The organism is Candidatus Methylacidiphilales bacterium (assembly GCA_030054035.1).
In the GTDB taxonomy this organism is placed as follows: domain Bacteria; phylum Pseudomonadota; class Gammaproteobacteria; order JASGCS01; family JASGCS01; genus JASGCS01.
Window position 1 is genome coordinate 1 of record JASGCS010000004.1, and the last position, 115,343, is coordinate 115,343.

At 37.6% G+C, this 115,343-nt stretch carries 107 protein-coding genes and 1 CRISPR repeat array (1 of these 108 running past the window's edge); of the genes, 54 read left to right on the plus strand and 53 right to left on the minus strand.

The window, feature by feature from the left end; translation table 11 throughout:
- Window positions 1-1,086 (plus strand): hypothetical protein (locus tag QM538_03900; GenBank protein MDI9347626.1); only part of this gene is annotated, 1,086 nt, incomplete at its 5' end.
- Between the two features lie 2 nt (window positions 1,087-1,088).
- On the opposite strand, the gene QM538_03905 is transcribed toward QM538_03900, so the two are convergent.
- The 5 genes from QM538_03905 to QM538_03925 form a co-directional block, all read right to left on the minus strand.
- Entirely contained in the window at window positions 1,089-1,823 is a 735-nt protein-coding gene (locus QM538_03905) for a class I SAM-dependent methyltransferase (protein ID MDI9347627.1), read from the minus strand.
- The gene (locus QM538_03910; GenBank protein MDI9347628.1) at window positions 1,820-2,758 is read right to left on the minus strand and encodes an NAD(P)-dependent oxidoreductase; all 939 of its coding nucleotides are present in this window, start codon (window positions 2,756-2,758) and stop codon (window positions 1,820-1,822) included. The genes QM538_03905 and QM538_03910 overlap by 4 nt, the downstream gene beginning before the upstream one ends.
- Window positions 2,730-3,188 carry a hypothetical protein gene (locus tag QM538_03915; protein MDI9347629.1) on the minus strand — a complete coding sequence of 153 codons (459 nt, stop codon included), beginning with the start codon at window positions 3,186-3,188 and terminating at the stop codon, window positions 2,730-2,732. Before QM538_03915 ends, QM538_03910 begins: the two co-directional genes overlap by 29 nt.
- A 98-nt stretch (window positions 3,189-3,286) precedes the next feature.
- Entirely contained in the window at window positions 3,287-4,114 is an 828-nt protein-coding gene (mreC, locus tag QM538_03920; protein ID MDI9347630.1) for a rod shape-determining protein MreC, read from the minus strand.
- Between the two features lie 7 nt (window positions 4,115-4,121).
- Entirely contained in the window at window positions 4,122-5,195 is a 1,074-nt protein-coding gene (locus tag QM538_03925; GenBank protein ID MDI9347631.1) for a rod shape-determining protein, read from the minus strand.
- A gap of 15 nt (window positions 5,196-5,210) precedes the next feature.
- Here QM538_03925 and QM538_03930 point away from each other — a divergent pair, with 15 nt between their 5' ends.
- The 6 genes from QM538_03930 to QM538_03955 are packed head-to-tail and all read left to right on the plus strand — an operon-like array spanning window position 5,211 to window position 19,703.
- Window positions 5,211-5,489, plus strand: coding sequence for a hypothetical protein (locus QM538_03930; GenBank protein ID MDI9347632.1), 279 nt, complete (start codon window positions 5,211-5,213; stop codon window positions 5,487-5,489).
- Window positions 5,482-6,954, plus strand: coding sequence for an Asp-tRNA(Asn)/Glu-tRNA(Gln) amidotransferase subunit GatA (gene gatA, locus QM538_03935; protein MDI9347633.1), 1,473 nt, complete (start codon window positions 5,482-5,484; stop codon window positions 6,952-6,954). The genes QM538_03930 and gatA overlap by 8 nt, the downstream gene beginning before the upstream one ends.
- Window positions 6,951-8,387, plus strand: coding sequence for an Asp-tRNA(Asn)/Glu-tRNA(Gln) amidotransferase subunit GatB (gatB, locus tag QM538_03940; protein ID MDI9347634.1), 1,437 nt, complete (start codon window positions 6,951-6,953; stop codon window positions 8,385-8,387). The genes gatA and gatB overlap by 4 nt, the downstream gene beginning before the upstream one ends.
- Entirely contained in the window at window positions 8,371-9,804 is a 1,434-nt protein-coding gene (locus QM538_03945) for a hypothetical protein (protein ID MDI9347635.1), read from the plus strand. Before gatB ends, QM538_03945 begins: the two co-directional genes overlap by 17 nt.
- A gap of 19 nt (window positions 9,805-9,823) precedes the next feature.
- On the plus strand, window positions 9,824-10,750 hold the full coding sequence (gene bioB / locus QM538_03950) for a biotin synthase BioB (GenBank protein ID MDI9347636.1): 927 nt from the start codon (window positions 9,824-9,826) through the stop codon (window positions 10,748-10,750).
- A gap of 58 nt (window positions 10,751-10,808) precedes the next feature.
- Window positions 10,809-19,703 (plus strand): filamentous hemagglutinin N-terminal domain-containing protein, encoded by an 8,895-nt coding sequence (locus tag QM538_03955; GenBank protein ID MDI9347637.1) that lies wholly within the window; start codon window positions 10,809-10,811, stop codon window positions 19,701-19,703.
- Here the strand turns inward: QM538_03955 and QM538_03960 are convergent.
- From QM538_03960 to aceE, 4 genes are read right to left on the minus strand one after another with little or no spacing between them, the layout of a single operon-like run.
- Complete coding sequence (locus QM538_03960) at window positions 19,700-22,330, minus strand: phosphoenolpyruvate carboxylase (protein ID MDI9347638.1); 2,631 nt, start codon at window positions 22,328-22,330, stop codon at window positions 19,700-19,702. The genes QM538_03955 and QM538_03960 overlap by 4 nt on opposite strands.
- Before the next feature lie 11 nt (window positions 22,331-22,341).
- Window positions 22,342-23,745: a dihydrolipoyl dehydrogenase gene (gene lpdA, locus QM538_03965; GenBank protein ID MDI9347639.1), complete on the minus strand. Its 1,404-nt coding sequence runs from the start codon at window positions 23,743-23,745 to the stop codon at window positions 22,342-22,344.
- On the minus strand, window positions 23,735-25,171 hold the full coding sequence (locus QM538_03970; protein ID MDI9347640.1) for a 2-oxo acid dehydrogenase subunit E2: 1,437 nt from the start codon (window positions 25,169-25,171) through the stop codon (window positions 23,735-23,737). The genes lpdA and QM538_03970 overlap by 11 nt, the downstream gene beginning before the upstream one ends.
- Before the next feature lie 8 nt (window positions 25,172-25,179).
- The gene (aceE, locus tag QM538_03975; protein ID MDI9347641.1) at window positions 25,180-27,837 is read right to left on the minus strand and encodes a pyruvate dehydrogenase (acetyl-transferring), homodimeric type; all 2,658 of its coding nucleotides are present in this window, start codon (window positions 27,835-27,837) and stop codon (window positions 25,180-25,182) included.
- Between the two features lie 41 nt (window positions 27,838-27,878).
- On the opposite strand from aceE, the gene QM538_03980 reads away from it, so the two are divergent.
- Window positions 27,879-29,084 (plus strand): argininosuccinate synthase, encoded by a 1,206-nt coding sequence (locus QM538_03980; GenBank protein MDI9347642.1) that lies wholly within the window; start codon window positions 27,879-27,881, stop codon window positions 29,082-29,084.
- Window positions 29,085-29,096: 12 nt separating this feature from the next.
- Window positions 29,097-29,873, plus strand: a complete 777-nt coding sequence (locus tag QM538_03985) for a hypothetical protein (protein ID MDI9347643.1) — start codon at window positions 29,097-29,099, stop codon at window positions 29,871-29,873.
- 6 nt (window positions 29,874-29,879) lie between these two features.
- Here QM538_03985 and QM538_03990 read toward each other — a convergent pair whose 3' ends face one another.
- The 3 genes from QM538_03990 to purM are packed head-to-tail and all read right to left on the minus strand — an operon-like array spanning window position 29,880 to window position 32,280.
- Entirely contained in the window at window positions 29,880-30,632 is a 753-nt protein-coding gene (locus tag QM538_03990; GenBank protein ID MDI9347644.1) for a DUF3108 domain-containing protein, read from the minus strand.
- Window positions 30,529-31,233 (minus strand): phosphoribosylglycinamide formyltransferase, encoded by a 705-nt coding sequence (gene purN / locus QM538_03995; GenBank protein ID MDI9347645.1) that lies wholly within the window; start codon window positions 31,231-31,233, stop codon window positions 30,529-30,531. Before purN ends, QM538_03990 begins: the two co-directional genes overlap by 104 nt.
- 9 nt (window positions 31,234-31,242) lie before the next feature.
- The gene (gene purM / locus QM538_04000) at window positions 31,243-32,280 is read right to left on the minus strand and encodes a phosphoribosylformylglycinamidine cyclo-ligase (GenBank protein MDI9347646.1); all 1,038 of its coding nucleotides are present in this window, start codon (window positions 32,278-32,280) and stop codon (window positions 31,243-31,245) included.
- Window positions 32,281-32,307: 27 nt separating this feature from the next.
- Here purM and QM538_04005 point away from each other — a divergent pair, with 27 nt between their 5' ends.
- Both QM538_04005 and QM538_04010 read left to right on the plus strand, forming a co-directional pair.
- Complete coding sequence (locus tag QM538_04005; protein ID MDI9347647.1) at window positions 32,308-33,027, plus strand: hypothetical protein; 720 nt, start codon at window positions 32,308-32,310, stop codon at window positions 33,025-33,027.
- 21 nt (window positions 33,028-33,048) lie between these two features.
- Entirely contained in the window at window positions 33,049-33,480 is a 432-nt protein-coding gene (locus QM538_04010) for a DUF4124 domain-containing protein (protein ID MDI9347648.1), read from the plus strand.
- Window positions 33,481-33,482: 2 nt separating this feature from the next.
- Here QM538_04010 and QM538_04015 read toward each other — a convergent pair whose 3' ends face one another.
- The 5 genes from QM538_04015 to QM538_04035 are packed head-to-tail and all read right to left on the minus strand — an operon-like array spanning window position 33,483 to window position 38,849.
- Window positions 33,483-34,019: an NAD(P)H-dependent oxidoreductase gene (locus tag QM538_04015; protein ID MDI9347649.1), complete on the minus strand. Its 537-nt coding sequence runs from the start codon at window positions 34,017-34,019 to the stop codon at window positions 33,483-33,485.
- A gap of 4 nt (window positions 34,020-34,023) precedes the next feature.
- Complete coding sequence (locus QM538_04020) at window positions 34,024-35,379, minus strand: DUF3570 domain-containing protein (protein ID MDI9347650.1); 1,356 nt, start codon at window positions 35,377-35,379, stop codon at window positions 34,024-34,026.
- Window positions 35,321-35,797, minus strand: a complete 477-nt coding sequence (locus tag QM538_04025) for a TlpA disulfide reductase family protein (protein ID MDI9347651.1) — start codon at window positions 35,795-35,797, stop codon at window positions 35,321-35,323. The genes QM538_04020 and QM538_04025 overlap by 59 nt, the downstream gene beginning before the upstream one ends.
- Complete coding sequence (gene proS / locus QM538_04030) at window positions 35,784-37,058, minus strand: proline--tRNA ligase (GenBank protein ID MDI9347652.1); 1,275 nt, start codon at window positions 37,056-37,058, stop codon at window positions 35,784-35,786. The genes QM538_04025 and proS overlap by 14 nt, the downstream gene beginning before the upstream one ends.
- A complete protein-coding gene (locus QM538_04035; GenBank protein ID MDI9347653.1) occupies window positions 37,059-38,849 on the minus strand; it encodes a GspE/PulE family protein in 1,791 nt (596 codons plus the stop codon).
- 58 nt (window positions 38,850-38,907) lie between these two features.
- Here QM538_04035 and dapA point away from each other — a divergent pair, with 58 nt between their 5' ends.
- Window positions 38,908-39,792 (plus strand): 4-hydroxy-tetrahydrodipicolinate synthase, encoded by an 885-nt coding sequence (gene dapA, locus QM538_04040; protein MDI9347654.1) that lies wholly within the window; start codon window positions 38,908-38,910, stop codon window positions 39,790-39,792.
- Window positions 39,789-40,868, plus strand: coding sequence for an outer membrane protein assembly factor BamC (gene bamC / locus QM538_04045; GenBank protein ID MDI9347655.1), 1,080 nt, complete (start codon window positions 39,789-39,791; stop codon window positions 40,866-40,868). The genes dapA and bamC overlap by 4 nt, the downstream gene beginning before the upstream one ends.
- Window positions 40,869-40,870: 2 nt before the next feature.
- On the opposite strand, the gene folE2 is transcribed toward bamC, so the two are convergent.
- The 8 genes from folE2 to QM538_04085 are packed head-to-tail and all read right to left on the minus strand — an operon-like array spanning window position 40,871 to window position 48,757.
- Window positions 40,871-41,644 carry a GTP cyclohydrolase FolE2 gene (folE2, locus tag QM538_04050; GenBank protein MDI9347656.1) on the minus strand — a complete coding sequence of 258 codons (774 nt, stop codon included), beginning with the start codon at window positions 41,642-41,644 and terminating at the stop codon, window positions 40,871-40,873.
- A gap of 11 nt (window positions 41,645-41,655) precedes the next feature.
- Window positions 41,656-43,509 carry a 1-deoxy-D-xylulose-5-phosphate synthase gene (dxs, locus tag QM538_04055; GenBank protein MDI9347657.1) on the minus strand — a complete coding sequence of 618 codons (1,854 nt, stop codon included), beginning with the start codon at window positions 43,507-43,509 and terminating at the stop codon, window positions 41,656-41,658.
- Window positions 43,494-44,309, minus strand: a complete 816-nt coding sequence (locus tag QM538_04060; GenBank protein ID MDI9347658.1) for a polyprenyl synthetase family protein — start codon at window positions 44,307-44,309, stop codon at window positions 43,494-43,496. The genes dxs and QM538_04060 overlap by 16 nt, the downstream gene beginning before the upstream one ends.
- The gene (xseB, locus tag QM538_04065; GenBank protein MDI9347659.1) at window positions 44,281-44,502 is read right to left on the minus strand and encodes an exodeoxyribonuclease VII small subunit; all 222 of its coding nucleotides are present in this window, start codon (window positions 44,500-44,502) and stop codon (window positions 44,281-44,283) included. The genes QM538_04060 and xseB overlap by 29 nt, the downstream gene beginning before the upstream one ends.
- A gap of 7 nt (window positions 44,503-44,509) precedes the next feature.
- On the minus strand, window positions 44,510-45,841 hold the full coding sequence (radA, locus tag QM538_04070; GenBank protein MDI9347660.1) for a DNA repair protein RadA: 1,332 nt from the start codon (window positions 45,839-45,841) through the stop codon (window positions 44,510-44,512).
- A complete protein-coding gene (locus QM538_04075; GenBank protein MDI9347661.1) occupies window positions 45,825-47,126 on the minus strand; it encodes a CNNM domain-containing protein in 1,302 nt (433 codons plus the stop codon). The genes radA and QM538_04075 overlap by 17 nt, the downstream gene beginning before the upstream one ends.
- Before the next feature lie 18 nt (window positions 47,127-47,144).
- Window positions 47,145-47,978 (minus strand): hypothetical protein, encoded by an 834-nt coding sequence (locus QM538_04080; protein ID MDI9347662.1) that lies wholly within the window; start codon window positions 47,976-47,978, stop codon window positions 47,145-47,147.
- Window positions 47,978-48,757, minus strand: coding sequence for a 3',5'-cyclic-nucleotide phosphodiesterase (locus tag QM538_04085; protein MDI9347663.1), 780 nt, complete (start codon window positions 48,755-48,757; stop codon window positions 47,978-47,980). The genes QM538_04080 and QM538_04085 overlap by 1 nt, the downstream gene beginning before the upstream one ends.
- A 137-nt stretch (window positions 48,758-48,894) precedes the next feature.
- Between QM538_04085 and rpsP the strand changes: the two genes are divergently transcribed.
- From rpsP to QM538_04125, 8 genes are read left to right on the plus strand one after another with little or no spacing between them, the layout of a single operon-like run.
- On the plus strand, window positions 48,895-49,137 hold the full coding sequence (gene rpsP / locus QM538_04090; protein MDI9347664.1) for a 30S ribosomal protein S16: 243 nt from the start codon (window positions 48,895-48,897) through the stop codon (window positions 49,135-49,137).
- A 40-nt stretch (window positions 49,138-49,177) separates the two neighbouring features.
- The gene (trmD, locus tag QM538_04095) at window positions 49,178-49,930 is read left to right on the plus strand and encodes a tRNA (guanosine(37)-N1)-methyltransferase TrmD (protein MDI9347665.1); all 753 of its coding nucleotides are present in this window, start codon (window positions 49,178-49,180) and stop codon (window positions 49,928-49,930) included.
- Window positions 49,927-50,295 carry a 50S ribosomal protein L19 gene (gene rplS, locus QM538_04100; protein ID MDI9347666.1) on the plus strand — a complete coding sequence of 123 codons (369 nt, stop codon included), beginning with the start codon at window positions 49,927-49,929 and terminating at the stop codon, window positions 50,293-50,295. Before trmD ends, rplS begins: the two co-directional genes overlap by 4 nt.
- A gap of 9 nt (window positions 50,296-50,304) precedes the next feature.
- A complete protein-coding gene (locus tag QM538_04105; protein MDI9347667.1) occupies window positions 50,305-50,631 on the plus strand; it encodes a P-II family nitrogen regulator in 327 nt (108 codons plus the stop codon).
- A 35-nt stretch (window positions 50,632-50,666) separates the two neighbouring features.
- Entirely contained in the window at window positions 50,667-52,139 is a 1,473-nt protein-coding gene (pcnB, locus tag QM538_04110; protein ID MDI9347668.1) for a polynucleotide adenylyltransferase PcnB, read from the plus strand.
- Window positions 52,140-52,160: 21 nt separating this feature from the next.
- Window positions 52,161-53,378 (plus strand): CoA transferase, encoded by a 1,218-nt coding sequence (locus QM538_04115; GenBank protein ID MDI9347669.1) that lies wholly within the window; start codon window positions 52,161-52,163, stop codon window positions 53,376-53,378.
- A gap of 8 nt (window positions 53,379-53,386) precedes the next feature.
- Entirely contained in the window at window positions 53,387-54,313 is a 927-nt protein-coding gene (locus QM538_04120) for a hydroxymethylglutaryl-CoA lyase (protein MDI9347670.1), read from the plus strand.
- Window positions 54,283-55,236: a hypothetical protein gene (locus QM538_04125; GenBank protein MDI9347671.1), complete on the plus strand. Its 954-nt coding sequence runs from the start codon at window positions 54,283-54,285 to the stop codon at window positions 55,234-55,236. Before QM538_04120 ends, QM538_04125 begins: the two co-directional genes overlap by 31 nt.
- On the opposite strand, the gene QM538_04130 is transcribed toward QM538_04125, so the two are convergent.
- Together QM538_04130 and QM538_04135 are read right to left on the minus strand one after the other, a co-directional pair.
- Window positions 55,200-55,922, minus strand: a complete 723-nt coding sequence (locus tag QM538_04130; protein ID MDI9347672.1) for a hypothetical protein — start codon at window positions 55,920-55,922, stop codon at window positions 55,200-55,202. The genes QM538_04125 and QM538_04130 overlap by 37 nt on opposite strands.
- Complete coding sequence (locus tag QM538_04135) at window positions 55,919-56,650, minus strand: hypothetical protein (protein ID MDI9347673.1); 732 nt, start codon at window positions 56,648-56,650, stop codon at window positions 55,919-55,921. The genes QM538_04130 and QM538_04135 overlap by 4 nt, the downstream gene beginning before the upstream one ends.
- Here QM538_04135 and QM538_04140 point away from each other — a divergent pair.
- Window positions 56,649-57,650: an NADP-dependent oxidoreductase gene (locus QM538_04140; protein MDI9347674.1), complete on the plus strand. Its 1,002-nt coding sequence runs from the start codon at window positions 56,649-56,651 to the stop codon at window positions 57,648-57,650. The two genes, QM538_04135 and QM538_04140, sit on opposite strands and share 2 nt — an antisense overlap.
- Here QM538_04140 and QM538_04145 read toward each other — a convergent pair whose 3' ends face one another.
- On the minus strand, window positions 57,651-58,568 hold the full coding sequence (locus tag QM538_04145) for a hydroxymethylglutaryl-CoA lyase (GenBank protein MDI9347675.1): 918 nt from the start codon (window positions 58,566-58,568) through the stop codon (window positions 57,651-57,653).
- A 32-nt stretch (window positions 58,569-58,600) separates the two neighbouring features.
- Between QM538_04145 and QM538_04150 the strand changes: the two genes are divergently transcribed.
- From QM538_04150 to QM538_04165, 4 genes are read left to right on the plus strand one after another with little or no spacing between them, the layout of a single operon-like run.
- Window positions 58,601-59,797: a CaiB/BaiF CoA-transferase family protein gene (locus QM538_04150; protein ID MDI9347676.1), complete on the plus strand. Its 1,197-nt coding sequence runs from the start codon at window positions 58,601-58,603 to the stop codon at window positions 59,795-59,797.
- Window positions 59,731-61,098, plus strand: coding sequence for an MFS transporter (locus QM538_04155; protein ID MDI9347677.1), 1,368 nt, complete (start codon window positions 59,731-59,733; stop codon window positions 61,096-61,098). Before QM538_04150 ends, QM538_04155 begins: the two co-directional genes overlap by 67 nt.
- Window positions 61,095-61,967, plus strand: coding sequence for an amidohydrolase family protein (locus tag QM538_04160; protein ID MDI9347678.1), 873 nt, complete (start codon window positions 61,095-61,097; stop codon window positions 61,965-61,967). The genes QM538_04155 and QM538_04160 overlap by 4 nt, the downstream gene beginning before the upstream one ends.
- Complete coding sequence (locus tag QM538_04165) at window positions 61,960-63,168, plus strand: CoA transferase (GenBank protein MDI9347679.1); 1,209 nt, start codon at window positions 61,960-61,962, stop codon at window positions 63,166-63,168. Before QM538_04160 ends, QM538_04165 begins: the two co-directional genes overlap by 8 nt.
- Before the next feature lie 32 nt (window positions 63,169-63,200).
- Here the strand turns inward: QM538_04165 and QM538_04170 are convergent, their stop codons facing one another.
- On the minus strand, window positions 63,201-64,304 hold the full coding sequence (locus tag QM538_04170) for a hypothetical protein (protein ID MDI9347680.1): 1,104 nt from the start codon (window positions 64,302-64,304) through the stop codon (window positions 63,201-63,203).
- A 67-nt stretch (window positions 64,305-64,371) separates the two neighbouring features.
- Here QM538_04170 and QM538_04175 point away from each other — a divergent pair, with 67 nt between their 5' ends.
- Window positions 64,372-64,779 carry a DUF2177 family protein gene (locus QM538_04175; GenBank protein ID MDI9347681.1) on the plus strand — a complete coding sequence of 136 codons (408 nt, stop codon included), beginning with the start codon at window positions 64,372-64,374 and terminating at the stop codon, window positions 64,777-64,779.
- Window positions 64,776-65,000: a DUF4266 domain-containing protein gene (locus QM538_04180; protein ID MDI9347682.1), complete on the plus strand. Its 225-nt coding sequence runs from the start codon at window positions 64,776-64,778 to the stop codon at window positions 64,998-65,000. The genes QM538_04175 and QM538_04180 overlap by 4 nt, the downstream gene beginning before the upstream one ends.
- Before the next feature lie 86 nt (window positions 65,001-65,086).
- Window positions 65,087-67,428: a CRISPR direct-repeat array (repeat unit 37 nt; unit sequence GTTTCAATGGCTGGTGTGTGTGATACACTATTGATAC).
- Window positions 67,429-67,624: 196 nt separating this feature from the next.
- Here the strand turns inward: QM538_04180 and cas4 are convergent.
- The 3 genes from cas4 to cas1 are packed head-to-tail and all read right to left on the minus strand — an operon-like array spanning window position 67,625 to window position 69,462.
- A complete protein-coding gene (gene cas4 / locus QM538_04185; GenBank protein MDI9347683.1) occupies window positions 67,625-68,236 on the minus strand; it encodes a CRISPR-associated protein Cas4 in 612 nt (203 codons plus the stop codon).
- Window positions 68,190-68,492 carry a CRISPR-associated endonuclease Cas2 gene (gene cas2 / locus QM538_04190; protein MDI9347684.1) on the minus strand — a complete coding sequence of 101 codons (303 nt, stop codon included), beginning with the start codon at window positions 68,490-68,492 and terminating at the stop codon, window positions 68,190-68,192. Before cas2 ends, cas4 begins: the two co-directional genes overlap by 47 nt.
- A 4-nt stretch (window positions 68,493-68,496) precedes the next feature.
- Window positions 68,497-69,462 (minus strand): type II CRISPR-associated endonuclease Cas1, encoded by a 966-nt coding sequence (gene cas1 / locus QM538_04195; GenBank protein MDI9347685.1) that lies wholly within the window; start codon window positions 69,460-69,462, stop codon window positions 68,497-68,499.
- Window positions 69,463-69,582: 120 nt separating this feature from the next.
- Here cas1 and QM538_04200 point away from each other — a divergent pair, with 120 nt between their 5' ends.
- From QM538_04200 to folK, 5 genes are all read left to right on the plus strand, one after another.
- Window positions 69,583-74,457 (plus strand): HNH endonuclease domain-containing protein, encoded by a 4,875-nt coding sequence (locus QM538_04200; GenBank protein ID MDI9347686.1) that lies wholly within the window; start codon window positions 69,583-69,585, stop codon window positions 74,455-74,457.
- Window positions 74,458-74,827: 370 nt separating this feature from the next.
- Window positions 74,828-75,088, plus strand: coding sequence for a hypothetical protein (locus tag QM538_04205; GenBank protein MDI9347687.1), 261 nt, complete (start codon window positions 74,828-74,830; stop codon window positions 75,086-75,088).
- Window positions 75,089-76,018 carry a DUF4437 domain-containing protein gene (locus tag QM538_04210; GenBank protein ID MDI9347688.1) on the plus strand — a complete coding sequence of 310 codons (930 nt, stop codon included), beginning with the start codon at window positions 75,089-75,091 and terminating at the stop codon, window positions 76,016-76,018.
- Window positions 76,019-76,038: 20 nt separating this feature from the next.
- Window positions 76,039-77,535, plus strand: a complete 1,497-nt coding sequence (locus tag QM538_04215; GenBank protein ID MDI9347689.1) for an AMP-binding protein — start codon at window positions 76,039-76,041, stop codon at window positions 77,533-77,535.
- Between the two features lie 2 nt (window positions 77,536-77,537).
- Complete coding sequence (gene folK, locus QM538_04220) at window positions 77,538-78,023, plus strand: 2-amino-4-hydroxy-6-hydroxymethyldihydropteridine diphosphokinase (GenBank protein ID MDI9347690.1); 486 nt, start codon at window positions 77,538-77,540, stop codon at window positions 78,021-78,023.
- Here the strand turns inward: folK and QM538_04225 are convergent.
- Window positions 78,010-79,386, minus strand: coding sequence for an aldehyde dehydrogenase family protein (locus QM538_04225; protein ID MDI9347691.1), 1,377 nt, complete (start codon window positions 79,384-79,386; stop codon window positions 78,010-78,012). The two genes, folK and QM538_04225, sit on opposite strands and share 14 nt — an antisense overlap.
- A 39-nt stretch (window positions 79,387-79,425) precedes the next feature.
- Here QM538_04225 and panB point away from each other — a divergent pair, with 39 nt between their 5' ends.
- Together panB and panC are read left to right on the plus strand one after the other, a co-directional pair.
- Window positions 79,426-80,211 (plus strand): 3-methyl-2-oxobutanoate hydroxymethyltransferase, encoded by a 786-nt coding sequence (gene panB / locus QM538_04230; protein MDI9347692.1) that lies wholly within the window; start codon window positions 79,426-79,428, stop codon window positions 80,209-80,211.
- A gap of 2 nt (window positions 80,212-80,213) precedes the next feature.
- Window positions 80,214-81,083, plus strand: coding sequence for a pantoate--beta-alanine ligase (gene panC, locus QM538_04235; protein MDI9347693.1), 870 nt, complete (start codon window positions 80,214-80,216; stop codon window positions 81,081-81,083).
- On the opposite strand, the gene mutM is transcribed toward panC, so the two are convergent.
- From mutM to QM538_04260, 5 genes are read right to left on the minus strand one after another with little or no spacing between them, the layout of a single operon-like run.
- Window positions 81,075-81,905: a bifunctional DNA-formamidopyrimidine glycosylase/DNA-(apurinic or apyrimidinic site) lyase gene (mutM, locus tag QM538_04240; GenBank protein MDI9347694.1), complete on the minus strand. Its 831-nt coding sequence runs from the start codon at window positions 81,903-81,905 to the stop codon at window positions 81,075-81,077. The genes panC and mutM overlap by 9 nt on opposite strands.
- Complete coding sequence (locus QM538_04245) at window positions 81,883-82,779, minus strand: DUF4340 domain-containing protein (GenBank protein MDI9347695.1); 897 nt, start codon at window positions 82,777-82,779, stop codon at window positions 81,883-81,885. The genes mutM and QM538_04245 overlap by 23 nt, the downstream gene beginning before the upstream one ends.
- On the minus strand, window positions 82,745-84,022 hold the full coding sequence (locus QM538_04250; GenBank protein MDI9347696.1) for a Gldg family protein: 1,278 nt from the start codon (window positions 84,020-84,022) through the stop codon (window positions 82,745-82,747). The genes QM538_04245 and QM538_04250 overlap by 35 nt, the downstream gene beginning before the upstream one ends.
- Window positions 84,022-84,792, minus strand: a complete 771-nt coding sequence (locus QM538_04255) for an ABC transporter permease subunit (GenBank protein ID MDI9347697.1) — start codon at window positions 84,790-84,792, stop codon at window positions 84,022-84,024. Before QM538_04255 ends, QM538_04250 begins: the two co-directional genes overlap by 1 nt.
- Complete coding sequence (locus tag QM538_04260) at window positions 84,789-85,715, minus strand: ABC transporter ATP-binding protein (protein MDI9347698.1); 927 nt, start codon at window positions 85,713-85,715, stop codon at window positions 84,789-84,791. Before QM538_04260 ends, QM538_04255 begins: the two co-directional genes overlap by 4 nt.
- 44 nt (window positions 85,716-85,759) lie before the next feature.
- Between QM538_04260 and QM538_04265 the strand changes: the two genes are divergently transcribed.
- Together QM538_04265 and QM538_04270 are read left to right on the plus strand one after the other, a co-directional pair.
- Complete coding sequence (locus QM538_04265; protein MDI9347699.1) at window positions 85,760-86,953, plus strand: fatty acid desaturase; 1,194 nt, start codon at window positions 85,760-85,762, stop codon at window positions 86,951-86,953.
- Between the two features lie 16 nt (window positions 86,954-86,969).
- Window positions 86,970-87,308, plus strand: coding sequence for a dihydroneopterin aldolase (locus QM538_04270; GenBank protein ID MDI9347700.1), 339 nt, complete (start codon window positions 86,970-86,972; stop codon window positions 87,306-87,308).
- Here QM538_04270 and rpmG read toward each other — a convergent pair whose 3' ends face one another.
- From rpmG to QM538_04285, 3 genes are read right to left on the minus strand one after another with little or no spacing between them, the layout of a single operon-like run.
- On the minus strand, window positions 87,309-87,476 hold the full coding sequence (rpmG, locus tag QM538_04275) for a 50S ribosomal protein L33 (GenBank protein MDI9347701.1): 168 nt from the start codon (window positions 87,474-87,476) through the stop codon (window positions 87,309-87,311).
- The gene (gene rpmB, locus QM538_04280) at window positions 87,476-87,712 is read right to left on the minus strand and encodes a 50S ribosomal protein L28 (protein ID MDI9347702.1); all 237 of its coding nucleotides are present in this window, start codon (window positions 87,710-87,712) and stop codon (window positions 87,476-87,478) included. The genes rpmG and rpmB overlap by 1 nt, the downstream gene beginning before the upstream one ends.
- 24 nt (window positions 87,713-87,736) lie before the next feature.
- Window positions 87,737-88,477 (minus strand): pteridine reductase, encoded by a 741-nt coding sequence (locus QM538_04285; GenBank protein MDI9347703.1) that lies wholly within the window; start codon window positions 88,475-88,477, stop codon window positions 87,737-87,739.
- Window positions 88,478-88,504: 27 nt separating this feature from the next.
- Here QM538_04285 and QM538_04290 point away from each other — a divergent pair, with 27 nt between their 5' ends.
- Together QM538_04290 and QM538_04295 are read left to right on the plus strand one after the other, a co-directional pair.
- A complete protein-coding gene (locus QM538_04290) occupies window positions 88,505-89,590 on the plus strand; it encodes an SAM-dependent methyltransferase (protein MDI9347704.1) in 1,086 nt (361 codons plus the stop codon).
- Window positions 89,587-90,351 carry an undecaprenyl-diphosphate phosphatase gene (locus QM538_04295; protein ID MDI9347705.1) on the plus strand — a complete coding sequence of 255 codons (765 nt, stop codon included), beginning with the start codon at window positions 89,587-89,589 and terminating at the stop codon, window positions 90,349-90,351. Before QM538_04290 ends, QM538_04295 begins: the two co-directional genes overlap by 4 nt.
- On the opposite strand, the gene QM538_04300 is transcribed toward QM538_04295, so the two are convergent.
- Together QM538_04300 and QM538_04305 are read right to left on the minus strand one after the other, a co-directional pair.
- Entirely contained in the window at window positions 90,344-91,483 is a 1,140-nt protein-coding gene (locus tag QM538_04300; GenBank protein ID MDI9347706.1) for a hypothetical protein, read from the minus strand. The two genes, QM538_04295 and QM538_04300, sit on opposite strands and share 8 nt — an antisense overlap.
- A gap of 1 nt (window position 91,484) precedes the next feature.
- Window positions 91,485-92,441: an NAD-dependent epimerase/dehydratase family protein gene (locus QM538_04305; protein ID MDI9347707.1), complete on the minus strand. Its 957-nt coding sequence runs from the start codon at window positions 92,439-92,441 to the stop codon at window positions 91,485-91,487.
- 41 nt (window positions 92,442-92,482) lie between these two features.
- Between QM538_04305 and trxA the strand changes: the two genes are divergently transcribed.
- On the plus strand, window positions 92,483-92,812 hold the full coding sequence (gene trxA / locus QM538_04310; protein MDI9347708.1) for a thioredoxin: 330 nt from the start codon (window positions 92,483-92,485) through the stop codon (window positions 92,810-92,812).
- 5 nt (window positions 92,813-92,817) lie between these two features.
- Window positions 92,818-94,074, plus strand: coding sequence for a transcription termination factor Rho (gene rho, locus QM538_04315; GenBank protein ID MDI9347709.1), 1,257 nt, complete (start codon window positions 92,818-92,820; stop codon window positions 94,072-94,074).
- Window position 94,075: 1 nt separating this feature from the next.
- On the opposite strand, the gene QM538_04320 is transcribed toward rho, so the two are convergent.
- Window positions 94,076-95,461, minus strand: coding sequence for a tetratricopeptide repeat protein (locus QM538_04320; protein ID MDI9347710.1), 1,386 nt, complete (start codon window positions 95,459-95,461; stop codon window positions 94,076-94,078).
- Window positions 95,462-95,473: 12 nt separating this feature from the next.
- A complete protein-coding gene (gene purD, locus QM538_04325; protein MDI9347711.1) occupies window positions 95,474-96,739 on the minus strand; it encodes a phosphoribosylamine--glycine ligase in 1,266 nt (421 codons plus the stop codon).
- A gap of 60 nt (window positions 96,740-96,799) precedes the next feature.
- On the opposite strand from purD, the gene raiA reads away from it, so the two are divergent.
- The 10 genes from raiA to QM538_04375 all read left to right on the plus strand — a co-directional run bounded on the left by raiA (window position 96,800) and on the right by QM538_04375 (window position 104,501).
- Window positions 96,800-97,093, plus strand: a complete 294-nt coding sequence (gene raiA, locus QM538_04330; GenBank protein ID MDI9347712.1) for a ribosome-associated translation inhibitor RaiA — start codon at window positions 96,800-96,802, stop codon at window positions 97,091-97,093.
- A gap of 14 nt (window positions 97,094-97,107) precedes the next feature.
- Window positions 97,108-97,713, plus strand: coding sequence for an ATP-binding cassette domain-containing protein (locus QM538_04335; protein ID MDI9347713.1), 606 nt, complete (start codon window positions 97,108-97,110; stop codon window positions 97,711-97,713).
- On the plus strand, window positions 97,710-98,360 hold the full coding sequence (locus tag QM538_04340) for a heme exporter protein CcmB (GenBank protein ID MDI9347714.1): 651 nt from the start codon (window positions 97,710-97,712) through the stop codon (window positions 98,358-98,360). The genes QM538_04335 and QM538_04340 overlap by 4 nt, the downstream gene beginning before the upstream one ends.
- Window positions 98,361-98,406: 46 nt before the next feature.
- A complete protein-coding gene (gene ccmC, locus QM538_04345) occupies window positions 98,407-99,144 on the plus strand; it encodes a heme ABC transporter permease CcmC (GenBank protein ID MDI9347715.1) in 738 nt (245 codons plus the stop codon).
- A gap of 183 nt (window positions 99,145-99,327) precedes the next feature.
- Window positions 99,328-99,756, plus strand: a complete 429-nt coding sequence (ccmE, locus tag QM538_04350) for a cytochrome c maturation protein CcmE (GenBank protein ID MDI9347716.1) — start codon at window positions 99,328-99,330, stop codon at window positions 99,754-99,756.
- A gap of 7 nt (window positions 99,757-99,763) precedes the next feature.
- On the plus strand, window positions 99,764-101,698 hold the full coding sequence (locus tag QM538_04355; GenBank protein MDI9347717.1) for a heme lyase CcmF/NrfE family subunit: 1,935 nt from the start codon (window positions 99,764-99,766) through the stop codon (window positions 101,696-101,698).
- Window positions 101,695-102,213 (plus strand): redoxin family protein, encoded by a 519-nt coding sequence (locus QM538_04360; protein MDI9347718.1) that lies wholly within the window; start codon window positions 101,695-101,697, stop codon window positions 102,211-102,213. Before QM538_04355 ends, QM538_04360 begins: the two co-directional genes overlap by 4 nt.
- A complete protein-coding gene (locus QM538_04365) occupies window positions 102,213-102,566 on the plus strand; it encodes a cytochrome c-type biogenesis protein CcmH (protein ID MDI9347719.1) in 354 nt (117 codons plus the stop codon). Before QM538_04360 ends, QM538_04365 begins: the two co-directional genes overlap by 1 nt.
- Window positions 102,563-103,498, plus strand: a complete 936-nt coding sequence (locus QM538_04370) for a hypothetical protein (GenBank protein ID MDI9347720.1) — start codon at window positions 102,563-102,565, stop codon at window positions 103,496-103,498. The genes QM538_04365 and QM538_04370 overlap by 4 nt, the downstream gene beginning before the upstream one ends.
- A gap of 4 nt (window positions 103,499-103,502) precedes the next feature.
- The gene (locus QM538_04375) at window positions 103,503-104,501 is read left to right on the plus strand and encodes a hypothetical protein (protein ID MDI9347721.1); all 999 of its coding nucleotides are present in this window, start codon (window positions 103,503-103,505) and stop codon (window positions 104,499-104,501) included.
- Window positions 104,502-104,504: 3 nt separating this feature from the next.
- Here the strand turns inward: QM538_04375 and purH are convergent, their stop codons facing one another.
- Genes purH through dsbD form a run of 5 tightly spaced genes read right to left on the minus strand, consistent with a single transcriptional unit; the run spans window position 104,505 to window position 109,364 of the window.
- On the minus strand, window positions 104,505-106,004 hold the full coding sequence (purH, locus tag QM538_04380) for a bifunctional phosphoribosylaminoimidazolecarboxamide formyltransferase/IMP cyclohydrolase (protein ID MDI9347722.1): 1,500 nt from the start codon (window positions 106,002-106,004) through the stop codon (window positions 104,505-104,507).
- Window positions 106,001-106,684: a zinc-ribbon and DUF3426 domain-containing protein gene (locus QM538_04385; GenBank protein MDI9347723.1), complete on the minus strand. Its 684-nt coding sequence runs from the start codon at window positions 106,682-106,684 to the stop codon at window positions 106,001-106,003. The genes purH and QM538_04385 overlap by 4 nt, the downstream gene beginning before the upstream one ends.
- On the minus strand, window positions 106,665-107,114 hold the full coding sequence (gene aroQ, locus QM538_04390; GenBank protein ID MDI9347724.1) for a type II 3-dehydroquinate dehydratase: 450 nt from the start codon (window positions 107,112-107,114) through the stop codon (window positions 106,665-106,667). Before aroQ ends, QM538_04385 begins: the two co-directional genes overlap by 20 nt.
- Window positions 107,092-107,583, minus strand: a complete 492-nt coding sequence (locus QM538_04395) for a TlpA disulfide reductase family protein (GenBank protein MDI9347725.1) — start codon at window positions 107,581-107,583, stop codon at window positions 107,092-107,094. Before QM538_04395 ends, aroQ begins: the two co-directional genes overlap by 23 nt.
- A gap of 35 nt (window positions 107,584-107,618) precedes the next feature.
- The gene (gene dsbD, locus QM538_04400; protein ID MDI9347726.1) at window positions 107,619-109,364 is read right to left on the minus strand and encodes a protein-disulfide reductase DsbD; all 1,746 of its coding nucleotides are present in this window, start codon (window positions 109,362-109,364) and stop codon (window positions 107,619-107,621) included.
- Between the two features lie 115 nt (window positions 109,365-109,479).
- Here dsbD and groES point away from each other — a divergent pair, with 115 nt between their 5' ends.
- Window positions 109,480-109,773 (plus strand): co-chaperone GroES, encoded by a 294-nt coding sequence (gene groES / locus QM538_04405; protein ID MDI9347727.1) that lies wholly within the window; start codon window positions 109,480-109,482, stop codon window positions 109,771-109,773.
- Between the two features lie 10 nt (window positions 109,774-109,783).
- On the plus strand, window positions 109,784-111,451 hold the full coding sequence (groL, locus tag QM538_04410) for a chaperonin GroEL (GenBank protein ID MDI9347728.1): 1,668 nt from the start codon (window positions 109,784-109,786) through the stop codon (window positions 111,449-111,451).
- Between the two features lie 66 nt (window positions 111,452-111,517).
- Here the strand turns inward: groL and QM538_04415 are convergent, their stop codons facing one another.
- The 3 genes from QM538_04415 to QM538_04425 are packed head-to-tail and all read right to left on the minus strand — an operon-like array spanning window position 111,518 to window position 115,122.
- Complete coding sequence (locus tag QM538_04415) at window positions 111,518-112,546, minus strand: ABC transporter ATP-binding protein (protein ID MDI9347729.1); 1,029 nt, start codon at window positions 112,544-112,546, stop codon at window positions 111,518-111,520.
- Window positions 112,527-114,083 carry an iron ABC transporter permease gene (locus QM538_04420; protein ID MDI9347730.1) on the minus strand — a complete coding sequence of 519 codons (1,557 nt, stop codon included), beginning with the start codon at window positions 114,081-114,083 and terminating at the stop codon, window positions 112,527-112,529. The genes QM538_04415 and QM538_04420 overlap by 20 nt, the downstream gene beginning before the upstream one ends.
- A 7-nt stretch (window positions 114,084-114,090) precedes the next feature.
- Window positions 114,091-115,122: an extracellular solute-binding protein gene (locus tag QM538_04425; protein MDI9347731.1), complete on the minus strand. Its 1,032-nt coding sequence runs from the start codon at window positions 115,120-115,122 to the stop codon at window positions 114,091-114,093.
- Between the two features lie 47 nt (window positions 115,123-115,169).
- On the opposite strand from QM538_04425, the gene QM538_04430 reads away from it, so the two are divergent.
- Window positions 115,170-115,343 carry the 5' portion of a branched-chain amino acid transaminase gene (locus QM538_04430; protein ID MDI9347732.1) on the plus strand. It continues 747 nt past the right edge of the window, so only the first 174 of its 921 coding nucleotides appear in the window; the start codon lies at window positions 115,170-115,172; its stop codon lies off the right edge, out of view.

The following is a 115,343-nucleotide window of genomic DNA, read 5'->3' on the forward strand; positions in this document are numbered from 1 at the left end:
AAGTTATACACTATGGACAATCCTTTTACTCAAGGCGCCACTCCTAACTTGCAAGCATTAGCTACCAGTCAAACCGCAACCGTTATAAGGGTACCGGTTATAACGATCACTTCCCAACCATCTACAGCAATCTTCACCCATAACCAAACTCCTAATCCCTTGAGCGTTGTTGCTACATCAGAAAATCTACCAGCAGGGTTCACCATTTCTTATCAATGGCAATCACTCTCACCATTTACTAATAGGGATGATTATAGTAACATTCCTGGCGCTACTTCTGCGTCATACACTCCTCCTGCCTCAAGTGTGGATAGCTACATACTCTATCGTGTAATCATTAGTGTTCTTGATAGTACTGCTACGCCTATAACCACTACCACCAGCGCACAAGTATCAGTTACTATTACTTCGCCTCTTACCCCAGTTACGATTAATCGCCAACCAGCTAGCGCAACTTACCTCCTTGGTCAGACTCGGCCACTACCAATTCCAATACCACTATTTGTAGAGTTCGCTACACCACCAGCAAACACCATGGTTACCTATCAATGGCAATCATCACTTGATCCTACCTTTGGATTTGTTAATATTCTTGGCGCAACTGCGCGGACACTCACCCTGCCTCCAATAACCGCACCTATCACAAAATACTATAGGGTTATTATCACTTCAAGACAAGCGGGCAGGCTTGCTAGTGTTACCAGTGCTGTTGCTGCTATTACAGCTACTACCGTACCTGACCTCACCATACTTCCAGTCATCACGATACAGCCAGAGAGAGCCATTCAAGTAAAATCAGCGAATAGCCGATTTACCATAACAACTTCTGCTACCTGTCCTAACTACGCCACCGTATCATACCGATATCAGTATTCCAAAACTGGCAAGGCATGGTCTTGGAAATTGCTTTCTACGAGTGCTGTCGGTACACTTACGACGCAACCATCAAGCTTCGCACCATACTACAAAAATACCATACCAAATCCACTCTATATGAGAGTTCGTGTATTTTGTCTTTACAACTTGCCCAATGGTGCTCCAATCTATACGAATATATATAGCACCGTAACTACGATTAGATACTAAATCTATCTGATATAGACATCATATCTTGTGGTAGTTCCTGTATAAGACACTGTCGGTGTTTTTTGGGCTAGATATGGAGCTTTTCTTGGCCTTTTAATTACTATTCTTTTTATTCTTGTTTGCAATGATGCTAGTAAAAGTTGATTGGCATTGTCTTCAAGTGTCGCGGTTAGTTGTTGAAGTAATTGTGCATGTCCTTGACTTTTTGCACTCGTTTCTTTTTTATGGTACATGGGGTCAAGATAAAAGATGTCATTGGTCTGAGCTAGATCATGCATGTGATATTGACAATTATCTTCTATCAGCTGCACTTGGTTATTTTTACAAGTTAGCTTTAGAGCATAAGCAATTGCTGGATGTTGTTCAATAAGGGTGAGTTTATAGCCCCATCTGAAAAAAATTGATGCATCGTTGGCAAAACCTGCACATAAATCAACAAGTTTGGTGCTGGTGTTTTTTGCAGAGTTCATTGCTCTAAAGAGAGGTTGCTTTTTAGAGGCGATATTGACTTTGGTATCATGCGCTCCAGTAATATCTAACCAATGGGTTAGTGATTCTACTTTGTCTTTTAGTATTGCTTTTTTTAAAATTTCTTTATTAATAAATCCTCTTTTCTCATTGGAGAGTATTAGGATAGGATCTTGGGGTGGGGTTTGCTGATATGGGATGAGTGAAAGTGATTCTGACGGGGTATCATCGCTGATGTAATCATTGGTGCAATAAAATCCTATATTCATTTGATGGTTTTTATGGCTCGTTTTACTTGTTCGGTCATGAGATCTACTAGTCGTTGCCTTGTAGCCAAAGGTATCCAAGCTACATGTGGAGTAATAATAAGATTTGGAAGTTTCAGGAGCAGGAGAGGGTGGTTTTGTGGAGGAGGCTCTTCGCTTAATACATCTAGCCCAGCTTTTATTAAACCTTTATTGAGAGCACTTGCCAATGCCTTTTCATCAATTAAACCACCTCGCGAACAGTTAATTAAAATTGCACCTCTTTTCATGCTTTTAATCCTTTTCGCTGAAACTAATGTTTGGTTATATGCTGTCAATGGGCAATGTAAACTAATTATGTCGCAATGTTGGAACAGGTAATCCACACTCTTTCTTCCCTTTCTCTTATCGGAAATATCATCTCGCTGGGAAATAATTATTTTCATTGAGAATGCTTTTGCCAATCTTGCAACTCGTTTACCTATAGCGCCATAACCAATGATACCAATAGTTTTTCCTGCGAGTGTTTCAATCGAAGGTTGAAATAAACAGAAATGTTTACTTTGACTCCAAGCCCCAGCTTGGAGTTTTTCTCTAAAGGTGATTAATTCTTGATGTAATGCAAGTGCCATCGAAAAAGCATGAATTGCTACTGAGTTTTGGCTATAATTTTTTACTGGCCAAACTCCTACACCATGTTTTTTACAATAATCAATGTCAATATTATTAGTGCCAGTGGCAAGCAAGCAAATATGTTTTAATTTTTTACAATGTGAAAGAGTTTCTTTATTCAATTGCACTTTGTTAGTAATGGCAATTTCAGCATTACGTAACCGAGGAATTACAAGGTCTGGAGATGTTTTTCCCCAGACAGTTAGTTTAGTAACAGAAGCTATCTTTGCAAGTGATACCCCTGTGCCGAGATTATTTTTATCTAAGAGTACCGCTGTAACGCGCATGAGTTGTGGTTGAAAGAATGAATTTGATTATTAAATATTCAAATAGAATTGTAGCGAAAAAAGTCATGGGGATATATATTTCTAGTCTTTGCAGCGGAGGCAGTGGCAATAAAAAGAATGGGTAAATTAAAATTATAATTAATCGCTCGGCGAGAATAACACAAAGTATTGAAATTATTTGAATTAACCTACCCAGCTTAGATAGTTGTAAAAGGAATCTACTCATAATTCCATATAATAATAAATATACTAGTGAATGTAGTCCAATAGGATTTCCATAGAGTAAGTCAAGCACGATTCCAATAATCAACAATTCGAGACTAATATTATGGAGCGGAAATCTATACATATAAGCAAGTAACATGGCAAATGTCCAGTTAGGTATAAATGGTAAAAGTAACGTTGGTTTAGAAATCAATACGAGTACCATGCAGATAATTGTTATTGAGTTAAACTGTAGTTGGTAGTAGTGTCTAGTGAAAAAAACCTTCCACCATTGATTCAAATAGAAAATTGGTGCAAAAATCATTAATTATGTAATATTAATTTATTTTGGTATTCTAACCGACCAAGTGTTTTTGCTTCTGTAATAGTAGTTTTTCTCTCCTGATCATGGGTTATAGAAACTACCCGTGCGACTGGTATTCCTTTGGGGAAAATCCCGCCTATTCCAGAAGTCTCCAATAAATCACCAACACGAATATCTTCATCTGCTCTTACAAAATCTATGGCAATATTTTTCCCAAAACCTTTTCCTCGGGTAGTGGCGAGCAGACCATTTCTTGAAATGCGCACAGGTACCGATAGTAAAGGATCAGTTATTAGTGCCACTAGTGATGTTTGTTTGTACACCTCACTAACAATTCCAATTAAACCAAGTGTATCAGTTATCACTTTCCCTTTTAGTATCCCATTAATCTGACCTACATTGATAACGACTAATTCTTGTTGATCGGTTAAAGAGATATTTGCATATTCGGTAATTAAAAATTCTTTGAAGTCTTTCTGTTTAGAAATTACATGCAGAGTGTATTGCAACTCTTCTAGTTCGTTTTTTGTTTGTTCTAGAGTTAGTAATTGTTTTTTTTGTAATTGAATTTCATGACGCAATGTTTGATTTATAATTTCTAGGTCATGGGCTGATTGAAAGTAGTTTTTTACATTAAAGTAAAATCTAGAGGGAAAATCCAAAGTTACTGTAATCGGGAAAACGGCATAATCGATGACAAACGAGCGAATAGATTTAGAGAATTGCAATGAAGCGTCGCTCACAATTAATACTATCGAAAGTATTAAGCAATACACATACCGAGATCGAAGTGCGATACCGGAACCCTGTGAAATAATATCAATCACTGGCTAGTTAACTTAGGTTAACAAAATTACCACGGTTAATTTCGCTCATCTCAAGCACTAAACCACCTCCGCGCACGACGCAAGTGGTTGGATGTTGCGCCAAAATAACTGTTAAATTAGTTGCTGAAGCTACATATTGTGCTAATCCACGTAATTGACTACCACCACCAGTTAGTACTAATCCGTTGTTTGAGATATCAGCTGCCAATTCTGGAGGGGTTTGCTCAAGGGCGTCTTTTATTGCTTGAACAATTTTATTAATTTCGGGTATTATCGCCTCTTTAACCTCATCATTTGAAATTTTAAAACTTTCTGGTATTCCGTCTCTTATACTAACTCCTTTTCCTTCAAAGTGAGAAAGTTTTACACCGCTCATATCACCTATGGTTAGTTTTATATCCTCAGCGGTCACATCACCAATAATTATATTGCGTTTGTTTTTTATATAGTTAATAATTGCCTTATCAAATTTCTCTGAACCAATACGAATTGAATTGGCGTATACAATACCGTTCATTGACATAACCGCGACATCTGCTGTGCCCCCGCCTATATCAAGAACCATTGACCCAGTTGCCCGATCAATGGGCAAATTAGTTCCAACTGCCGCTGCGATGGGTTCATCTATGAGATAAACAGACCTCGCCCCTACGCTAGATGCAATATCTCTAATTGCTCTTCGTTCAACTTGATTAGCCCCACATGGGACAGTAATGAGAATACGCGGTAATCTTAGATATCTAGCACCAATTGATTTAACCATAAAATGTTTTAACATAGCTTCCGCTAGGGTAAAATCTGAAATTACTCCATCCCGAATTGGCCGGGCTACTCTAGTTTTTTCGGGAGTGCGACCAACCATTTTTTTTGCTTCTAAGCCAACTGCAATAATGTTTTCTTGTTGACTATAACGATCTTGTTGTACGGCAATCAAGGATGGTTCTTCTAGAACTATACCTCGTTCACGCTCATAAATGAGTGTGTTGGTTGTGCCAATATTAATCGACAAGTCGCAACCAATAAATGCGCTAAATTTTGATAGTAATCCGAGCAAAATAGTATAAAATTGGAATAGTAACATTATTATATATCACATATGAACGAACATGATTTAGATAAATTATTAAATTTGTCAAAACTAGCTATTACTTTAGAAGAAAGAAAGCTCATGATTAGGCATTTTGAACTATTATTAGAGCATTTACAGACTATCGCAGGTGAGCATGTTACCCACACCAATCACTCAGTTTCCACGCCGATTTCCAAAGAACAGTTAAGACCAGATGTTGTGACTCACTTACCCATTTCACAGATAACAACGCTTACCCATCTTCATAATCACAAATTCACTGTACCAAGAGTAATAGATGAATAGTCCATTACATACCCTTTCTATCACAGCGTTAGCTACGCTCCTTAATGAGAAAAAAATTAGTTCATATGAACTATGTGAGCACCTATTGAAGCGCATTGAGCAATTTGAATCTTCAGAAAATAAACTCAACTGTTTTATCAGTTTACAGAAAGAAAAAGCTTTAGCGTGCGCTACGAAAATTGATAACCAAAGATCAAATGGGACCCATCAAAAATATTCAGGAATTCCAATTGCACATAAAGATATTTTCTGCACATCGGGCGTACCGACTACTTGTGGATCAAAGATGTTACAAAATTTTACACCGCCATATTCAGCAACCGTGGTTGAACGATTAGAAAACCAAGGTATTATTTCAATAGGTAAATGTAATATGGATGAGTTTGCTATGGGCTCTTCCAATGAGACGAGTGCTTTCGGTTCTGTACACAATCCATGGGATCGAACAAAAGTTCCGGGAGGGTCATCTGGGGGGTCAGCTGCGTCGGTAAGCGCGTGCTATGTTCCTGCCACCACTGCAACTGATACTGGGGGCTCGATAAGACAACCGGCTGCTCTTTGTGGAGTTACTGGAATCAAACCAAGTTATGGTAGGGTGTCTAGATTCGGTCAAATTGCATTTGCTTCAAGTTTAGATCAAGCCGGTATAATTGCACGAACTGCCGAAGACTGTGCGATTTTATTATCCATGATTGCCGGTAAAGATTCCCAAGACCACACCACTAGCTCTGCGACCGTACCAATTTTTGAGCAATCTTTGGACCAACCTCTGCAAGGTAAGAAAATAGGTGTGGTTAGATCATACATTAATCAACTACCAAATAATCTAGCAATTCCTATTGAAGTTGCTTTAAAGCAGTTTGAATTACTTGGAGCTACTTTGGTAGATGTGGATTTATCAAACCATCATCTAGCTATTTCAGTGTATCAGATTATTGCATCAGCAGAGTGTTCTTCAAATCTATCAAGGTATGATGGAATTCGATTCGGGCATAGAACAGAGCAAGCATCAACATTTGAAGAATTAATTGTCAATAGCCGAAGTGAAGGGTTTGGGATTGAAGTAAAGCGTAGAATTCTACTTGGCACCTTTGTGCTTTCAAGTGAGTGTTTTGACGCCTATTATCTGACGGCAAAACAATTACAAGAGAATATTCGCCAAGATTACAATCGAGTTTTTGCAGAAGTAGATTTAATTATTGCCCCCACATCTCCATGTTTACCTTTTTCATTAGGTGAAAAAGTAAAATCCCCAATGGATATGTATCTTGCCGATGCGTTTACTGTCTCTGTAAATCTGGCTGAGTTACCTGCTATGTCCATACCAGTAGGGCAAAGCAACAATTTACCAGTTGGGTTACAGTTGATTGCACCAATGTTTCAAGAAGCAATGCTACTTGCCTTCGCTCATCAATTTCAGCAACACACCGAGCATCATACCGTTATACCTACACCATACTTATGACCACATACGATATTGTCATTGGACTAGAAGTGCATGTACAACTTAACACAAAGAGTAAGCTTTTTAGTGGTGCAGCAAATCAGTTTGGAAATAAATCTAATCATTCTGTTGAGCTTGTTGATTTGGGCTTGCCCGGCACATTGCCAATTGTAAATCGAGAAGCCGTCTCAAAGGCAATTCTTTTTGGGTTAGCGGTCAATGCTACAATTCAAAAAAATTGTTATTTTGAGAGAAAAAATTATTTTTATCCTGATTTACCAAAGGGATACCAAATATCTCAAAATCAAAATCCAATTGTTTTAGGTGGCGCAATAAATAATGTAACCTTAGTACGAGCACATCTTGAAGAAGATGCAGGAAAATTAATCCATACACCCCAACATTCTGAAGTTGACCTCAACCGAGCTGGCGCACCATTATTGGAAATAGTTACTGAGCCAGTTATTTCCTCAGCTAAAGAAGCGAGCGCTTTTTTAACTACATTACACAGTCTGGTAAAAGATCTCGGTATATCGGATGCTTCTATGCATGAAGGTCAGTTTAGATGCGATGTTAATATCTCACTTAGAAAGAGTGCCCAGGACCCTCTCGGTACTCGAGTTGAGATAAAGAATATTAATTCATTTAAATTTGTTGAAGAGGCGATTGAGGTGGAATACCAACGCCAATATGAATTATTACAAAATAACAAACCAGTTCTCCAAGAGACGAGGTTATATGATTCAGAAAATTTCCAAACCAGAGCTATGCGATCAAAGGAAATGGCGAACGATTATCGTTACTTCCCCGATCCTGATATTCCGACTTTTTGTATTGATAGTGTATGGATAGATGAGATCGCTCAAATGTTGCCACAAAGCCAGGATCAAAAATATCTAATCCTGACATCATTTCAACTGAATCAGGACGATGTCACATATTTTATTAAATCAAAAGAAAGTTATGATTTTCTCATCAAAACTATGCAATCATTACCTGTCTCTGAAGCTAAACTTGTGGTTTCTGTAATTAGACAAGAGATAGCGAGATACTCCAACCAGCACCAGGTTTCAATACAAAATCAAGCACTGCAACCAAATCTTGTGGTATTATTAGTAAAAGCAATACAACAAAAACTACTTTCAAATACAGAAATGAGAGAAGCTATTAAGCAAATATATGAATCCACTGCTGGGGATCCGGAATTGCAAATTAAACAGGCGATTACCAATGCTAAAGAAAAAGCCCTATCCTCTAAGCAAATTCCGATAGAAAATCTAATTGAAGATCTGTTTATTTCCTATCCTGATCAGCATGCCCAACTTATCGCTGGTAAAATTAAAGTCGTTTCATTTTTTGTTGGAAAAGTAATGAGCTTGACAAAAGGGGCGCTAGACCCTGCGATAATTTCGGATAAAATATCAAAACACTTACCGTATGACCAGAACAGTTAAAATATTGTTTATTTTGTTGAGTAGTTTATTTTCATTCTGTAATTTTGCAGAAGAAAGTCAGGATAAGTATTTTTCCTTTAATTCGTATCTTGGTGTGGTTGATAGTAGTAATAAAGATAAGTTACAAAAGCATCTATCAGTGTATTTGCAAGTGGTAAAAAATTACAAAAGTGAATCCCCAATAAAATCTAACCAAACCATCTTACAACTAGTCAAAGCAGGAAATAATTTAATTTACGGATACGCACTTGAAAAAGAAACTAAAAACGCTAACGATGTGTTTTCTAATTTATTAGAAGCGACAAAAAATAACACTAATCCTGAAATCAATCTTATCCTACAAAAAGCAAAAAGTAATCTATGCATTGCTTACATTTATTCTGATGATTTAAAAAATACAAAGGTAGTCTTTGATCAATTAACTCAATTCGTGATTAATTCTGAATCACAGTTTAATGATACTATTAACAGACAAAAATTATTGCTATTATTTTATGAACCATCATTTCGTTATATTAATATGATTTTGCAAAATGGAAATTACCAAGAAGCAAAAAAAATATACGAAACCATGGTTAAACTTTCTCGTAATTTGGATTTGGATTCTTTTGAAGTTTCTGCAGACCTGACTTTCTATCAGGTGATTGCACAGTTCCTGTTATTAAAAAATAGTTACAAAAATACCACTGAAGAGTTCTATGACCACTATAGAGAAGTGATAGAGCTAGCAAAAAAAGCTCAAACACTAAATTATGAAAACGAACCAGATTTCTTTAAGATTAGAATGCAATCGCTACTATATATTAGTGAGCGTAAAGAATTATCGCAAAAAATTATTAAAATGTTAACTCAAGAAACATCTGATCTACTACCGTTAGTTAATAATACTGAAGATAGTGCTTGGTTAAATAAAATAGCGGAACGAATGGATGCGGAAACTCAAAAGATTAATGCAAAATTATCCCAACCCCCAGTACAAAAACCTCTACAAAAATCTCAACCAAAACCTCAAGAGAAAGCTTCACCTCCAGCGGTCTCAGTCTCGCCCCCAACTTCATCAACCAGTTCAAGTAAAACAGTAAATAATATATTGTTACAAATTAGATCAATAACTTTATCTGGTCTTGAGTTAACTCAATTAACTATTGGAGAGTTAGATGATCTGTATGCACTTTTAGTTAATCAGATTAAAAATGTTAATGATAGCGACCCTCAAGCGGAGTCAAATGCATTATTGCAGTTACGAGCTATTTCATTGATAATTGATTATTATTATATAAATAGCAAAATTCAAGATTCAAGAAAATACTATATGGAATTAAAAAACATAGCTCAACGAGCATCGTTTATGAAGTATAAAAAACTAAGTACTTTTACTGGGCAAATAAAAAAATACCAAAATTTATTTGGGTGGTAATATACTCTATAATGTTGCAATGGATAAAAATATCACACCCCAACACATCCTATCGCTATACCGATTACCTCTTAACCAATTGATTTGGCAGGCAGGTGATGTGCTAAGAAAATATTTTGATTCAGATAAAATTCAAAAAAGTACTCTCTGTAATATTAAAACTGGTGGATGCCCTGAGGATTGTGGTTATTGTGGGCAAAGCGCACATTGGAAAAATGTAAAGATCACTAAAGAGAAATTAATATCAATTGAAGAGCTTACTAAACAATGTCAAGAAGCAAAGAATAACGGAGCTGATAGGTTTTGCATTGCAGCTGCTTGGAGAACTCCTCCAAAGGATGATTTTAATAAAGTACTAGACATGATAAGCACAATACATAGTTTCGGTCTTGAAAGTTGCGCAACCTTAGGTATGCTAACTGAGCAACAAGCAACTGCATTAGCTGGAGTTGGTCTTAGCTATTACAATCATAATTTAGACACCTCTCGTGAGTACTATCCTAAGGTTGTTTCCACAAGAACCTATGAGCAGCGTTTGGAAACCTTAGCCAATGCACGCAGTAAAGGAATAAAACTATGCTGTGGTGGGATTATTGGAATGGGTGAAACTAGAGACGATAGATGTGGCCTTTTATTTGAACTTTTCAAATTACAACCAGAATCAGTTCCTATAAATCAATTGGTAGGTGTACCTGGAACACCACTTGGCACATCAGAGAAATTAGATCACATTGAATTTATTCGTACCATTGCTATTGCAAGAATTTTAATGCCAAATTCATGGGTAAGAATTTCAGCGGGTAGAGATACCATGAACGATGAATTACAAATGTTATGTTTTCTTGCAGGAGCCAATTCATTGTTTATTGGAGATAAACTACTTACCGTATCAAATGCTTCACTGCAACATGATAAAGAACTGCTCAGTGCTCTAGTTGGCACTTAATTTATTTTTGTATACATGGTAAAATAAGCCTGAAGTTTACTGGAGTAAATTGTATTTTATGAAAAAGTTTTTTTGTGTATTTTTATGTCCTGCGCTGTTTAGTTTTATCGTCTCTACTGCATCATTAAGTTTAGCCTCACCCCAGCTATCGTCTATCCAAGATGGCCAAGCCACCGTTAGTCAATCCCCTAACACCACCACCATCAATCAAACCTCATCTGCTACCACTATTACCTGGAACTCATTTAATGTACAGGCCAACGAACAAGTAATCTTTAACCAACCCTCTACGACAGCTATTGCTATTAACCATATCCTAGATAGCAACCCTTCCCAGATATTTGGTTCTATCTCAGCTAATGGCAGAATCATTCTCTTAAACCCACAAGGCTTCTACTTCGGAGCCAACTCATCTGTTTCAGCAAACACCTTCATTGCAGCATCCACTAGCTTAACCAATACCATCTACAACCCAACCACCAATACCCTCACCATCATCAATCCCACCATCCTTAACAACTCCATTCAAGCCCTCGGACAAATCTCCACCACAAAAACTCAACTCATCGCCAAAACTATCACCCAACAAGGAACCATCTCCTCCACCCCCCATGGCTCCATCTCAATCAGAGCCACAAATAACATCACCATTCAAGGAACCATCACCTCACCACAAGGCACCATAGATATCTTCGCCACCAATGGCACCGCCACTGCAACCCCAACCGCATCAATCTCCACCACCACTGCTAACTACGACTCAAATCAACCAGCAGGATTTATAGAATTTTCAGGTAAAACCATTGACCTACAAGCCCAGCCCTTCACCCTCAACTCCCAAGATACCCTACTCTTAGATCCTGACTATATATCCATCGTTGGAGGAACCCAACTAGCTCCCTGTCCTGATGCTGCAAATCAATGCGGATTTGATTCAGGAAGTCAAATCACTGACACCACCGATACCAATGGTCTTGGTGTAGATGGGCTAGGAACAACATATATCTACGAAGATACTCTAGAGGATGTTTCATCAGGCACTATTTCACTCTCCGCACTTAAAGGTATTTCAATGACTGGCACCTTTACTTCAGGACTTAACTTATCTTCAAATGTAAGCCTATCTTTAACTACTACTTGTACTAGTTCTGTATGCACAGGCACCAATGACAATATAACTATTTCTCAAACAATTACAACACAAGGTTCTGGGTCTGTTTCTGTGACTTCTAAGTCCAATATTGCGATCTCTAGCAATATAAATTCAAGTACAAGTATTTCACTAAGCACTCAGAATGGTCGAGATATTTCAATTAGTGGAAATTTACAGTCAGCTACCACAATGACAATAATTTCTAAAGGATTAATAAAATCTACAGGTACTTTTACTTCTGGTAATGCATTAATAATCTCTTCTATATCAGATAGGATTGATATTGATGGGTCAGTGTCAAGCGCAAACACCTTATCGATTTCTGCTGCGAAAAATATTACCCTAGGTGCGAGTGTTAGAGGTACAACTTCGGTTGTAATTGATGCTGGAAGCGCAATGCCAGATCAGAATATTTTGATACGAATTATAGGTGAATTTACCAACACTGAGACGGGTGTAAATATTACTGCTATCTCTCATCCAGATTTTAGCTCAACCATTTCTTTTGGAGCAAGTTTAAATGTTAAGTCGTTAACTCTAAGCTCAGACTATCTCACTTTTGCTAAGTCAAGTAGTATAACCACTACCGCTAATGGAGCTATCAACCTAACCACTAAAGAAAGCATTGGTTCAGATACAAATCCAATTACTATAGTTCAAGCCGCATCAACCAGTAATCTTATTGCAAATAGTACTTTAGGTGATATTTATCTACAATCATCCTCAGGCTCATTGACACTAGGAAATATCACAGCAACAAAAGTTTCTATTAAAACTCCTGATCAAAATAGTATTATAGTAAAAGGTGTTATTTCTGCAAGTAATTCAATAACTTTACGCTCAGGTAATATTACATCAGACAATGGAAAAATAAACTCACCTTCTATTACTATTTCTGCACTGACTGGCTCAATAGGGTCTGCTACCAATTCGCTTGGGCTTTCTAACGGGATTACCTACACTGCAACACAAGGGAGTTTTACCACTTTAACTTTAATGGCAAATAGCAATATGTATTATCTTTCAAGAAATGATGCTGTTATTAATTTACTTGAGAATATTCCAATCACAGCGACTGTAATCAATTTAACTCAAGAGGGAGATAATAATATCACCATTGCAAATGCAATTGCTAGAGAGAGCGCCTCATTAACATTGCAGGCTAAAAGTATTTTAGCAGACAATGGAAAAATTATAGTCAATGGGTCAATTAATGCAAAAAATATAAAACTTGTAGCGGCTGGAGGAATTGAATTTGCCAGCGGGGTGAATTTAACAGCCGAATCTTATGAGATTGATTTTTCTAAAGGAGATTTTGGAAGTGATGTAAATCCAATTACCCTGGTTAAACCTGCTACGTTTGCAAACACCCAAACCCTAACAATTTTCTCAAGAAGTAGTGTTTATTCTGAAGGAAGCGTTTATCTTACGAGTCTACAGGATATCGTAATAAATTCAATTGCCACAAATACTACTGGAACATGCGCACCAGCACCAGCACCCTGTAGCGGAGTAACCATTCAAATTAAAGCACCAGCAATCAGAGGTGTTGAGACGATATCTATTCGAGCAAATAGTAAATTGAAATTAATTGCCACTACTGGCTCAATCGGAACAATTGAGAGTCCAGTGGCTATTTCATTTACCGACACAATTTCAGATACCAATTTGTTATTGCAGGCAGATGCTGGTTCGGTGTATTTAAAACATGCCAGCAATGTAATACAATTATTAGAAGGAAAATTTTCAATTGCCGAGACAGGGGTAATTTCACTAGAGCAAACTTCGGGTGATTTGAGTATTGCTAATGAAATATCTATAATTTATCGACTAAGACTAAAAGCATCTAACGGAAGCATTGTTAATTCTCTTGGCACAAGTATTAGTGCGAGCGCGATTGAATTGATCGCACAGGGAACTGATAAAAATATCGGAACTATCGTTCGACCTTTTACATTATCAATTAGAAGTAGCCCTGATACTCAATTTACAAATAGTAATTTAATCTTAACTAGCAGTCGGTCAATTTATCTTGTTGGCGATAAAGTTACTGATTACTTAAAAGGGTTGATAACATGGAGCACTAGTGGCTTGCTTCATCTGAAACAAAATTCAGCAATTCATTTCTCAGAAAATATTTCAGTGGCTAATCCGATTGAATTTAATAGCCTTTCTGCAATCACTATTGGGCCAAATATATCTTTGACAGTCGGAAGTCTTACTTTAACAGCCGGTGGTATGATTGGATCAAGCGCACAAAAGATCGCGATTTTAAAAACATCTGTCAATACAATTGATGTGGTTACTTTTAGTGCAAGCGCGTCAGGAGGGATATTTATCTCCAGTACTGGAGCCATACAGCTTGGCAATATCACTGAAAATAGCACAGACACAACTTCAATTGACATTTCTGCGACTGTAATAACCAAAACAGCTAGTTCTGTTATTTCAAAAGGAGCGACAAGTATAAAATTATCTCTAACGGCCACCAGTGGCTCAATTGGTACGGCAAGTAATCCAATTAAAATTACTGGTGATATTGGGAGCTCCAATTTTTTCGCATCCGCCATCACAAATGAAAGTGGAGTTTATTTAGAAACAGAATCCAATGTTCTCTCAGTCCTACTCCCACTTTTTTCCATTAGTGATGCAAGCCTCGGGATAAAATTATCTCCATCTGGTACGCTTTCTTTGACTCAGTCAATGGGGGATATTACACTAGCTGCGCCAATTAAGATTTTAGAACAAAAACTTAAATTATTCAGATTGGTTGCTTCAAAAGGGAGCATAATAACTTCACTTCCTTTCGATGCTACTACTACTAGTCCCTTTATAGAAGTTCCAGAATTGTATTTACAGGCTTTAGGTGATAGTATGTCTCCTACTGCTAGTCTAGGTAATATTGGTAGTGAATTAAATCCATTTTATATAAAAACCAAACTCGCTAGTACTGCAACCCTGTTAACTGGATCTACAGGATCAATTTATTTAATTAATGATAATTCTTCTAATTTACTTAATTATCTCAATGCAGCGATTACCCCTGGTTCATCTGGAAATCTACGCCTGATCGCTAGTAGTGGAAACATCTCACTTACCGCAAACATATCTAGAACTTCTGGATTAATTCTTGAGGCAAAATCGGGCTCAATCATAACGCAAGCAAATATCTCAATAACCACTAATGCAAATTTACAACTAATCTCGGCAGGCTCAATCGGATCTTCAAGTTTACCTATTAGGATCAGTCAAAGTGCGAGTACTTCGGTGTATTCTGCCAATGCCAAGGCTGGAGATATTTACACACAAGGAGTAACCGCTTTAAATCTTGGCACTATTGAAAACGGTGTCCCAACTACTCCTGCAAATGCGTCAAGCACAATCAATATCATAGCCCCAAACATTACTATGCAAACCACAGGCATGTTTAAAATCCCAATAAATACTAATCTTTTGTTAGAGGCAACCGTAGGTTCACTGGGTGCGTCCGCGACTTCTCCATTAATATTTGATTCTTTTGCTAGTGTAGTTTCCTCAACCAATCTCATCCTCAAGGCAAGTAAAGGGTCGGTATATTTGCAACATAAAAATGACGCCTCCACTTTGCTTAATGGTGAAATTGTTCTAAGTAGTTCTGGCACTTTAGCGATACTTCAGAAAGATGGAGTTTTTTTAATTAAACCCACAGCTACTACTAGATTGAATATATTAATTCCACTTTCATTTACTGGTACAGTAGTTTTTAACGCACTTGCAGGAAATTTAACTTTAAGCCATGAATCTAACAACTACGCAAGAATTGACTTGCCTAATTCAAAAATTACTCTCATTGCTGGCGGGTCGAATTCTGTAACTTCTAGTTCAGTTGAGAATCATGTAAAGGCATCGGTTATTACCTTAACCGCAAATGGTGGTTCTGTCGGAAGCATTGAAAACCCAATTACTGTGATCCCATGGAGTGGTAATAATGAGGCTACCGTAACAGCTACGAACCTAATTATCTCGGCAAGTACAACAGCAGGTTCAATTGGATTGGCAAGCATGTCAAATGCCCTAGGTCTTCGCAACGCATCATTAACGTATGATACAAGTTATGATAGTTCAAATTTTAGTCTCGGAACATTATCTTTAGTTCAGTTAACTGGAGATATTATTATTAACTCACTAGTAACGGTACCAACACACTTTGGACTGCGTGCCATTTCCGGCTCTATACTTTCAAGAGAAAATACCTATGCAATTGATATTCAATCACCAACCCTATCCCTCGTTGTTGACAATGTAGATAAAACGATAGGTGAGCAAACAAGCCCAATTAAAATTGATCAAAGATTTGGATTTTTTAATGGAAAGGCAAAACAGATTTATCTTAGCGCAGTTTCCAGTTTAACCTTAGGAGAGGTGCAGAGCAATCACCTTAATGGAACTATCAGAATCACTGCACAAAGAATTTATGGCAAACCAGATGCGAATTCGGTAAATATTTCTGGAAGTGGTGTATCTATTACTCTCACCGCAACTAATGGTTCAATTGGAACTTTTTCACTCCCAGTATCTATTTCTCAGAACCCAGCTTCACTTCAATTGAACGCTAGTGTAGGGTCGGTGTATATCAGCCAAAATCAACTGAATGCGAATAGCTTACCTGCAAACCTTGGTGTGACTATTGCAGATGGAGGCTGGTTCGGATATTCAACGCTAGAAAATGGAGATTTGGATGTTGCACTTTTATTGCGATCTTATAGTTTGAATAGTGCTAACAAACTTAGCTTGCATGCTAAGAATGGAAGTATTATTGATTCACTTAGCTCATTACTTAGTGCAAATTCTCTAACACTGATTGCAAGTGGTTCAATTGGTTCTGCAAGCGCCCCTATTGAAATTCGCACAGATAAAACTGAATGGGATAGCAATTCTCTGTCAACAAGTGTTGGCGCATCGAGTGATACTTACCTTAAGGCAAATAAATCAGGTGTGTTGCTTGCTTCACACTCATTTTCAAGTACCGGAGTCTTTTCCTTAACACAAACCAGTGGGAATATCACCATACCGTTCCCAATTTTCTCTTCAGGAACTCTCATTCTTTATGCTAATTCACCTAGCGCTACAATTGTAGCATTAAGTGGCGCTTCTCTAAGTGCAAGTAGTATTCAGCTACGAACAGATGGCGGTGATATTGGAACTTTAAGTGCTAGAATTTTAGTCTATGGAATTAGCGCCTCAAATGATATTTTTAATAGTTTTACCGCCACAACTACAGGCACAGTCTATTTAGCTAGAGATGGGGTTTCAACTTTGCTTTGTGCTTCAGCAGGAGCATCTTCCGCTCCATGCTCTGGATCGTCTTCATATAATATTGCCGATGCTACATCGGCAAGCACAGATGTCTCATCATCATGCGGGGCGACAACGACAACTCCAATAACGATTAATATCACAGGCGATATTACTAATCGAACTGGCTGTACCATAATAGGTAATGGAGTTATATCACTTACTTCAACAGGTAATATTGGAAGTCAAGAGCGCCCAATTATTTTGGATAGAAGTATAACTTCAGTAACAATATCCGCTGGTAGTAATGGTTCAATTTATCTTCAGTGTGGTGATGGTTGTGCCTCCACACTATTAACTAGTTCAGCTTTTGCTTCACTTCTCAGTGGGAACCAATTGTTTATAACCCAAACCACTGGAAATATTCTTTTATCATCTTTAACAGCGGTTTATAAATTAAATTTAATTGCGCTTGGAGTGAATGCCACTATTTCAAGTACGAGTATTATAAGTGTCCCAGCGCTTACTCTCAGCGCGCCATACGGAGGAGTAGGTTCTTCAACTACTAACTTTATAATCTCTTGTGGGAGTTCATGTACTAGTTGGACCTCAAGCACGTTATCTATACAAACCTCACAAAATGGTTTTATTTCTCTAAAAAGTTCAAATCAAGGACTAGATCTAGCAACCATAAAAGGTTTTTATAATGGGACGCTAAGTTTATTTAAAGATAGCGGTGATTTTAATATCACTAACTCTCTTAATTATCCTGAGGCCGCAATAAATCTTAGAGTGGAGTATGTTGGCTCATTGAATGGAAAATTAACCATGGCTGATGGTATTTACATTGTTGCTAGATCACTTTCATTGTATTCCAGTTCTGCGATTGGGTTGTATTCTTACGATATTACTGGTGCTGTAATTTCTACGCAAAATAGTCCGATTAGAATTGAAGTGGGATATTTTCGCACAGATCCATTTAAAGAAGATGGTGCTGTTAAATTGCAGGTGGCTAGCACTCAAGGGGATGCAAACGCAACCAGTGATATTTTTATTAAAGCGATAAATCAATTTAATATTAATTCTGCAACTCCATTAGTGATTCATTCGCTCGTAACCCCACCCTCAGTTTCTACCAGTAATGATTTATATATTGATGCAGCATCTTTACTATTTAGCGGAACGCTCACTACTTCAAAATCACTCTCCATAACAGGATATAGAGTTTTTATCCGATCTGAGGCACCTTTGATAGATAAAGAGTTAGCCATCTCAACAGGTTTTTCAAGTGTCACAATTTTTAACTCTATTCATTTTCGTGTTGAAGCACTTGGATCATCCGAATTGATTTCGTTTGGCATTGGAACTCTTACCAGCCAACAAATATTATTAGAAACAAGTTTTGGAAGTGCATCCCCGTCATCAATAATTATATCAAGATATGGTCCATATGTAAACGGTGTTGCTCCGACACTAACAACTTTTAGCAATGTGGTCGTGCCACATTGTATTGCCAATGTGCTCATCGCAATTTGCTCTCCTAATGGTACGGTTGGAACTGCGACTAACCCAATTGTTTTATTTTCTAGTGGCTCATCTACAGAGTCTATTGGTTTACGAGAATTGACAACCAGATTTGTCAGTAAAAATGCTATTTATCTCTCTAGCTATAGCACAAATAATTTTAATTATTTATTTAGTAATTCTAATGCTACAAACGGAGTTTTGGATTCGGTTAGACTTGGCTCACTACTCGCGGGGGCTTATTTTACCAATGGAAACAGTAAAGATAACTGCTGTATTTTAGACTTTACCTATTTGATCGCAACACCAGTAAGTGGGAATTATGTCCCAACCTGGGGGTATATTGCTTTTCTTGATACGGGAATTAATCAAACTACAATGGGTACGAACTATCTCAAATTACAAATAAGGGCGACATATTCTGAAACTTCTACTTCTACTCTAAGCGGGCAAACAGTTGTTGCAATGGGTGATAATCGTTTTGCGCAGGTAAGTGTTGTGAGTAAATCAGGTGCTGTGATTATAGCTAATAATCTAGCAATTGAGGCGAGTGGCTCAATTGGTGGATATGTTGAACAGCCCGGACTAATTAATTCTACATACTATCTAATTAAAAGCCCGGAAAGCCAATTAAAATTTGCTAGTGTATCGACACTAAACTTGCGTTCAACCTATGGATTTATATATGCTAAAAACAACTCTAATGTAAATCCAGATACAATAGTTGCAAGTGCAGGATATTTAAAAAATTACTATCGCGATAATCAACCAATCATACCCACTGGCATAGTTGAGATTTTTACCAATGATAATACACTATCATTGTATCAACCTTTAAAATTCACCTACCCAGCATCTCCAAAAAAGAAATATCCATTTGAAAAAAATGGTACCCTTGCAGAGCTTTTTTATTTGATTTTTGACAATATATTAGGTGTTGACTGTAAGAAAAATAATGTATTTTCTCGATTATTTAAACCATTGTGTTATTCACCAATTTAGCCAGTGTTGCGCAAGGCTAATGCCACACCATGAATACTAACGAGCAGCATGGTAGTTAAGGTTTGATCATCAGGTTTTGATTGTAGGCGCTTCATAGTTTCTAATTGAAGATAGTTTATCGCATCAATAAATGGAAGTCGGTAATTAATGGTATGTTGCAGAGCTTGATTGTCCTGCAATTTATTTTTTGATCCGGTTATCATAATAATCATCTTGTTGGTTTGATGCCATTCTGCTTCAATCTGTTGCCAAATCTCATCTGCCGTATTTCTATCTTGCATTAATCCAGCGTATAATTTTGCTATTGAAAGATTAGTTTTTGACATAGTCATATTCGCATTAGAAATTATCATTTTAAAAAAATCCCACTGTTCCCACATTAATCTGAGTGTGGGTAGTCCAAATTGCTTTTTAGCTTCTACCAAACCGCTACCAAGTCCATACCAGCCAGGTAGGGCGACTCGAGACTGTGCCCAGGCAAAAACCCATGGAATCGCACGAATGTTAGACATGCTTAAGGTTTGTCCTCGTGCTACTGGTCGTGATCCAAGGTTTAATTTGCTTATTACATTTAAAGGGGTAGTGTTAATTACATAGTTAAAAAATTCTTTATGCTCATGAACGAGTGCTCGATAGGAATTTTCGCTGTGCTGAGCAATGGTATCCGCAATAGAATAAAAACGATCGGTTTCTGATCTAGCCCGAGCAAAGCGAGGAGGGCAGAATTGAGATTCAACTACCGAGGCTACAACTGTAGCTAGCGTATTAAATGCTACAGAACTGTGGTTGTATTTTGAAGAAATCACTTCGCCTTGTTCGGTGTAGCGAATACGCCCATCCACGGTATTGCTAGGTTGTGCTTTAATTGCTTGATGAGTTGGACCACCCCCTCTACTTGTGCTACCCCCTCTGCCGTGGAAAAATCGTGTGGCTATACCGAACTCACCTTTTATTACTTTATGGATTTTTCTAGAGGCTTGAAATATGCTATGATTGCTCATAAATATTCCACCATCTTTATTGCTATCTGAATAGCCGAGCATAATTTCTATACTTGGAGGTAGAGCAAAATTATTTTCTTTTATTCTTGTTAAGTATTCCTGTAAAATTATGTCTGATTTATTTAGAGAGGCAATTGATTCAAAGAGTGGTACAACCATCCGAATGTGGCTATCTACACTTTTAGTTGGGTTAGTAACACAAAGTAATGCCAGAAGTTGATACAGATCAAGCGCTGATTCACAGTTGCTTATAATGTATGATTGAAAAATATGATCACCATATTGTTGTTGTAATTTCCCAATCGTTTTAAAAATAGTAATCTCTTTTACTAAGGACTGTTCGCTACCTTCAGGTAGGTCAATTTGCCGAGGGTTTTTGAGTATAGTAGTTAGAAAAGCAAAACGCTCTGTGATTGAAAGTTTAAGATAGTCACATCCTAGCTTGAGAGCAATTGCCACTAATAATGTTTGGTGTTCCTTGGCTGACTGCCGGATATCAATAGTAGCTAAGTGTAGGCCGAAAACTTTTGTTGTGTGTAATATCGGCTTAACCCATTGTCTTGCGAGCGTAGAAAGCCTGTTTTCAATTAGCGATTGATAGATTATTTCTAAATCTTTATAAAGTTCAGTGCCACTGCAATAAATATTATTATTGACTTTATTTACTATAGTTGCTATGGCGAGGCGATAGGGTTCTTGGGTATGGTGTATTTCAGTGTCTGGACTGTTTTTAATCAAACTTTGCAGTGGATTATTTATTTTTAACTCTTGACTACTAATTGGTAATTCATCATACAGATTATGCAACATGGAAAGATATCTCTTTCGCATGAGTGAGTGATTTTGTTCTACGGCAAATTCTAAATCACCAGCAGTCACATTTGGGTTCCCGTCTCTATCACCACCTTGCCAATGACCAAACTGTAAAAATGGAACATTAATGGTTGTTTTAAATGTTCGTTCGATGTGAGAATAGAGATTTGGAATTACAGAAAATAAGGTTAACTCGTACCAATGTAATACATTATTTATTTCATTTTTTACAGTTAAAGGATGCACTCTGGTAAATTTGGTATTCCATAGCATAGTAATGCAGGCTTTTAATAAGCCAATTCTTTCAAAATCATCACTACGCAGAGATTTTGTTGTTCTACCTAGCAAGGTTTCTCGTAACATCTGTTCGCAGTGCATAATACTCACTCGTTGCACTTCGGTAGGATGGGCTGTGAATACAGGAGAAATAGTAGCACGATCAAAAAAATTACCGATTTGATTAAGTGAAATCCTCTTGCTAAGATTTTTTGCTACAGTACCAATTACATCATTATTGTCATACTCAAATCGAATCCTCGTTACATCTTCACAGACATTAGCCAGCAATGAAAAAATATTAAAGGCATGCATCACGGTTTCAAGTTCATCATCCGATAATGTAGACAATTTTTTAATTAAGGTTCGCTGTTTGCGCGCATTGAAAACTTGTGTAATGGCAATGCAATCTTTGCGTAATGACTCAATGATTACATAGAGTGCTTTGCCTTCTGATTCTAAAATATGGTTGCCAAGCAACGTACCTAAAAAAACTATATCATGGTGAAATTGCGCAAAGGCTGATTTAGGTTTCACAAGTTTAGCGGTTATTTTTTATTAAGATATAAGTCTGTGATAGTACCAGCAACCATCTCTGCGCTATAAGAAGTTGTTTCTGATAATGTTGGGTGAGGATGAATGGTGTGTGTGAGATCATGTATGTCCGCCCCCATCTCTATTGCTAACATAGCTTCAGCAATAAGTTCACCAGCGTTTTTACCGCAAATCTGCATTCCCATGATCCTCTTAGTATCTGGCTCTACGATTATTTTTGTAATACCCGATGCTGCACCAACAGCCAACGCTCTACCGCTGGCTTGCCAAGGAAACGACTGGGTAAGGTACGGGAGATTTTTTAGTTTGGCTTCTTTTTCTGTGATACCACACCATGCAATTTCAGGATCTGTGTAAGCAACCGAAGGAATGGTCCTAACATCAAAATAGGATTTTTTTCCTGCAATTGTTTCTGCAGCTATCTTTGCTTCATGGCTGGCTTTATGCGCAAGCATTGGTTGCCCTTTAACATCTCCAATTGAATAAATATGTTTGGCATTAGTCTGCATTTGATCGTTAGATGGAATAAATCCTTTTTCATTGCGAAAAACCTGAGCTAGCTCAGGCGATATGTTTGAGTTTGGTGTTCTGCCTACCGCAACAAGTACAGAAGCAAAGCTTTGTTCTTCAGTTTTGTTAGTTTCATTATGAGTTAGTTTTGCCATCACAGCGTGATCGGTTGGGGCGCAAGAAGTTACCGAAGTGTTAAGCTTTAGTTGAACCTGCTTATTCATTAGAGAGGTCATTAATGGCTTAGAGATCTCCGCATCTACCTGGGGAAGTAAGGTTGGTAGAAATTCTGCTACAGACACTTTTGTGCCAAGTGATGAATAAATACAGGCCATTTCTAATCCGATAATTCCTCCACCAATAATTAACAAAGATTCTGGAATGCGCTTAGGAGATAAAGCGCTGGTTGAATCAAAAATAAGCGAATGCGAAGGTAGATGTGGAAGTGTTGCGCTTGATGAACCAGTTGCAATAATACAGTTTTCAAATGTGATGGTACTATTATTGCTAAGCGTAAGAGTATGTGAATCTTTAAATGTAGCTCGGGCCATGATTGTCTTGACATTGCGTTTTTTTGCCAAAGAAGTTAAACCGGATGTTAGTTGTTTAATTATTGAATCTTTCCACTCTATCAATGAATGTATATCAATGCTTGGCTCCGAGAACACCACGCCATGTTTTGAAAGTGTTTTGGTCTCACTTATTATTTCCGCAACATGGAGGAGCGCCTTACTAGGTATACAACCGACATTAAGACAGACTCCCCCAAGAACGGGGCTGTCATCAATGAGCGCAACGGTTAAACCCAAATCAGCACATCTGAATGCTGCGGTATATCCTCCTGGACCAGCGCCAATCACCGCAACTTGGAAATGGTTATTTTCCATGTTTTTTTCTTTTGGTAGGTTTCTTTTTAGATTTGGTTTTATTTGAAGTTGGATTGATCATAGATTGTATGAATTTTTTTAAAGTTTGATTTTTGTCTTCACCTTCAATGAATAACCAAGGTTGTTCAATACAATTTGCCAAAGCTGATGTAAATTTTGCCGCCAATGCTCCGTCTATAACTCGGTGATCATATGATAGTGATAAGGGGAGGTAGGTTTGGTTGGCCAAAGTTCCGTTATCTAGAAGAGTTAATGTATTAAAAGATTTTGAGATTCCTAAAATCGCAACTTCAGGAGGGTTGATTATTGGTGTAAAAAATTTACCACCAATTCCGCCCAATGAAGAAATCGTAAAAGAGGCGCCCTTAAGATCTTGAGGAGAAAGTTTTCTTGCCCGAGCTTTTGCGCTAATCTCTAGTAATTCAATAGCAATTTGTTTAATTGATTTTTTATCACAGTCTTTAATTACTGGCACAGTTAATCCCTGCTCAGTATCAACTGCAATTCCTATGTGATAGTAATTCTTAAAAGTAAGATTGGTTAGGTCGTTACTCAATGATGCATTTAGTCTCGGGAATTGTTTAAGACAGTTAACTGCTGATTTTATTAGTAATGTAAGAAAAGTAACTTTTATATTTTCTTTTTTGTATTCATTATTAAAGTATTCACGCAAAGAATTGAGGGTGTCAATTCTTGCTTCTTCAAACTGAGTCACATGTGGTATGGTGGTCCAGGATCTCAGCATGGATTTGGCGGTGAGTTGATTTATTGAAGTAAGCTTCTCAATGTGAATTGGCCCAAACTGAGAAAAATCTATTTCTGGTGCAAGAGGCAGAGCCTGATTAGTTGAAGGATTGTTAATTGCGATTTTTACATAGTTAGTTAAATCATTATGAAGAATACGATTATTGGCTCCAGTCCCCTTAACTTGCATTAAGTTAATCCCTAGCTCCCTGGCAAGTTTTCTAACACTTGGTGATGCGTGGGCAAGCACTATTTGTGAAGATGTTAGTTGCTGTAGTAAGTTACTTTGAGGTGGGGCTACATCAGTTGTAGTAGAGGATTGTCTTGTGGTTGTAACAGAGGGAGTGGGTGTGTTGAGTGAAGGTGGTGTGGGTGGTGTGGGTGTAGGTGGTGTGGGTGGTGTGGGTGTAGGTGGTGTGGGTGTAGGTGAAGAAGATGCACTAAGTTGAATTTTAACAAAAGGTGTGCCGGTTGATACCTTATCCCCTTTTTTTATAAGTAAATCAACTAAGATTCCTGCGCAAGGTGAGGGGATTTCCATGGCTGCTTTTTCAGATTCTAGAGTTAGAATGGTCTGATCATTTGCTAGGGTATCTCCAACTTTTACTAATAGTTCAATTACTTCAACATCTTTAAAATCTCCTAGGTTAGGAATATTAAAAGTTTGAATATCTCCACTCATTATGTCGTTTATCGTTTTATAGGGTTAATTCGTTGTGAGTCTATTTTTAGTAAAGTTCTGGCTCTCAGTAGCTCAGATTGAGGAAATTGACCTTGTTGGGCCAGGACAGCTAACGTATAGTAGGCAATGTAGTATCGATTTACTTCAAAAAAATCACGCAAGGAAGCCCTTGTATCTGATCGACCAAAGCCATCTGTGCCAAGACTGTAATATGGCAACGGCAGGAATTCACGCATTTGCTCTGAGTGAGCTTTAACATAATCAGATGCAGAAACTATAATTCCTCTTTGGTTGGAAAAAATAGTAGAAAGGTGTGAGATTTTTTTGTCTAGTTCGGGATTAAGTAAATTATACCTTGCGCAATCCTGCGCTTCTCTTACCGCTTCTGAAATACTCGGAGCGCTGTAGATAGAAGCAGATAAATTAAATTCTTTTCTTAAGATATCTGAGGCGCGTATCACTTCATTTAGAATAGCTCCCGAACCAATCAAATGAATATCGTTTGTTCCCTTTTGGTATGAATAAATACCTTTAATAATATGTTCATCTATAGCAGGTTGTGTTGGTTTAGATGGGTGACGATAATTTTCATTCATAACGGTAATGTAGTAGAAGTGATCTAGATTGTTAATTAACATTTGCCTAAGGCCATGCTGCAGAATAATCGCAAGCTCATAAGAAAAAGCGGGATCGTATGAATGGCAATTTGGAACTGCTGATGACAATAAATGACTATGACCATCTTGATGTTGTAGACCCTCACCCGCTAAGGTTGTTTTGCCTGCGGTACCCCCAATTAAAAATCCTCTAGAGCGCATGTCTCCTGAGGCCCAGACTAAATCACCAATTCGTTGCATGCCAAACATTGAATAAAAAATATAAAACGGTATCATTGGATGATGATGAGTGCTATAGGCAGTAGCGGCAGCTATCCATGAGCTCATTGCTCCAGCTTCACAAATCCCTTCTTCTAAGATTTGACCAGCTAAATCTTCTCGGTAGTACATTATTTGATCTTTATCTTGTGGAGTGTACAATTGCCCGACACTTGAATAAATTCCTAACTGTCTAAATAAACCTTCCATCCCGAATGTTCTTGCTTCATCTGGAATTATTGGTACGATCTCTTGTGAGATGGACTTATCTCGTAATAAAGCGGTCAGAATCCTAACAAAAACCATTGTAGTTGATAGCTCCTTTTCACCAGTAGATTCAAAGAAGGGAGAGAAAACTTCTATGGGGGGAAGGGTAAAAATTTTTTTCTTAGTTGTACGAGTTGGTAAAAAACCTCCAAGTACTCTGCGACGCTCAAATAGATATTGCATTTCAGGAGTCTGATCTTGAGGTTTGCAGTATTCAAGATTTTTTACTTGTTCGTCCGTTAATGGAATATCAAACCGATCTCTAAATTTTACCAAATCATTAAAATCCATTTTCTTTTGTTGGTGAGTTCGGTTTTGACCTTCCCCAGCACTGCCCATGCCATATCCCTTAACTGTTTTAGCTAAGATTACGGTAGGCTGTCCTTGATGTTGCACTGCTGATTGATACGCGGCAAAAACTTTATGCGGATCATGACCGCCACGATTTAAACCCCATATTTCACTATCAGTCATATGGGAAACACGAGCTTTTAATTCTGAGTATTTACCAAAAAAATTATCACGCACAAATGCCCCGTCTTGAGATTTGTAATTTTGGTAGTCACCGTCTACTGCTTCTTCCATCCGTTTTAACAATAGCCCGTCGCTGTCTGAATTAATGAGGGGATCCCATTTTGAACCCCAAATTACTTTGATAACATTCCACCCAGCCCCTCTAAACACTCTCTCAAGTTCTTGAATGATTTTGCCATTACCACGAACAGGACCATCTAATCGTTGTAAATTGCAATTAATCACAAAAACAAGATTGTCTAGCCGCTCTCTTCCTGCGAGTGAAATGGCACCAAGTGATTCTGGTTCGTCACATTCTCCATCGCCTAAAAATGCCCATACTTTTCGATTTTGTAAAGGTACTAGATTTCTGTCATTAAGATACTTCATAAAGCGTGCTTGATAAATTGCCATGATTGGACCGAGGCCCATTGAAACAGTAGGAAATTGCCAAAAATCTTTCATAAGCCATGGATGAGGGTAAGAAGATAGGCCTTGACCCGACACCTCTCGTCTGAAGTTATCTAATTGAAGGGCGGAGATTCTTCCCTCAAGAAATGCCCTGGCATAAATACCAGGTGAGGCATGTCCTTGAAAGTAGATAAGATCACCTAACTGATTATCATTAGTTGCTCGCCAAAAATGATTAAAACCAACTTCATATAAGGTAGCGCTTGATGCAAATGTTGCAATATGTCCACCAAGTTCTGAAGATTCCTTATTTGCTTTAACTACCATGGCAGTTGCATTCCATCTAATTAAGGATCTGATTTTTCTCTCTAGATAATAATCACCAGATGCTGCCACTTGTTTATCTTGTGCTATGGTGTTTAAATATGGGGTATTTGAAGAGAAAGGGGTGTGTAATCCTTTCCTACGCGCGTTTAATAATAGATTGTTCAGTAAACCTTCAGCTTTAGTGGCACCTTCTATCTGAAGTACTGCATTGAAAGCATTGACCCATTCTTCAATTTCTTGAGGGTCATTATCCTGAAAATTATTATCGCTCATATCGTTATATTATATAATGTGCTGGAAATAAATAATTACATATGAAAAAACCATTAGTTGTACTAGCTTATTCAGGGGGATTGGATACTTCAATTATCTTGAAGTGGTTACAGGAGGAGCGAAATGCCGATGTCATTTGTTTTACTGCCGATATTGGACAGGGCGAAGAAGTAGAGCCAGCGAGAGCAAAAGCGTTAGCGTTAAATGCGAAAGAAGTAATCATTGAAAATCTGCAAGAGATTTTTGTAAAAGAATTTGTTTTCCCTATGTTTCGCGCCAACGCACTTTACGAAGGCGAGTATTTGCTCGGCACTTCCATTGCCCGTCCATTAATCGCACAACGACTGGTGGAAATTGCTAAAGAAAAGGGCGCTGATGCAATTAGCCATGGCGCGACTGGAAAAGGCAATGATCAAATTAGATTTGAATTAAGTGCTTATTCACTTCATCCAGATATTGCCATAATCGCACCTTGGCGAGAATGGAATCTCTCCTCACGAACTGCATTGTTAGAATACGCAAAACGGCACGCCATACCAATTAGCCAAACCAACAACAAACCCCCATACTCAATGGATGCAAATTTACTTCATATTTCATATGAAGGAGGTATTCTTGAAGATGCTTGGCAAAAGCCAGAAGAATCTATGTGGCGAAGAACTACTTCACTTAATCAATGCCCAACTAATGCAGATGAGATCACTATTCAATTTGAGAATGGTGATCCAGTTGCGATAAATGGAAAAATCATGAGCCCAGCAAATCTATTAACAGAACTAAATAGAATCGCAGGGTTGCACTGTATCGGAAGAGTTGACATTGTTGAGAATCGTTATATTGGACTCAAATCTCGTGGGTGTTATGAAACTCCAGGTGGCACGGTATTATTTAGAGCTAGAAGAGCATTAGAATCTATAGTGTTGGATCGTGAAGAAATGCATCTGAAAGATGATTTACAGAGTAGGTATGCGCGATTAGTTTATAATGGTTACTGGTTTAGTCCTGAGCGTACTATGTTGCAGAAGTTAATTGACACCTGTGCGCAGAAAGTAGAAGGTGAGGTTAGATTAGAATTATTCCGTGGGTCGGTTATGATCAATGGGAGAAGGAGTAATAGCTCTTTATATCAAGCAACCCTAAGCTCATTTGAGGATGATAAAGGAAGTTTTGATCAAAAGGATGCGAGTGGATTTATCACTTTACAATCTATCAGATTAAAGACATATAGTTCAAGAAAAAAAGTATAAAGGAGTTTTTAAATGAAAAAAACAATTATTGCATTAATAATCTATTGGTTGGGAATAGGGGTAGCAAATAGTGCGGACCTCTTTGTGCCTGCACTCCCCAAAGAAGGCTCAATTATATTTGCCATTGAACGAGATTATTATTATAGAGGCTTCACCCGATCCAATAAGAAAAACAGCACAGAATTTACCTTTGCCTATCAAACTTCTGATTATTTTAAAATTTCTACGCAAATTAAATCAGTTGACTTTCCTTTTGATCCTCTTAAAAAAAGAAAAGCTAACTATCAAATTAATTCATCACTAGGTTTTGATTTTGATTTCCCTGAGGAACATGTTAGGTTTGATTTCGGAACTAATTTTTATAATTACCCTGGCTCAGCTTCTGCGTTGCAGAAAAAATATGATTATCAGGAAGTCTATGCGTTACTTACATTAGGTACGGTTCAGTATAATGTATCAATCGCAACTTTTCTTTCAGATGATTACTTTAATAGTAACGGAAAATCAAGTTACTATCAACTCGGACTAAATATTAATATCGCTAGAGGACTAGATTTTTTAGTTAGTGGTTCGCGATTTACATTACATGAAAGGGATTTGGCGAACTTTACAGGAGTGGTATCTTCTACTACCAATTACGACCTTTATGAACTTGGGTTGTATATGGGGCTTCCAGAATTTAATATCGTCGCAGGTTATTCAAGAGTTGGCTTGAGTGAAAAGTTTTGTCCTATCTATAATGGGTGTAAAGATAAATTTAATTTTAAACTAACCGTTGCACTGGACTAGATAGTTTTATTTTGCAATAAAAACTAATTCAAGCTTTCCTTTTTTCCAACGCTCAATTCTCATTGGTAGGTAGTTCTGCTCCGCATTAAGGGTAACTACTACTATTTGATTTCCTTTTTGCATTTGGATAACTGGATTTGGTGTGGCTACTGAGGTGGTGGTGGAATTGGTAGCTATCGTTTCAATTACCTCACCTTTAGAGTCAATTAATGTGTAGCTTTTTTGGTCTATAAAATTATTAGTCGCAAAATCAAGTCCAACTTGTAATAACCAAGTATTTTCGTCAAGGGCACCTATATTGCTGATTTCTTTAATGATTTCGGTCTGCTGTGGAGTATTTGCATCTTGAGGGTTAGTAGTAGTAATAGTAACTGTTGAGTTGGGATTAAAAATCAATTCGTAATTAACTCCAGTCGGTGTCTTATCTAGTAAGGTTTCTAACGTATATGTATTAATTAAAATTTGGTTTTTTTCATTGAGTTTAAATTGTACTATTTCTCGTAGGTTGTATTTTAATAAGGATCGCGCTAAACCTGAGACCACCAGTGTTGAAGTTCTCACCCAGGTATTTTTTTCTTTTTTGAGTTCTAGTTGAAAGTTGCCAATGGAAAAATTATTATAGTAAACAGAATAAGTAAGTGAAGTTGGGGTAAGGCTAAGAGGAGCTGCAACCGACTGATTGTAGTACAGTAGCATCAAAATCGTGAAGATTATTCCAGTGTGGGAAAGTAAATGTTGATATCGTTTCACTGCAGTCATATATGTTCTTTATTATACCAGCCTCCACTTTGATTTTTTTTGTAGCAATGAGCTCTAGTACTCGTGGATAGAGTTGCCATTCTGATTTTTTTACTCGTAAGGCTAAGCGTTCTGGATTGTCTTCTGGCTCAACTGGAACAATTGCTTGAGCGATAATAGGACCATCATCTAACTTTGCGTTGACTAGATGTATGGTGCTACCGTGGATTTTATCTCTCGCTGCTAATGCTTTTTCGTGGGTATGTAGACCTGGATATAATGGAAGCAGAGAAGGGTGCATATTAATAATTGTATCTTTGAATTCGGATAGTAAGGGTTCAGTAATAATACGCATAAAACCCGCGAGTACAACCCAATCAAGAGAAAAAGGTTTCAACAAGTCGCGTAGTTTTTTTGAATACTCTTTTCTACAAGTAGTAGAAGTGTAGGGAAGTGTGATGGTCCGCAAACCTACCGAAGTAGCGTATTGCAGTCCCCTGGCAGATTCGTTGCTACTAAGCACTACCTCAATTGAAGCCTGCAATTGCTTATGTAAGATCGCATGATGAATGGCAGCTAGATTACTCCCATTTCCAGATATAAGCACGGCAATGCGCATCATAACCAATGGCTATTCTTTCCAAAGCACATGGGGCTCGCAGTTAGATTGCCCTTTTTTGATTGTTCCAATATGCCAAGCAAAATCACTTTGTGATTTGTTTAACTGATCTAGCAATAATTGCCCATCATCCTTTGCAATAATAAGAATCATCCCGACTCCTTGATTAAATACCTCATCCATTTCTTGCCTAGAAATTTTCCCAACTTGCTGTAACCATAAAAAAATCTCTGGCACATTCCAGTTGCGTTCCAATTCAGCATAATACCCAGAAGGAATTGATCGTGGTAGGTTGCCTACAATTCCACCACCAGTTATATGAGCTAAGCCATGAAATTCAAAGCGAGGAAAAAGTGGTAATAGATGTGGTATATAAATAGTTGTCGGCCTAAGCAAATCTTGAATTTGCGTAGCAGTTGCTGGATGTTGGTTTAAGATGGAACGAACGAGACTAAAACCATTTGAATGTAGCCCATTTGAACGTAATGCTATGCACCAGTCACCTTCTTGACATTTATGCGCACCTAACACTGCATTTCTCTCTACCGCTCCAACCGCGAAGCCAGCTAAATCAATTTTGCCGGCACTATAAAGTCCAGGCATTTCCGCGGTCTCACCACCAAGCAACGCACAACCCGAAACGCGACAATGAGTTGCGATAGAGCTAAGAATGCGTTTTGCTTTCTCTAATTCTAGAGTACCGCAACTAAAATAATCTAAGAAAAATAATGGCTCTGCTCCACAAACGATGATATCGTTAACACACATGGCAACAAGGTCCGCACCAAGACATTCTAATTGATCATGTTCTAGTGCTAAGAGTAGTTTAGTCCCAACTCCATCGGTGCTTGAAACCAATAAAGGATCTTTAAAAGCAGTTTGTTTTAAGTCAAATATGCCAGCAAAATTACCTACCTCTCCCATAACACCTTTGCGATGGGTACTGGCAAAAATTGGGCTAAGCTGTTTAATTAAACTATCGCCTTTTTCAAGGTCAACTCCGCTGCGCTGATATTGGGAACTTGAAATATTATTCTTAGTGGAATCCATAGCGTTACTATTTTATAATACAGTGAGATGAAATCAAATAACCAATTAATGCTTGATGTTACGATATCTGACTTATTTAGTTTTGACACATTTTACATTGAAGATAGAAATGTGTGGGTTATTGAGCAGTTAAAAGCAGCGTTACTTGACTTGAGGCGATCCGAGTACTATTTATACACCATTGTGGGTGAAAGTGGTAGTGGAAAAACTCATGTGTGTAATTCGTTAATTCAATTTGCGCAATTTAGAAATATTCCAATAACAAGCATTAATGCTAACCTTCTAGTTGGGGAGAGGCCAGGAATAGATGGGGCGATTCTCCCCCCTGCAAGAAATGGCGTGTTACTTATTGACGATGCTCATCTGCTTACCAATAACCAGGCGCTTGAAAAACTGCTATTTTTCTTAATAGAAGAAGGCAATGAAACTAATTACCCAACTATTCTCTTTCTGAAAGACTGGCAAGCCTCATTAGGTGATATTACCAGTAGAATTACTTCAAATTGTATTTTAGAACTTCATGCACTCTCTGATTCCACTCTCGCCACAGTAATAAAAAAACGCTGTAACTATAAAGGGTTATTGATTTCAGATCAAACCGTAGAGTATATGTTAAAGCACCTTCCAAGGGATGGGAAAAATATGCAATTTGTTTTAACTGCTTTAGACGCGTTAAGTTTGGTTCAGGGAAAAAAAACAATAACAATACCGCTAGTAAAATCACTGATTTATTCTAAAAAGGCATAATAAATTTGTTATACTGTTACCGTGGCTAAAGTAATTATTAGTATATTGTGTGTTTTGGTGACTGCGGGTCTGGTAAACGCTCAGAAAGTCTATAAATGGAAAGAAAATGGTGTAATTCACTATGGTCCAACCTTACCCCAGGGACAAGTTGACCTAAATGCCGATATCTTTGAAAAAAATAAAATTCAAGGTAATGTGGAAACTCCTACCCAAAGTTCTGTAACTAATGAAACAAAAACTAATTCAAATACAGAGGTTGATCCTCTCAAGATTGAGTTAGAAAAAGCACAAAAAGAAATCTGTAATGAGCTTAAGAAAAAGGCAAAAAATCTTAGTAGCAATTCCCGTATTTTTAATATTGATGAAGCGGGAAAGCGATCTTATCTTTCCAAGGATCAAAAAGCTAAAGAGCTAGAAGATGTGCAGAATACAATTTCTTCTGATTGTAAATAAAATTATTTAAGCTTATTAGAAATCTCAGAAAGCCTCTTGCCTGATTTTTGAGCTAGCTCAATTTCAATAGATGTGAGTTTTTTCTTACCCATGGCAGTAGGTCCATAGGGTGTGCCACCTTGGGAGGTTGTTGCAAGCCCACTAAAAGTATAAGGGGTTCCAACAATAATCATACCGTGATGAAGCAGAGGCACCATCATGGAAAGCAAAACGCTTTCCTGTCCTCCATGAATTGAGTCAGAGCTTGAAAACACCATTGCGGGTTTAGATACTAAGCTACCATTCAGCCATAATTCAGAAGTGGTTTCTAAAAAACTTTTTAAAGGTGAGGCGATTGCTCCAAAGTAGGATGGACTTCCAAGTGCAAGACCACTACAGTTTGCAAGATCAGAAATAGCTACTTGGGGCACTTCATCTGTTTCAGAAACCGTCCTTACTCTTGATTCAATTGGTCCTAAATCTATCCCTCGTGCGATATGAGAGGCAAGTTCAGCGGTTTTGCCATGTCGACTATGATAAAGAACAAGGATATAACTCATGGTATCAGTCTAATTTAAAATTCACACGAATCAATATTGTAGAAAGGTCTGGGACTAGTTTTACCTTTCGCAGCTCACCAAATTTATTTTTTGGTTCTGAAATTGCTTGTTGATAGGTCTCAATACCAATGGAAAATTTATCTTCATCAAACCCTAGCTCTAATCCTAATGTGGTAGCGGTAAATTTACCAATACGATAATCTGCAGAAGCGTAACATTGTAAGCACCCTTGAATGCTCTGCAGTTGATTTTCAGAAAGAAACGGGCGATAAAAATCAGCGGAACCTTGTTGATAGTAACGAATGTGAGGTTTAATCCATATCGTATCATTTAAATAAATGATAATATCAGTGTCAAAGGTGCTAGATTTTATCCCCCAGCTATTTTCTAAAGCGCGAATTCCAAATGAAAACACCCCTTTTCCAACTGCCTTTTTATACCCTAGGTACACTGACTGGGTGATTTTAGAATCAGGTCTACTTTCATAGATTACGACTGCATGCTCAGGGGAATGTTTGAGTAATCTACCAGTATTTTCTTCAACGATTGAAATTACTTTATATGGATCGGTAAGGTAACCTTGCTGGTTACCATAAGAATATAAAAATGTTATAAATGAACTTGTATCTACTATTTGAGAAAAACCAATTAAAAAATCAAAAACCTCTTTTTTTTGAGTTCGGGAAAGGATTGGCTGTTCGCTGATCGCTGCAAGGACTTTTTGAATAACTAAAGGTTTTGGAGTGAATAGTTCAGAAATAATAGTATCGTTATTAATTGACACACCGAGATCAAATGTGGTGTTTTTTTGATTAAACGGTATGCTGATGGAAGTACTAAGTCCAAGCGAAATATAATCTAGCTCTCTTGATCCGCTCGCAGTGACGCTATAAGATGCATTTGAATCTTCATATCCATATGAGACAGCACCAGCAACACGAAGTTCTTTGTAGTCTGGGAGCACGGGCAGGGAGTTAGGTCGGATTACATCACCCTTACCTGAGGGGCTAGTAATAGTAATATTTTCTAAACTTACGATTTGACCATTTGGAGATGCTCCGGTGAGAATGTCACCGAGTGCCTTAAAACCAATTGTCTCGTTAGTATCAATAAAATATGTACCCTTAAAAGTTGATTGAAGAATTTGCAGTCTACCCGCTTCTTTATAGTATAAAAAATCACCATCAAAACTCCAGGTTTCTGCCTCACCTACTTCAGTGAATCCTTGGGCTCCATAAAGAGTTAGCACCGCAGTGGTCAGTGTTGATGCTATGGTTTCCGATTTCGGTGCAAGAGATAGTTTATTTTTGTTCATTGCTAGGCAGGGGCTTGGTAAGATAGTTTTTAATTTCTTGCTCAATTTTATGTCCTGATTTTAGAGTAAATCCATTATGTCTGGCAATAATTTCTCCTTTACTATTTAGTAAAAAACTGGTTGGCAATGTTTCAACCTCAAATTTTTTACTAGTTGCAGCATCTATTCCGTCATCAATAATGGTAAATGAAATCTTATGCTTTTTAAGAAAGGCAGCTTTAGCTTCAGGATCTTCATCCATGTTAACTGCAACAATTCGTAGGCCTTTACTTTGATAGGACATATTCATTTTTTCCATCCAAGGAAAAGAAGTTGCACAAGGTGAACACCAGGATGCCCAAAAATCAAGGTAAGTCAACTCTGCGCCTTTAGTCAAATCGTGATTAGGTAGAACTGTTTGTTGCGCTTGTGCTGAACATAATAAAGCGCAGAAACCAATGAGAATAACACTACGATAATTCATTAATAATTTGTTCTATAATTGAAGGGGCGTCTGTGGTGGTGGCATGTATGGTTTCATTCCGTTGTCGGATTTTAATCTCAACTTGGTTTTGCGCCAAACCTCTTTCTCCTATTATAACGCATAACGGTATCCCTATTAATTCTAGATCATGTAACATTACTCCGACCCGCAACCCCCGATCATCAAGAGCCACTCTTAAGGATTGCTTCTGAAGAGTCTGATATAATTGATTGCCAGCTTGCGTTACATTAGATGATTGTTGAGGATTGATAAGTGCGATCACTACATGGAATGGCGCAAGAGAAGGATTCCAAATTATTCCCTTAGCGTCGTGATTTTGTTCAATTGCAGATGCACAGATTCTACTTACCCCAATACCGTAACAGCCCATGGTTGGAGTGATTGTTTGTTGCGATGAGTTTGTTAAGGTAAAAGAGAATGATTTACAATAGGTATCTCCAAGTTTAAAAACATGACCAACTTCAATACCTCTAGTGATAGTGAGAGGGAGACCATCGCTAGTGTGGTGAGTGCTTGGGTCGTCAATTTGAAAGTGAGGTAGCAGTTCAATATTAAATGCTCTCCCGTTATTTTCAGCCAGAATGTCTTCTCCCGTATTGGCTAAGACATGAAACTCATGCGAACTTGTGCCCCCAATCGCACCATTGTCAGCCTCAACCATGGCAAAGTTTAGCTGACATCGTTTAAAAATTGAGTGGTAAGCCCGTACCATATCTTGGTAGGTTAGTTCTAAGGAGTTTGCGTCAAGGTGGAACGAATAGGCATCTTTCATGAGAAACTCACGAGCCCGCATTATTCCAAAGCGAGGACGAATTTCATCTCGAAATTTAGTGTGGATTTGGTAAAAACAAATAGGAAGTTGTGCAGCGCTCTGTATGGTTGAAGCGGCGATACTGGTTATAACTTCTTCATGAGTAGGGCCTAAGCAATGTTCATGTTCATTTCTATCTTTAAAAGTAACCAATTCTGGACCATATTTATTAAAACGACCACTTTCCTTCCAAAGTGAAGCTGGTTGGACTATAGGCATGGTTATTTCCAGAGCACCAATTGAATTCATTTCTTCTCGAACGATTGTAATTACTCGCTGCAGTACCAGTTGCCCAAGCGGTAAAAAGCTATAAAGACCAAGACCTACCTTTTTAATCATGCCCGAACGAAGCATTAGTTGATGGCTGGGCACCCCCGCATCACTAGGCACATCTCGTAATGTAAATAATGGAAAATTTGATAGTTTCATTTATGAGAGTAATTCAGGTGTAGAACTTGCCACTTCTTCAAAAGTAGTCTCGCCCGCAAAAACTCGTTTTGCACCTGCAATACGAAGTGGGACAAGTCCTTTTGTTTTTGCGTGATGACTAATAGCATCTGAATTAGCGTTTTGACTAATTAAAGCTTTAATTTCTTTATCAATTACTAATAATTCAAATATACCTGCTCTTCCACTAAAACCTTGATTGCGACAAAATTTACAACCCACAGGCTGGTATACTCGATCAGGTTTTGTCATTTTAAAAGGATGAATAAAAGAATCCCAAACTTCTTGAGGGAGCGTTTCATCAGATGGTTTTTTGCATTGAACACATAGTAACCTTACTAATCGCATGGCCAACACACCCCGTAGGGTGTTGGTAATCACATAATTCGGTAATTGTAAGTCTCGTAATCTTGTAATTGCAGTCACCGAGTCATTGGTATGTAGCGTGGATAACACGAGATGCCCTGTTAATGAAGCCTGTGCGGCAATTTCCGCTGCCTCTCTATCTCTTATTTCTCCGACCATAATTATATCTGGATCTTGACGAAGTAAAGTTTTAATGCCACTGGCAAAATCGACATTTATCTTAGGGTTTACTTGCATTTGATTAAAATCGTCGTCAATTAATTCTATGGGATCTTCTATGGTACTCACATTTACTTCAGATGTTGCAATAGATTTTAGTGTTGTGTAAAGCATGGTCGTTTTACCTGAACCAGTAGGTCCGGTGACCAGAACGATGCCATTTTCGGTGTGGATTAATTTTTCCCACATGGCAAAATCTTTTGCGGATAAACCAAGGTGGTTTAAGCCTAAATGGAGTACTTCTGGATCAAAAATTCTGAGCACAATTTTTTCTCCAAATGCTGTAGGCATTGAAGATGCTCTAAATTCAACTTCTTGATTTTTCTGTGTAAGGATTTTAATCCTGCCATCTTGGGGCCTCCTTCTTTCAGCGACATCCATCCGTGCAATAATTTTTATTCTACTGATAATTGGAATAGCTACATTTGCTGGGAGCACATGAATTTTATTTAAAATCCCATCAATTCTAAATCTAATCGTGCATGTTTTTCGGTGTGGTTCAAGATGGATATCGCTTGCTTTAAGAGAAATAGCATGATGGAGAAGCCAATCAACAAGAGAGATAATCGCTTGGTCTTCGTCACTAAAATTTTTATCACCTATTTTAGTTAATTGCTCAAAGTTTTGAATATCAAAGGTTGCATGTGATGTGTTCATACCTGATGCTACATGAATGGACTCTTGAAACTCATAAATATTTCTTATATGTGATCGCAGATCGTCACTGTTGACGAATAGTTTTTGGATTATTTTGTTTGGAAAAATACTCTCAATTTCCTGATCAAGGCTTGTGTCAAATGGTTCAGAAGTTGCAACCTTTACTGATTGGGTGTTCTCTTCAATAATAATTGCAGAAAAACTTTGTGCTTGATGTAATGAGAGTGAGCTTGATACTAAGTCTGCATCTAGTGTAATGGGGTTTATAGTGTGAAATGTTAGTTTGTATTTATTTGCGCACCAACAACTGATAAACTCTGTATCTAATCTTTGTAAACTATCCTTTGCATGGGGCCAGGCTTTACTCCCAAGCGCACCGATAGCACCGAGATTTCGTACCATGGTGTCAGAAATTAATCGGTAGGATAATTGCGCCGAATCTTTGCTGATAATGCCGTCTTCTAGCAATCCATCTATTATTACTGCAAGAGGAATCTTATTTCCTGTTCCAGATTTTAATATTTTATCCATTGATATTCATTATACCGTACTATGTAGTATTGTAAAATTTTAGGTAAAATAGTCAAGAATGTCAATACAGTTTATCAGTGGTAGCATTGTTGCCTTAGTTACTCCCATGCATGAAGATGGTTCCGTTGACTATGAATCTCTCTTGCAGCTACTTGAGTTTCATAAAGTCTCAGGTACCAGTGCGGTAGTAATGGTGGGTACTACTGGAGAATCTGCAACCTTAGAATTTGATGAGCATATAGAGGTGATCAAATACTGTGTCCGAGCTAAAAAAATCCCTATCATAGCTGGCTGCGGTGCGAACTCTACCGCAGAGGCCGTAGCACTCACCAAGGCTGTAGCGAGTGAACAAATTCTTGCGACATTATCAGTGACTCCGTATTATAACAAACCTACTCAGCAAGGCATGATCATGCATTACACAGCTGTAGCCGATGCGTCTGAAGTACCGCTAATTCTTTATAATGTGCCTTCTCGCACCGGCGTTGATTTACTTCCAGAAACTGTAGTCACGCTTGCAAACCACCCTCATATTGTTGGTCTAAAGGAAGCAATCGGTGATATGGCAAGGATTGATACCCTGCGCCGAACCCTCCCTAATGATTTTTCTATAGTAAGTGGAGATGACGCAACATTTCTTGATTGCCTGCAGCATGGTGGAAATGGAGTTATTTCGGTTAGTGCAAATGTAGTTCCTAATATAATTGCAGAAATATGTAAGTTATGGTTTGCTGGGCAACACCAACAGGCCCGAGTCCTAGATTCTACTCTTGCTTCATTACATAAAGATTTATTTGTAGAATCTAACCCAATACCTGTAAAATGGGCACTGTACAAAATGAAAAAAATTAAAAATTATCTTCGGTTACCACTAACTCCACTTTCAGAAAAATATTTTTCAGCGGTATCTTCCGCCCTAAAACAAGCTGGGGTGCCTGAATGAAGTATGAAATTAAAAATCAGCGTACTTTGTTGAGCGCCTTGATTTTAGTAAGTGTTACTGGTTGCACTATACACACCCAAGATTTGGATATTACTAAACCTTACTATATTGATAAAGGGCTAAGCTCAGAAAAAAAACTTGAATTCCCACCTGATTTATCAATTGAAGTTGCCAACGCGCTCAATTCACCTTCCACTGATCAATTAGAATCTATTGACACACTCAAAATAAAGTACGGTCTTTTAGGAACTGTCCAAGAGTTGCAGTTGTCGTTTAATAGAAAAGAAAACGATACTTGGGTTGAGTTAAAGACTACCGCAGATACATTGATTCCCAGAATTAAAACTTTTTTTTCTAATGAGGGGCTTCAAAGCAAAACAATTAATGTACTCACTGGCTCCATCATAACTGACTGGGTAGAAAATTTAAATCGTAATTACCCACAAGGAGTCTCAGATTCGTTTCAAGATATCTCAGACTGGTTACAAGGATCGCATAGAGATAGATACCTTGTGTCTTTGCAACCGGCGACAAAAGCAGGGTTTATTGAACTGCGATTATTTCATGAAAGTCTTTTACTCACAGAAACGAACGAGCAGGTTCGTTGGTTGCCAATCCCCCCTAATGAGTTTTATCGTTTAGATATGTTAAAACGACTACTTCAATATTTAACTAATTCTAGTTTAAGTTCAGAATTACAACAAAATCTACGAGTAACTGGATTGGAAGGCCCGTTTCAGTTTGTGCAAAATGAATATGCTGAATCTTATCTGGTCATCCCAGACACACCAGCCCGGGTTATTACCTATATGAAAAATGCATTACAAGAACAAAAAACTACGCTTAGCGTGGTTGATAAAGATACGTACGCGTTGCTTACCTTAACTCCTTGTGTTGCTGTACTTGATGATGCAAGCCAATCTATTTCGGTATGTCACTTAAAAATCGCTTATTCACTCAGTAATTCCATAGTGGTTGCTACTGATAAAGACGAAAAAAATCTAGCTATCTCAGCGAGTAGAAATTTTTTTAGAAGTATCGCCCAGCTGGTGATACATCAATCAACAAAAAATTAGTATTACCAAATAATCTTTGCATAGGCATTGTGGTTATGAATGGATTCAAAGTTTTCTGATTCAACTGAACCTGATTGTATTGATGGCATGACCTTAAGTGTACGGGCAATTTCTCTAACTAAATCTTCTACGAATTTTGGATGATCGTACGCGTACTCAGTTACATATTTTTCATCTTCTCGTTTGAGTACACCATATAACTGGCATGATGCTTGGCTCTCTGCTAGTTCAATCAGTTTTGCAATTTCAAAGTTTTCTGAAACTTGTACAGATATTGTAATTAATGAGCGCTGATTATGTGCGCCATACTGAGATATTTTTTTTGAACATGGGCAAAGACTTGTAACTGGTATTCCGACTGAGAGGTTGTAGTATTGTTCTTTCTCTTGTTGAATTGCATGAATGGCTACTTTGTAATCCATCATTGAGTGTTTTTTACTTACTGGTGCCAATTTCTGGGTAAAATAATTAAAGCTGATATAGATTTCGGCTTTGGGAGACTGTAATGACTCCCTTATTTTTTTAACGAGTTGCTTAATAGAATTATAATGTAAATCTTGAGATGCTTCAGTGGCAATTTCAACAAACCTGGACATGTGAGTTCCGCGTTCATCTTCTGGTAAAGTAACAAAAACTTTAAACATACCTTCTACATGCTGAGTTCCTAGACTGTCGCTGTAGCGTATCGGTAGTAATAACTCTGTGATACCTACTTGTTGAATGGTTAAGGCAATATGACTTTGTTGAGATTGTATATCAGGGATTGTGTTATTCATACGTTTAAATATTATACATGGGAAAACCACTCGGTAATTCTGGTGGCAATACTTGCCTCATCTAAGCTGATTGATGCGTACAGTGCTGATGGCTCTCCATGTTCAATTATAGTTTCCGGGATACCTAAACATAATAAGTTTACCTTGTTTTGCTGCTGCGAAAAATAAGCACCCACCATAGTACCTGCACCAGCTTCAACTACATGGTCTTCAAGTGTGACAAAATAAGAATGTGATTTTATCAAGCTATCAAGCAAAGCAGTATTAAGAGGTTTAACAAAGCGCATATCTACAAGTGTCGCGCCTAAGTTTTGCGCGAGAGCCAGGCAATGATGTGTTAATGGCCCGAATCCTAATATTGCAAGTTTGCTTCCTTCGCAGAGTAGTCGTGAGGTGCCTAGTTCAAATGATTCAGAGTTTTCACTAGGGATTTTCCCAATTCCACTACCTCTGGGGTATCTGACAAATGCTGGGCCTGGGTGCTTAAAACCAGTGGTAAGACATTTCCAACACTCTTCCTCATCTGATGGAGTCATGATTAGGGTATTTGGAAGTGGGAGTAAAAAACCGATATCGTAAATTCCATGGTGGGTCGCGCCATCACCACCAACCAATCCAGCGCGATCAATGGCAAAAAGAACATTATGATTTTGTAACAAGATATCATGCAAACATTGATCGTATCCCCTCTGTAAAAATGTTGAGTAAATTGCAACTACAGGTAATAGCCCTTGGCTAGCCATACCACCAGCTAAAGTAATGGCGTGCTGTTCTGCGATACCAACATCAAAGAGTCGGTCAGGAAACTTTGTGGCAAAAGATCGCAGGCCAGAACCTTCAATCATTGCTGGAGTGATTACGACTAGCGTTTGCTCTACCGTTGCTACGTACTGTAACCACTGTGCAAAAATATCAGAAAAAGTTTTTTTCCCAGTTTCTTTACTTAACCCTATTTCTTGATTGAAAGGTTTTACCCCATGATAGTGGATTGGATCTTGTTCAGCTAATTTATACCCATGTCCTTTTTTAGTTACCACATGAAGTACTGCCACTGATTTTGTCTCAGCTAGAGACTGGAGGCTTTGAATCAATTGTGATAATGAATGACCGTCAATTGGACCTCTGTAATCAAATCCAAGTGAGGTGAATAGATTATGGGGCTGAAGTAGTTTTAGTGCTTGCTCATCAAATTTTTTAGCTACCGCTTTTATTTGTGGGTGACTTTCTAATATTGAATGTCCCTTTATTCGCACATCATGGTAGAAACTAGAGATTGTATTCATGGATTTATGCAATGCTCCAACATTATGTGAGATTGACATATTATTATCGTTTTGAATGATAAGTATATTTTCTTGTAAGATCCCTGCATGATTGAGTGCCTCAAATGCCATGCCTGCGGTCAAACCACCATCTCCAATAATCACAATTACTTTTTGATTTTTACCTAATCTTCGTAAAGCAATTGCCATTCCCAGACCTGCACTTATTGAAGTGCCAGCATGCCCAACATCGAATGTGTCATAGATACTCTCACTTTTTTTAGGAAATCCAGAAATACCCTTAAATGAACGAATGCTTGCGAGAGCAGATTTTCTTCCAGTTAATATTTTGTGGATGTAACTTTGATGCCCGACATCCCAGACTAGTATATCTTCTGGAGTATTAAAAACAAAATGCACCGCAACCGTTAATTCTAGCGCCCCTAAGCTAGAGGCGAGATGTCCACCGCTTTTTGAAACTGAGTGGATTAAAAATTCTTTTAGTTCATGACAAAGTGTTGTGAGTTCTTCAAGTGATAGTTTTTTGAGATCACTTGGAGCGTGTATGGTGTCTAATAACGGAGTGCTTAACGGCGATGACATGTTATTTTGTTATGTAATTCAGCAAGTATCGAATCAATCAGTGAATTATTTTTCCCAATTTGGTAATACGCTTCACTAACTTGACCGTATTGAATTTCAACTTCTTGTATAAGATCACTTGAAGCGTTATCTTCAAAGTCATCTAAGGTTTGATAAAACAGTCCAAACGTTTTGGTAAAAGATACCAGAGAATTTTTAATCAGTGATGGTGATCGCAAGTCCAGTAAGCACAGGGGTAATGTTGCGCAACCATTAAAAAGCATCGCAGTTTTTAATTCATGGCAGTATGTTTGCTCTTCTTTGCTGCGATCTTGGGGAAATAAATCTAACATTTGACCATAGATCATACCCTGCACCCCACTGATTGTTACTAATTCTTGTAAACAAGCGGTGATTTGTGCGTGGCTTAACGTATCGCTCATACAAATACTTTGGTATGCCAAAGATTGTAGGGCATCACCTGCAAGTACTGCTGTGGCTTCGTTAAATTGTTTGTGACAAGAAAATTTTCCTCTTCGATAATCATCATTGTCTATTGCAGGAAGGTCGTCATGTATCAATGAATATGCATGAATTGATTCAAGTGCAATTGCAAGTGGAATGATTGACACATGGTTGATTTCTAGGATCTCTCCAATCGCAAAACAAAGTTTCGCTCTAACATATTTCCCACCAATCCCACTATAAAGTATTGCTTGGCTCAGTATTGGGTGGGTTTTTTGCCCACTTAAAAATGAATTATATAAATTAGAAAACCAATCGTTAAAATTACTATAGGCTTTTGTTGGAATTTGTGGCATTGTCAATATGGGTCAATTTTAATTTAGCCTGTTCAAGCATAGTTGTTAATTGTTTTGATAGTACCATGCCTTGCTCATAGGTTTGCATCGCCTCCTCAAATGGGAGCCCATCTTGTTCTAGTTGCCTTACGCAGGATTCAAGTTCTTGCATTAAAGAATTAAAGCTTTTATTTTTTTGTACTTTATTTGACATGTATAAGCTATTGTAATAAGGTAAGTAAATCTTGAATTTTTTCTACCCCTACTATTTTAATACGAGATTGACTGGATAATCGCTCAACATGCATTGCAGGAACTGCAGCATGGGTAAATCCGTGTTGCTGGGCTTCTTGGATACGATCGCTTAGTGCAGTAACCGATCGTATTTCTCCTAATAAGCCAACTTCTCCACACACTATCATATGTTGTGGAAACGGAGTTCGGGTGAATGCGGAAATCAAAGCGCAAAGAATTGCCGCATCGATCGCACAATCGGTGATAGAAATTCCTCCAACTGCATTTACAAATACATCATGACCAGCGAGCGCTACCGTGCTATGTCTTGCTAACACTGCTATCAACATGGGAATACGAGATACATCAATTCCTTGTCCGTAGCGTTTTGGATACTCGCCATAACTTACATCTACGAGCGCTTGTATTTCCACTAACAATGTTCTTCTTCCTGTCCTAATCGCGGTTGCCACAGAACCTGCCATTGGGCTGGAATGTTTTCCTAGGAACAATTCAGATGGATTACGAACATCTTCAATGCCAAGCTCGGTCATAACAAAAACACCTATTTCATGAACTGTGCCAAATCTATTTTTTATTGCGCGAAGAATCCTATATTGATTTTGATCGTCACCTTCAAATTGCAAAACTGTATCAACTAAATGTTCTAACACTCGAGGTCCTGCAAGCACTCCATCTTTTGTAACATGCCCAACAATCAAAATAGTACATCCAGACTCTTTTGCAAAACGAACTAATTGAGATGCGCACTCGCGCACTTGTGATACAGTACCGGCTTGACTTCCAACACTGGCGCTTCGAACCGTTTGAATCGAATCTATCACGAGAATATCTAATGAACGCTCTTTCGCCTCCTGAAGAACTGATTCAATATCAATGGTGCTTATAAACAATAGTCCATTATTATCTAACTTCATTCGAGAGTGTCTTGATAATACCTGTTCAAGCGATTCTTCGCCACTTGCGTACATAGATTTTTTATCAATTGCTAGACCATTGGCGATTGAGAGTAGTAGCGTTGATTTTCCAATCCCTGGGTCCCCCCCAATGAGCGTAACCGATGCAGGCATTAATCCTCCTCCTACGACACGATCAAATTCACTATGGCGACTATCGTATCTAGGTTTTGGTGCATGGTCAACTTGGGATAGTGATACCACAGAGTAGGGTTGGGTTAACTCTGACGTTGCGGTTTGGATACTGTTCCACGCACCACAGTGTGTACATTGACCCAACCATTGCGGAAACGCGCTACCACAATCCTGACACACGAATTGTGGTTTAGTTTTTTTTGCCATCGCTAGTATCTTGAGTTTTTGCTAAGGTTAGTCTTGCCCACAGTACCATGGTTGAATTTTTCTTTGTAACCTCAATATCGAATGATTTTTCTCGCAGCACGGTGCCTACCGTTGGAATTTCATTTACTTTATTCAAAATATAACCATTAAAAGTTTTGACTTGTTGTGTGTTGAATGTAATAGGAAGATAGCGATTTAGCATGCGAAGCGATGTTGATCCATGAATGAGATACTGAAAAGGCGACTCTTCGACTATTTTTTTTCCAATCCCAACCATATGCCCGTCGGTGTGAGAGCCAATCATCTCTTCTAAAATATTATCAATGGTGACTAATCCAATGGTATTTCCTAGTTCATCCAATACCAATGCCATAGGTTGATGAGTTAGTTGAAATTGATTTAGTTGTTGTTGTAAAGAGTTTCCTTCTTGGGTGTATAAAACTTTATCAATAGCTGTGATAAATGTTTCTTGGCTTAGTCGTTCACCTAACGCTAACTCTAAAAGATGGCGTGAACGAACAACTCCCAAGGTTTGTGAATAATCTTCCCTAAAAACCGGCAGGATGCTATGGGAGGCGGTTTGAATAGACCGTTTGATTTCTGACCAAGGACGCGAGCAGTCAATTGCTTCGATCTCTTGTCTCGGGATCATAATTTCTTCTACATTGATTTGTTCCAAGTCAAGTATTGTCGTGAGCATCTGTTGGTGTTTTTTATGTAGCACTGAATCAGGCATTGTTATCAAAGATTTAATCTCATCTTTATTTAGGAACTCCCTTCCTTTATCTCTAGGTCTAGTGAGTGCTCGGATAGGAAGCAATATGATGTTGGTAGCAAGACCTAAAAACCATATTATCGGTGACAGGATTTTAATTAGAGGTATGCATAAAAAAGCACTCGGTGGGGCGAGATGGTCTGCGTATTCTGTCCCGAGAGTTTTAGGGGCAATCTCAACCACAATTAAACTAACAATGGTTAATAAAAAAATTAATTCATAAAGATATTTCGGACCAAGATAATTAATGGTTATGATGGTAACTAAGGTGGCCGCGATATTATTGAGAAAGCTGTTTCCAAGTAGCAATAGGCTTAACAATTTATCGGGTTTTTTAATTAAGGATTCTACTGCCTTAGCCTGAAGAGAGCCTTGCCTGGCAAGGTGGTGCATTCTGTAACGATTAACTGCTAATAAACTTGCTTCTGCAATTGAAAAGAAAATTAGTAGTACCATAATGCATAAGAAAATTGCAATTGCTACGAAGGGGTTTTGAATAACTTGATCCATTGGTTATATCACTCTAATTTAAATACTTATTACCTTGCTGCCTAAAAAACCCAACAATGAACTACCACTTGCGACCGCGCACCATTTCCACAAGGCTTTAGGGGGTATAGCTTTTTTCCACCGTACTAGCACTACTACAGCTATTATGAACCAGCTTATGATAGTAAAAAATATTTTTTGGGATAACGTGAATGTGCTTAGCCTAGTTACACCTTCCAGTAACCCAATTGCTATAGTGATAGTGAGAAACACAAAGCTAATAACTAATAAACCAAAAACCAATTGATGAATTTGTTCAAAGCTTGGAAATCCAAATTCACGGCGAGGGTTTGTGATTGTACTGCTTCTAATTGAGTGGTCTATATAAGACAAAACAAAAGACATACAGGTTGCGAATAGTAAAAAAGAGATGGCAAAGAGCGCACTGGTAATATGAAATATTAAAAATGGAGTGAATTGTAATGAATGAGGAATGTCGACTAGTATAAAAGGCACTACAATGATTAGCATATTAAGCGGAATAAGTAGTAATGCTATTTGAGGGATGGGGATTAAAAATGAAACCACAAGCCATAACCATGACATACCAAGCATGGTATAGTTAAGCGAAAGAGCAAAATCAAAAATATAGTATTCACCAAAGATTATTTGAACACAAATAACTAAGGAGTGAAAAATTAAAGTTAACAACATTACCCCATGAAACCAACGTGAATTGCTAACTATAACATTTCGAGGATTAGAGCTAACAATCGCACGCTTGACTGTTATGGTGCCAGCGATAATACTAACACTGTAACAAACCATGCTCATGGCAGTTAACAGTAATACCAATGGATTGAATTGAATCATTACCAACTTATGGTTTGATAGGGGGAAAGCTTTATAGCGATTTTAGTAGTAAGTGAGTGGCAAAGTTCTTGCAAAATGAGTGCTTCTTGCCCCACACGAGTATGAGTTATGTAGACGGGAAGTTCTGCTAATAATTTAGTATTAATTTCTGAAGCAAGAACTGAAGGGCAGTAGTGTTTTGAGATGTTGGCAAGTTCAAGTTGATCGTTTGGGAATGTACATTCCACAATAATCGTCGTGATAGATGGATCTTTGTTGATCAAATTCCAGATAGAGTCGTTTGCGGCCGTGTCACCTGAAAATAATAAACTTTTGCCTTGTTGATTAGTGACATGAATTGCTGCAGCGGGAACGGAATGATTGACTGGATGCAGCGAAAATGCGTGATAATCAATTTCAATGATTTGATTAAAATCAAGTGGATAAAATTTAACCACTGGCTCATCTGAATGAGGTATGGTGGAAAAATCTGGCCAAATTATATTATTTAGTAAATGGGTTTTTATTGCATTAATTGTTTCAGGTAGTGCGTAAACTTGTAGTGGTTTTTTAAGATATACTTCGAAGTTTAAATCAATTAGTAAGGGTAAAAATAAGATGTGGTCAAGATGGGAGTGAGTAAGGATTACGGTAGTTATTTTTCTCAAAGACTCAAGTGGGAGTTTTTCAAGACCACTGCCACAGTCAAGTAATACCTGCTCATCAATACACAAACAAGAAGTGTTCCCGCCATCTTTACAAAACCCACTAGAACAGCCTAGCACTTCAATTTTAGACATAGCCTTTATTTTAGTGGTAAAAAGCTCATAAAAATGCTTTTTATATGATTTAGGGCCAGCAGCGATAATGTATGGATTATTGGAGCGGCTTATTATAAAACCATGAAAAATAGTGTATACTATGCAACATAAAAGATATGGTTAAAGTTAGACTTTCAAGATGGGGTAAGAAAAATCGTGCATTTTACAAGATTGTGGTTACCGATCATCGCAGACCTAGAGATAGTGGGTATATTGAGTCCATCGGATATTACAATCCTTACGCTACAGAGAGCGAGCAATTATTACAACTTGATCAAGAAAAACTTGATTATTGGAAAGGAAAAGGCGCTCAGGTGAGCAGTAGGCTTAAAGCCCTTTTGAAGAAAAAAGCGTCGTAAACGCAAAGAGAACTAGTAACTAAAAACAAACTAAAAAAATATGAAAATTGGGGTAGTAGCCTTGTTCCCTGAATTGGTAAATCAGGTATTTAATTTTGGCGTTAACCGAAGGGCTAGGCAATTACCGGATTTTTCAATTGAATTTATTGATCTTCGTGAATATGGTTTGGGTCCGCACAAAAAAATTGATGACTCACCTTTTGGAGGTGGTAGTGGGATGGTGCTACAGTTTGAGCCATTGGCTAATTGCATAAGAGCTTTGCGCGCTAAACTACCTAAGGCTAAAGTACTACTTAGTTCAGCTTCTGGCGTACCTCTCAAGCAATCACTTGTTAAGGAGTTTGCACAAGAAAGTGAGTTGATTTTGGTGGCCGGAAGGTATGAAGGTGTTGATGAGCGGCTAGTGCACCGAGAAGTGGATCTAGAGTTCAGTGTTGGAGAGTATATATTGAGCGGAGGAGAGTTAGCACTTATGGTTCTACTAGACTCTTTAATGAGATTGCTACCAGGAGTATTGGGAAATCAAGAATCATTAGCTCTAGAATCGTACAGTGATTCTCTACTCGAATATCCGCAATATACCAGACCTCAAGAAATTGAAAATCTTAGAGTGCCAGAGGTTCTGCTGAAAGGCAACCATTCAGAGATTAATCAATGGAGAAGAGAGCAAATGTTAAAAAAAACATTACAAAGAAACCCAGCACTACTTAAATCTTGCATTATGTCCGCACAAGACCAAGCATATCTTAGTAGTTTAGGTTATAATCAAAAACAGTACGGAGAAACATCATGAGAAATAAATCTATTACCGCAGTGGAAGCCCCACACCTAAGAGAAGTACCAACGAATATAAGACCCGGCGATGTGCTAGAGGTTATCATGAAGATTCAGGAAGGCGGCAAAGAACGTTTGCAAACCTTTGAAGGTATATTGATTGGATATAAACACAGGGGTATTGCGACCTCAATACTGCTTAGAAAACATTCACACGATGAAGGAGTTGAACGAAGAATTTTTGTTCACAGTCCTCTCGTCCATAGCATTAAACGATTAAAGCGAGGAATTGTTCGCAGAGCTAAACTATACTATCTCAGAGAGCGAGAAGGAAAAGCAGCTAGAATTAAGGAAAAGTTTGAAAGTAAAAGTAGTAGCGTGTAACTTTTAGTAATGAAGAAAATTGAGGCCATAATCAAACCGTTTAAGTTGGATGCCTTGCGAAAGGAATTGGTCGCACTTGGAATTAGTGGAATGACCTACACAGAAGTAAAAGGATTTGGCAGCCAAAAAGGGCACACCGAACTTTATCACGGCGCTACGTATAATTCTGACTTTTTACCAAAAATTAAAATTGAACTAGTTATCGATGATACGCTATGTGAAAATTGTATTTCTGCGATTGTGCGATCTGTGTCTACAGGAAGCCATGGAGATGGAAAAATCTTTGTGTCGGAAGTTAAAAAAGTGGTAAGCGTCAGAACTGGTGCAGTAATTTAAAATTTAAAATATAAAATCTTTATTGGAGTACTTTTATGGAACTAAAAAAAAATATAATTGAATTTGATACCCACGGTATCGCAAATGAACAAGTCTCTCAAAATACCATGACTATTTTGAATACTTTGCGTGATGCTGGTCATCAAGCCTACATCGTTGGTGGTGCAGTGCGAGATTTGCTCTTAGGAAAAAAACCGAAAGATTTTGATATAGTAACTTCAGCAAAGCCAGATCAAGTAAAGGCGCTTTTTAAGCGATGTGCCTTGATCGGTAAAAGATTTGTTTTAGCGCATGTCTATATTCAGGACCAGCAACCAACTGAAGTTTCTACTTTCAGAAAAACACCAAATGTTGACTTAGAAGAATCTACCGATAACCATCAAGTAAATGAAGAAGGAAGAATTTTAAAGGGAAATTGTTACGGTGAAAGTATAGAAGATGATGTGGTGCATAGAGACTTTACTATTAATGCACTGTACTATGATCCAATCGCAAATCAAATAGTTGATCTCGTTAACGGGTATCAAGATTGTATTGGGCGAAACATCGTTTTTATAAATCAAAATAACATAGAGAGCATCAAAGAGGATCCAGCGAGAATAATTCGTATCATTAGATTTTCCCAAGTGTTGCAATGTCCAATTAAACCAGAGCTTGAGAAATTAATATCTGAACATGTGGCTCTATTGAACAATATTCCTCCTGCACGAAGAATGGTGGAGTTGGTCAAAATGTTTCATAGTGGCTACGGTGTGCAATCTTATGAACAACTAGAAAAATATAAAATGATAGAGCTGTTGTTTGGCAATGTTACCCCAGCATTAGATCATGAAGAAGAACACCCCATTCGTAAATTTGTCAGAATAGGTTTAGAAAATACTGACGATAGGATTCTCAAAAAAAATCATACCAGCAAAGCATTTCTTATGGCAGTGCTGTATTGGCCTTACGCCATGGCACGAAGTGAGTATTCACTTCCTCCAACTCAAAATTTACATTTAATTGGAAAGGAGCTGTTTGCTAGTTTTCTTCGAGGCCTACCTAAAGTCCATCAGGATATGTTGCTTACCATTTGGAGTTTACAAAACAAGTTTCGCGAAACACTTCCTGAACAAATTCCTCAGTTTTGTCGTCAAAGGTATTTTAGAGCTGCCTATGATTTTTACGTTTTACGCGTTCAATCAGGATTAGAAAGCGAGCAAAAACTTGAACTATGGACCCAGTCACGCGATCAGTATGCTCCCGCAAATCAAGAAAATAAATTTGAGAGAGGAAGTCATGCCAGGAGACGGCCATTCGGCAACGGTAACAAACGATTTAAAAATAGAAAAAATGGTAGGGGTGGTAATAAATCTTCATCCTCTAACCCTAATAAAGTTTCTACCGATCAGCAATATTCCCAATCGGGTGAATTAGTGTACGATAAGTATAATTCCTTTGATTCATTTGAACCTGAAGCCGAAAAGACTATAGTAACTTCTAATAAATTTAATTTATTAGACTCTTAAATTGTTCTTAGCGACAACGTAATGCTACAAAATAAAAAAAAGCCACTACGAAAGTATCGCATGCTCGACTTGACTCACATGCTCTCGGGGCCGTTTGGTGCCATGATTCTTGCTGATCTTGGTGTGGAAACAATCAAAGTTGAACCGCTTCAAGGAGAAGGGACAAGGGTTTTGTTGGCAAATGATAAAAAAAATTCCCATCGTGGACTTGGCGCTTATTTTTTAACATTGAATAGAAATAAACGCACTATTTCAATAGACCTTAAGCATAAAGAGGGGTTAGCTTTATTTTATAAATTAGTAAAAAAATCAGATGTGGTATTGAGCAATTTTGGACCAACGGTTCCTGAAAAGTTAAAAATTGATTACGCGCATCTTAAAAAAATAAATCCAAAAATCATAACATGCACTGTTACTGGCTTTGGTTCTGATGGCCCTGATTTTAATCGACCGGCTTTTGACCAGGTTGCACAGGCAACTGGTGGGGGTATGAGTTTAACCGGTGTTGATGAATCTCAAATGTTACGCGCAGGTATTCCTATTGGGGATCTTGGGGGCGGCATGTTTGCGGTGATGGGTATCATTACCGCTTTGTTAGAAAGAGAAGTGAGTAAGCGAGGGCAGCATGTTGATATCTCTATGTTAGATTGTCAAATTGCTATGCTTAATTATATAGCTACCATGACTATGTTATCTGGAACAGACCAAAAACCTATTGGTAACAGTCACTTTGTCCATGTGCCATACAATAGTTATAATACTAAAACTGGTCCCATCATCATTGCAGTCATTACCAATAATTTCTGGACTTCGCTTAAGCAGTTACTTAAAATACCTGAACTTGAGTCAAGTGCGTATGATACTCAACCGGGACGATTGCAGGATAAATCAAAAATCGACAAGCTTATTGAAAAACATTTATGTACCAATACTCGCGAACATTGGTTAACTAAACTTAAAGAAGCAAAAATTCCATGCGCGCCAATTAATACAATTTCACAAGCATTACAAGATCCTCAGGTTCAGCACCGTAATATGGTTGTTGACCTCATTGATAAAAAATCATCAAAGGCTACCGTAAAGGTAACTGGAAATCCAATTAAATTTTCACGCACTCCTGCTGAAACTTTTAGCTTTCCACCTGATCTAGGTGAAGATACTGATTGGGTATTATCAACTATTCTTAAATTAAAAAAGTCTACTATTGCTAAATTAAAATCAACAAATGTGGTAAGGTAGTCATAGACATGCTACCAATACAAGCATTCATTAACGATGTCGGGCCCCGTGATGGACTACAAAGCCAGAGCGTTATCCTAAGCGTACCTGAGCGAAGGGAGTTAATTTCTTTAATTATTTCAACTGGCATCAAACATATTGAGGTGGGTAGTTTTGTTTCAGCAACAGCAGTGCCGGCAATGGCGGGTACAGACCAAGTAATTGCACCTTTTTTAGTAGATACTCAATATCCTCAAAATCAATTTTCGTTTTCAGTACTCATTCCTAATGTTCGTGGATTTCAGGCTGCCAAAACAGCACATGTTAAAAACATTAACTTTGTCATTTGTTCAACGGACACCATGAATCAAAAAAATGTGAGAAAAAATACTGATGAATTAGTTGCCGAACTTCAGCAGGTTTGTAGCCTCGCAGCAGAAGATTCAATTACAATTAATGCGTATATATCTACTGCTTGGGATTGTCCTTTTGAAGGTGTGGTTTCGGCGCAGAAAATAGTCTCACTAGCGGAGCAATTGCTGAAGGCCGGAGTATCAAAAATAATTTTATCTGATTCAATCGGCTCCGCAGATCCCAAGCGAGTAAGGCAATTAGTATCTGAAGTCAAAACCCTTACTGCTGTTCACAATATTGGATGTCATTTTCATGATACGAGAAGTTTAGCCCTCGCCAATGTTTTTGCATCACTCGAGGAAGGGGTGACATGGTTTGATTCATCAATTGGCGGATTGGGTGGTTGTCCTTTTGCACCTGGTGCTTCAGGTAATCTTGCCACCGAAGATCTAGTCTTGTTGCTTGAACAACAAGGAATACATACTGGAGTAAATGCCTTAGCTTTGATACAGGCCATTGATACGATTCAAGCTAAGTTTGCAGTGAAATGTAACGGTGGAAAAACTTTTCAGTGGCAAAAATCAAAACTCTTAAAACAATGAAACCCTATCTTGATGCCTGTATTTGTGTGCCTCACCAGGAAACACTTTCAAGCAATCTCGTAGAGCTTGGTTGGAGTATTTTAGAATCAAACCCTGTTCCTAAATCTTATTGCGAGGGCTATCAAACTCAATTTCTCACCGAAACTATTTTTGTCTCTCCTCATCAGCCTTCGGGTAGAATTATTTTGTTGACCTGTGCAGAGCCAGCAACGCCAATGCAAAGCAAGATCGATCCCTATGAATATGGCGGGTGGTTTGATCTAGATATCCGTACCAAAGATAATTATGCACTGCATTCTATAGTAACTTCTCAATTTGCTTGGAAGACCAATTGCCCACCGCAAGAGTGGGTATTTGGTCCTTTTCGAGTAGTGGAATTTCTCAGTTGTAATGACTTTGGGCTTACCGTTGCCGCCATGCAGCGAGTAGATCCACCATTACCCAATCCTCCCCCAGGTCATTATGGAGATTTTTTTAACAGTTCATTCCTAGTTCCAGATGTAAAACCAGCAATAGATTTTTTTCAATCTGTACTTCAGTGTCAAGTTGTGCTTCATGAACATATTACTCTTGCTAATCATCCTTTGAGGAACGTGTTAGGAATTACCCGAGATGAAGATGCGGTATTAGAGCTTGTCTTACTCAAAGGAAGGGGCGGTTATATGGTTGAGCCAATTGCACTGCATCACAGCAAACTCCCTAAAATTAATTACACCAGAAAAAGCAATACTTCGCCTCCATATCTTGGGCTCTATGCAATTAGAATTTATGAAGAAAATATTTCTGAAATAGAAAAACTTGCTTCCCAGCATTCATATATCAATCAGATTAAAAAAATAGAGAACGGATTGTTATTATTTACTGCAGACGATGCTTGGTTAGAGATTTATGATTCTTCAGTGTTTAATTCGGTTAGCTCATAGTACGTTTGCATATAACCACCAACTCCACCTTTTAGATACATTCGGTAGCGATCATTGGTAACCCACATGTCATAGGGTGGGTGTTCTTCGGGCAAACCTCCTGCGCCAGTATCCTCAAGTCTGAAATGAAGCGATTCAAAGGTACCAGCTCCAACCTTGATGGTTTCTTTTCCGACTAATCGCAGCGAGAATTGGAGGGGAAATAACATAGGGCCAGTTGCTCCACGGTGATCTGGAGAGGTCAACATTATCGGAGTGCATGGTTGTTTACCTGGTTCCTCACCTTGATACAAAATAGTGAGCAACCCATCTCCAATAATTTGGTGTGCCACTAACCATGCAATTGGTTTGCTCAGCGCTATCTTCTGAGTCAGCACCCCATCGCGATGATGAAAGGTTTGGCAGTTGGCTTCCTGATCGGTAAAATACATAAAGCCGCAACCTTCAAATGTACCACCAACGGTTAGTCGCACAGAGCATTGCAAAGGTTTCCCAGTTTTACCATTATAGGCAATCATCACATCTCGTAATACTGAAGGAGCGTCATCTATCTCACTATGGGAATGTAATACTATTACCCCATCTGCTTGTTCAGTTAATAAAAAATCTTCTCTACCGCGAATCGCATCTAACCTTTCAGGTTTTTTAGAAAGGTAAGTAATTCTCCCCCTCATTCGCTTAGTCATACATTAATAATATGCAAACCAAGTAGGACATTGAGTAGTATGCAAAACCAAATCCCATGCACTAGCGGTGTGGTTCGCTTTAAGCATTGGCTAATTCCAGCATTTGCAGTTTCAGATACAGGGTCGCTCACTAGTTGTTTTATATAGTTAGGAAAAGGCTTTAGTATGTAACGAATACCAAGTCCACAAACAACAGTTATTGTGAATATCAGAATTTTTGCTGACATCCAGTACGAGAGCGGTTCAACTAAGGGTATCAACTGCTCAAAGGTATCAAATACCTCATCCGAAGTATTTTGCAAACTTTTTTCTACAATTGCATTGTAGTAGAGCGAATACCCTACCCATAACCAGAGTAAGAATAAAATAAAAATTCTAAAGTAAATATCTATATCTCTAAGCAGTGCATGGAACGAATATTTTTCACCAAAATACACCCCCCCAACTAATCCCAACCACACAATCGTTGCTAGATAAACTAACCCTATGGCAAAATCAGAAAGCAAAACCAATCCTACATATTCTGCGTAAAAAATACCAGAAAAAAACATCAATGGCATGGCAATTCGTGGTACTAGATCTAATAACCAAGCAATTTTAATAACTGTTAATCTAGTCTCTAAAGATAAACTAGTATTTTTTATGAACTTGCTTGAATAATATACGCCAAGGTCAGTACCTAACCAGTAGATTAGTGCTAAAATATGTAAAAGCAGGAGAAATTTCATGACCAGTTCTATTTTATCAGTAAAATGCACAAATATTCCTAATGATGTGCCTCAAGTGAGTGATTTTGCAGTAGAGGCTATTACATTACCGGACAATTTGACAGGCACCCTAGTTCAAATAAAATACCTTTCCATTGACCCTTTTTTAAGATTAAGAATTAAAGGTAACCACCAAAGTGGCTCTATTCAAAAAGGCGAAATCATGAGCGGGCCTGGAATCGTAGAGTTGCTTGAAGATTCTGCTCAGCATAAAAAGGGTACATTATTAATGGGACTTATCCCATGGCAAGAAAAAGCCAGAATTGATACCACTGCACTTAAACCCATACCCTCAATTGATCAACCTAGCCTTGCACTTGGTGTGTTAGGTATGCCTGGATTTACTGCATGGGTAGGAGTAAATAAACTTTTAACCACTAAGCATCTAACTGAAAAAGATGTCGTAGTCGTCTCAGCGGCTAGCGGTGTAGTTGGAAGTATGGTCGGTCATTTTATTCAATCAATGACTAACGCTAAAGTAATTGGTATTGCAGGGAGTGAGGAAAAATGTAATTGGGTTACTGGTACGCTAGGTTGGGATGGTTGTATCAATTATAAAACTACTGATCTAGGTATGGCGCTCAAACAACAGGCACAGCAAGGTATCTCGATTTATTTTGATAATGTGGGAGGGTCGGTGCTCAACGCAGTAATGGAAAATCTTGCTGTGGGTGCGCAAGTGTTACTCTGTGGATTAGCACAGCAATATAATATTTCAAAACCTATCGCACTTCACAATATTGGTGCCTTGATCGGGAGCAGAGCATCTATAAAGGGCATGATAATCTATGATCATGTTATGCACTATCCAGAATTTTATCAAGCGGTACTACCAGAGTACCATGCTGGAAAAATTAAATACAAAGAAACCAAACTAAAAGGAATTTCCTCTGCTATTGATGCCATGATCACACAATTTAAAGGTGAGAACTTTGGCAAATTAATTATTGAAGTGGGTTAATTATTTTTTTGGCAACCCTGCGTCTGCTAAAAATCCGTACAAGGGTTCCATCGGAAGATATTTTTTAAGAATCGCACGAAGTGAGAGGAGTTTTGTGATATCAATTCCTGTTGCTACTCCCATTGATTCAAACATAAAGACCAAATCCTCGGTGACAATATTGCCTGAAGCTCCGGGAGCAAAGGGACAGCCCCCTAGTCCACCACAAGAGCTGTCAAAAACGGTTACCCCAACTTCATATGCTGCAAGCGCATTGGCTAAGCCAAGCCCCCTAGTATTGTGAAGATGGATGCTGCTCGCAGCATGTGCCCCAATATAGTAGCGCAGACTTTTCATCATCTCGCGAACTTGATTGGGATTGGCATAGCCGGTGGTATCTGCTACGCTCATATCGTGGATGCCTAATGAAATTAGTTTTGTCGCGATGTCCAATACCGCGCTTTGGGATATGTCACCTTCAATAGTGCAACCAAAAGCAGTAGATAATCCCACCTCAAAGCTTGGCTTCGGATCTGGAAGTGAGTCTAATAAATTTTTGATCGCGACAATCTCGCTAAACATCTGCTCATGGGTTCGGTTTACATTTTTAATGCTATGGGTTTGTGAACAGGAAAAGGGAATTGAAATTTTGTCTGGTTGCTTTGCTAAGGCAAGGGTGGCACCTTTAAGATTAGGCACCAAGACAGCAAGTTTTGCCGCGCAGGTTTTTTTGCGCAATTGCTCTAGTAGCAATCCAGTATCAGCAAGTTGAGGTAATAACGTTGGTGAGACAAACGAGCCAACTTCAATATCAACGAATCCCGATTGTACTAATGCCTCTATCCAAGCTACTTTACCTTCAAGAGGCATTATCGTAGATGCGTTTTGAAGCCCGTCGCGAGGACCGACTTCACTAATAATTACTGAATCAGATTTCATATTATATAGGTATAATGATATATCATTTTAATATGAATCAGAATAATACATTTTCACTATTACGTGGAATTACCGTGGTTGAATATAGCCATATGGTAATGGGACCATGCTGTGGAGTAGTGCTTGCCGACCTCGGCGCGAGGGTGATAAAAGTAGAACCTATCAAAGGGGATAATACTAGAAGGCTGGCTGGATCTGGAGCAGGTTATTTTCCCATGTATAATCGCAATAAACAAAGCCTTGCCATTGATGTAAATAAACCAGAAGGATTAACGCTACTAAAATCTCTAATTAAATCCAGTGATGTTTTTATTGAAAATTTCAGACCTCAGGCGCTTAACAAGTATGAGCTTGATTTTGACTCATTACATAAAAAACATCCAAGCCTGATTTATTTAAGTTTAAAAGGATTTCTTAGTGGAGCATATCAGAACCGAACTGCGCTTGATGAAGTGGTGCAAATGTTTTCTGGCTTAGCGTATATGACTGGACTGCCCGAGCGACCAATGAGGGCAGGTACTTCAGTCGTAGATATAACTGGTGCGTTGTTTGGAGTTATAGGCATCTTAGCCATGCTCGAGCAAAGAAAAAAAACCAACCTAGGAGGGCTGGTACAAAGTTCTTTATTTGAGACAGCGGCTTTTCTGGTTGGGCAACATATTGCCCAATATGCCTCAAGCGAAAAACCATTGCAACCAATGTCAGTGCGCCAATCAGCATGGAGCATTTATGATTTATTTGATTTAGCCGATGGTACAAAACTTTTTGTTGCGGTAGTGAGTGATACGCAATGGAAAATATTTTGTCAAGAATTCAATTTGCTTGAATTACTAAACGATCCATCCCTTGCTCAGAATAATCAGCGAGTAGAAAAACGAGATACAATTCTCCCAATCGTGCGACAAACATTTTTACGTATGGATAAAAATGATCTTTTAAAAAAACTTGATACCTGTGGAGTGCCCTTTGCCCCAATCTTACAACCGAATCAATTATTACAAGATCAACATCTGCTCCAAGCTGGTCTTGTGCCAATTACACTCTCAGACGGCAATAACAAAGGTAAAGCTATTCAACTTCCAGCACTACCGATAGAAGTAAATGGTATGCGTTCTGGAATACATCATCAAGTCCCTACCATTGGTGAAGATAGTGATTCGGTATGCGCGTCGTTAGGTTACACTACTCAGGAAATAACTCAATTAAAACAACAGGGGGTAATCGCTTAATGAATATTCAATTACAAAAATATCCAAATATTTGGTATGGATGGTTTCTTGTTACATGCCTAACATTTTCATATATCCTTTCTTATACCGATCGCTATGTGATTTATTTACTTAATACTGCGATTAAAGCCGACTTGTTTTTAACTGATACTCAGATGGGATTGCTCATGGGTCCTGCGTTTGGAATTTTCTACGCTACCGCAGGTATTCCATTAGGAATATTGGCAGATAAAATGCGGCGGTTAACCTTAATTTCTATAGGCATGATGATTTGGAGTGCCGCGACCATTGCTTGTGGTATGGTGAAAACCTTCACAGATTTGTTTATCTCCAGAATGGTGGTTGGTGTTGGTGAGGCATGTTTGTCTCCAGCGGCGATTTCGCTCATCTCGGACTGTTTTCCAAAAGAAAAACGAGGACTTCCGATTGGAATATATTTTGCTGCACTTTCCTTTGGTGCAGGGATTTCAAATTTAATCTTTGGCCCTATTCTAGAATATTCTAAAAGCCATAACAGTATTCCAATCTTTGGCGAGGTAACCTACTGGCAATTAACATTTATAATTGTAGGCTTGCCGGGAATAGTATTTGCTTTAATGTTATTAATTCTCAAAGAGCCAAAGCGAATTTCCGAAGCAAACGACAAAGCATTATCCACTAGTTTTTGGCAAATCAGTAAACAATTTTTCTCTAAAGACTGGACGGTGATGATTACTTTTTATCTTACCTTTGGTATGATGACCATAATCGCGTATGGTCACGCGTGGTCACCGGCATTATTTGAAAAAATCCATGGTTGGGATAGAGCATACTATGCCAAAATAAATGGAATAGTCTTACTTGCCACTGCACCATTGTGTACGATATTTTTTGGATGGCTTTCGGATCGGCTCATGAAAAAACACGGCAACCTAGTGCCCATGCGAATGGCACTCCTCTCATTTACGGTAATGGTACTAAGCGGAGTAATTGGACCCATTATTCCTAATGCCTATGGTTGTTTTATTGTGCTCACCCTAAGCACTATCGCAATTGCTGGAATGACTGCAGTAGGCCCTAACGCACTGATACAAATTGTTCCAGCTAATTTGCGTGGAGTAAGTTCGGCATTTTATTTTATGACTATAAGTATGACTGGATTGTTTTTGGGCCCACCGACGATTGGTTTTGTTAATGATACATTTTTCCACTCTTTAGATGTATCAATGTCATTTACATTTCTGTTCTATGCAGTGCCATTTTCTGTTATTGCTGCCATTGCTTATAAACTATATATTAAAAAATTAGCCACTATCCAATGATTAAGGCCATAGATTGTGTTGTAAATATTTGGACTACAGAAGCACTAGCGGTTAGACCGAGCTGGACGAACACCTTTTTTATTGACAAGATGAAAGGTAAACATAACGATATTGGCATCTCATTAGAAACCATGCTCTCGGAAATGGATAGTGCCAATATTGAAGTTGCTTTTTTAGTGGCGGCAAAGTCTGGAAGACTAGGGCTCCCTGGTAGTTACCACATGCCTTTAGAAATAGTGGCAGAAGCATGTAAAAAATATCCTCATAGATTGTTTGGGTTATGTGGCATTGACCCTACCCAAGGTATGCAAGGAGTGCGAGCATTAGAATACGCAGTAACCAAACTAGGATTTATCGGCGCACATCTGTATCCGCATTGGTTTGAGTTACCTCCAGACCATGCTAAATATTATCCTTTTTACTCCAAGTGCATAGAGCTTGATATTCCCATTCAAATCCAAGTTGGCCAATCTCTCATCTACGCCAAAGAGCAGAGACTAAGATCAGTCGGTAAACCTATTAGCTTAGATTCGGTTGCATGTGATCTACCCGAATTAAAAATTATTGGCAGTCATGTCGGTATACCATGGCATGAAGAAATGATTGCTATGGCTTGGAAACATGAAAATATTTTTATTGCCACTGATGCGCATAGCCCTAAATATTGGCCACCTTCAGTTACACGGTACATTAATAGTTTTGGTAAGGATAAAGCCCTGTTTGCCACTGACTTTCCTGTATTACGATTTGCCCGAACCAGAGAAGAGATTGAGCAACTCAACCTTAAACCAGAAGTGCAACTTAAATTTCTTAGAAATAATGCCATCAGGCTTTATAAACTAGATCAAAAAGGCATTACCTATGCCTAAAGCTCTAGAAGGTATCAAAGTATTAGAATTAACTTCCGTAGTGCTCGGCCCCTACGCGTGCCAACTACTCGGGGATTTGGGTGCAGACATTATTAAAGTAGAGCCACCCAGTGGCGATACCAACCGATACCTTGGAGCATACAAACAAACTCCTTCAATGTCAGCTCTGTTTATGAGTTGCAATCGCAATAAACGAAGTATCGTCATTGATCTCAAACATCCAGAAGCAAAAGCAATCCTAGAGGACCTGGCCAGACATTGTGATGTGTTCATCCACAATTTTAGGCCTCAAGCTATGAAAAAACTTGGCCTTAGTTATCAAGACATCAAAAAAGTAAATAACAAAATCATTTACTGCGGCAGTTATGGATATAGTATCCAAGGACCCTATGGAGAGAAAGGTGCGCTTGATGATTCAATCCAGGCTGCCAGTGGTATCGCAATGGCAATGGCAATGAATACCCCTGACCAGCAACCGGCATATCTTCCCACCGTAATCGCAGATAAAACCACAGGGCTTATGGTCGCCCAATCAGTACTCGCGGCACTGTTTTACCGAGAACGACATGGACATGGTCAAGAAATAGAAGTGCCGATGTTTGAAACCACGGTCTCCTACCTAATGATTGAACATCAGTGGGGTATGTGCTTTGATCCCCCACTCGGCGAAGCAGGGTATTCCAGAATTCTAAGTAAAAATAGGAAACCCTATAAAACTAAAGATGGTTATCTAGCGGTGCTTCCCTATTGGGACAATCACTGGGGACTCTTCTGCGACATAGCCAACCGTGAAGATTTAACCACCAATCCTAAGTTCAACACCATGAAAGCAAGAGTAGATAACATTGATGAAACTTGCAAGCATATAGAAGATATTATTAAAACCAAAACTACTCAAGACTGGCTAGATGCATTTAAGCCAACTAATATTCCCCACATGATCGTTAACACATTCCAGGATCTATTCAGTGATCCTCATCTCACCCAGAGCAACTACTGGATTACCAAACAACACCAAAGCGAAGGTTCATTACGATTTGCCAAACCACCAGCAAACTTTTCGCACACTCCATCGCAGATTGATAAGCTCCCCCCGCATCTCGGAGAACATACAGAAGAAATTCTACAAGAAATCGGCTATCCTGACGCCACCATTCAGGATCTAATTACAAAAAAAGTTTGCAAAAAAGCCAAGCTTTGACATGGGTAGCAACGCTTGGCTTTGATGATAGGTTAGTGGTAAGAAACTAAATTAAGCTCAACGAGATCTAAAACAACCTTAGAAACTTTTTCAATAATCGGCACTGCGGCATTTGCCCAGCTTACATTAAAGGTGTCTGTGTGATAATCTCTTTTTGTAATGATGTTTTTACCAAGGACTGCCTTTAACTGATAATTCATTCTATATTCCCAAGTATATACCGCATAACTAATTTTACTCTTGTGGTCAATCTGCATATAGATAGTGTCTGGGCTTTTACCTTTAGGCAATTCACTCACATAGGTGATATTCTTGTAGCCATTCCCACTCAGTACATTTGCAATTTTTTCATCAAAACTTTTCTTAAGTTGATTAACTGATTGGCTTACATCAAAGGAGTACCAATTACCCGTACCTGATCCAACATCATTCAAAAATATTACTATTTTTACTTGCCCTTTAATATTTTTGAGTTCCTTATTAGCCTGATTTTTAAGAGGGTAGAGACTGGCTGCGTCTGTCAAGGTAGTAGTGGAGTTTTTGACAAGTTGCTCATAGAGCTTTTTGTGATCACTTAATAAATCCTTATCATATTTGATAACTCTTAGGTAATCTGCTAGACACAGGAGTGCGTTTGAAAAACATGTATTTTGATCATCCTTATATTTTGAAATTCTTTCAAAAGTAGTAACTACCGTATCAATTACATTATTTTTTACCACTGTTGCGTCAACACTCGCTAAAACAAAGTAGTCATCCCCATCATTACCTACCACATACTTTTCAAACTGTACTGCAGGATAGACAAACTGCTCTAGATCATCGCTACTAAATGAAGAAGTATATTTACTTTTGTACTGGGATAATAATTTTTCTCGTAATTTATTTTGACAAGTAGATCTTGCTTTTTGCTTACCTATTTCTTCGCCTTCATCGGTGTCAATATCTTCACTGCATGCATAATATAATTTATTTTCACTAACTGGAAGTTTGCTTGAAGACATCCAATCAGGCTTACCTTCAATAAATTCTTCTTCCAGGTCATCGTTTGCAATCGCGACAGAACACAGAAGCGATAAACTTAATGTGTATAACCATATTGCCATTGTATTTTTATTTAATTTAATCTGAGTCATATTATTTCTCCATGATAATTATAAAAATATTATAGTACAATGTATTTATGAAAATTAACATATATTTATGAAAATAATCAAGCCATTTTTAATCGCATTACCCATATTTATAACAATAGACTATCTCTGGCTAGGAGTGTTAGCTAAAGATTTTTACTTTAATCAAGCAGGACACCTGCTAAAACAAGAGTTTAACCTCATAGCAGCAGTTTCCTTTTACATTATTTACAACCTAGGGCTCATCATCTTCGTAATACAACCATCACTCCAGATCAATTGCCCTAGACACGCTATTTCCTGCGGGGCTTTTTTTGGACTAGTCACCTATTCCACCCTAGACCTCACCAACCTTGCCATCCTCAAGGACTGGCCACTTCACCTATCAATTGTTGATATGCTTTGGGGAACCATACTAACAGCTATCGTCTCTGCCATCACTTTTTTCACCGCAAGACAACTCATAAAAACCAATTGAAACACACCATACACAATCTACTAGCAATGCTCACCATAGCACTTGTAATAGCAGCATGTACCCCAATCACACAACCATCTGAACGATCCATCCTTGCCAGACCAAACATGAACCCCAAATACCGAGCAGTACATGACTCAACAGATGACCATATCTACTTCTCAAAAGAAGGGTCAAGTGGGGGCAGGGGATTTAGTGGTGGTGGTTGTGGGTGTAATTAAGAGTTAATGTTGCATACATATTAAACACCAACCAATGTATCAATTGATACTAAGATTTCTTCTGAAGATATACCTAGATACTTGAAGTTTCAATGGCTGGTGTGTGTGATACACTATTGATACAGGCGAAGTAAGCAATAATAAAATTAGCTACAAAGTTTCAATGGCTGGTGTGTGTGATACACTATTGATACTTGCTATATCGTACTTTTGCATTATTGCATTAGCTGTTTCAATGGCTGGTGTGTGTGATACACTATTGATACGTGGTTTCAATTTTTGTTTTGATTGCTTCTAATACGTTTCAATGGCTGGTGTGTGTGATACACTATTGATACGTGGTAGACATCTATTGTTTTGTTGTTGATAGTGGTTTCAATGGCTGGTGTGTGTGATACACTATTGATACAATGAAACTGATTTATTCTTACGCCATGTAATACCGTTTCAATGGCTGGTGTGTGTGATACACTATTGATACGAAGTTAGAAAAGCTTTATCCAAGTATTTTTACACAGTTTCAATGGCTGGTGTGTGTGATACACTATTGATACTAAATAAGCCCAGTTCCAAACGAATTGTTTGCGTGTTTCAATGGCTGGTGTGTGTGATACACTATTGATACCATGTGTATGATGACGACGATGCAAATCAGGTACGGTTTCAATGGCTGGTGTGTGTGATACACTATTGATACCAACGATTACATTTTCTAATATTGAAACTATTAGGTTTCAATGGCTGGTGTGTGTGATACACTATTGATACTTTTTCCTCGCATTATTACACTATAGTTCGTACTGTTTCAATGGCTGGTGTGTGTGATACACTATTGATACACAGTTATATGAATGAAAACAAACAATTGGTAATAGTTTCAATGGCTGGTGTGTGTGATACACTATTGATACCATATAAGAATATACCGATTTTGCAACCAGCCCTTGTTTCAATGGCTGGTGTGTGTGATACACTATTGATACACCCATTTATCAAGATTTCTTTTTGCAGTCTGATGGTTTCAATGGCTGGTGTGTGTGATACACTATTGATACGCAACTAGAAAATATCTTTCGCAAACAAGCAACTGTTTCAATGGCTGGTGTGTGTGATACACTATTGATACCGAACATCAAGTTTTTATGGAGGCATCAGAAAAAGTTTCAATGGCTGGTGTGTGTGATACACTATTGATACTAACGCTGGTACGCTATTACGTTTTTATGAAAAACAGTTTCAATGGCTGGTGTGTGTGATACACTATTGATACCAACGAAAAAGAGTACTCAAATGCTTTTTATTGTGGTTTCAATGGCTGGTGTGTGTGATACACTATTGATACTGAGACCATGATACATAATTTTATATTAGAAAAGGTGTTTCAATGGCTGGTGTGTGTGATACACTATTGATACAGTATTTTAACTACTTCAGTACGACCATTATATGGTTTCAATGGCTGGTGTGTGTGATACACTATTGATACTAGAGACAAAAACGGAAACGAACACCTTTTTAGAGAGTTTCAATGGCTGGTGTGTGTGATACACTATTGATACACTTTCAGATACTTGAGTAGTTTGATGCACTAAATGGTTTCAATGGCTGGTGTGTGTGATACACTATTGATACAGTCAATCCTGTAAATACAGTAGGAGTTATGGGCAAGTTTCAATGGCTGGTGTGTGTGATACACTATTGATACCGAATGCCACACTGCATAAGCCCCACTTCCTGCGAAGTTTCAATGGCTGGTGTGTGTGATACACTATTGATACTATCGTTTATAAAACTAAAGAAGAAAAGAAGTATCTGTTTCAATGGCTGGTGTGTGTGATACACTATTGATACTCATGCTACTGATTCATCTTGTGGTCGTCGTTCATCGTTTCAATGGCTGGTGTGTGTGATACACTATTGATACATAAGTAGCAAAGTCAGAATATGTACGTTTTATGTTTCAATGGCTGGTGTGTGTGATACACTATTGATACATTTTATTGTTCCGCTTGACGCAGAAATAAATGCAGGTTTCAATGGCTGGTGTGTGTGATACACTATTGATACGCAGTGAGACTAGGATCTGCTTGTGTGATTTCACTGTTTCAATGGCTGGTGTGTGTGATACACTATTGATACCTATCTTAGTTTTGTTGTATCCGATTCCACTAGTCCGTTTCAATGGCTGGTGTGTGTGATACACTATTGATACATAACTTATCTTTGAAATCTACTTCTTTAGTGTAGTTTCAATGGCTGGTGTGTGTGATACACTATTGATACTTATCATCTCTTTAGAAATGGTGTTGAACTCACCAAGTTTCAATGGCTGGTGTGTGTGATACACTATTGATACCTTAAAGAGGATATGCAGAAATTTTTTATCTTTACGTTTCAATGGCTGGTGTGTGTGATACACTATTGATACCCCTCAAATTATGCTGTGAAAATTGGCTATTTTGAGGTATTTTAAGAAAGTTATTTTCTCAAGTAGTTGTGTTGTATGAAAATCATAGTTTCTTGAGAAGATATAGTATAATAAATTATCACACACATGATGCCTTGTAATCATCTAAAAGCACCAATGGTGAAATTCCCTCTGTAAATACATGGAATATAGTTTTTTATCTGTCATTGCAATAGTTTAAGTACTCGCATTGAGAGCATTGATTTTGCGTAGCTGAGGAATTCGGTTTTAAGCCGTTTCTTAAGTTTGCAATTATCTTTAAGGTAATTTGTTTTACCAAAAGTTTTTCTTTTTCTTGAATTACATGGTGATATGGTTTATGACTATTACCAGTAATAATAAAAAAGCTGTTACATTTTTTATTAAAATGTTTTGAAGCCAACATTGAGTATGCTGTTAGTTGGGCTATATCTCCCTTTTTTATGTTGTATAACTTGAAATCTACGGGAAATATTTCATCATTTGTTTCAATTACCCCATCCATAATACCGTGTAATTGTAGTTCGTCATCCTGAAGAGGGACCTTAAAATGCAACTTACCGGTAAGCAGATTAAATCTGCTTAAACTTCTTCGTTTAAATAAGTGTTGCTGTATTTTTTCATAAGTCAATCCTTGTTTTGTCCAAATTGGTTTAGTGGGTTTTAATTCTAAAAGCAACTCATAGTACGGTATTCTAGGGCAAAATATATGTTGCCTTAAGTAATGAATAGGAACACTTACATTAGATTGTGCCACTTTCTTCCCAGTCATTAAAATTGTAATTGTCATAGTTTATGAGAATTGATTTTTTGTCTTTTTTATTAATCATTACTCTTGTAGCTAGGAAATAGTCCTCGTCATGTGCGCCTATCACTGCTTTAGCTTGGAAAGAGATGCTATTTAACTCTGCAGTGCTTAAATATCCCCAAAAAACTGATTTCTGAATTCTAAACAGACCATAATCAAATAGTAGAGAAACGATCTCCTCCCTTTTTTTATTATCTTGAACATCGTAAGCAATTATGTATTGTGTTCTTACATTCATAGTTTTACCATTTGAATAGGTATGGTTTATATTGAGTGTTATTTACAATCGCACCAGAGAGTTTATAGAGCTGCCTCTGTAATATATGCTCTAGGGCTATTTTTTTGTTTTTATAAAGATACTTGGTTTGAAAAGTGTGTTGAATATTGGAAATTAATGCTTGTTTTATTTCAGTACTCAGCTCGTTTGAATCGCTCGCTGTATGTTTTAGTTTAGAAACCACTCTGTCAACTACCCATGATCTATATTCCTCAATTATGTCTTGAACTAACGACAGTCTTCCATATCTCTGAGAATGAAAAATACCAATATAGGGCTCTAAACCACAATTTAATATCGCATTCATAGCATAGGTGCTCAAAATAGCATAACCAAAATTTAACATCGAGTTGGTTATTTCAGTTGCGCCTCTTCCTTCACGTAAAATGAAAGATGATGGAAATAGCCCATTATTTTTTAATGTAGAAAAATAAATATTTGCTGCCGAACCTTCTACGCCCATCAATTCTTCCAATGTAAATGTATTTTCTACTAAACTAAGAATTTGTTTTATTTCATCGCATGCGTAGTTAACTTGTTGGTTTTTATCATTTTTATTGAGATATAAAAGCGTCGCTCTTTGGTTTTTAATTTTCCCAAACATAAACTGTTTTGCAAGTGACAGTCTTAGTGAATATGGTATAGTAGCTTGTTTTATTTTAAGCATTACATTACCGTGATTATTAATTGAATTTAAAGTTGATACTGGGCCTTTGTAATCACTGATGAATAATTTTATACCTCTGCTTGAAAGCGCGCAAATAAGGTCGCTTGAAATTGAAACCCCTCTTTTGGCAATATTAATAGTTTTTAATCTATTTAATGGGTATTGTGTTTCACTCTCACCATCTTTATCTTTAACAACAACCCTTAGTCGCTGAGATTTAACCCCTATAAAACTGCCAAATTTAACTATTACTATGTGTTTCAAGGTGTATATTTATGTTGTTTTGTCCTAAGTTTTTGATTATTTCTATTTCCAGAGTGACTTAAATTTGTTAAAAAAATTTATATATATTAAATTCAATTATTGATATAATACAATAATTCTATGAATAATAACCAAGTTCTATCACCAATTGCGATTGACCTAGGCGCAAAAAACACTGGTGTTTATTTTGCTCATTACCCTGATTTAGATAACCTAAATAAAGAAGATCTAAAAAAATTTAGTTCAATTAGAACATTTATTATGGACAAAAAAACCTTTAGCTTGCTAATGAAGGATAGGACTGCCAGAAGACATCAAAAGAGAGCAAATATCAGAAGTAAATTAGCAAAAAGATTTTTTATTTTGATTGCACGGCAGGAGTACCCTGAGTTATTTGAGGATGATAATAAAATAAATGAAAATATTAAAATTGCCATTAGTTATTTTCTTAATCGCCGTGGCTTTTCTTTTGCTTCTGCATTAGAAAAATTAGATGATGAAGACAATAAACTTCTTGGAAAGCTACCTTCTCATTTTGTTGAAAAAATGTTATCAGCATTAGAAAAAAATGAGTACAGTAATGGTAAGGAAATAGCTCGGCTCATAAGAGCAATAGTTAGTGATCTGAATGAAAAAGATTTAAATTTATTAGAATTTGTAAAGTATAGAACTAATTCTCCAAATGAGTACTCTGAACTCCAGAAATTACTAAGAGTACCTATTGATGAATTTAAGAAAGAGTTAAGAAAGGAGATAGCTGGGCTAGATAAAATAAATGAAGATAAAAAAAGAAAAAAATTAATTGCTGATAAAAAGAAAAAAATAACTGAAGAATTTACTACAAGATTTGGAATATTGAGATTTAATGACTCTGAGCCTAAACTCCCAAACGACGAAAATGGGGATCCTGATTACAGTATTTCTGAAGAAAGTATACCAGATGATATTAATAATACAAACGAACGACTTAATCATTATTACAAATGGGTACTTTATTATTTATTTGAAATTATTAATGAAACTGGCAATTATCATAGAAAAGATTATTTTGAAAATTGCAGAAAAGACTATGAGTCTGCTAATAACGACACATCGATTGGGAAATGTATTCGTCAATTGAGAGAAAAAATAGGTGACAACAGAAAGATTGAGTTTCAAAATTTATTATTTAATATTTCAAACTTTCAGTTGAGATTATTTAGAAAGTTTTTTAATAATAAAGAGCATCAGACTGGTGATAAGTGGGAGCCTGAAAGATTAGATAAAATATTTATAAGGTATATCCGTTCTTGGCATGTTGATGCTCAAAAAGATGGAGCAGATAAATTAAAAATACGCAAGGATATATTAAGTAATTTTCATTCGCTAATATTAACCCATGGATCAAGAACAATTACTTTTTTAAAAAACACTACCCCAACCGATACTATCCCTCCCTATGAAGACCAAAACAATAGAAATATACCAAATTGTCAAAGTTTATTAATTAATCTCGATTATTTTAGTAACAAAAAACAATTCAAGTATTTTAATGAGTGGTATGAGATACTCACCACTAAGAAATTTGCAGCTAATCTAGATTCAAAAATGGATTTATCGCTATCTGTGGAAATTAATAATACCCTTTCCAGTTATGATAATTATCTAAAAAGAACGCAATCCAAAACGCATTCAATTAACACCTATTTAAATAAAATAATTAAGGATACGAAATCAAGAAAACTTGCATTTGTACTTGATAGTATTAGAACTCTACACAAAGGAAAGAAAAAGGATGCTGTTGAATATTTACTTTCACATATAGAACAAAATTCAAATAATAATGAAATTAAAATAGGATTCAGTGATTTTATTTATCAATATTATTGGGCTATTGATAATTCTAAAAATACTAAAGTCAACCAGCTTAAATATACTGTGAATAAAAATGAAAATCCAGATCCTAATATTCAAAAGAATTTCCCAAAATACATAAAAAATTATTTCAAACAAAATTCCATACTATTAGAGTGTGAAGGCAAAACTCCTTCCAAAAACAATACCTTTATAGAGAGTATCTGTAACATTTTATTAATTCTAAAATCTGATATAAAAGAAGATTTAATAAATGATAAAAATAAAATTAATGAACTCCAAAATAAATTAATAGATGGATTAAAAAGTAAAAAAATATCAAGAAGTAGTGTATATTCACATTTAGAAAAATGTGCTAAAGCTCAGAAAGATTATAAAAATATACTAAATGAAAAACTGAAAGAGATAAAAAATAAAGAAGATACTATTGATAAAGAAGACAAACCATTAAAAAATATTTCTGATAACATTGAAATTGCAACAGACGAAATTATTAATGTAGCAAATACTACCTTTCAAATTAATAAACACTTGATAGATAGAACTAAAATTAATAATATTTATACCCATGCACAACTCTTTTCTTTTTTAGATGATAGGAAGGGGTATTCTACAATTTGCAGATATTGTGTAGAAGATAATTTAATTAGACTAACTAAAATAAATAATACTGAGAAAAGAATTACACATAGGTTAAGCGCATCCTCAGTAAGGATTATTGATGGAGTTGTAGAAAAATATCTAGGTCATCTAGCTAGAATTATTGCAAATTCAAAATGGCAACAAATCAAATCTTACAATTTAGAAAAAGGCGCAACTGTAAATATTCCTGTTTTTATAGAAGAAAATAAATTTGATTTTGAAGTTAATTTATCTATATATAAAGGTAAAAATAGTAAAAAAGTCAAGAAAAGTAAAATATATTCGCTTGAAGATAGAATCAAGGACACAAATATTGATATCTGTCCATACACTGGCAAAAAGATCAATAATATGGGTGAGTTAGATCATATATTACCCAGAAGTTATACGACAAAATATTTTAAACAAGTGTTTAATTCCGATGCTAATTTAATTTATGTCTCACAAGAAGGTAATAGAGATAAAGAAGATAGGTTATATAAATTAAGCAATTTGAACACTAATTACCTTAAAGTGGTTTTTCCTGATTGTAAAGACACAGATGAAATAAGTAATAAAATTATTGCGAATATCCCAAAAATATTAAAAGACTATAGTAATTTTGCAAATTTAAATAGTACTGATCAACATATTTTAAGACATTCATTATTCCTCCCAGAAAATCATCCTATGAGAAAACGAGTTATTGAAGAAGTCCTAATGACACATAATAAAACTAAAGTAAATGGTACCCAGGGTTACTTTTGTAAGCTGTTGAGGGATGAGCTTATTCAAAGAAACAATGGGGAGTTTAATTTAGATTTTTACTTTCAAAGAATTCCTGCATTAGAGGTCTCTTATTATAGAAAAACACTATCTAAGGAAGAGCAAAAACAAGAAAAGCAGCCACCCTATTCGCATTGTATTGATGCTATGCTCATTTTTACTACTGGTATGCTGAATATTTTTGATAGTTATTCTGATTCAAACAAGATTGAAAACTTAGTACCAATCCAGCAATCATGGAAATTAGCTAATGTACTACTTTCTTTATTGACAAGTAAAAGCAATAAAAATATTCAAGACACAAAACAACTACTACATAGTATTTATTCATTAATTAAAGTAAATGAATCAGATCATAGTGTAATTCCAATAGAAAGAAGCACAAGGGATACCATAAACGTATCGCATAGAAAATTATACGAAGACAATTTTTATGCACTTCGAATTTATCCATTATGGTTAGGATGCAAAAAACAAAAGAAAGAATCAGAAATTATTTTATCTTACGGTTTTAATGAAAAAACCATAAGCGATCTTTCGGTAAAAAATAAAAAATTAATATTAAAATATTTATACTTACTATCTGAAGATTCTGTTACCAAGTTACGAAACTGTGGAATTAGTGATGAACTAATGTCTAAAAAACTTAGTGATATTGAGTTGATAGCCGTAGAAAATAAACTGCAAAACTATTTTAGTACTTCTAACCAAAAACTATTCTGGTTAAATATTGATCGTGCAAAATTCTTGGAGTTTTATAAAGATAATAATATTTATCTAAATAAAGAGTCTGATAAGGATGAAGATGTCGTTTATTATAAGGTTGTTTCAAACGAATTAACCTATAAAACAACGCGAGAATCTTTATACAATATTTTCTATGATGAAAAAGGTAATTTTAATAAAAAGAAATTATCCAAAGAACATATTAAGGAATCGACCAACGATCCTAATGTTGAAAAAATATTACTTAAGATTTATGATAATTTGATTAAAAGTGCAAACCCAGATCTCTTTGCAGATGATTTAAAGGGTAAAAATCGAGACATTGAAATACTAAAAGAAATTTTCCAAAAGCCTAGAATTGAATTAAATCATAGGTCATATAAACAAAAATTATCTATACCGATTAATTCTAAAGATGGAGCATACATTACCTATAGAAAAGGTTGGGATAACTCAAAAGTAATTCAAATCTCTAAAAAATCTAATAATGTACCGCAAAAAAAATACTACATAGATACTTCAAAATTAAAAGAACAAACAAATGATATTTATAATACCAAAAATAATAAAAGTATAGATGTAAATGATATTATTTCTAAACATGCTATTGAAATTAAAAAAGGCACCGAAATTAATATAAAAAAGTTGTTAATAGACTTCAGTAAATATTCTAATTTTCTTAAGACTTTAGATAATATTATAATTATTCAGATTACCAATAGATTGGATTTAGAATTATTATTTAAGCAAAATGTAAAAATAGATGACATACTTAAAAAGTCTATCCATACTTTATTTGATATTCGTAATATAGCTGAAGAAATAAAAAAGAATGATGATAAGGATGTAGAAGATAGAGTTTCTGAAAAGACAATTGTTGATAAACATTTGTTATTTTATTCAAATGTAAATAGTAATTCAGTAATCATGACAGTGAAAGGCTGTAGAAAATTTATGGGTAAAAGTTTTAAAAAATTATTACCCAATTATATTTTAAATAACAACTGATCTTCCCCCATTTATTTAGTTATTAGTTCAGCTATTAGTGCATTGTAATGTTCTAATAGAGGGGATGTTAAATATCAAAGTTATGATAGTATGCTCCATTGACCTTCTATTTGTATTTGATCAGCTAATAGAGTATTGTTTTGTGAGTGGGATGTGCTTGTTAAAGTGGCAGTTATTTATATGAGTTTGAGGCTATTCACCCTTACTATGATGGTTGAAGTACTAAATGTTTAAGGTAATTTGGTATAGTTGATGGGGAAGGTTGGTGCTTTTAAGTGCTTGTTTTTTGCTGTTTTGCACGCTAATACAGGGTTGGTAGGAAAAATAATGTAATCTAGTATAATATAATCTAGTATAATATAATATTGATATGTACGGAACTAAGATACCTCATAAAGTTAGTAAAGATGGCGCAAAGTGGCTGAAACGAGAGATTGCAGTGCAGGTTGCTTTGTATAAGCGAATTGTAAAGTCTATGGATGCGTTGAGTGTTGTTCGTGATAAGTGGTACAGTGAATTTTTAGAAAGGATACAGGTGCGTGGCTTTAATGCTGATGGTGATGTGCGAGTTAAGATTAAGCCTACTGATATTCCTGTGAAGCCAAAGCGAAAAGATAAGGTGGTTTGGTAAATGACCCGTCCGCATATTGAGCCGTTTTGTGATCGTGATATTCCGTTTAGGAATATGACATTGGCTGGTTTTGGTCGTGGTTTGAAGTACAAAACTCTAAGTTTAGATCCTGAAACAGGCGCTTGTTCGCTGACTGTTATGATGCCTGGCGGCTATCGTCAGCCACCTGGTTTGAGCTATAGCGAACTTGAGATTATGGTTGTTGAAGGTTCGATGGTTGTTGGTGGTCGTACGGTTGGTCGTGGCCATTATTTCTTCGTGCCTGCTGGGTACGCTATGCCTGCGATAAGCACTCAATCGGGTTGCTTGTTGTTGTATATGTATAATACTGGTATTCCTAGTTTTGAGGCAAGTAGTGAGCACCACGCGCTATGTGCTGTGTCTCGTTATCACGATGTTGATAGTTATAATGATATACCTTGGGCTGCTGGGAATATTGCCAAGCCTTCCGTTGCTTCTGGTTGTATGATTAAGTTGTTGAATTATAATCCTGAATCATTAGCCATGACATTTTTGTATTGTATGACACCGCACTTCTGGCAGGATAATATCTCTTACCATGATTGTGCTGAAGAGTCATATCATCTATGGGGTACTTCATGGATGATGCAGTTTGGTGATGTGCCGACTGGAGGATATTTCTGGAGACCTGCTTATATTAATCATGGAGCGTTTGCTAGTGAGTTGGGTTGTATAGCATTGGGTAGGGTAGATTCCAAATTATTTAATCATTTTCATTATAATCCTTGGAGTACTCCAAAAGAAAACCGAGAACGATCTGCGGCTCGAGTTATGAAACGAGATCCCTTGTTATATAAATGGATAGTTAGTTATGGGCATAATCATCCACATGGACCAAGCGATTTTGAGGATACCATGGTTCGTCAAGGTCATCTTCATTTTCATGGACAGCTTCCTCATAAACATTAAGTTTATGCACATACATAAATATGCCGACCTGTCTGTGGTCTAGATTTAGTGTTCTTGTAGAGCAATTTCCAGAAAACGATGCTTTTTTTATTGATGGAAAAGAGCATATCACCTATAGTAAATTACAATACCGTGTTGTTCGCTTAGCTCGCTTTTTGCAAGAAAAGGGAGTGGCGACGACGAGTAAGGTGTTGCTACAATGTGAGAGCCCAGTATCTATGACTTCATTAATACTCGCATGTGATCTGCTCGGTGCAAAGGTTATGATTGGTAGCTTATCCCATGGTGTGCATGGGCTAGATGCTTGTTTAAAAACTTACAAACCTAATGTCGTTATCCATGATAGTCTGAAAATCAATCGAGTACTGGGTGAGCGAGTTGTTAAACAGGCCACTGGAACTACGATTGAGTGGTTAGATACTGCCAACTATTGGGGGATGCTTGAACCATTTTCTCCTTTAGATTTTTCTGACCACATTGAACGATCCTCGAGCATACAGTTTATTTCTAATAAATCAAATGATTCAGAAGTATTTATGTTTGAGGCTGAGATTGAGCAGTTGATTGCCAACGCTGGGCGAGTGTGTGAATTTTATAATATCAATCCATTAACTAGAATATTTCATACGATGGATTGGAATTCTCGGGTCGGATTGTTTGTGCTTTTTCATGGTTTTTGTTTAACTGGCGCAACTGCAATTATTTCTACTGATTTTTCTTATCGTGATAAAATTAAACAGATAACCCATGCCGACCTGTATCTGGATAACGCACTGCACATCACTGAGCTGATTGAAGACGAATTAATCCAAAACTTAAAAATAGAAAGAATTCCTGAAACATTTATATGTGTTTGCGGTCGACTCGCTTTAAGCTATCAGATGAGATTCTATCGTGAATTTAAAACAAAAATATTTATTTCTTTTGGTAAAAGTAACTTCGGCTTTATTGCAACCACAACGTTACATGATGATAAACCTTCCTTGCTGACTTTTACTAAAGTCCTCTCCGAGTATGAATTTAAATTTAATCCTATTGATAATCCTCCCGTTCGAGATGAGTGGAGTCCCCATAGTAGAACCATTGGTGAGCTAATCATGGTTGATAAAGACACAAAAAAAGAAACAGCATCAGGCATTATCGCTACTGTAATTGGCACCACACTGCATTGTTATGGTAGTTTACAAAATTTGCCCGAACTACATCAATTACGCATTAGTGAAATTGATTTAGAAAACTACATTATGTTGATGCCTTCCATTGTTAATTGCATAGTAATTATGGTACCCCATCCGCACCATGGCGCTGTTCCAATTGCGTTAGTGATATTTTCCTCAGAATTAGAAACTTTTAATTCTGATTTACTCCGAGGGGTAATGTATGGAAAAATTACTTGTTATAAAATTCCAAAGAAATTTATTCAATTACCTAGTTTTCGTTATGATAAATGGGGAGAAGTGGATAGATTGTTTTACCAAAGCCATTACTCAGATCTATATCAACACCTAGTTGGTTAATAGTGAAGTGTGCAATCGGCCTGGGAAGTAATTGGCATTACCCTCTGGTACAAATCATTAAAGCATTGACCATACTTCGCCAGGATCATGCATTTAAGCTCATTACTCATTCCTCGTTGTATCAAAGTTTTCCAAGCGAGTGTTATCTCCCCCAGCCCGAGTATCTTAATATTGTAGTCATTGGCGATAGTGTATTAGAGGCACCATGCCTCTTACAGTCTTTGCAGGCGATTGAGCGAAGGCTAGGTAGGACACCAGCCAGAACAATACAATCATACTATCCTCGCGTTATTGACTGCGATTTGCTTTGGATGGAGCATTATCAAAGTACCAGCGTAGAGTTAACCTTACCTCATCCAGGTATAGTTAAACGAGATTTTGTCTATTATCCTTTCTGTGAATTGTTACCAAATCAATTAATTGACGGTGACGCACCGTTAAAACTATCAACCACTAGAATCATTAGCCCAAACCCTATTGGTTTTTAAACATCGTCAGAGGTATAGGTGGTTTGGTTTGAAAGAGCAAGGCTTGTTTGCGAAAGAATCTCGTTAGCCCGACATCCCCCATGCGTGACGCCCCTAATCCTGACTGAGCAAAAGAATTTTTTTCTACATCATAGAGTGTAGTGGTTAATCCAGCATCATGAATGCTTATCGCACCGGCTTTAATTTGTTTTGCAATAGCTATAGCTCGTGCTTGATCGTTGCAAAGCACAGCAGCTGAGAGGCCAAACTCCGAATCGTTAGCCAAGGCGATTGCTTCCTCGTCGCTCTTAAAAGGCATGAGTGGAATTACCGGACCGAAGGTTTCTTCTTGCATAATTCGCATGGAATGGTTTACATTAGTAAGGATGGTGATAGGGCACCAATGGTAGCCTTTAGATTCTTGCCATTCACCTACGCTATATGGAATAGCTCCTTGTCCAATAGCTTCATCAATCTGCTCTTTTACAATAGTCGCTTGAGGATGATGAATAAATGGAGTTTGGGTGCCGTTCTGTGGATCAGTTGCGGTAGAGGTGATATCTTGGATTTGCTTTTTTATTTCTTCTAATACCTTCTGGAAAATTGAATGGTGAATATAGACTCGTTCAATAGATTGGCAGGCTTGACCACTTCCTGCGCAGCTAGATCTAATAATGACACGAGCCGCAACTTCTATGTCAACATCTTCACATACCAGTAATGGATCTTTACCTCCCAACTCTACTATTGCTGGAATAAGGCGAGAGGCGGCTTGCACTGCTACTTTTCTGCCGGTGGTTACACTTCCGGTAAAGCAAATTAAATCTACTTCATCGATGAGCGCTTTTCCTACTTCACCATCGCCTAGCACAATGGCAAAAATGTTCTGTAAAGAAGGAACTTGATGAATTGCTTTGCGTATTGGGGTGGCGAAACGAGGAGTGATTTCACTTGGTTTTAATACCACACTACATCCGGCAAGAAGTGCTGGTATAGCATCAGCGAAAGAAAGCGTAAGTGGATAATTCCATGGGCTGATGCAACCAACGACTGGATAGGGATGATAGACCTGTTGATAGGTTACCGATGGTTGGACTTGAGATATACCGGTTTCTTGAAGTTTACATAGCATTGGAGCTCTGGCGCACCAATGATCTATTCTCTGGTAGAGTAAAAATAATTCTAATTTGCTTAATCCAATACGCTTACAATCTTCACACATGGCTTCAAAGAGCTCAGATTCTACTGATTGTATTGCTTGTTTAAAAGCTTGTAATGTTGCAACCCTCGTTTCAATTTCACTAGAGGCCCAGGCTGGTTGTGCTTTCCTAACACTATGCACTATATGTTGTACTTCTGGTATGGTAGTAGCAGTAAATTGCATGGGTTAATCATTATACCTAAAGTCATGTAAAATATTTTTATGCGTTTAACCATTCACGATATCAATCAGCTTAAAAAAGCCAAGAAAAAAATAGTCTGCGCTACTAGCTATGATGCTAGTTTTGCACAGATACTTGATAGTCATGTGGATATTCAGTTGGTAGGTGATTCTTTGGGCATGGTTGTGCAGGGTCATCAGGATACCATAGCAGTTTCTCTTGAAGAGATGGTCTATCATACTAAATGCGTGGTACGGGGTTCAAAAAAATCAATGGTTATGGCTGACACACCCTTTCTTAGCTGTCGTAATGTAGAACAAACCTTTATTACTGCACATGCTCTTCTGGCTGAAGGTGCTACAATTTTAAAAATAGAGCATGCTTCAATACAACCGATGCTTATTCAATCGTTAAGTGAGCAGGGTATTGCGGTTTGCGCTCATATTGGATTACGACCGCAGCATATTCTTAAAAAAGGGGTTTATCAATACGAGGGTGTTACTTCGGAAAGTAGTGCGCAGTTGTTTGAATACGCTAAACATTTAGAGATGGTTGGCGCTTGTATGATTTTATTAGAATGTGTACCAGCAAAACTTGCACTAGATATCACTAATGCGTTGCAAATTCCAGTAATTGGAATTGGTTCTGGGAAAGATTGTGACGGTCAAATTTTAGTCACGTACGATATCATTGGGTTATCTGCCAAGGCTCCTTCTTTTTCTAAAAATTATCTTAGCACCACTACAGGGATCTCACAAGCGTTGAGTAACTATGCTCGAGAGGTGCGCGAGGGTAGTTTTCCTGATCAAAGCCACATTAAGTACTAATCATGGCGGAGGTATTAAGGTCCTGTGCACTCCTACGCGCTTGGAGAGATAAACAAAAATCAGTGGTGCTTGTTCCTACCATGGGCAATCTGCATCAGGGTCATCTATCGTTATGTCAGCAGGCAAAAAAATATTCTGGAAACCTTGTAGTATCAATTTTTGTTAACCCTACCCAGTTTGAGCGCTCTGATCAATATAGAAGCTATCCGAGAACACTGGATGCTGACCTAGCATTGTTATCAACCGTTCTTGACGAGACAGATGTTGTATTTGTGCCCGATGAAAAAGAAATGTACCCTCATAGTAAAGAAATTGAATCACAAAAAATTGAAATTAATGTTGGTGGGATCGGGCAAGTACTTGAAGGGGCTTTTCGTGCTGGGCATTTTTCTGGGGTTGCAACTATAATTCTTAAATTATTTCATGTGGTTTCTCCTCACCGTGCATTATTTGGTAAAAAAGATTACCAACAGCTCCGCGTGATAGAGCGACTCTGTGCAGAGCTACTAATACCAGTGACTATCGTTGGAGCTGAAACCGTTCGCGCTGAGTCTGGTCTGGCGCTTAGTTCTAGAAATCAGTTTTTAAGTGAACAGGAATCCAGTATCGCCCCGCTGTTTTACGCTACATTAAAAAAACTTGCTAATGTAATGCAGCAAGATGGCGACAAGGCAAGCACTATTGCTGAATCTATTAAAAGCCTTAATGCAAAAAACATTAGCGTTGATTATTTAGAATTATGGGATCAGCAATTGATGAGGCGTTTTGACGATGGAGACTCGCTTGCTGGGACAAATGGCTTTGTCTTACTTGGTGCTTGCAGAATGGAGAAGGTTAGATTGCTTGATGCCTATGAATTTAATTTACATTAACATAGGCTGGCAATGAGGGCAGTAGTATGTGCTCCTTGATGCCTGAGTAAAAACTTCAATGGCGGTGTGGCACATAGTACATGGCTGAGCTGCTCGGTCGTACACTTGATGTGAGAAGGAAAAATACCCAAGCGTACCTTCTGGATTAGTAAAGGTGCGAATAGAACTTCCACCTTTGCGAATGGCTCGCTTCATGATAGTGGTAAGTGCTTTAGTTAATGTTTGTAATTGTACAAGCGAGAGGTTTTGAGCGCTGGTGGCTGGATGAATGTTACTGGTAAATAACGCTTCGCAGGCATAAATATTACCTACCCCAGCTACGATAGTTTGGTCAAGTAAAAAAGTTTTAATCGCAACCGAAGTTTTTTGTGCTTTACTGAATAAGTATCGAGGGTGACATTGCGTTTGGTTAAATAAATCTGGACCAAGCTTGCTCAGAGAAGGTAGCGCATCAGACCCTTCTAGTGAAATCATTCCGAAGCGCCTGGGATCGTTATAAATTAAATGCAGGAGGTTTTGAGCTTTAGTAAATGAAAAAATGCAATGGTCATGGTTTTTTTTGTTTACCTTGAACTCAATACGAACGGTTCCACTCATACCTAAATGAATAATAATAGTTTTGCTTGAGAAGTTTAGCAAGAGATATTTACCATGGCGCGAGACCGTTTTTAAGGTCTGGTGATACAAGGGATAAAACTCTCTAGTTTTAGGGATAGGTTTTCGTAGGGATAGTTGGCTAGTAGTTACTTTAAACAATGAAGCGTCAAGTAATTGTTTAGAAATATACTGTGCGCAAACCTCAACTTCCGGTAGTTCCGGCATGAGAAGGAGGGGTAAGTAATCTTTGATAGTCAGTTGGATTTAAAAAATACACAACTCCTGCTGCAATATCTTCCCGAATCAATTGATCGTTTACAAATGAATCATATTTTTGCGTGGTACCATTCGCTAAGGTTATAGTAATAGTGACGCTTGGTTTAATCGGGGTTTGCTTAGTTATTTGTCGTGGCGCTACAGAGTCTGCGCTTATAAACGACACCGCATCAATCCAACTGTTAATGTCTTTCGCGGTAAGTTGTTTGTCCTCTCTGCCCGTAATGACATAATCAGCACCTAGTTTCTCTTTTGTGATTGTAAAATTACTTGAGAAGTTCTTGGTTGATTGTACTTCTATTGACATGATAGTTTGCTGAGTTGGAATAAGATTTTTGTCAAGCAAATCATAGGGGTTTTTTGAAATTAAACTAAAGCGATAGTTCTCGATCAGATAGACTAAATCTTGATAGCGGACATAGCGCTGTTGAGTTACTGGATTTTGGTTTCCAAATGCGATTGAGTGGTTATTTAGTATAAGTGTGACTGTAGGTTGATTAAGAGCGTAGGTAGATAGGTTTAGGTTGGCTACTGACCCAATAGTATCTATAATAGTTGACTCAAGGTAGTTAGCTAGCTCTCGTAATTTTGCTTGATCGGCTCTGGCACTAAAGGGATGAGTGAGCAACCAGTCTTCTTTTTTTAAGAACTGTAATTTATTTTCCGAATAGGAGATAGTTAGTTCAGTTACCGTCACCCCTTTGGCTAGGCTTGGTACAGTTTTCTCATTAGAATATTGCACCCAGTACCAAATACTAACAGCAATGATTGCAATCAGTAAGGTGAGATTAAGAAGATTTTGTCGTAGGAGTTTCTTTACCATTGTGATATGCTCTTGAGCGTTTCCACCAGATCATCAGTCCATAGACAATGAAACCAAGCGCAAATATAAACAAGAACAATGATTTAAGTGGGGAAATTTCATTTTCCATGGTTTGATCGGGTAACGCAGGGGTTTCAAGATTCAGTGAAGATACTTCACCCAGTACCGTATTGAAGAGGTTGTTAGCTAAGAGCAGATTAGCACCGCTTTGTATATATTTATTCGCAAATATATCAGCATCAGAAACTATATAAACTTTCTGTTCACTGTCTGTGGAAGCTAAACTACGAGAAAATTCATATCCAAGTACTGCACCTTGCTTGGTAACGATCATTTTTTTTGCAGTCCATGAGTTCACTGTAGAAGTTGTGATTTCGCGAGGCTGAAAAAATAGTAGAAACGTTCTGAGTTCTTTTGTAATAGGTAATTCTTGATTTCCAAAACCTATTACCAGTCCAGTTTTATCGGGATCGTCAAGTTCAATGAGAGTTGGTTTTTTCAAAGTAATCCCAAATTCTTTTTCTAAAAATTTAAGTAAATTATTTGTCGTGGTGTCTTCAAGCAAAAACAGTGCATTACCTCCTCGGTTAATGAATTTTGCAAGTTGTTCTACTTCTTGTGGACGATAGTCGGTAGTTGGACCTGGGACAATAATACTTTTAACATTGTCAGCAAAATTTTCAAATTTTACCAGACTATAGCTAGAAAGTTGCATACCTCGTTGAAATAGGATGTTAGCCAACAAACTATAATCATGAAGTTGTTCACCATTAATGGAGCGTTCGTTATGATCGGCTAGGAAAAATAAAGTTTCTTGTGAGCCACGCAGTAAACTTTGCAAGGCAATGGTAATTGCTCGTTCGGTAATGGCATTTTGAATTCGCCGTGCTGCCAGCTTGTGTTTAAGCACTAATTCTACTGGTGCGGTAACTGCTTCTGATTGCGCTAAGTCGGGTCTCTGTTCTATTGAGATAATTGAATATTTGAATAACGGGCTAGCGTCGGCGTAGCGCTGAAGCAGAGTTTCAAACCCACTGTTAGTGCTATTTTCTTTGTCAACATACAGTGTGATTGTAACAGGTTCTTTGTATTGGGCTAAGGTTTTAATGGTTTCAGGGCGCAGGCTTGAGATTTTGCTATAGCTGACATCAAGTTGTGAGGTGAGCTTAGGCGCTAGCTGCGATGAGAGCGCTATGAGTGCAATAATAAAAATATAGGTAATCAGATGTGGGATTTTTTGCATTATTGTTTTCCAGACAAACGATAGGATTCAAGATTTTGATAGGTAAGGATAAGAAAAGAAAAAGTCATGACAACAAAATATAAACCATGATTAAAAGAAAGTACACCTTTAAAAAAATCATCGGTGTGGTTACCTAGGCTCAACCATTGTCTAAGGGTGGTGAGAAATCCATCAGCGTTAATGATAGAGGATGAGATACCTATTAACCATACCAGCGCGATTGCTGAAAAAGAAGCTATCGCTATGGTGAGTGAATTGTTAAAGATAGTTGAACAAAATAAACTCACCGAGCAATAGAGCGATAAGATTAGTAACATTCCGAGACTAGCACTAGCTAGATGCAGGTAGTTTAGTTCAGTTTCACCCGCAAAATAAAAAATAATTGAGATTACTTGTAACGCGAGTATCAATAGGCAAAATAATAGAATGCCAAAAAACTTTCCAAGTACGAGCGATGGAATTGAAATAGGTGAACTTAATAAAAGTGTAATGGTGTTATTGGCGCGCTCCTCACCAAGTAATCGTATTGAGAGTAAAGGAACTATAAAAATCGCAATGAACATAAATATAGATAATGTTGGCGTCGCGAGTGATGAGGTAATCCCGATCGAGCTCCCACTTTCCACAATGCGGTCTTGCTGAGTTGAGTAGAAGTAGGTGTTAACAAATAAGAAGTACGAAAAAATTAGTTGTGTTATACCTATGATAATCCAAGCTAACGGAGTTTTAAAATTTCTTTTGAGATCTAATAACGCAATGGTAAAAATCATGATGATGTCAGTTGTAAAAACACTGCCTCCACATTGGTATGCTGTCTTGTGATTTCAAGAATATTCCATGCATGGGTAACAGAATGGGAAAGCAACTCGTTGTAATTGTCACTGTCTGCAGGTAATGGACTAAAGGTTATTTTGAATTGTGTGTCGGTTATGGCTTGTGCTGAAGTGATCGATGGAAGATTTTGTAATTCAGCAAGGGTAGGGGGGTGTCCGAAGGTAACTAGTACCGTTGGGGTGGAAATGGCTAATTGCGATTTTTCTTTATCAAGGAGAATTTCTCCGTTGTGAATTATTAGTATGCGATCGCATAACAATTCAGCTTCGTAAAGCAAATGGGTGGAGATTATTACCGTGTGTTCTTTGCGCAATTCTAGTATCAAGTCTCTGATATGTTGTATTTGCACTGGGTCAAGTCCTGAGGTTGGTTCGTCAAGTACCACGAGTGTTGGGCTATGAACAATTGCCTGAGCGATTGCGGTTCTTTGTTGGTAACCTCTCGATAATTGGCCGACAAGCTGGTCAGCTCTAGCGGTAATTCCACATCTATCCATGACATAGTTAACTGCTTCTTTGATTTTATTCTTTTTAACTCGGCGAAGTGTCGCACAGTAGGTTAAATACTCTTGAACGGTTAGTTCTTTGTAGAGGGGGAGTTGATCAGGTAAAAACCCAATCTGTTCTTTGCTTTTAATTGGCTGATCTCTAAGCGAATAATTGCAAATTGAAATAGTGCCTTCGCTAGGAGGTACAACACCGCAAATCATGGACAAGGTAGTGGTTTTGCCCGCCCCATTTAATCCGAGTAATCCAACTATTTGACCTCGTGATAATTGAAAGCTAATGTTTTTTACCGCTTGATTGTTGCCAAAAAACTTACTTAAATTATGACAAGATAATACTAAATTCTCATTCATATCGGTCACTATTATACATAAAGTTCATGCTGTATACTGTGTACATGATACTTATAGATTTCTTATCCAATGGAATAACTGGCCTAGATTGGCCGACCGGGTTATTATTGACTGCGCTCTCATGTCATATTACATTATTAGGTGTTACGGTCTATCTGCATCGTTGTGAGTGCCACTTAGCCTTGACGCTCCATCCAGCCGTCAAGTATTTTTTTAGATTTTGGCTTTGGCTTACTACTGCAATGTCAACTCGAGCGTGGGTTGCCATACATAGAAAACACCACGCTAGAGTAGAAACCCAAGATGATCCGCATAGTCCGTTTGTGTATGGAATTCGTGTGGTTTTGCTTCAAGGTGCGGAGCTCTATCGAAAAGAGGCAAAGAATCAAGAAACCCTAAATGAATATGGTCATAACACCCCAGATGATTGGTTAGAAAGAAATATTTTTTATGGCAAAAGAAATAGGTATGGGATTTTTATATTGCTAGGGTTATATATTCTGATTTTTGGTGCAAAAGGAGTAACCTTTTGGGCATTACAAATGATGTGTATACCATTCTTGGCTGCTGGAGTCATTAACGGCCTTGGGCACTATTTCGGGTATAGAAATTTCAACACTCCAGACGGTTCTACTAATATTGTTCCGCTCGCATGGATAATTTGTGGTGAGGAACTACATAATAACCACCATGCCTATCCTAGCTCTGCAAAATTTTCTTTAAATTGGTGGGAGTTTGATCTTGGTTGGTTGTATATACAAGCATTACAATTTATTGGTCTAGCCAAAATTAAAAAAACAGTTCCTCGTGTTATGTTTGATTACAGCAAGCTTACACTTGATACCCAAGCATTAAAAGCCGTGTTTAATGCGAGAATGCATGTGGTGGCAAATTACATTCAGACGGTGATAAAACCTCTCCTCTCTCATGCAGAGTCTCAAGCTACTCATGAAGATAAAATAAAATTACGCGCACTCAAGAAACAACTAATGGCGCGTGATATTTTTTCAAAAAAAATAGAACTTGATTCACTGTTAGTTCGCTACCCACGCTTATCGTTGGTATGGCAATTTAAGCAACAGTTGGATGCCATTTGGAATTCTAAATTTGAGAATCAAGAACGGTTGTTGGTCGCCATGGGTGATTGGTGTACTTCGGCTGAAAAATCTAATGTACCCGAGCTGAAAGGATTTGTCCGTATGCTCTGCGCCTATCAAGTTGAAGCACACTGGAAATAAAAAAATTTTGGTCTCGGTGGACTCTATTGAGCTATTTGTTCAATTAGGTGTGTCTCCACAAGAACGCTCAAAACCCCAACGAGTGCGATTTAGCGTAGTGTATATTCCGCAGTGTTATTTGGATAGTGGGGAAGATTTAATTTCAAAAACAGTAGATTATGAAGGCATTGTGCAGATTTTACAAAAGCTTGCAAGCACTCATACCTTTCACCTTGTTGAATATCTTGCCGAGCGTTGCGCGTATGAGTTATTTTCTAACTTTGAGCTAACCTGGATTAAAGTGACCGCAACAAAATTCAACCCGATGCCATCGGTTGAGTCAACTACTGGGTATTGTGAATTGGGTGAAAATTAATTACTTAATTTTGCCTTCTTTATAAGGCACATGCTTGCGCACGACAGGATCAAATTTTTTTAATTCAAGTTTTTCTGTTGAATTTCTTTTGTTCTTTATTGTTGTGTAAAAATGACCAGTTCCGGCACTTGAGACCATCTTGATTTTTTCACGAACTGATTTTGCCATTATACGACAATTCCTTTTTTGCGTAACCGTACGATAATTTTTGCAATACCGAGTTTATCCACAGTCCTGATGCCACTAGCACTTAAGCGAAGTCTAACAAAGCGATTTTCTTCCTCGTACCAAAACTTGTGATGGTGAAGATTGGGAAGAAACCTCCTGCGACATTTATTATTAGCGTGTGAAACGGTATTACCCACTTGAACGCCTCTACCTGTAACTTGACAAACTCTACTCATGATATGGAGGGTATTTTAACACACCTATAGTTGAAGATGTCTACCACCATCTAAGGCGATAACCTGCCCAGTGGTATAAGTGGCATGTTCTGCTAAATAATACGCAGATTGCGCAACTTCTTCCACAGTGCCAAGACGGTTTAATGGTATTTTTGGCAAAACTGCTTCTGGCTTTGTAGCGGGGTCTTGATTATGCTCTGCCCATAGTATCGTGCCAGGTGCTATAGCATTAACTCGGATATTTGGGCTGAGTTCAATGGCGAGTGATTGTGTGAGTGCAAGCAGGCTAGCTTTTGTAATGGAATAGACTACATGACGAGGCATGGGTCTAAATGCATGAATATCAATTATATTTATTATTGAACCTTTAGTTTGAAGGAGCGCTTCAGTAGCATGTTGGCAAATGCAAAGTGGTGCATAACAATTAGTATCCATGAGTTCGTCCCAGTCAGCTCTTGTAATGGTACCGATTGGAGTGGGAAAAAAACTTGAAGCACAGTTAATTACTAAATCCAACCGCTTAAAATGTTTTAGACAAGTATCCACTAAAGCGATTGGTTGGCCTGGAGATTGAAGCTGGGTATTGATTGCTATAACTGAGTTTGGTTGCTTGTCATTAAGTGATCGGCTAAGCTCAGTTGCTTGAGTGTGGGATGTAGCGTAACTAAAGCACACCCTGTAACCATGCTGATGAAAATGCTCTACGAGGGCTTTACCAATTCTTTTCGCACCCCCAGTTATTAGCATTACTTTTTCAAATTTCATTGTAATGGTTAGTATAAACTAGAAACCATGAAACTGCAAAGCTTCGATCAATTTATGGAGCAATCTCTCTATTGCCCCAATGCTGGATACTATGATCGCGAAATACCAGTTATGGGTCACACAGGTGATTTTTTAACTTCACCACATCTATCACCACTTGTTGCGCAATCATTGGCGTATCAGTTCGCTCATTTGTATAGAGAAGATTCTTCGGTTAGTATTGTAGAGTTTGGGGGAGGTACTGGAAAACTTGCGTTTGATTTACTTACCACGCTACAAACATTGGGTATTGTTACTATTCGATACTTCTTAGTTGAAAAAACTAACGCAAGTATTTTATGGCAAGAAAAAACCCTTGCCCCATTTTTACCTCAAATTACTTGGTGTAAATACCATGAACTTGATTCTATTGAACTGCCACCCAATGCTATGGTTGTATTCCATGAGGTGCTCGATGCATTTCCTGCAAAACGAGCCTTGAGAACGGATGATGGAGTGCTCGAGCAGTATATGCAAGAATCCAGTCCTGGAATATGGACAGCGATTTTTGCAGAAGCCTCTCGCGAACTTGCCGAAGCGAGCCAGATCAAGAATGGTGAGTTGCTTAATGCAATTCCTGAGGGTAATGAATTTGAACTTCGAATAAATTTAGCGCATACTCTTAATGTACTATTGCGGAAAATCACTCATGCCCATCTTGTCATTATTGATTATGGCGAACCAGCCACTTTCTATTATCGTCAAGATCGGTTGTATGGCACCTTAAAGTTTTTTCCCCCTCACTATAATTTAGCCAAACTTCCTTTTGGCAAATGTGATATTAGTGTTGACGTTAATTTTAGTGAGGTTGCAGAAGCGTTGCAGTCTATCGGATATACTATTGAAATGTTTCTTCCCCAAGGTATGTGGCTATTAGAACATTGTTTTTCTTCAAAAGCCCCAAGCGTATCTCATACCAATTTGTTTGAGCAAGTTAAATATCGTACTTCAAGTGTATATCTAGTTTCTCCCAGTGGGATGGGCGACCAATTTAAGGTATTAATTGCAAATAAAAATATTTCCACCCCTTGGTTAGATCGATTTGCTCGTTATGATTGCTCTGAGCGTCTATGACTGATACTTTTTTTAGCTATACGGTGCTGGCCATGGTGCAAGGCCTCTGTGAATTTTTACCTATCTCTAGCTCAGCGCATCTTGTATTAATGTCAATGTGGTTAGAAATGCATGAGCATAGCTTAACGGTGGATGTTGCTCTGCACTTTGGTTCTCTCATTGCAATTATTCTATATTATAGAAATGAACTTATCCAATTACGCGGTAACCCACACCTGCTCCGTATGCTTGGGTTGGCATTTTTACCAACCCTTATCACGGCACCTTTTATAGCTGAAAGTATGGAACTGTTTGGTAGAAACACAATTTCAATTGCAGTGATGCTTATCGTGTTTGCAGTGGTATTGTATTTAGCTACAAGGCGCCATGGTGTTTCGGGGCTTGAATCTATCACAGTACCTATGGCCTTGTCTATTGGTGCTGCGCAACTGCTTGCTTTTTTCCCAGGTGTATCTCGCTCTGGAGTTACTATTTCTGCCAGTTTGTTTTGGGGAATTAAAAAAGAATCTGCAATTTATTTTTCATTTCTCTTAGCCATTCCAACCATTGCTGGAGTAACCGCATATCAGTTTTTTCAAGTCATCAGAAAGGGAGAACAACTTGATATACCTTTGATTGGTTATACTGTTGTGGTAAGTGCGCTAGTTTCATACTTTGCACTACATGCACTCGTAACAATTGTGCGTCGTATTGGCTTTTTACCTTTTGTAATCTATAGGATTTTGTTAGGAGCGATTCTCCTAACCTACGCGACTATTTAATTTCTGCCCAGCGGTACGGTCTTCTGATTTTACACATTGCCGCGCATCGTTGCTTGTCAATTTCTTTGGTAATTTCTTCTCCCTCAAGTCTTAATCGCATAAGTGATTTTCCTGTTACAGTTTTGGCTACATGGAGCATAGTTTGTAGAAATTTAGTTTGTGGATGTGGTATGTTTTGGTACTCTGCCCTTGATTTTGATACCAGTTCGCAGCAAGTCAAGAAATTTTCATAGACTTCACCTTGCTTAAAGCCATTGCAATCATAGAGTAGCGAGAGTATATTAGAAATTGTTAACGTTGGCGAATGGTAATAGCTATTAAAATTTTTTCTTACCTTAGTAACTAATTCAGTGTATCGGTTGGGAACAGGTAACCAGTTGGTAAAATTGATTATATCCGAATCGCTCGCTCTTGCACAGAAACCTGCAAATCTAATCAGTGGAGAGGAATTATGAGCACTTATGTATCGCAAAGCCTCGCGACAGGGTTGCTCAAATAGACTTTTCAGTCCCGTGGTGCTTGCGTAGGTAGATGAAATTAACACCTCTATAAATGCGTCAGGGTCTTGATAGGTGAAAGCCTTTTCAAACTCTGTCCATAATCGTTCTACGCTGAGACTGGGTAATTCACCATTATTTACAATCTGTATTACAAGTTCTAAAGTTTCAGGCGCAATGGTAAAGCCCAGTGGTTTTAATTTTGCATAAAAACGCGCTAAACGAATTAACCTAAGTGGGTCCTCTGAAAAAGCAATTGAGGTGTGGCGAATTATTTTATTTTTAATATCTTTCATTCCCTCACAAGGATCTATGTATGTTCCTGATTTTTCATCAAATGCAATTGAATTTATGGTGAAGTCTCTTCGCCATAAATCTTCTTCTAATGTTACTTTTGGAGAAAAGTCACAAATAAAACCAGTGTAGCCAATTGATTTTTTTACCTCTGTTCGTGCTAAGGCATATTCTTCATTGGTAATTGGGTGTAAAAATACTGGAAATTGTTTACCTACTTGACGATACTTTAAAGATTCCATTTCACGAGGGGTTGAGCCAACCACAACCCAGTCTTTTTCCAAAACTGGTAAGTTTAATAAAGAATCTCTAATAGCACCACCGACCAAATAAATATCCATATCACCCCAATTTTCTAAATTGACTATACTCACCCATTTGAGTTATTAAACCGAGTAGCGTGGGAAGCATATGCTCTAATTTTGTTGAAGTGGTTTTTAGGTTTTTGACCGATCGATCTGGCGAATGTTCTAAACTTCTCAGCATGTCTACGCTAAGCGTTGTATTATGGGTTAGTTCTGAAAGAAATCCTATCAGGTAACTTATCCACCTAGGAATCGTTATGGCACTTCTTCTTTTTCCAAGAAAAAGTAAATACTGCCTCTCTATTAATTGGTGTATCTGTAGCAAGGAAAGATCCTCAGGTCCAAGTACATCTATAATTTTTCCATAGGTAGAATAATCTTCAAATGAATCAATAATCAAACTGGTAAAGTCATTGATATAAATGGGAGCGATAATTGAATGAGGTGAAATTACTGGGTAAAAATAGGGAGACAGGCGAACTATAGATGCGAAAGTAGATATACTTGAATCGCCAAATCCATACAATAATGATGGTTTAAATGTAGTGCAATTGGTATATTCATTGCAGTAGGTGTGGAGATACATTTCTGACTCTCCTTTACTTCGTAAATATCTGCTTGCCGCTGCATTAGCATCGGCGTGGTGTGCGCTGATATGAATGATTCTCGGTAGTTGTAAGGTGTTAATTTGCTCAACAAGCATTCTAACTATTCCAGAATGTACATCTCTAAACAATGCTTTTTTTGTTTGATTGAGTATTCCGATACAGTTAATAACTATATCTACCTCTTGCAAAAGTTGCTTCAGTGTGTTAGCATTATAGCTAGGAAAGGTAAGTAGAGTTACATTTGGAAGTATTTTTAAATCGGAATTCCAAACAGACTTTCTTGAAGTTGCAAATATTGTATAATCATAATGTAATTTAGAAATTTTAATAGCAAGCGATCTCCCCAAAAAACCATTACCGCCTAGAATTAAAATTTTTTTACCCATATAATTAATTATAACACAATCAACCTATCGAGGAAATAACTATGAATAATAAAATACATGAATTGACTAACGCAAATTTTGATGAAGTGGTGCGCAAGGCTGAGAAGCCAGTGCTGATTGATTTTTGGGCTGCTTGGTGTGGTCCTTGTAAAATGTTTGCTCCAGTTTTTGAAGAAGTTGCAAGTACCCATAGTGAATCAATGGTATTCGCGAAGCTTGATGTTGATGCTGCTCCAGAACTTGCGGGCACGTATAATATTAGAAGTATTCCGACACTCATGGTGTTTAAACAAGGAGAACCAGTATTTCAACAGGCTGGCTCGTTAGCAAAAAACCAACTTATTGAACTAATAGAAAAAATAAAAGGATAGGCTGTATGAATTTAAGTGAAGTTAAAAAGAAATCAATTGCTGTATTAATTGAAGAAGCCAACCAGCTTCAAATTGAAAATCCAGCGCGGATGAGGAGACAGGAGTTAATGTTTTTACTTCTCAAACAGTACGCAGATCGTGGTGAAGATATTGTTGGCGATGGCGTGCTAGAAATTGTTCAAGACGGGTATGGTTTTCTGAGATCTCCCGATGCGTCTTACTTGGCCGGTCCCGATGATATTTATGTTTCACCTAATCAAATAAGAAAATTAAATCTCCATACTGGAGATACGGTTGCTGGTAAAGTTCGTCCACCAAAAGAAGGTGAACGGTACTTTGCTTTGATTAAACCTGACGAAATCAACTATGAGCCAGCTGAAAATGTAAAAAATAAAATACTTTTTACTAATCTGACGCCCTTACACGCCGATAAACACCTAAAACTTGAACGAGGAAATGGCAGTAAGGAGGATATAACTGCTCGAATTATAGATTTAGTAGCCCCAATTGGTAAAGGGCAACGCGGATTGATTGTCTCTCCACCAAAGGCTGGTAAAACGGTGATGTTGCAAAACATTGCTCGAAGTATCAATGCTAATTTTCCAGAATGTTTTCTAATTATTTTATTGATTGATGAAAGACCTGAAGAAGTTACGGAAATGCAACGATCGGTACATGCGGAAATAGTCTCTTCAACATTTGATGAGCCAGCTAATCGACATGTCCAAGTTGCGGAAATGGCCATCGAAAAAGCAAAACGGTTAGTAGAATCTAAAAAGGATGTGGTGATACTTCTTGACTCAATCACAAGGCTAGCGCGTGCCTACAATACCATTTCACCTGCTTCAGGTAAAGTACTTACTGGTGGTGTTGATGCTAATGCTTTGCATAAGCCAAAGCGATTTTTTGGTGCAGCAAGGAATATTGAAGAGGGGGGTAGTTTAACTATTATCGCTACCGCGCTGGTTGATACGGGATCTAAGATGGATGATGTGATTTATGAAGAATTTAAGGGCACTGGAAACATGGAAATACATTTAGAGCGAAGAATTGCCGAAAAAAGAATTTTTCCTGCTATTAACATTAACCGTTCAGGTACAAGAAGAGAAGAATTACTTATCGGGCATGATGAGTTAACTAAAATTTGGATTCTCAGAAAAGTACTGCATGCAATGGATGATTTAGAGGCCATGGAATTTTTGCTCGGCAAAATGCAGGCAACCAAAACGAATTCTGAGTTTTTTGACTCAATGAAACGCTAACTTAATACCAACCAATAGTTTTTAATAGTGCTTTCACTTCTAAAGAAGTGGGGGCAATTGAAGTTAAAATTTTAAGATCTTCACGAGCCTTTGCGTTTTTATTTTGCGAGATATAGAGTTTAGCTCTTTCTAGATAGGCACCGACACTACCCTTATTTAAATCAATTGCTTTGCTGAAGTCTTGTTCAGCCGCGCTTTCATTGTTAGCTTCAAGATAAATTAAACCGCGGGTTACATATAATGAATCATCCAGAGAGTTTAAAGCGATTAACTTTGATACATCTCGCAACGAAGATTCGTAATCTTTGGTTTTTCTGAAGAGGTTGGCTCGGTTAAACAGCGCGCTTTGATAATTGGGTTGCAATTGTATTGCCTTGTTGTAGTCCTTTAATGCTAATCCATGTTGATTGTTCTTTTCAAAAATAATACCCCTCAAAAAAAACGCAGTAGAATTATTCGGATCTAATGCTATGGCTTGATCATATACCTCTCTGGCAGTTTGGAATTCATTTAAATTACCTCGTATAATTCCAAGTTGTAATAAAAATTCAATATTTTTTGGCTGGGAACTGATGACAGTATTAATGTCAACAAGCGCCTCAGAATATTTACCTATGCTATTGTTACATTGCGCCCGTTCAAAGAGATACTCATTGGTGTTGGGTTTTAATTGTAAGGATTTGTTGAAATCGTTAGTTGCATTTTTGCAATTGAGTTTGCTTTTATAAGCCAAGCCTCGTAAGAAAATTAATCGATCATTGTTGCTATTTAGTGCAATTCCTTTTGAGGTCTCTGAAATTACTTTATCGTTTTTACCTAATTCATAAAGTATCTGTGCCGAAGCGAGGTAGGTTGAGTCACTTGGTTCAAGTTGATTTATTGTTGAGTAGTCTAGATAGGCAAGTTGTTTGCTTTGCAGTGCGAGATACAAAGAGGCACGAAGGGCATAGTATTTAATATTCCGCTCATTTTCTATCAGTGCATTGGTAATAAGTTGTAATGCTTTTTGATATTTTTCTTGTTTTTTGTAAATAGTCGCTAACTCAAAAGCTACTTCATGATAACTTGGTCTTATCTCAATTGCTTTTTCAAAATCTGCAATTGCTTCTGGTGTTTTATTAAATTTAAGATGTATATCACCTCTGAGTTTATACGCTACTGCATTTGTTGGTTGAAGTGTAAGTCCTTGATTGAGCAAGTCTAAAGCTTTTTGGAAGTCTTCGCTCACTAATGCTTTATTAACCTGATCAAAGATTTCAATTAGCGTAAGCGGTGCGACGGGTGGTGCGGCAAGTGGTGTATCGGTAGTTTTTAGCTCATTGGCGTAACCCACAGAAGTAACCAATGAAATGGAAAGTAAAATTAATGATTTTATAATGATATGCATAGTTTTATTTTATCACTGTTCTTGCAACTTTCCAATATCTTTTCTGAACACACAATTTTTAAATTCAATAGCTGATACTAATGCGTAGGCCTCACGATGTGCCTCAAGCACCGTGTCACCTAGCGCAGTTACAGTTAAAGTCCTACCTCCTGAGCTGTGTAATGTGCCTGATTTTAATTTAGTTGAGGCTTGAAATATCATGGTGTGCTTACTATGTAAATTCGGTAATGTAATGGTAGTTTCACCACTAGCAGAAGTAGGGTATCCTTCCTGTGCTAGTACCACCCCAACAGAACAACGCTTATCCCAATGTAACTCAGGAGTAGTTCCTTGTGATAAAGAATGTATTGCGCTTACCAAACTTGATTGCAATCGTAGTAGCAAGGTTTGTGCTTCTGGATCGCCCAAACGACAGTTATATTCCAATACATAAACTCTATTTTCACGCACCATCAGACCAGCGTAAAGAAAACCTCTATATGAAATTGCGTCTTTTTGCAAAGCATTGATCGTGGGTTTTATGATTGTTTCAATTATGGTAGTTTCTAGATTTTTTGTAACTGCCGGCACTGGGCTGTAGGCACCCATTCCGCCAGTATTTGGCCCTTGGTTACCATCTAAAAGCCGTTTGTGATCTTGGCTATATTCAAGCATTACATAAGACGCATCCCAGACCATGGCAATTGCGGAAACTTCAAACCCATCAATATATTCTTCTAATATGACTTGAGCGCACGCCAAACCAAGTTTTTTTTCTACCATAAGCATGTGTAATACTTCTGTCGCTTCTTGTTTCGATGAAACAATAAATACACCTTTGCCAGCCGCTAAGCCATCTGCTTTAATGACTATTGGAAAATTTGAATTATCTAGGAAGTTTACCGCTTGTATGTAATCGCTGAATTGGGCAGATGTCGCGGTTGGAATCCCATGCTTAAGCATAAACGCTTTTGAGAAAATTTTTTTACTTTCTAATTGCGCTGCATATTGGTTTGGACCCCAGGTCAATATACCATGTTGGTTTAGTTTGTCAGCGATGCCGAGACTGAGGGGAAGTTCGGGGCCAATTATCGCGCAGGTTACTGTATGTTCCAGTGCTAATGAGACTATAGCATCAATGTTTTCCACAGAGATTGGAAAAGTTTTTGTGCGGGGAAGTGTTTCCATTCCTGCATTTCCAGGACAAACAATAATTGACTTAATTGAATCTTGCTTTGAACAATGCCAGGCAATTGCGTGTTCACGAGCGCCTGCACCAACTATTAATACTGTATCCATTCAGTTATTCTAACCTAGCGATTGTTTTTTAGTTAAAATAGAAGTAAAAGGAGGATGTATATGCGTATAGATATTAGTGCTACAAGTTTTGAATTAACAGACGCCATCAGGGATTTTGTCCATAAAAAATTTACTAAATTAGAAAAGCATAGCTCCCATTTACGGCATCTTCACCTCATATTAAAAAAAGAACAGAAGACATTTATTGCTGAAGCGGTACTTAAATTTGATAGCCACAATGATATTGTCGTTGAAACTGAGATGCAAGATATGTATAAATCAATTGATTCTACTTTTGAACGGGTTAAACATAAATTAGACCGAATGTTAGATAAAGATCATACTTATCGTTAATGGTGTAGTGATAAATGCTTGTCGCCTCTAATATCACTGTAACGCGAGGTGAGCGAGTGTTATTTCAAAATAGTCATGTCTCCTTTGCCAAGGCTCGTTGCACAATAGTTAAAGGTGAAAACGGTATCGGTAAGAGTACGCTTTTAAAAATTTTATCTGGAACTTTAGAGATCGATGAGGGTGAAGTGCTCTGGGATAATTGTTCTGTCATTCACAATCAACACTATTTTGCGCTACTAGGGTATGTCCCAAATCCTATCGCGCTTCCAAGCACATTAACCGTCGCAGATTATTTTTTAATGCGTCGGTGTTTGGACGGAATGCCCGAGGCCGACTGGCATCAGCACGCTATGCAATCACTGGGAATAGAAGCACTCAATAAGACTCGGATCGGTATGTTATCCTCTGGTCAAAAACAAAAAATAGCATTATCAATACTATGGGATGCGATGCGAAAAGTATTTTTACTTGACGAACCATTTAGCAATTTAGATCATACCGGAAGAGAAATAGTCAGAAAAAAAATTGCAGCGCAAGTGTCGCAAGGCGCAACAGTAGTAATGGTTAGTCATGAACCTTCACTAGATTCCATTACCTTTGATGTAATAGAATTGTCATGAAGTTGTTTTTTACTTTGTTTTTTCTTGAAATTAAATCTCAATTCCAGCAGAAAGCGGTTTTATTGTTTGCTACTTTGTATATTCTCTTAGTCTCATTAACCTACCCTTTGATGATTGGGATATCGCTTGGAGTATTACAAAAAGGAATAGTAGTTTTTGTACTATACGCATCAATACTTGCGCAATTGTTGGTGGTTATCTCGGTATCAGATAGAGCTAGTTATGATGGTGCATTGGTACATTGGTACCTAAGTAAGTTTTCCTGCGAGCTATTTTTCCTACTCAGAGTGGTTGTGAGTTGGTTGCTTTTCTTAATCCCTTGTATGTGTGTCATTTTTTTGGTTACAATAAGTTACAGTTTAACGCTCATTCAAATGGGTAAATTATATTTAGTGGTTTTATGTACCTTATATCTTGTTTCGCTTTTTACACATTTTTCTTGCATGCTCTTAATTGTCAGAGGAGCCTCAGGTTTGCTGGTTACTTTGATATTATTTCCTTTTTTAGTCCCCATACTAGTTGCTTCTGGAGTGTTTTTAAATGAAGGGGGGATTGCTAGTGTATTCCTTATGGTTGGCTATGCAATTTCTTCTACAGCTGCAATACTTATATTTGCTAAAATTGCCGTACTTCGTAGCGTTGAGTAACGCTACCCAGAACTTATATAAAAGAGTATAAAATATCTATGCAGTTATGCCTTACCTAAGTTTTTTGTATCGTTTTGGAAATCCCGAAGAGTATTTTAATTTTTCAAAACATGTTTTCAAAATTTTCGGAATATTTGGTAGCGTTACAGTGGCATACGGTTTGTATCAAGGGCTTTTTATTGCGCCACCTGACTATCAGCAATTGGATGCTTTTAGGCTGATTTATGTGCATGTTCCCTGTGCATGGCTATCTTTGTTTATTTATTGCATGATGGCTGGAGCAGAAACAATCTATTTGATTTGGAAAATTAAAGTCTCCCATTTATTTGCAGTAGCTGCTTCATCATTAGGTGCAGTAACTACTTTACTTGCGCTCATAACAGGCTCTTTGTGGGGAAAACCAATGTGGGGAGCATGGTGGGTATGGGGAGACGCTCGGTTACTCTCGGAGCTTTTTCTTCTATGTATCTATGTGCTCTATATTATCGTAGCCACCCTTTTTGAAAAATCAAAAGCTCAATGGAGTATTCCAGCAACGATATGTGTTTTAGGCATAATCCAAATCCCGATTATTCACTATTCGGTAGAGTGGTGGGCAACTCTACATCAAGGCACCACGGTTTCTGTGTTTGGTGAGTCTTTAATTGATAGCTCTATGCTCAGTCCCTTGCTTATTTCTGCAATTGGGTTTAGTTGTTTAGCCTTGTCGTTGATTCACTTAAGATTAATGAGTTTACTTGTCGGGCATAACCATGATGCTAATTGGGTGAAGCGTTATGAGTGAAGGCTTGGTCAGAATTATTCAAAGCCCATATGCATGGTATATTTTCAGTGGGTATACAATTGTGATAGGTAGTTTTTTGATTTATTTTTTGTACGCATATTTCCAGTTACGCTACCTATTGAAAAATCGCAAGAGCGCTTCTCAAGGTTCACCAACTAAAATTGAAAAGATTCAATCACAATTATGAAAGCTAGAACTAAAATTAGAATTAGAACAATAATTGTCCTGGTGTCGGTTTTTGCAATAGGACTAGGTTTTATTCTTTATTCGTTTACTGATAATTTAATGTACTTTAAAACCCCAACTGAAGTACTTGAAGCTACTACTTTAAAAAACCAGGTTAGAGTAGGAGGTATGGTAGTGAAGGGAACAGTTGCAACGTCTGTTCAGGATAACCATGTTACATTCCAAATTACTGACTATGCTTCGGTATTAGCTGTTTCATACTCAGGTATTCTGCCCGATTTATTTAGAGAAGGGCAGGGTGTGGTAGTAGTTGGACGACTCTCCAGCAACAAAATATTTGAAGCAGAAACCGTACTTGCTAAGCATGATGAAAAATATGTTCCTAGAGAAATAGAAGCCATGTTAAAAAACCAACCAAAAAAATAACTACCCCATGCTTCCAGAAATTGCTCACTACCTACTGATTTTATCATTAGTAGTTGCCTGTAGAATCTTGTATGTTGCCGTTCTTCCTAGTGCAGTGAGTAGACAAAAACAGATACTGCAGGTTTGTTGGTTGTTTGGTGGTTGCATAGTTACCAGTTATATTCTTTTAACGATTTCTTTTGTGTTAGATGATTTTTCTATTTTGTACATTACAAATAACTCTTCTACCGAACTTAATTTCTGGTATAAGATTTCAGCAGTATGGGGTGCTCATGAAGGATCTTTTTTCTTTTGGATGGTTATCTACACTCTATGGTTTTTATTAGCCAGTAACACTAGCGCGATTTTTGATCAACCCTGGCGCTATACCATGATAGCGATACTTGCTGGAATTGCAATTGGTTTTATATCATTTATCGTTTTTAGCTCAAACCCTTTTACAAGAACTTTTACTCCACTAGAACAAGGTTTTGATTTAAATCCCTTACTACAAGATCCTGGCCTAATTTTTCATCCCCCACTTTTATATCTTGGATATATAGGAATGTCAGTGCCATATGCATTCTCTCTTGCTATGTTAATTCATGGACTCAAACCTTCCCAAGATCAGTTACAGTGGCTTCGCAATTGGGTGTTAGGGAGTTTTCTTTTTCTGTCACTCGGTATTGCGCTCGGTAGTTTTTGGGCTTATTATGAATTAGGTTGGGGTGGTTGGTGGTTTTGGGATCCAGTAGAAAATGCTTCGCTCATGCCTTGGTTGGTTTCAATCGCACTTATCCATGTTCTCGGCATTGCGCTCAAACGCAACATTGCCCATCACTGGGTATGTTGGTTAAGTGTACTTGGGTTTTGTTTAAGTGTGCTTGGAACATTTTTGGTGCGCTCAGGAATTATCATCTCTGTGCATAGTTTTGCCAGCGATCCAACACGAGGAGTGTATATTTTAGCCCTGCTATTTTTACTTTGTGTTCCCGCACTTTTTTTGTTGTTGATTCGAGGACCCATATTGCGTGACAATCCAGAGTATCGCTTTGAACTGTATTCCAGAGAAACTGCAATGTTTATCGGGGTTATTATTACTCTTACCCTATTGTTTGTCGTAGCATTAGGAACCTTATACCCTCTGGTGATAGATTTACTATCTATTGGGAAAATTTCAGTTGGCCCCCCGTATTTTAATAAAGTATTTGTGCCAATTTCACTATTACTATTTTTTATAATGGCATTAGCCCCCACCATCCGATGGCAACAAGATGCATTTGCGCGTATTAGAGTACCGATTGCGATTGCTTCAGCATCTGGTATTCTGGCTAGTATTGCAATATACCTCTACTCAGCTTCCTTAGGTTTTGCAACATTGTGTGGTTTAGGGATTATTACATTAGTGTATAGTGTCCGTGCTATTTTGGACAGAAAAATAAGTTCAGGATTAAAACTACTACAATTTTTTTATAATCAGTCTGGTCGATGGTACGCCATGAATATTGCCCATCTAGCCATGGTATTACTTCTTTTTAGCATTACAACAGTAAGTATGTGGGGTGATGAAAAAGAACTATGGGTGTCTACTCAAGAACCTATTTCGGTTGGACCCTATACAGTCATTCTTCATTCTATAACTAACTCACAGAATCCACAATTCCAATCACAACAAGCAACAGTACATTTAAAAGATTCTTCAGGGCAGCTTATTACTAGTAAAGTAACAGAAAAAAGAAATTATTTAATCCGCAATCAACCGACTACGGAAACCGCGATCTTTCCTCTTTGGCATGGTGATATTTTTATTGCACTTGGATCTGTATCTGAACTTGGCGATAAAGCACAACTCAGAGTGCAGTGGAAACCAATGATTCGCGGAATATGGATTAGTTTTCTTCTCTTTGCTATTGCTGCGGCACTAGGCATGTTTGCACGAGTAAAAAAGAAAAATATTTTATGAAAAAATCTTACTATTTTGCTGGGATGGTAGTGCTAGTTTTATTCACATTACTTATCATTGGTTTATTTAAATCCCCATCTTCAATTCCAAGTCCTTTACTTGGCAAACCGTTACCACAAATATCTTTAGAATTACTATTTGAAAAAGAGAAAATTGAGAACACACTTTCTGCTTGCACCAAACCCTACTGTTTGGTTACAATTTGGGCAAGTTGGTGTGCGAGTTGTGTTGCGGAGCATGCAGAATTGGTAATACTTTCCAGCCAGCCTACTATAGCACTTATCGGCATCACTCATCAAGATACTAGAGATCAAGCACAGGAGTGGATTAATAAACGCGGCAATCCTTATGCAAAATTATTTTTTGATCAGGAAGGTAACTATGGATTTCTGCTCGGAAGTTATGGTGTCCCTGAAAGTTTTTTACTTGACAAGAATAAAATTGTCCTACATCGCTGGGCTGGACCGGTACATGCCTCTGAAGTGCTACAATTAATCAATACTAAAACGCTTTGATGAAATTACTTTTCATTATAATCGTAAACATACTTGCATCTTTGGTTGCCCATAGCGAAGATGAGACCCCACCTGAGTATTATTCTGTAGTGCATAATTTCAGATGTTTGGTATGTCAAAATCAAAGCATTGCTGAATCTGATGCGCCATTAGCTGTGCAAATGCGCAATGAAATTAAAGTAATGCTACAGCAAGGGGCAAGTCAGTCAGAAATTAAAACAAAGCTTTCTAATCAATTTGGTGAGTACATATTGTATGATCCAGTTATATCAAAACACACGATGGTTTTATGGTTCTCCCCATTGCTGATACTACTGATTTCGATTTATTTTTTACTAAGAAAAAAAAGATGAAAAATAAAATAATCTGGTTAAGTTGGGCCGTGCTATTACCTATAGCACTCTACGGTTTAGTTGGAAACCCCTATTATATTTTCTATCACCAAGTCCCTTCAACCCAAGAAGAAATTAAACAAAATATCACCGTCCTAAGTTCTATGGTTGCTAAAAACGAAGAAGAGTGGTTTGTCTTGGCTCTTCAGCAACAGGCCATAGGAGATTACTCACAAGCGTTATTATCTTGGCAGGCTGGGTTCGCCTTTGGAAAAGAAAAAGACGAAACTTTCTCTGCCCCACTTTTTGCTCAAATCGGATATTTGGAGAGCAAAATATTTAATGATACTTTTTTTACAGATCAGAGTAAAAAATCTCTAGATGCGCTCCTTGAGATTGATGCAAACAACCCTCGCCTGTGGCTTCTTGCATCTAGACGGTATCAAGAAGAAGGTGATTATTTAGGTGCCAGAACTTTTGCACTTAAATTAGTTCCCGTAACTAGTGGAACAGAGCGCGAGAGCTTGTTAGGTTATATTCAAGCTTTAGATGATAAAATTCCAACCCCACAAAAACTTAATACCTTATTGCAAACAATTAAGCAGCTAGAATTCACTCTAAGCGTAACCGTTAATCAAGCTCTTAGTAATGCATTTAATTCAAATGCTTCAGTATTCGTCTCAGTGGTTCCTGCTGGGTCTACCAACCCAACCATGCCTTTGGCGGCAAGAAGATTGAAGATTGCCGATCTTACTACGCCAATTAAAATTGGGCCGAGAGATGCTATAGCAGGACAATTGTTACAAAAAGGCACTCCAGTGGTCATTAAAATTTTAGTATCACACCAAGGCGGGGTTACTAAAATGAAGGGTGATTTATATGGTGAACAAAACGCAATAATTGGTAAGAGTGACAAGAATATAAATATTTCTATTTATCCTGTTATAAAATAGTATTATGGGTATAAGAAAATCTGGTTTTGATGTAACTGGTATTCTTCTCGTCAGAGACAGTGCCATAATTGAAAATGCTGTGGTTGAATTGTATAAAGAATCATTCTCAAATGCCCCATGTCAAATAATTAGGGACGCCTTTGACTTGTTTAATCAATCCTATGCAGGGTTACTTAAAGAGTTTATGCCTTGTGACATGCTGTACCATGATGAAGAGCATGTCTTAGAAGTTACACTCGCTACTGCACGGTTGATTTATGGATTGCAAAAAACCTCTAAACCATTTAATCAATATATCCATAAACTAGACAAGAACTTAGCGATAGTTGCGATAGTGATTGCGCTCTTTCATGATTCAGGATACCTAAAAAATCGTCATAATGAAACTGAAGTTATCAATGGATCGGTGTTTACAAAGACTCATGTGAGCAGAAGTTCAGATATGCTGTTTTCGGTAATGGCAAAATTAGGTCTAAAACAATATACCAGAATCGCAACAGAAGCAGTGCATTATACTGGCTACGAAAAAAAAATAAAAAGCCTAGATTTGCAAAATGATATTGAGCGGATTGTTGGTTGTTTGGTCGGTACTGCAGATTATATTGGTCAAATGTCAGATAGGAGATATTTAGAAAAATGTTACTCTAGACTATATCCTGAGTTAGTTTTGGGTAAGGCTGATCAATACTTCTGTGATGTTACTAATCAAGTTAAAACATTGTACAAGAATCGTACGGATCTAATCACAAAATCAAATAATTTTTATAAAAATGTCGTTAGACCAAAATTAGAATTTGATTTCCATAGTGTGTATCATCTTGCCGATGCGATATTTCCAGAATACGGTGTCAATCTTTATATGTGGTGGATGGAGAACAACCAAAGAGAGCTAGTAAATATACTCTCAAATCAACTTGAGATTAAAAAATTATTAAGAAGAAAATTGATTGAAAATAGAGGGGTAAAAGTTTTCCCCTATCATCTTATCCCTGAGGAACTTTAAACCTCAATGTCTAAAATGACGACGCGATGCGTAGAGTTGTAGAATGCCATACGTACGGCACGCTTCACTAACCTCAGCATCTCGAATTGAACCTTTAGGTTGAATAACAATTTTAATTGCGGAATGTTTTGCAATTAACTCAATACTATCAGCAAATGGAAAAAAACCATCTGAGGCAAGCACCACTTCTGATGTGACCGAGGGGTGGCTAAGAAAACGTAATAGTGCTTGTTCTGTAGCCCGAACTCTGCTGGTAAAACCGCAACTAATTGCGATGGTCTGTAAATTAGAAACGATGACAATTGCATTTGATTTGGCGATAGTTGCCACTGACCAAGCAAGCTCACAGTTTAATTTGTTTACCTGTGATATATCAGCAGGAAATTGTATTTCACTTGATGTAATGCTGTCATTGGGTTGGAGCAAATACCCGCCGGCAACAGTACGAATATCTTGCCTTGCTATTTGATAGTGAGGTATAGACACAACTCTAATAGATGGTTTTTGTTTAAAAATTGCCAATGATTGCTCGTCTACACTCGGTGCGATAACAACTTCACAGAATTGAGTAGTGACTATTTCTTGTGCGGTATCTGCGTCTAATGGTTTGTTAAAGCAAATAATGCCACCAAAAGCAGATTCTGGATCAGAACGGTAGGCTAATTGGTAACTTTCCTTATTAGTAGGAGCGTAGGCTACGCCACATGGATTGCCATGTTTGATAATCGAGCACGCAGATGTTAACGCAGAGAGGGAATACACTAAGGCGCATCCAGAATCTATATCTAAATAATTATTATATGAAAGTTGTTTACCTTGATGAAACGTTGCCAGTGCAATACCCTGAGCAGGGACGCTAGGAATAAAGTAGGCTGGAAGTTGATGGGGGTTTTCTCCGTAGCGTAAACAATTAGATTGCTTATCAATACGACTAAAAAACTTTGCGATGGCTAGGTCATACTGCATGATGAGTTGAGCGGCTTTAGTTGCAAAATGCAGTCGCATTGTCTCCGTAAAAGAATCCTGACCTTCTATTAGATATGAGATAAATAAATCATAATCAGCTGGGTCGGTTAATGCTATAACATGCTTATAATTTTTGATCGCAGATCGAATCATAGCAGGCCCACCAATATCCATATAATCAAGCACCTCTTCAGTAGAAGCGGCTGGGTTTTTTTCTAAAAACTCCTCAAATGGATAGAGATTGATAACGGCAAGTGAAAATTCAGGGATGTTAAATTGTTGTAACGTTTGATCATCTTCTGGTGTGCGACGAGTGAGTAAGCCCCCATGAATTATTGGATGTAGGGTTTTGACTCTGCCTTGTAAAATCTCTGGAAATTTAGTGATGGCAGAGATAGCAGTGCAGGGAACTGCATGGTTTTGTAAATATGATTCTGTACTAGATGTTGCGTAAAGATGCCATCCTAATTCAATGAGTTTTTTTGCAAGGGGTATAATTCCCCGTTTGTCCGTGATACTCAAGAGTGCGTTTTTCATAGAAGCTCTATGGTTAATTCATTGACTCGGTTGGAGGGCTTGGCGAAAGTGAAAACCACATCGCGTATTTCTTGAGGTTCTATCACTGTCTTAGTGTTGGTCTGGGACGAAATATAGCTACTCTGTTCAAATATGCCTGTTGCGACTTTTTGACCGATAAGATTTCCAAGTGATATCTTAATCGTTGGCATAGGTTGAGGTAAACGTGCATGGTTTATTAATCGCATGGTCACTTGTAAATAGGATTCAGAAGCAGTTGATTCTGGTAATGTTATTTCTTGAGCAATAATTTCTAATTGTTCAATATTTTTTTGGTATTGTACCTGACAGGAAAATATCTGACAAAAGGAAAGCGCAATCGATCGGCTCGTTTCATTGGTTAGTAAGAATTTTTTATTAAGATAGAGAAGTTGAGCTGCTAAAAGTAAACTTAAGCCTACCACGACTACCATATACCAGACGGTAGACTCAATGGGTTGCAGTGCCAGCCGCTTAGCTTGGGTGATAATTTCATGAGCTTGTGAGTTATTTGTTTTGCGTTGTTCAGTAAAAGAAACCTTTTCAAGTGGAGCGTCAAATATAGTTTCACACTCACCACAACGCACCATACCTTTTGCTTTTCTAATATCGCTTCGGCTTGCTTCAAAAATAGTATCACAGTTAGGGCATTTTGTGTACATGATATGAAATAAATGCTTCTAGAGCTAGTAGATAACTTCCCATTCCAAATCCTGTAATAACACCCCAAGCCTTGTCTGCAAGCAGTGAAGTGTGTCTAAAGGATTCTCGTGAATAAATATTAGAGAGGTGTACCTCAATAAATGGTATTTGTACTGCAAGTAATGCGTCACGAATTGCTATACTGGTATGGGTCAGCGCCGCTGCGTTGATAATAATCCCATCAATATTGTTATGTAGAGCGGAGTGGATAGACTCGATCAGTTCTTGCTCACTGTTTGATTGTTTACAAATTAATTGTATTGAATGTGTTTTTGCATGAGCATGTAATTTTTGTTCAATATCTTGTAGGGTAGCGGTGCCATATTGCCCGGTCTCGCGGATACCTAACAACGATAAATTGGGGCCATTAAGAACTAAGATTTTCTTCATGGATGAGATCAGTTATTTTGGAAAGAGAAACTTCTCCATATTGAGTGTAAATTATCTCTCGATTTTTATTTAATAATACAGAGTATGGAATGGCTTCTTTGGAATTGCCAAGTGAAGCCATTATATTGAAGACCTCTTGATCGCTTATCAGCGTTAATAATGTGTTATTGATTGCCTTCATAAAAAATGTTGAGCGTTCTAGCGAGTCAAGTGAAATAGCAACTATTTTTAATACATTACGGTGCTTGTTTTGAAATGTATTTAGGTCGGGCAACTCTCTTTTACAGGGCTCACACCATGTCGCCCAAAAATTTAAAAGAAGATACTCTTCTGAAAAAGAAAGTAAAGATACTGGTGTTCCTTCAAGATTATTGTAGGTTACATCCATGAGCTTTTTACCTAGGACTTTTTCATCAGGATTATTATTGTGTGGTTGATGTAACCAGGACAGAATTATTCCTAAACTCAAACTAAATACAGCTATGGAAATGAAAAATATTTTTTTCATGGTAGTGTGGAAAGAAATTGAAACAACGCTTGTTTAGAAAAACTTCCAACTAGGCTTGGGGATTGTTTCAGTGATGGAAGTTGCGACGATGCTGTGATTGATTGATTGCTGAGAAATAAAACTACTGGTGGGCCTACGATACCCTGGGAGATTAAATATTGTTGGGTTGTTTCATGATAATTAGTAACATCAAGTCCGATTGTTGCAAAGGAAGCAAAGGAATTTTTTACTGCTTCATCTGAATACACATGTCGTTCTAGTTCTTTACAACTTGCACACCATTGTGCGTGAACAAAAACTAGTATACCTCTAGAAGTATCTTTCTTTTGATTTACCAGTTGTTGCAACTCTTCAATGGTCGTAGCCTGAGGAAGTGAATTGTAAAAAGAAGTTGATGTAGCGTTCGTTAGATGTGATGAGGTATTTGAAGGGGTTTGAAATTGATTAATTGATAAAACGGTTACTCCTATCACTACGATCGTCGCAATAACGCGTACCCCAAGAGCTATGCTATGTTGTTGATGGTTGCTGTATCTAATAAGTAAATGCATCGCATACCCAATTGCCACTACTCCATATAAAATTAAACTTAGCCATGAAGGTGAGAATCTTCCTAACAATGAAACAGATAATCCAAGTAATAATACGCCAATGGCAATTCTAATTTCATCTAACCATGCTCCGCTTTTAGGTAATAGAAACCCAAATCCAAAACTAAATAAAATTAACGGAATTGACATACCTATCGCTAACACAAACAGTGAGATGGCTCCGTAGCTCACATCCCCTTTTTCAGCAATATAAAGTATTGCTGAAAGCATTGGCGGAGTGATACAAGGACTTAATATTAAAGCACTCAACCCACCAATTACAAATGAGAATAAAATTCTTTGGTATGCTGAATTAAAACTTGTCTGCAAAAGAGAATTTATTTTTGAGTTTTGAGGTAATTTTATTTCAATGAGATTAAACATTGCAAGCGCAAAAAATCCAACAAAAATTGCACCAAAAAGTAAAAATTGCCATTGTTGAAAATAGTTTGTTAGGGATTTACCGAGGAGAGCCGATAGTACCCCTAGTAGTGAAAACATCACAGCCACACCTAACACATAGAATATTACAGTTAGTACACGAGAACTTCGATTAGCGAGCTTTGCAGTTAGCATACTAGCTAAAACGGGCACCATTGGGTACACACATGGCGTTACTCCAAGTAGTAGTCCAGCTAATAAAAATAATAGAATCGTTGTCAGTAATGAGTCACTTACAGCAATTTTTTTTGCAAACAGATTAGTTTGATCTGAAGCTGAATCTTTGGAAAGAGTGACTGAAATAAGCTCCTTAACGGGTTGGTAGCAGATTCCAGTTTTTTCATCACAACCTTGAAAACTCACCTCTATGTCACCGTTACCACTTCCATGCAATGAAGCGGTGGCTATCAAAGAATCATGGAATACTTCGACTGTACCAAAGTTTGGGTCATTTTTAATTTCTCCTTTTGGTAGGTTTAATTCATCTACAGTTATAGTGGGGTTTAGGGAAGTCAGCTTAATACGATCTTTGTACAAGTAACAATTAGGTGCGATATCCCATTTTAAAGTGATTTTTTCAGAAGTGGTTTGGTGTGAAAATTTAAATGCTTCACGAGCTGGGAGAGGGGTATTTTCGAATGAATTTGCTACTGTGTTTAATGAAAAACTCGTAAAAATTAAAAATACATCTAAAAGTAGTAGAATTCTCATTAATAATATGATTATAGCATACATGCATAATCAGCATACCTTGAAAAAATACATTATGCCCCCACAATAATGGTATATAAACAAAACAAAAAACTAATGATAGGAGAAAATTGTTATGACACTTAAAGTTAGACCATTGCATGACCGTGTGCTGGTCAAAAGACTAGAAGAAGAGCTTAAGAGTCCGGGTGGTATCGTTATCCCAGATTCGGCAGCTGAAAAGCCAATCCGAGGTGAAGTACTTGCCGCTGGTAAAGGTAAGATACTTGAAAATGGTACTGTTCGTCCGCTTGATGTAAAAGTAGGAGACAAAATACTGTTTAATAAGTATTCAGGAACAGAAGTAAAAATAGATGGCGTTGAGTATCTCATTATGAGAGAAGACGACATAAGTGCAATAATTGAATAAGGGGTGAAATATGACTGCAAAAGAAGTTAAATTTTCGTATGATGCAAGAAACCGCATGCTGGCTGGGGTTAATATCCTCGCAGATGCCGTTAAAGTAACACTTGGTCCAAAAGGTAGAAATGTAGTATTGGAAAAATCTTTTGGCTCACCTACCGTTACTAAAGATGGTGTTTCAGTTGCTAAAGAAATCAAATTAAAAGACAAGTTCCAAGACATGGGCGCTCAGTTAGTAAAAGAAGTTGCTAGCAAGACCTCAGATGTTGCGGGAGATGGCACAACTACAGCTACCGTATTGGCACAAGCCATTGTAAAAGAAGGCTTGAAGTGTATTGCTGCTGGGTTTAATCCAATGGACCTCAAACGCGGTATTGATAAAGCTGTTACTCATGCAGTTGACAATCTCAAAAAAATGTCAACTCCTTGTACCACAACTCAATCAATCGCTCAAGTAGGCTCTATTTCAGCAAACTCTGACACTGAAGTTGGCAAAATCATCGCTGATTCTATGGAAAAAGTCGGCAATGAAGGAGTTATCACCGTTGAAGAAGGTAAAGGAATAGAAAACGAACTTGAAGTTGTTGAAGGTATGCAATTTGATCGAGGATACATCTCTCCATATTTTGCAAACAAGCAAGAATCTATGACAAGCGAACTTGAAAATCCTTATATTTTGCTTTCTGATAAAAAAATCTCAAATATTAGAGAAATGTTACCTGTTCTTGAGCAAGTAGCAAAATCAGGAAAGCCATTGTTAATTATTGCTGAAGATATCGAAGGCGAAGCCTTGGCTACTTTAGTAGTGAATAACATAAGGGGTATTATTAAAGTCTGTGCAGTAAAAGCACCTGGTTTTGGAGATCGTAGAAAAGAAATGCTTCAAGATATCGCTACACTCACTGCTGGAAAAGTTATCTCTGAAGAAAAAGGGCAAACTTTGGAAAAATCTGGGTTAGAAGATCTTGGTCAAGCTAAACGTGTAACCGTATCAAAAGAAAACACAGTTATTGTTGACGGTGCCGGAAAATCTGCTGAAATTCAAGCGCGCATAAAACAAATAAAGGCTCAAATTGAAGAATCCACATCAGAATATGATAAGGAAAAACTTCAAGAAAGACAAGCTAAACTTTCTGGCGGAGTTGCAGTAATTCGTGTTGGTGCTGCTACAGAAGTAGAAATGAAAGAGAAAAAAGCAAGAGTTGAAGATGCACTCCATGCAACCCGAGCTGCTGTTGAAGAAGGCGTAGTTCCTGGTGGTGGCGTCGCACTTGTTCGAGCTCGTAAAAGTGTTATGGAAGCAAAAATCAAATGCGATAATGTGGATCAAGAACAAGGTGTTCAGATTATCTGCAAGGTCATGCAAGAACCTCTTAGACAGATTGTCGCTAACGCTGGTGATGAGCCTGCGGTCGTGCTTGCTAAAGTTGAAGATGGAACTGGCAATTTTGGCTACAACGCAGCTACTGGTGAATATGGCGACATGATTAAGTTAGGTATCTTAGACCCAACTAAAGTGACAAGGTCGGCGCTTCAAAACGCAGCCTCAGTCGCAGGGCTTATGATCACTACTGAAGCCATGATTGCTGAAATTCCAAAAGATGAGTCTCATTCACATGCTCCAGCTGGACCAGGCGGCATGGGCGGAATGGGCGGCATGGGCGGAATGGATGACATGATGTAATCGTTGTCTGCTGTTTGATTTTCTCAACATGAGCCTCAGTAAGAGGCTCATGTTGTTTTTAGAGGCTTAGAAAAATATACAATGCTGGAGATCAAAAGTAAAGCGAAATTGATCATGTATTGATAAGTTTATATGACTTCTCGTGTGACATAATAATATTTCACCATTGGGAAGTAAAAGACTATAAGCAAAATAAGGACCTCTAAATTCTTTTTTGATAATAGGTAAATTATATTCACCGTCTGGTGAATAGCATATATCATCAGGTCTAAGAAAAAGCTTTTTAATATTATTTGGAATAATTTGTGATGTGGTAATTGTAATAGTCTCTTGACCAATAAAAATTTGTTGGCCGATTACTTTATTAATGGTAACAAAGCTACCTTCACCTAAAAATGATGCAACAAATTCTGAGGAGGGTTGGTGATAAAGTCGGTAACAGGTATCCCATTGCAGGAGCTCTCCTTTTCTGATTATTCCACAGTATTCAGTAAATATAAACGCCTCATGCTGATCGTGAGTTACCAAAAGTACGCTTACTTTCTTTCTGTCGAGTATTAATGCCATTTCCTTTAAGAGCTGTTCCCGTAGCTCAAAATCAATGTTACTAAATGGCTCATCAAGAATAAGTAACTCAGGATCATGAGATAAAGCACGCGCGAGAGCAACTCTTTTCTGTTGACCTCCAGAAAGTTGATAAGGAAAGCAATCTTTTTTTGGGCCTAAGCCTGTCATTTCTAAAAGCTCCTGTACTTTAGCTTTTTGTAGAGTTTCCGATTGGTTTTTAATTGAGAAAGTGATATGTTCTGTAACTGTCAAATGAGGAAACAGGGCCAAGTCTTGTGGAACCATGCCAATTGAACGTGTGTGAGGCGGTGTTACATAATTATGTGAGTTTACTAGAATACCATTTTGATAAATTTCACCTAAACTAGGATTTTCTAACCCGGCAATACAGCGTAGTAATGTTGATTTTCCACATCCACTCGGACCAAGTAAACAGCCTCGTTGATTTTTTTCTAAACTAAATGAAATATTATTTAGAATAATCTGGTTGTCTATAGCAAATGATAGATTATTTATTTCTAGAAACATACCTATTGTCTAACGTTAAAAAATTTAAAATAAAAACTGAGATAAGTCCAAGGCTGATTAAGGTCAAAGAAAGAGGCGCAGAGTCTATTAATCGTTCGTCGTTTACAAGTTCAAAAACTCGCACTGATAACGTATTAATATCTAATGGCCGAAGCATTAATGTTGCAGGTAATTCTTTGATCACTTCTATAAATATCAATATTGCAGTAAAGAAGAGTGGATCTTTAAGCAGAGGAAAATATAACCCTCTCCATAATGATAACTTACTAGGGTTTAGGATTAAATATTGTTCTTGCATGGATGGTTTAATGTGTTGCATTGATGCCTCAATCGATTGATAACTCACAGCAATAAATCGAATTATATATGCATAACACAACATCATCACGCTACCACTAAATGCAAAACCTAACAACCGAATAAATTTATCATCAAGCCAGCTTGCGATACCTGAAATTGAAATTGCTACGACTAAACCAGGAAGTGCATAGCCAAATGTTGACAGTGGGTTAATTTGATTTTCAATAAACTTTTTTTTCTGCCAAGTTCTGTTTACGAGAATTAATCCTAGACTCATTAGTAGTATCGTGCTAATCAGCGCAATCGCAACGCTGGTAGCGGTTATTTCTATCAGTGCGATATATTTATCAAAATTATCAATGTGAGATGACCATTCTAAAAGTTGATATACTGGAATCCCAAAGCCAAGTACCAGCGGCAGACTACAAAAAAGCACTGCACCTAGATTAGCGAATCCATGCAATGTGGTTCGGTGGTGTTCAGTGTTAGTCCCAATATGGTAATAATTAATTTTCTCCCTTTGTTTTTTCTCAAGTGAGAGAAGTAGAAGTGAAATGGACACTAAGCAAAGAGAAAGCAACGTTGCAGTATGCACATCATTCATATTATTCCACACTCTAAAAATTCCTGTAGTAAAAGTCGATAACCCAAATATTTTTGATAAACCAAAATCAGAGAGCACTTCAAGCCCAATTAGTGAACTTCCAATAACCACGGATGGAAAGGCGATTTTTAGTGAAATGGTTAAGAATAAAGATAGTTGGGATTGCCCCTGTAATTTTCCAATTTCATAATAACTACGCTGTTGAAGAGAAAAACTATTTAGGCAAAGCATGTAAAGATACGGATAGAGTGATAGTCCAAAAATAATCCCCACACTACTATATGGATAACTTCGTATTATTGAAAGATTGGGTTGGTTGCTTTCTAAAAATCCCATAAAACTGTAACCAGTAATATAACTTGGGATAGCAAGAGGGAGTAATAGGGCAAAGCGAAAAAATCGAGCTCCAGTAAACTGGTATTGGGCTATTAGAAAACCGCAGAGCACTCCTATGGGTACCGCGACTAATAATGCGACAACTAATAAACGAAGAGATCCTCGTATATAATCATCTAGTAAAGTTGAGGCAACATGGATAGTGTTGTCTAGATCAAAGCCCAACCCTATGGTTACCAATGACACTATTGGTGCAAGAAAAAAAGTTAGAGTAATTATGAATCGTAGTAATCGCACATTTCCACTATCGCCAACCAGCATTATCTAGAAGTAATATTGCTTCTGGTATCTGTCTGCCAATTTCTTCTAGTGGTAAGCGATCGTACACAATAGGAAAACCTAATTTTTTAACTTCTAAAGAAGGTGGCACATCTTTTCTAACTGGATAGTCGAATATATTCTTAGAGAACCACTGCTGGGTTTTTACCGAAGTTAGAAAGTTGATTAATTGTAGTGCCTCGGCTTGATTTTTAGACCACTTGCTCATGGTAAGGGCTGCAATATTAATATGCGTTCCTTTTGTTTTAGCACCAGGAAACACCACACCAACAGATTTTGCTAGTTCACGATCCTTTTCATCACTTGAAGTGAGCATCAATCCTAAATAATAACTATTAACTAACGCTACGGAGCAAATTCCATTTGCAACATCTCTAATCTGTGTTCGGTCGTTTCCTTGTGGAGGTCTAGCAAAATTAGCAACAATTTTTGATAACCATGCTTCAGTTTGTGATTTACCAAAGTGAATGATTCTCGATGCAATTAGGGCGGGGTCGTAACTATTACCTGAAGGCCTTGCACATAATTTTCCTTGAAATTTTTCATCCGCAAGCGATTCATAAGTCAAGACATTGTTTTTTACAACCTTATTTTTGTTATATACGATCACTCGAGCCCTCACCGCTAGAGCTACCCAATCATTGTCTGGGCTAATTAAATTAGGGAAAATTGATTTACGTGAAGTTATTTCGGGAATCTTTCCAAGTAGTCCAGCTTGTTTTAATCGAACTATATCGTCAACTCCATTAGTGATAATGATATCAGCTGGAGTATTTTCCCCCTCATTGATTAATCGTTGTAGAAGCCCAGAACCAGAGGCTACCGTCAGCCGAATTTGTATATTAGATTGTTTTTGAAATTCTTCAAGTGCTGGTTTGATCAAATCTTCTGCGCGAAATGAGTAAACGGTGATTTCTGAAAAAGCAATTATCGGAAGTGTTGTGAAACACAGAAGTAGAATCTGCGCTAACTTTTTTATAGTTATATTTATAATCATCTTTTGTCACTCATGTTAAAATACTATTTATTATACTATATAGATAAATGAGATTTGATATTAGAGACGGTTACATCTGGTTAGATGGCGAGTTAGTTACTTGGAAAGATGCCAAGATTCATATACTAACGCATTCGTTACATTATGGGTTAGCAGTGTTTGAAGGTGTGCGTGCCTATAAAACAAGTTCTGGAACTGCGATATTTAGACGCGATGATCAT

What these genes read in the sequence shown, in the direction of transcription:
- QM538_03905 (MDI9347627.1), bottom strand. Translation starts at nt 1,823, where the DNA reads ATGAATATAGGATTTTATTGCACCAATGATTACATCAGCGATGATACC.
- QM538_03910 (MDI9347628.1), bottom strand. Translation starts at nt 2,758, where the DNA reads ATGCGCGTTACAGCGGTACTCTTAGATAAAAATAATCTCGGCACAGGG.
- QM538_03915 (MDI9347629.1), bottom strand. Translation starts at nt 3,188, where the DNA reads ATGGTACTCGTATTGATTTCTAAACCAACGTTACTTTTACCATTTATA.
- QM538_03925 (MDI9347631.1), bottom strand. Translation starts at nt 5,195, where the DNA reads ATGTTACTATTCCAATTTTATACTATTTTGCTCGGATTACTATCAAAA.
- QM538_03930 (MDI9347632.1), top strand. Translation starts at nt 5,211, where the DNA reads ATGAACGAACATGATTTAGATAAATTATTAAATTTGTCAAAACTAGCT.
- gatA (MDI9347633.1), top strand. Translation starts at nt 5,482, where the DNA reads ATGAATAGTCCATTACATACCCTTTCTATCACAGCGTTAGCTACGCTC.
- gatB (MDI9347634.1), top strand. Translation starts at nt 6,951, where the DNA reads ATGACCACATACGATATTGTCATTGGACTAGAAGTGCATGTACAACTT.
- QM538_03945 (MDI9347635.1), top strand. Translation starts at nt 8,371, where the DNA reads ATGACCAGAACAGTTAAAATATTGTTTATTTTGTTGAGTAGTTTATTT.
- bioB (MDI9347636.1), top strand. Translation starts at nt 9,824, where the DNA reads ATGGATAAAAATATCACACCCCAACACATCCTATCGCTATACCGATTA.
- QM538_03955 (MDI9347637.1), top strand. Translation starts at nt 10,809, where the DNA reads ATGAAAAAGTTTTTTTGTGTATTTTTATGTCCTGCGCTGTTTAGTTTT.
- lpdA (MDI9347639.1), bottom strand. Translation starts at nt 23,745, where the DNA reads ATGGAAAATAACCATTTCCAAGTTGCGGTGATTGGCGCTGGTCCAGGA.
- QM538_03970 (MDI9347640.1), bottom strand. Translation starts at nt 25,171, where the DNA reads ATGAGTGGAGATATTCAAACTTTTAATATTCCTAACCTAGGAGATTTT.
- aceE (MDI9347641.1), bottom strand. Translation starts at nt 27,837, where the DNA reads ATGAGCGATAATAATTTTCAGGATAATGACCCTCAAGAAATTGAAGAA.
- QM538_03980 (MDI9347642.1), top strand. Translation starts at nt 27,879, where the DNA reads ATGAAAAAACCATTAGTTGTACTAGCTTATTCAGGGGGATTGGATACT.
- QM538_03985 (MDI9347643.1), top strand. Translation starts at nt 29,097, where the DNA reads ATGAAAAAAACAATTATTGCATTAATAATCTATTGGTTGGGAATAGGG.
- QM538_03990 (MDI9347644.1), bottom strand. Translation starts at nt 30,632, where the DNA reads ATGACTGCAGTGAAACGATATCAACATTTACTTTCCCACACTGGAATA.
- purN (MDI9347645.1), bottom strand. Translation starts at nt 31,233, where the DNA reads ATGATGCGCATTGCCGTGCTTATATCTGGAAATGGGAGTAATCTAGCT.
- purM (MDI9347646.1), bottom strand. Translation starts at nt 32,280, where the DNA reads ATGGATTCCACTAAGAATAATATTTCAAGTTCCCAATATCAGCGCAGC.
- QM538_04005 (MDI9347647.1), top strand. Translation starts at nt 32,308, where the DNA reads ATGAAATCAAATAACCAATTAATGCTTGATGTTACGATATCTGACTTA.
- QM538_04015 (MDI9347649.1), bottom strand. Translation starts at nt 34,019, where the DNA reads ATGAGTTATATCCTTGTTCTTTATCATAGTCGACATGGCAAAACCGCT.
- QM538_04025 (MDI9347651.1), bottom strand. Translation starts at nt 35,797, where the DNA reads ATGAATTATCGTAGTGTTATTCTCATTGGTTTCTGCGCTTTATTATGT.
- proS (MDI9347652.1), bottom strand. Translation starts at nt 37,058, where the DNA reads ATGAAACTATCAAATTTTCCATTATTTACATTACGAGATGTGCCTAGT.
- QM538_04035 (MDI9347653.1), bottom strand. Translation starts at nt 38,849, where the DNA reads ATGGATAAAATATTAAAATCTGGAACAGGAAATAAGATTCCTCTTGCA.
- dapA (MDI9347654.1), top strand. Translation starts at nt 38,908, where the DNA reads ATGTCAATACAGTTTATCAGTGGTAGCATTGTTGCCTTAGTTACTCCC.
- bamC (MDI9347655.1), top strand. Translation starts at nt 39,789, where the DNA reads ATGAAGTATGAAATTAAAAATCAGCGTACTTTGTTGAGCGCCTTGATT.
- folE2 (MDI9347656.1), bottom strand. Translation starts at nt 41,644, where the DNA reads ATGAATAACACAATCCCTGATATACAATCTCAACAAAGTCATATTGCC.
- dxs (MDI9347657.1), bottom strand. Translation starts at nt 43,509, where the DNA reads ATGTCATCGCCGTTAAGCACTCCGTTATTAGACACCATACACGCTCCA.
- QM538_04060 (MDI9347658.1), bottom strand. Translation starts at nt 44,309, where the DNA reads ATGCCACAAATTCCAACAAAAGCCTATAGTAATTTTAACGATTGGTTT.
- xseB (MDI9347659.1), bottom strand. Translation starts at nt 44,502, where the DNA reads ATGTCAAATAAAGTACAAAAAAATAAAAGCTTTAATTCTTTAATGCAA.
- radA (MDI9347660.1), bottom strand. Translation starts at nt 45,841, where the DNA reads ATGGCAAAAAAAACTAAACCACAATTCGTGTGTCAGGATTGTGGTAGC.
- QM538_04075 (MDI9347661.1), bottom strand. Translation starts at nt 47,126, where the DNA reads ATGGATCAAGTTATTCAAAACCCCTTCGTAGCAATTGCAATTTTCTTA.
- QM538_04080 (MDI9347662.1), bottom strand. Translation starts at nt 47,978, where the DNA reads ATGATTCAATTCAATCCATTGGTATTACTGTTAACTGCCATGAGCATG.
- QM538_04085 (MDI9347663.1), bottom strand. Translation starts at nt 48,757, where the DNA reads ATGTCTAAAATTGAAGTGCTAGGCTGTTCTAGTGGGTTTTGTAAAGAT.
- rpsP (MDI9347664.1), top strand. Translation starts at nt 48,895, where the DNA reads ATGGTTAAAGTTAGACTTTCAAGATGGGGTAAGAAAAATCGTGCATTT.
- trmD (MDI9347665.1), top strand. Translation starts at nt 49,178, where the DNA reads ATGAAAATTGGGGTAGTAGCCTTGTTCCCTGAATTGGTAAATCAGGTA.
- rplS (MDI9347666.1), top strand. Translation starts at nt 49,927, where the DNA reads ATGAGAAATAAATCTATTACCGCAGTGGAAGCCCCACACCTAAGAGAA.
- QM538_04105 (MDI9347667.1), top strand. Translation starts at nt 50,305, where the DNA reads ATGAAGAAAATTGAGGCCATAATCAAACCGTTTAAGTTGGATGCCTTG.
- pcnB (MDI9347668.1), top strand. Translation starts at nt 50,667, where the DNA reads ATGGAACTAAAAAAAAATATAATTGAATTTGATACCCACGGTATCGCA.
- QM538_04115 (MDI9347669.1), top strand. Translation starts at nt 52,161, where the DNA reads ATGCTACAAAATAAAAAAAAGCCACTACGAAAGTATCGCATGCTCGAC.
- QM538_04120 (MDI9347670.1), top strand. Translation starts at nt 53,387, where the DNA reads ATGCTACCAATACAAGCATTCATTAACGATGTCGGGCCCCGTGATGGA.
- QM538_04130 (MDI9347672.1), bottom strand. Translation starts at nt 55,922, where the DNA reads ATGACTAAGCGAATGAGGGGGAGAATTACTTACCTTTCTAAAAAACCT.
- QM538_04140 (MDI9347674.1), top strand. Translation starts at nt 56,649, where the DNA reads ATGACCAGTTCTATTTTATCAGTAAAATGCACAAATATTCCTAATGAT.
- QM538_04135 (MDI9347673.1), bottom strand. Translation starts at nt 56,650, where the DNA reads ATGAAATTTCTCCTGCTTTTACATATTTTAGCACTAATCTACTGGTTA.
- QM538_04145 (MDI9347675.1), bottom strand. Translation starts at nt 58,568, where the DNA reads ATGAAATCTGATTCAGTAATTATTAGTGAAGTCGGTCCTCGCGACGGG.
- QM538_04150 (MDI9347676.1), top strand. Translation starts at nt 58,601, where the DNA reads ATGAATCAGAATAATACATTTTCACTATTACGTGGAATTACCGTGGTT.
- QM538_04155 (MDI9347677.1), top strand. Translation starts at nt 59,731, where the DNA reads ATGCGCGTCGTTAGGTTACACTACTCAGGAAATAACTCAATTAAAACA.
- QM538_04160 (MDI9347678.1), top strand. Translation starts at nt 61,095, where the DNA reads ATGATTAAGGCCATAGATTGTGTTGTAAATATTTGGACTACAGAAGCA.
- QM538_04165 (MDI9347679.1), top strand. Translation starts at nt 61,960, where the DNA reads ATGCCTAAAGCTCTAGAAGGTATCAAAGTATTAGAATTAACTTCCGTA.
- QM538_04170 (MDI9347680.1), bottom strand. Translation starts at nt 64,304, where the DNA reads ATGACTCAGATTAAATTAAATAAAAATACAATGGCAATATGGTTATAC.
- QM538_04175 (MDI9347681.1), top strand. Translation starts at nt 64,372, where the DNA reads ATGAAAATAATCAAGCCATTTTTAATCGCATTACCCATATTTATAACA.
- cas4 (MDI9347683.1), bottom strand. Translation starts at nt 68,236, where the DNA reads ATGACAATTACAATTTTAATGACTGGGAAGAAAGTGGCACAATCTAAT.
- cas2 (MDI9347684.1), bottom strand. Translation starts at nt 68,492, where the DNA reads ATGAATGTAAGAACACAATACATAATTGCTTACGATGTTCAAGATAAT.
- QM538_04200 (MDI9347686.1), top strand. Translation starts at nt 69,583, where the DNA reads ATGAATAATAACCAAGTTCTATCACCAATTGCGATTGACCTAGGCGCA.
- QM538_04205 (MDI9347687.1), top strand. Translation starts at nt 74,828, where the DNA reads ATGTACGGAACTAAGATACCTCATAAAGTTAGTAAAGATGGCGCAAAG.
- QM538_04210 (MDI9347688.1), top strand. Translation starts at nt 75,089, where the DNA reads ATGACCCGTCCGCATATTGAGCCGTTTTGTGATCGTGATATTCCGTTT.
- QM538_04215 (MDI9347689.1), top strand. Translation starts at nt 76,039, where the DNA reads ATGCCGACCTGTCTGTGGTCTAGATTTAGTGTTCTTGTAGAGCAATTT.
- QM538_04225 (MDI9347691.1), bottom strand. Translation starts at nt 79,386, where the DNA reads ATGCAATTTACTGCTACTACCATACCAGAAGTACAACATATAGTGCAT.
- panB (MDI9347692.1), top strand. Translation starts at nt 79,426, where the DNA reads ATGCGTTTAACCATTCACGATATCAATCAGCTTAAAAAAGCCAAGAAA.
- panC (MDI9347693.1), top strand. Translation starts at nt 80,214, where the DNA reads ATGGCGGAGGTATTAAGGTCCTGTGCACTCCTACGCGCTTGGAGAGAT.
- mutM (MDI9347694.1), bottom strand. Translation starts at nt 81,905, where the DNA reads ATGCCGGAACTACCGGAAGTTGAGGTTTGCGCACAGTATATTTCTAAA.
- QM538_04245 (MDI9347695.1), bottom strand. Translation starts at nt 82,779, where the DNA reads ATGGTAAAGAAACTCCTACGACAAAATCTTCTTAATCTCACCTTACTG.
- QM538_04250 (MDI9347696.1), bottom strand. Translation starts at nt 84,022, where the DNA reads ATGCAAAAAATCCCACATCTGATTACCTATATTTTTATTATTGCACTC.
- QM538_04255 (MDI9347697.1), bottom strand. Translation starts at nt 84,792, where the DNA reads ATGATTTTTACCATTGCGTTATTAGATCTCAAAAGAAATTTTAAAACT.
- QM538_04260 (MDI9347698.1), bottom strand. Translation starts at nt 85,715, where the DNA reads ATGAATGAGAATTTAGTATTATCTTGTCATAATTTAAGTAAGTTTTTT.
- QM538_04265 (MDI9347699.1), top strand. Translation starts at nt 85,760, where the DNA reads ATGATACTTATAGATTTCTTATCCAATGGAATAACTGGCCTAGATTGG.
- rpmG (MDI9347701.1), bottom strand. Translation starts at nt 87,476, where the DNA reads ATGGCAAAATCAGTTCGTGAAAAAATCAAGATGGTCTCAAGTGCCGGA.
- rpmB (MDI9347702.1), bottom strand. Translation starts at nt 87,712, where the DNA reads ATGAGTAGAGTTTGTCAAGTTACAGGTAGAGGCGTTCAAGTGGGTAAT.
- QM538_04285 (MDI9347703.1), bottom strand. Translation starts at nt 88,477, where the DNA reads ATGAAATTTGAAAAAGTAATGCTAATAACTGGGGGTGCGAAAAGAATT.
- QM538_04290 (MDI9347704.1), top strand. Translation starts at nt 88,505, where the DNA reads ATGAAACTGCAAAGCTTCGATCAATTTATGGAGCAATCTCTCTATTGC.
- QM538_04295 (MDI9347705.1), top strand. Translation starts at nt 89,587, where the DNA reads ATGACTGATACTTTTTTTAGCTATACGGTGCTGGCCATGGTGCAAGGC.
- QM538_04300 (MDI9347706.1), bottom strand. Translation starts at nt 91,483, where the DNA reads ATGGATATTTATTTGGTCGGTGGTGCTATTAGAGATTCTTTATTAAAC.
- QM538_04305 (MDI9347707.1), bottom strand. Translation starts at nt 92,441, where the DNA reads ATGGGTAAAAAAATTTTAATTCTAGGCGGTAATGGTTTTTTGGGGAGA.
- trxA (MDI9347708.1), top strand. Translation starts at nt 92,483, where the DNA reads ATGAATAATAAAATACATGAATTGACTAACGCAAATTTTGATGAAGTG.
- rho (MDI9347709.1), top strand. Translation starts at nt 92,818, where the DNA reads ATGAATTTAAGTGAAGTTAAAAAGAAATCAATTGCTGTATTAATTGAA.
- QM538_04320 (MDI9347710.1), bottom strand. Translation starts at nt 95,461, where the DNA reads ATGCATATCATTATAAAATCATTAATTTTACTTTCCATTTCATTGGTT.
- purD (MDI9347711.1), bottom strand. Translation starts at nt 96,739, where the DNA reads ATGGATACAGTATTAATAGTTGGTGCAGGCGCTCGTGAACACGCAATT.
- raiA (MDI9347712.1), top strand. Translation starts at nt 96,800, where the DNA reads ATGCGTATAGATATTAGTGCTACAAGTTTTGAATTAACAGACGCCATC.
- QM538_04335 (MDI9347713.1), top strand. Translation starts at nt 97,108, where the DNA reads ATGCTTGTCGCCTCTAATATCACTGTAACGCGAGGTGAGCGAGTGTTA.
- QM538_04340 (MDI9347714.1), top strand. Translation starts at nt 97,710, where the DNA reads ATGAAGTTGTTTTTTACTTTGTTTTTTCTTGAAATTAAATCTCAATTC.
- ccmC (MDI9347715.1), top strand. Translation starts at nt 98,407, where the DNA reads ATGCCTTACCTAAGTTTTTTGTATCGTTTTGGAAATCCCGAAGAGTAT.
- ccmE (MDI9347716.1), top strand. Translation starts at nt 99,328, where the DNA reads ATGAAAGCTAGAACTAAAATTAGAATTAGAACAATAATTGTCCTGGTG.
- QM538_04355 (MDI9347717.1), top strand. Translation starts at nt 99,764, where the DNA reads ATGCTTCCAGAAATTGCTCACTACCTACTGATTTTATCATTAGTAGTT.
- QM538_04360 (MDI9347718.1), top strand. Translation starts at nt 101,695, where the DNA reads ATGAAAAAATCTTACTATTTTGCTGGGATGGTAGTGCTAGTTTTATTC.
- QM538_04365 (MDI9347719.1), top strand. Translation starts at nt 102,213, where the DNA reads ATGAAATTACTTTTCATTATAATCGTAAACATACTTGCATCTTTGGTT.
- QM538_04370 (MDI9347720.1), top strand. Translation starts at nt 102,563, where the DNA reads ATGAAAAATAAAATAATCTGGTTAAGTTGGGCCGTGCTATTACCTATA.
- QM538_04375 (MDI9347721.1), top strand. Translation starts at nt 103,503, where the DNA reads ATGGGTATAAGAAAATCTGGTTTTGATGTAACTGGTATTCTTCTCGTC.
- purH (MDI9347722.1), bottom strand. Translation starts at nt 106,004, where the DNA reads ATGAAAAACGCACTCTTGAGTATCACGGACAAACGGGGAATTATACCC.
- QM538_04385 (MDI9347723.1), bottom strand. Translation starts at nt 106,684, where the DNA reads ATGTACACAAAATGCCCTAACTGTGATACTATTTTTGAAGCAAGCCGA.
- aroQ (MDI9347724.1), bottom strand. Translation starts at nt 107,114, where the DNA reads ATGAAGAAAATCTTAGTTCTTAATGGCCCCAATTTATCGTTGTTAGGT.
- dsbD (MDI9347726.1), bottom strand. Translation starts at nt 109,364, where the DNA reads ATGAGAATTCTACTACTTTTAGATGTATTTTTAATTTTTACGAGTTTT.
- groES (MDI9347727.1), top strand. Translation starts at nt 109,480, where the DNA reads ATGACACTTAAAGTTAGACCATTGCATGACCGTGTGCTGGTCAAAAGA.
- groL (MDI9347728.1), top strand. Translation starts at nt 109,784, where the DNA reads ATGACTGCAAAAGAAGTTAAATTTTCGTATGATGCAAGAAACCGCATG.
- QM538_04415 (MDI9347729.1), bottom strand. Translation starts at nt 112,546, where the DNA reads ATGTTTCTAGAAATAAATAATCTATCATTTGCTATAGACAACCAGATT.
- QM538_04425 (MDI9347731.1), bottom strand. Translation starts at nt 115,122, where the DNA reads ATGATTATAAATATAACTATAAAAAAGTTAGCGCAGATTCTACTTCTG.